The 98,140-nt window shown below is 73.7% G+C and carries 79 protein-coding genes, 1 tRNA gene and 1 pseudogene; 21 read left to right on the top strand and 60 right to left on the bottom strand.

All coding sequences use genetic code 11. The annotated features are described in order from the left end of the window. Positions 1–226: 226 nt before the first annotated feature. From galK to rsmI, 14 genes are all read right to left on the bottom strand, one after another. Positions 227–1,366 carry a galactokinase gene (gene galK, locus IE219_RS21485; protein ID WP_189979901.1) on the bottom strand — a complete coding sequence of 380 codons (1,140 nt, stop codon included), beginning with the start codon at positions 1,364–1,366 and terminating at the stop codon, positions 227–229. Next, positions 1,363–2,352, bottom strand: a complete 990-nt coding sequence (galE, locus tag IE219_RS21490) for a UDP-glucose 4-epimerase GalE (RefSeq protein WP_189979903.1) — start codon at positions 2,350–2,352, stop codon at positions 1,363–1,365. The genes galK and galE overlap by 4 nt, the downstream gene beginning before the upstream one ends. Continuing rightward, positions 2,349–3,392 (bottom strand): galactose-1-phosphate uridylyltransferase, encoded by a 1,044-nt coding sequence (gene galT / locus IE219_RS21495; protein WP_189979905.1) that lies wholly within the window; start codon positions 3,390–3,392, stop codon positions 2,349–2,351. The genes galE and galT overlap by 4 nt, the downstream gene beginning before the upstream one ends. Before the next feature lie 222 nt (positions 3,393–3,614). Continuing rightward, complete coding sequence (locus tag IE219_RS21500) at positions 3,615–4,298, bottom strand: response regulator transcription factor (protein WP_189979907.1); 684 nt, start codon at positions 4,296–4,298, stop codon at positions 3,615–3,617. 181 nt (positions 4,299–4,479) lie between these two features. Beyond that, positions 4,480–6,327: an outer membrane protein assembly factor BamB family protein gene (locus IE219_RS21505; protein ID WP_189979908.1), complete on the bottom strand. Its 1,848-nt coding sequence runs from the start codon at positions 6,325–6,327 to the stop codon at positions 4,480–4,482. 13 nt (positions 6,328–6,340) lie between these two features. Continuing rightward, entirely contained in the window at positions 6,341–8,167 is a 1,827-nt protein-coding gene (locus tag IE219_RS21510; RefSeq protein WP_189979910.1) for an outer membrane protein assembly factor BamB family protein, read from the bottom strand. Positions 8,168–8,283: 116 nt separating this feature from the next. Next, positions 8,284–10,092, bottom strand: a complete 1,809-nt coding sequence (locus tag IE219_RS21515; protein ID WP_189979912.1) for an ABC-F family ATP-binding cassette domain-containing protein — start codon at positions 10,090–10,092, stop codon at positions 8,284–8,286. Positions 10,093–10,274: 182 nt separating this feature from the next. Further along, a complete protein-coding gene (locus tag IE219_RS21520; protein ID WP_189979914.1) occupies positions 10,275–11,561 on the bottom strand; it encodes an acyltransferase family protein in 1,287 nt (428 codons plus the stop codon). Between the two features lie 93 nt (positions 11,562–11,654). After that, entirely contained in the window at positions 11,655–12,632 is a 978-nt protein-coding gene (locus IE219_RS21525) for a 4-(cytidine 5'-diphospho)-2-C-methyl-D-erythritol kinase (protein ID WP_189979916.1), read from the bottom strand. A gap of 14 nt (positions 12,633–12,646) precedes the next feature. After that, positions 12,647–13,519, bottom strand: a complete 873-nt coding sequence (rsmA, locus tag IE219_RS21530; RefSeq protein WP_189979918.1) for a 16S rRNA (adenine(1518)-N(6)/adenine(1519)-N(6))-dimethyltransferase RsmA — start codon at positions 13,517–13,519, stop codon at positions 12,647–12,649. Between the two features lie 29 nt (positions 13,520–13,548). After that, a complete protein-coding gene (locus IE219_RS21535) occupies positions 13,549–14,829 on the bottom strand; it encodes a resuscitation-promoting factor (protein WP_189979929.1) in 1,281 nt (426 codons plus the stop codon). A 135-nt stretch (positions 14,830–14,964) separates the two neighbouring features. Next, the gene (locus tag IE219_RS21540; RefSeq protein WP_189979930.1) at positions 14,965–15,834 is read right to left on the bottom strand and encodes a TatD family hydrolase; all 870 of its coding nucleotides are present in this window, start codon (positions 15,832–15,834) and stop codon (positions 14,965–14,967) included. Positions 15,835–15,895: 61 nt separating this feature from the next. Then, entirely contained in the window at positions 15,896–16,318 is a 423-nt protein-coding gene (locus IE219_RS21545; protein WP_189979932.1) for a hypothetical protein, read from the bottom strand. A gap of 171 nt (positions 16,319–16,489) precedes the next feature. Further along, positions 16,490–17,359, bottom strand: a complete 870-nt coding sequence (rsmI, locus tag IE219_RS21550) for a 16S rRNA (cytidine(1402)-2'-O)-methyltransferase (protein WP_189979934.1) — start codon at positions 17,357–17,359, stop codon at positions 16,490–16,492. 208 nt (positions 17,360–17,567) lie between these two features. Between rsmI and IE219_RS21555 the strand changes: the two genes are divergently transcribed. The 3 genes from IE219_RS21555 (at position 17,568) to IE219_RS21565 (ending at position 22,094) form a co-directional block, all read left to right on the top strand. After that, positions 17,568–19,325 (top strand): dolichyl-phosphate-mannose--protein mannosyltransferase, encoded by a 1,758-nt coding sequence (locus IE219_RS21555; protein ID WP_189979936.1) that lies wholly within the window; start codon positions 17,568–17,570, stop codon positions 19,323–19,325. Between the two features lie 556 nt (positions 19,326–19,881). After that, entirely contained in the window at positions 19,882–21,519 is a 1,638-nt protein-coding gene (locus IE219_RS21560) for a penicillin-binding transpeptidase domain-containing protein (protein ID WP_189979937.1), read from the top strand. A gap of 74 nt (positions 21,520–21,593) precedes the next feature. Next, the gene (locus IE219_RS21565) at positions 21,594–22,094 is read left to right on the top strand and encodes a YbaK/EbsC family protein (RefSeq protein ID WP_189979939.1); all 501 of its coding nucleotides are present in this window, start codon (positions 21,594–21,596) and stop codon (positions 22,092–22,094) included. A 98-nt stretch (positions 22,095–22,192) separates the two neighbouring features. Here IE219_RS21565 and IE219_RS21570 read toward each other — a convergent pair. The 5 genes and pseudogenes from IE219_RS21570 to IE219_RS21595 all read right to left on the bottom strand — a co-directional run bounded on the left by IE219_RS21570 (position 22,193) and on the right by IE219_RS21595 (position 26,940). Further along, positions 22,193–22,936, bottom strand: a pseudogene (locus IE219_RS21570) (SDR family NAD(P)-dependent oxidoreductase). A gap of 8 nt (positions 22,937–22,944) precedes the next feature. Further along, positions 22,945–24,303: a serine hydrolase domain-containing protein gene (locus IE219_RS21575; protein WP_229849917.1), complete on the bottom strand. Its 1,359-nt coding sequence runs from the start codon at positions 24,301–24,303 to the stop codon at positions 22,945–22,947. Positions 24,304–24,353: 50 nt separating this feature from the next. Then, positions 24,354–25,100 carry an energy-coupling factor ABC transporter ATP-binding protein gene (locus IE219_RS21585; RefSeq protein WP_189979941.1) on the bottom strand — a complete coding sequence of 249 codons (747 nt, stop codon included), beginning with the start codon at positions 25,098–25,100 and terminating at the stop codon, positions 24,354–24,356. A gap of 15 nt (positions 25,101–25,115) precedes the next feature. Next, the gene (gene cbiQ / locus IE219_RS21590; RefSeq protein ID WP_189979943.1) at positions 25,116–25,877 is read right to left on the bottom strand and encodes a cobalt ECF transporter T component CbiQ; all 762 of its coding nucleotides are present in this window, start codon (positions 25,875–25,877) and stop codon (positions 25,116–25,118) included. Position 25,878: 1 nt separating this feature from the next. After that, positions 25,879–26,940: an energy-coupling factor ABC transporter permease gene (locus tag IE219_RS21595; protein WP_189979945.1), complete on the bottom strand. Its 1,062-nt coding sequence runs from the start codon at positions 26,938–26,940 to the stop codon at positions 25,879–25,881. Between the two features lie 157 nt (positions 26,941–27,097). On the opposite strand from IE219_RS21595, the gene IE219_RS21600 reads away from it, so the two are divergent. Next, positions 27,098–27,481: an SsgA family sporulation/cell division regulator gene (locus IE219_RS21600; RefSeq protein WP_189979947.1), complete on the top strand. Its 384-nt coding sequence runs from the start codon at positions 27,098–27,100 to the stop codon at positions 27,479–27,481. Between the two features lie 196 nt (positions 27,482–27,677). Here IE219_RS21600 and IE219_RS21605 read toward each other — a convergent pair whose 3' ends face one another. After that, positions 27,678–29,849 (bottom strand): MMPL family transporter, encoded by a 2,172-nt coding sequence (locus tag IE219_RS21605; protein ID WP_189979948.1) that lies wholly within the window; start codon positions 29,847–29,849, stop codon positions 27,678–27,680. Between the two features lie 106 nt (positions 29,850–29,955). Continuing rightward, positions 29,956–30,528: a TetR/AcrR family transcriptional regulator gene (locus IE219_RS21610; protein ID WP_189979949.1), complete on the bottom strand. Its 573-nt coding sequence runs from the start codon at positions 30,526–30,528 to the stop codon at positions 29,956–29,958. Positions 30,529–30,723: 195 nt separating this feature from the next. On the opposite strand from IE219_RS21610, the gene IE219_RS21615 reads away from it, so the two are divergent. Then, positions 30,724–34,056, top strand: a complete 3,333-nt coding sequence (locus IE219_RS21615) for a S41 family peptidase (RefSeq protein WP_189979950.1) — start codon at positions 30,724–30,726, stop codon at positions 34,054–34,056. Here IE219_RS21615 and IE219_RS21620 read toward each other — a convergent pair. The 5 genes from IE219_RS21620 to IE219_RS21640 all read right to left on the bottom strand — a co-directional run bounded on the left by IE219_RS21620 (position 33,999) and on the right by IE219_RS21640 (position 38,294). Further along, the gene (locus IE219_RS21620) at positions 33,999–34,529 is read right to left on the bottom strand and encodes a GNAT family N-acetyltransferase (protein WP_189979951.1); all 531 of its coding nucleotides are present in this window, start codon (positions 34,527–34,529) and stop codon (positions 33,999–34,001) included. The two genes, IE219_RS21615 and IE219_RS21620, sit on opposite strands and share 58 nt — an antisense overlap. A 145-nt stretch (positions 34,530–34,674) precedes the next feature. Continuing rightward, entirely contained in the window at positions 34,675–34,854 is a 180-nt protein-coding gene (locus IE219_RS21625; protein ID WP_189979952.1) for a hypothetical protein, read from the bottom strand. A gap of 121 nt (positions 34,855–34,975) precedes the next feature. After that, complete coding sequence (locus tag IE219_RS21630; RefSeq protein WP_189979953.1) at positions 34,976–35,857, bottom strand: SDR family oxidoreductase; 882 nt, start codon at positions 35,855–35,857, stop codon at positions 34,976–34,978. Next, positions 35,854–36,759 carry an alpha/beta fold hydrolase gene (locus IE219_RS21635; protein WP_189979954.1) on the bottom strand — a complete coding sequence of 302 codons (906 nt, stop codon included), beginning with the start codon at positions 36,757–36,759 and terminating at the stop codon, positions 35,854–35,856. The genes IE219_RS21630 and IE219_RS21635 overlap by 4 nt, the downstream gene beginning before the upstream one ends. Then, the gene (locus tag IE219_RS21640; protein WP_189979956.1) at positions 36,756–38,294 is read right to left on the bottom strand and encodes a flavin-containing monooxygenase; all 1,539 of its coding nucleotides are present in this window, start codon (positions 38,292–38,294) and stop codon (positions 36,756–36,758) included. Before IE219_RS21640 ends, IE219_RS21635 begins: the two co-directional genes overlap by 4 nt. A gap of 175 nt (positions 38,295–38,469) precedes the next feature. Between IE219_RS21640 and IE219_RS21645 the strand changes: the two genes are divergently transcribed. Continuing rightward, positions 38,470–39,084, top strand: a complete 615-nt coding sequence (locus IE219_RS21645; RefSeq protein WP_189980046.1) for a MerR family transcriptional regulator — start codon at positions 38,470–38,472, stop codon at positions 39,082–39,084. Positions 39,085–39,124: 40 nt separating this feature from the next. On the opposite strand, the gene xth is transcribed toward IE219_RS21645, so the two are convergent. Next, positions 39,125–39,931 (bottom strand): exodeoxyribonuclease III, encoded by an 807-nt coding sequence (xth, locus tag IE219_RS21650; RefSeq protein WP_189979957.1) that lies wholly within the window; start codon positions 39,929–39,931, stop codon positions 39,125–39,127. A gap of 51 nt (positions 39,932–39,982) precedes the next feature. Here xth and IE219_RS21655 point away from each other — a divergent pair, with 51 nt between their 5' ends. Then, a complete protein-coding gene (locus tag IE219_RS21655; protein ID WP_189979958.1) occupies positions 39,983–40,468 on the top strand; it encodes a GNAT family N-acetyltransferase in 486 nt (161 codons plus the stop codon). 73 nt (positions 40,469–40,541) lie between these two features. On the opposite strand, the gene IE219_RS21660 is transcribed toward IE219_RS21655, so the two are convergent. From IE219_RS21660 to galU, 11 genes are all read right to left on the bottom strand, one after another. Beyond that, positions 40,542–41,180, bottom strand: coding sequence for a hypothetical protein (locus IE219_RS21660; protein ID WP_189979959.1), 639 nt, complete (start codon positions 41,178–41,180; stop codon positions 40,542–40,544). An 8-nt stretch (positions 41,181–41,188) separates the two neighbouring features. After that, the gene (locus tag IE219_RS31880) at positions 41,189–44,233 is read right to left on the bottom strand and encodes an RHS repeat-associated core domain-containing protein (RefSeq protein WP_268256855.1); all 3,045 of its coding nucleotides are present in this window, start codon (positions 44,231–44,233) and stop codon (positions 41,189–41,191) included. Next, complete coding sequence (locus IE219_RS31885; protein WP_229849918.1) at positions 44,125–46,812, bottom strand: hypothetical protein; 2,688 nt, start codon at positions 46,810–46,812, stop codon at positions 44,125–44,127. The genes IE219_RS31880 and IE219_RS31885 overlap by 109 nt, the downstream gene beginning before the upstream one ends. 685 nt (positions 46,813–47,497) lie before the next feature. After that, positions 47,498–51,835, bottom strand: coding sequence for an FG-GAP-like repeat-containing protein (locus tag IE219_RS31890; protein WP_229849919.1), 4,338 nt, complete (start codon positions 51,833–51,835; stop codon positions 47,498–47,500). Between the two features lie 482 nt (positions 51,836–52,317). Further along, positions 52,318–52,394: transfer RNA gene (locus IE219_RS21675), tRNA-Ala, on the bottom strand. A 99-nt stretch (positions 52,395–52,493) separates the two neighbouring features. Next, positions 52,494–53,498, bottom strand: coding sequence for a divisome protein SepX/GlpR (gene sepX, locus IE219_RS21680; RefSeq protein WP_189979960.1), 1,005 nt, complete (start codon positions 53,496–53,498; stop codon positions 52,494–52,496). Between the two features lie 146 nt (positions 53,499–53,644). After that, positions 53,645–54,265 (bottom strand): GNAT family N-acetyltransferase, encoded by a 621-nt coding sequence (locus IE219_RS21685; RefSeq protein WP_189979961.1) that lies wholly within the window; start codon positions 54,263–54,265, stop codon positions 53,645–53,647. Beyond that, the gene (locus tag IE219_RS21690) at positions 54,262–54,852 is read right to left on the bottom strand and encodes a MogA/MoaB family molybdenum cofactor biosynthesis protein (protein WP_189979963.1); all 591 of its coding nucleotides are present in this window, start codon (positions 54,850–54,852) and stop codon (positions 54,262–54,264) included. The genes IE219_RS21685 and IE219_RS21690 overlap by 4 nt, the downstream gene beginning before the upstream one ends. Then, positions 54,849–55,334 carry a cyclic pyranopterin monophosphate synthase MoaC gene (moaC, locus tag IE219_RS21695; protein ID WP_189979965.1) on the bottom strand — a complete coding sequence of 162 codons (486 nt, stop codon included), beginning with the start codon at positions 55,332–55,334 and terminating at the stop codon, positions 54,849–54,851. Before moaC ends, IE219_RS21690 begins: the two co-directional genes overlap by 4 nt. A gap of 57 nt (positions 55,335–55,391) precedes the next feature. Next, positions 55,392–56,762 carry a molybdotransferase-like divisome protein Glp gene (glp, locus tag IE219_RS21700; RefSeq protein WP_373298867.1) on the bottom strand — a complete coding sequence of 457 codons (1,371 nt, stop codon included), beginning with the start codon at positions 56,760–56,762 and terminating at the stop codon, positions 55,392–55,394. Positions 56,763–56,766: 4 nt separating this feature from the next. Continuing rightward, on the bottom strand, positions 56,767–57,678 hold the full coding sequence (gene galU, locus IE219_RS21705; RefSeq protein WP_189979967.1) for a UTP--glucose-1-phosphate uridylyltransferase GalU: 912 nt from the start codon (positions 57,676–57,678) through the stop codon (positions 56,767–56,769). Between the two features lie 95 nt (positions 57,679–57,773). On the opposite strand from galU, the gene IE219_RS21710 reads away from it, so the two are divergent. Then, entirely contained in the window at positions 57,774–58,379 is a 606-nt protein-coding gene (locus IE219_RS21710; protein WP_229849920.1) for a 5-formyltetrahydrofolate cyclo-ligase, read from the top strand. Here the strand turns inward: IE219_RS21710 and IE219_RS21715 are convergent, their stop codons facing one another. Continuing rightward, positions 58,380–61,127 (bottom strand): penicillin acylase family protein, encoded by a 2,748-nt coding sequence (locus IE219_RS21715; protein ID WP_189979969.1) that lies wholly within the window; start codon positions 61,125–61,127, stop codon positions 58,380–58,382. Between the two features lie 259 nt (positions 61,128–61,386). Here IE219_RS21715 and IE219_RS21720 point away from each other — a divergent pair, with 259 nt between their 5' ends. The 5 genes from IE219_RS21720 (at position 61,387) to mscL (ending at position 66,340) form a co-directional block, all read left to right on the top strand. Continuing rightward, a complete protein-coding gene (locus IE219_RS21720; protein ID WP_229849921.1) occupies positions 61,387–62,934 on the top strand; it encodes a potassium/proton antiporter in 1,548 nt (515 codons plus the stop codon). A gap of 265 nt (positions 62,935–63,199) precedes the next feature. After that, complete coding sequence (locus IE219_RS21725; RefSeq protein WP_189979970.1) at positions 63,200–64,477, top strand: MFS transporter; 1,278 nt, start codon at positions 63,200–63,202, stop codon at positions 64,475–64,477. A gap of 68 nt (positions 64,478–64,545) precedes the next feature. Continuing rightward, the gene (locus IE219_RS21730) at positions 64,546–64,854 is read left to right on the top strand and encodes an FmdB family zinc ribbon protein (RefSeq protein ID WP_189979971.1); all 309 of its coding nucleotides are present in this window, start codon (positions 64,546–64,548) and stop codon (positions 64,852–64,854) included. A 358-nt stretch (positions 64,855–65,212) separates the two neighbouring features. After that, positions 65,213–65,719: a hypothetical protein gene (locus IE219_RS21735; protein WP_189979972.1), complete on the top strand. Its 507-nt coding sequence runs from the start codon at positions 65,213–65,215 to the stop codon at positions 65,717–65,719. 114 nt (positions 65,720–65,833) lie between these two features. After that, positions 65,834–66,340, top strand: a complete 507-nt coding sequence (gene mscL, locus IE219_RS21740) for a large conductance mechanosensitive channel protein MscL (protein WP_229849922.1) — start codon at positions 65,834–65,836, stop codon at positions 66,338–66,340. A gap of 19 nt (positions 66,341–66,359) precedes the next feature. Here the strand turns inward: mscL and IE219_RS21745 are convergent, their stop codons facing one another. The 9 genes from IE219_RS21745 to IE219_RS21785 all read right to left on the bottom strand — a co-directional run bounded on the left by IE219_RS21745 (position 66,360) and on the right by IE219_RS21785 (position 76,580). Continuing rightward, positions 66,360–66,578 (bottom strand): hypothetical protein, encoded by a 219-nt coding sequence (locus IE219_RS21745; protein WP_189979974.1) that lies wholly within the window; start codon positions 66,576–66,578, stop codon positions 66,360–66,362. Positions 66,579–66,651: 73 nt separating this feature from the next. Then, complete coding sequence (locus IE219_RS21750) at positions 66,652–67,062, bottom strand: hypothetical protein (RefSeq protein ID WP_189979975.1); 411 nt, start codon at positions 67,060–67,062, stop codon at positions 66,652–66,654. Continuing rightward, positions 67,059–67,694 (bottom strand): QcrA and Rieske domain-containing protein, encoded by a 636-nt coding sequence (locus tag IE219_RS21755; protein ID WP_189979976.1) that lies wholly within the window; start codon positions 67,692–67,694, stop codon positions 67,059–67,061. Before IE219_RS21755 ends, IE219_RS21750 begins: the two co-directional genes overlap by 4 nt. Next, positions 67,691–68,290, bottom strand: coding sequence for a 4Fe-4S dicluster domain-containing protein (locus IE219_RS21760; RefSeq protein ID WP_189979977.1), 600 nt, complete (start codon positions 68,288–68,290; stop codon positions 67,691–67,693). Before IE219_RS21760 ends, IE219_RS21755 begins: the two co-directional genes overlap by 4 nt. 6 nt (positions 68,291–68,296) lie before the next feature. Further along, complete coding sequence (locus tag IE219_RS21765; RefSeq protein WP_189979979.1) at positions 68,297–70,609, bottom strand: molybdopterin oxidoreductase family protein; 2,313 nt, start codon at positions 70,607–70,609, stop codon at positions 68,297–68,299. Next, complete coding sequence (locus IE219_RS21770; RefSeq protein ID WP_189979981.1) at positions 70,610–71,740, bottom strand: MFS transporter; 1,131 nt, start codon at positions 71,738–71,740, stop codon at positions 70,610–70,612. 114 nt (positions 71,741–71,854) lie between these two features. Then, the gene (gene pflA / locus IE219_RS21775) at positions 71,855–72,673 is read right to left on the bottom strand and encodes a pyruvate formate-lyase-activating protein (protein ID WP_189979983.1); all 819 of its coding nucleotides are present in this window, start codon (positions 72,671–72,673) and stop codon (positions 71,855–71,857) included. A gap of 42 nt (positions 72,674–72,715) precedes the next feature. Continuing rightward, the gene (gene pflB, locus IE219_RS21780; protein ID WP_189979985.1) at positions 72,716–74,986 is read right to left on the bottom strand and encodes a formate C-acetyltransferase; all 2,271 of its coding nucleotides are present in this window, start codon (positions 74,984–74,986) and stop codon (positions 72,716–72,718) included. Positions 74,987–75,158: 172 nt separating this feature from the next. Next, positions 75,159–76,580: a NarK family nitrate/nitrite MFS transporter gene (locus IE219_RS21785; RefSeq protein ID WP_189979987.1), complete on the bottom strand. Its 1,422-nt coding sequence runs from the start codon at positions 76,578–76,580 to the stop codon at positions 75,159–75,161. Positions 76,581–77,156: 576 nt separating this feature from the next. Here IE219_RS21785 and IE219_RS21790 point away from each other — a divergent pair. From IE219_RS21790 to IE219_RS21805, 4 genes are all read left to right on the top strand, one after another. Further along, entirely contained in the window at positions 77,157–78,329 is a 1,173-nt protein-coding gene (locus IE219_RS21790) for a low temperature requirement protein A (protein ID WP_189979989.1), read from the top strand. Positions 78,330–78,363: 34 nt separating this feature from the next. Then, positions 78,364–78,834: an NUDIX domain-containing protein gene (locus IE219_RS21795; protein WP_189979991.1), complete on the top strand. Its 471-nt coding sequence runs from the start codon at positions 78,364–78,366 to the stop codon at positions 78,832–78,834. A gap of 46 nt (positions 78,835–78,880) precedes the next feature. Continuing rightward, a complete protein-coding gene (locus IE219_RS21800; protein WP_189979992.1) occupies positions 78,881–80,014 on the top strand; it encodes a P1 family peptidase in 1,134 nt (377 codons plus the stop codon). 198 nt (positions 80,015–80,212) lie between these two features. Continuing rightward, positions 80,213–80,989 carry a DUF6227 family protein gene (locus IE219_RS21805; protein WP_189979993.1) on the top strand — a complete coding sequence of 259 codons (777 nt, stop codon included), beginning with the start codon at positions 80,213–80,215 and terminating at the stop codon, positions 80,987–80,989. A gap of 88 nt (positions 80,990–81,077) precedes the next feature. On the opposite strand, the gene IE219_RS21810 is transcribed toward IE219_RS21805, so the two are convergent. Then, on the bottom strand, positions 81,078–82,670 hold the full coding sequence (locus IE219_RS21810) for an MFS transporter (protein ID WP_189979994.1): 1,593 nt from the start codon (positions 82,668–82,670) through the stop codon (positions 81,078–81,080). Between the two features lie 61 nt (positions 82,671–82,731). Between IE219_RS21810 and IE219_RS21815 the strand changes: the two genes are divergently transcribed. Then, positions 82,732–83,694, top strand: coding sequence for a helix-turn-helix transcriptional regulator (locus tag IE219_RS21815; RefSeq protein ID WP_189979995.1), 963 nt, complete (start codon positions 82,732–82,734; stop codon positions 83,692–83,694). Between the two features lie 41 nt (positions 83,695–83,735). Here the strand turns inward: IE219_RS21815 and IE219_RS21820 are convergent, their stop codons facing one another. Continuing rightward, entirely contained in the window at positions 83,736–84,740 is a 1,005-nt protein-coding gene (locus tag IE219_RS21820) for a sigma-70 family RNA polymerase sigma factor (RefSeq protein ID WP_189979996.1), read from the bottom strand. Positions 84,741–85,129: 389 nt separating this feature from the next. Here IE219_RS21820 and IE219_RS21825 point away from each other — a divergent pair, with 389 nt between their 5' ends. Continuing rightward, positions 85,130–86,140 (top strand): questin oxidase family protein, encoded by a 1,011-nt coding sequence (locus IE219_RS21825; protein WP_189979998.1) that lies wholly within the window; start codon positions 85,130–85,132, stop codon positions 86,138–86,140. A 10-nt stretch (positions 86,141–86,150) separates the two neighbouring features. Here the strand turns inward: IE219_RS21825 and IE219_RS21830 are convergent, their stop codons facing one another. Next, complete coding sequence (locus IE219_RS21830; RefSeq protein WP_189980000.1) at positions 86,151–86,933, bottom strand: dioxygenase family protein; 783 nt, start codon at positions 86,931–86,933, stop codon at positions 86,151–86,153. Between the two features lie 122 nt (positions 86,934–87,055). Here IE219_RS21830 and IE219_RS21835 point away from each other — a divergent pair, with 122 nt between their 5' ends. Further along, on the top strand, positions 87,056–87,565 hold the full coding sequence (locus IE219_RS21835; RefSeq protein ID WP_189980002.1) for a MarR family winged helix-turn-helix transcriptional regulator: 510 nt from the start codon (positions 87,056–87,058) through the stop codon (positions 87,563–87,565). A gap of 46 nt (positions 87,566–87,611) precedes the next feature. Here the strand turns inward: IE219_RS21835 and IE219_RS21840 are convergent, their stop codons facing one another. Then, positions 87,612–89,144 (bottom strand): MFS transporter, encoded by a 1,533-nt coding sequence (locus IE219_RS21840; RefSeq protein ID WP_189980004.1) that lies wholly within the window; start codon positions 89,142–89,144, stop codon positions 87,612–87,614. 76 nt (positions 89,145–89,220) lie between these two features. Continuing rightward, positions 89,221–89,907: a TetR/AcrR family transcriptional regulator gene (locus IE219_RS21845; RefSeq protein ID WP_229849923.1), complete on the bottom strand. Its 687-nt coding sequence runs from the start codon at positions 89,905–89,907 to the stop codon at positions 89,221–89,223. A 311-nt stretch (positions 89,908–90,218) separates the two neighbouring features. On the opposite strand from IE219_RS21845, the gene IE219_RS21850 reads away from it, so the two are divergent. Beyond that, positions 90,219–91,490 carry a M6 family metalloprotease domain-containing protein gene (locus IE219_RS21850; protein WP_189980006.1) on the top strand — a complete coding sequence of 424 codons (1,272 nt, stop codon included), beginning with the start codon at positions 90,219–90,221 and terminating at the stop codon, positions 91,488–91,490. Here IE219_RS21850 and IE219_RS21855 read toward each other — a convergent pair. The 7 genes from IE219_RS21855 to IE219_RS21885 form a co-directional block, all read right to left on the bottom strand. Beyond that, positions 91,477–93,177, bottom strand: coding sequence for a class I adenylate-forming enzyme family protein (locus IE219_RS21855; RefSeq protein WP_189980008.1), 1,701 nt, complete (start codon positions 93,175–93,177; stop codon positions 91,477–91,479). The two genes, IE219_RS21850 and IE219_RS21855, sit on opposite strands and share 14 nt — an antisense overlap. A 91-nt stretch (positions 93,178–93,268) precedes the next feature. After that, on the bottom strand, positions 93,269–94,675 hold the full coding sequence (locus IE219_RS21860) for a condensation domain-containing protein (protein ID WP_189980010.1): 1,407 nt from the start codon (positions 94,673–94,675) through the stop codon (positions 93,269–93,271). Positions 94,676–94,694: 19 nt separating this feature from the next. Beyond that, on the bottom strand, positions 94,695–94,958 hold the full coding sequence (locus IE219_RS21865; protein WP_189980012.1) for a hypothetical protein: 264 nt from the start codon (positions 94,956–94,958) through the stop codon (positions 94,695–94,697). After that, positions 94,955–95,626 carry a cysteine hydrolase family protein gene (locus IE219_RS21870; protein WP_189980014.1) on the bottom strand — a complete coding sequence of 224 codons (672 nt, stop codon included), beginning with the start codon at positions 95,624–95,626 and terminating at the stop codon, positions 94,955–94,957. The genes IE219_RS21865 and IE219_RS21870 overlap by 4 nt, the downstream gene beginning before the upstream one ends. After that, entirely contained in the window at positions 95,623–95,862 is a 240-nt protein-coding gene (locus IE219_RS21875) for an acyl carrier protein (RefSeq protein ID WP_189980016.1), read from the bottom strand. The genes IE219_RS21870 and IE219_RS21875 overlap by 4 nt, the downstream gene beginning before the upstream one ends. A gap of 32 nt (positions 95,863–95,894) precedes the next feature. Next, positions 95,895–96,902 carry a methyltransferase gene (locus IE219_RS21880; protein ID WP_189980018.1) on the bottom strand — a complete coding sequence of 336 codons (1,008 nt, stop codon included), beginning with the start codon at positions 96,900–96,902 and terminating at the stop codon, positions 95,895–95,897. 4 nt (positions 96,903–96,906) lie between these two features. After that, a complete protein-coding gene (locus IE219_RS21885; RefSeq protein WP_189980027.1) occupies positions 96,907–97,977 on the bottom strand; it encodes a nitronate monooxygenase in 1,071 nt (356 codons plus the stop codon). Positions 97,978–98,140 lie beyond the last annotated feature (163 nt).

Below are 98,140 nucleotides of genomic sequence, written 5' to 3' on the forward strand. Positions count from 1 at the left end.
GTCCGTCGGGCGCACGGCCGCCGCCGTGCCCTGACTGCTACCCCGCTCCCGGCGCCGTACCCGACGGCACTCGTTCCCCTGAACGGCACCGGCCCCCACCGGTGCTGCCCACAGAGTAGGGGCGGGAGGGCACCGCGGGGGCCGATTGGCGGAACTGTCCGAAGTCGTCCGTACGTGTGAGCGGCGGGCGCCCGGCAGGACCACGGAAGGGTGAGCGCCGGGCCGGTCAGAGGCGGCGGGCGCCTCCCGAGGGGACGGCCGGGAAGACGCCCGGCTCGGCGTACCCGGCGGCGGCGAAGGCCGTCCGGACCGCCCCCGCGACCGCGTCGGCCCGGTCCGCCCCGGTGAGGACGACGGCCGAGCCGCCGAAGCCGCCGCCGGTCATCCGGGCGCCCAGCGCCCCGGCGCCGGTCGCCGCCCGCACCACCAGGTCCAGTTCGGGGCAGGAGACCCGCAGGTCGTCGCGGAGCGAGAGGTGGCCCTCGGTGAGCAGCGGGCCGACGGCACGCAGGTCACCGGCGTCGAGCAGGGCGGCGACCCGGTCGACCCGGTCGTTCTCGGAGACGACGTGGCGGACGTACCGGGCGACCGTCGCGTCGTCCAGCCGGGCGAGCGCGGCGGGCAGCTCCCCGACGGTCACGTCGCGCAGCGCCCGCACCCCGAGCGCCCGCGCGCCCGCCTCGCACCCGGCGCGCCGCTCGGCGTACGCGCCGTCGCCCAGCCGGTGCCGGACCCGGGTGTCCACGACGAGCAGGGCGAGTCCGGCCGCCGCCGGGTCGAAGGGCACCTGGCGGCGGCCGAGGTCCCGGGTGTCCAGGTGGAGGAGGTGGCCCTCGACGGCGCAGGCGGAGGTCATCTGGTCCATGACGCCGCAGGGCACGCCGACGTGCTCGTTCTCGGCGCGCTGGGCGAGACGGGCCAGCTCCGGCCGGCTCAGGCCGAGGCCGAAGAGGTCGTCGAGGGCGAGGGCGGTGACGACCTCCAGGGCGGCCGAGGAGGAGAGCCCGGCGCCGGTGGGCACGGTGGAGGCGACGTGCAGATCGGCGCCGGTGACGGCGTGCCCGGCCTCCCGCAGCACCCGCACCACGCCCGCCGGGTAGGCGGTCCAGCCGCCGCCGGAGAGCGGCGCCGGGTCCTCGACGCGGAGCTCGGCCACCTCCCCGCCGATGTCGGCGGAGTGCAGCCGCAGCAGGCCGTCGGTGCGGCGGGAGACGGCGGCGACGGTGGTGTGCGGCAGGGCGAGGGGCAGCACGAAGCCCTCGTTGAAGTCGGTGTACTCCCCGATCAGGTTGACCCGGCCGGGGGCCGCCCAGACCCCCTCGGGCGCGGCCCCGTACAGCTCCTCGAAGCGGGCGGCGACGTTCACGGGCGGGCTCCTTCCCGGCGCGCGAACGCCCAGGCGTCGGCGACGGCCTCGGCGAGGCCGGTGCGGGACGGCGTCCAGCCGAGGCGGGTGCGGGCGGTGGCGGCGGAGGCCACCAGGACGGCGGGGTCGCCGGGGCGGCGCGGGCCGGTGGTCGCGGGGACCGGGCGGCCGGTGACCCTGCGGACGGTGTCGATCACCTCGCGGACCGAGAAGCCGTCGCCGTTGCCCAGGTTGCAGACCAGGTGCTCGCCCGCCGGGACGGAGCCGTCCGCGAGGGCGCCGAGGGCCCGCAGGTGGGCGTCGGCGAGGTCGGCGACGTGGAGGTAGTCGCGGACGCAGGTGCCGTCGGGGGTGGGGTAGTCGTCGCCGTGGACGAGGATCTCCGGGCGGCGGCCGAGGGCGACCTGGAGGACGAGCGGGACGAGGTGGGACTCGGGCTCGTGGCGCTCGCCGAACCGGCCGTACGCGCCCGCGACGTTGAAGTAGCGCAGCGAGACGGCGGCCAGGCCGTGGGCCGCGCACTCTCCGGCGATCATGTGGTCGACGGCGAGCTTGGTCGCCCCGTAGGGGCTGGTGGGGGCGGTCGGGGAGGTCTCCGTGAGCGGTCCGGGACCGGGGTCGCCGTAGGTGGCGGCGGTGGAGGAGAAGACCAGCCGGCGCACGCCCGCCGCGCGCTGGGCGGCGAGCAGGGCCATGGTGCCGCCGACGTTGTTCTCCCAGTACTTCTCCGGCCGGGCGACGGACTCGCCGACCTGGGAGGAGGCGGCGAAGTGCAGCACCCCGGCGTAGGAGGCGTCGAGCAGGCCGGCGGCGTCCTGGACGCGGCCCTCGACGAAGTCGGCGCCGTCGGGGACCGCCTCGCGGAAGCCGGTGGAGAGGTCGTCGAGGACGGTGACCGCGTGGCCCCGCTCCAGGAGGTGGGCGGTGACCACGCTGCCCACGTATCCCGCCCCGCCCGTCACCAGGTACCTCTGGGGCTCTGTCATGCTTCCGCCACCTCTCGGATGCGGCGGGCCGCGTCCTCCGGCCGGACGTCGTTCATGAACGCGCCCATGCCGGACTCGGTGCCCGCGAGGAACTTCAGCTTCCCGGAGGCGCGCCGGACCGTGAACAGCTCCAGGTGCAGCCCGAACTCCTCCCGCCGCGCGTCCGCGACCGGCGCCTGGTGCCAGGCGGCGATGTAGGGCGTGGGCGGCTCCGCCGGGCCGAAGATCCGGTCGAAGCGCCTCAACAGTTCCAGGTAGACCTGTGGAAGGGCTGTCCGCGCCGCCCCGTCCAGGGCGGTCAGGTCGGGCACCCGGCGGAGCGGGTGCAGGTGGACCTCGTACGGCCAGCGGGCGGCGTACGGCACGAAGGCGGCCCAGTCGTCCGTCTCCAGCACCATCCGCGCGCCGTCCGCGCGCTCGCGGGCGACGACGTCGTCGAAGAGGTTGCGGCCGGTGGCCCGGCGGTGCTCGTCGAGCCTGCGCAGGGTGAGGGCGGTGCGGGGGGTGGTGTACGGCAGGGCGTAGACCTGGCCGTGGGCGTGCGGCAGGGTGACGCCGATCTCGCGGCCCCGGTTCTCGAAGCAGTAGACCTGCTCGACGCCGGGGAGGGCGGAGAGGTCGGCGGTGCGGTCGGTCCAGGCGTCGAGGACGAGGCGGGCCCGTTCCTCGGTGAGGTCGGCGAAGGAGGCGGTGTGGTCGTCGGTGAAGCAGACGACCTCGCAGCGGCCGGTGCCGCCGGAGAGGGCGGGGAAGCGGTTCTCGAAGACGGCGACCTCGTAGCCGTCCCCGGGGATCTCGCTCTCGTGGCCGGGGCGGGCCGGGCAGAGCGGGCAGGCGTCGGCGGGCGGGAGGTGGGTGCGGGTCTGCCGGTGGGAGGCGACGGCGACGTGGTCGCCGGTCAGCTCGTCGAGGCGGATCTCGGAGCGGGAGGCGACGGGGGCGAGCGGGCGCGGGTCGGCGGCGGTGCGGGGGGTGCCGTCCCGGGTGTCGTAGTAGATGAGCTCGCGGCCGTCGGCGAGCCGGGTGACGGTCTTCTTCACGGGGTGCCCTCCGGGCAGGACCAAACAGAAGCACACACAAAGAACCACGATCAAACATCGGAGTCAACGGCGAAGACCGGATCGACCACGTCCGGGCCGGAATCCGGGCCGGTGTCGGAGCCGGGCCGGTTCGAAAAAGGCCGGTTCGGGAGGGACCCCGTTCGGGAGAGGCCGGTTCGGGAGGGGCCCTGTTCGAGGGGGCCGGTTCGGGAGGGGCCCGGTTCAGGAAGGGCCGCGCCGTCCCGGCACCGCCCGGTCCAGCAGCCCCGTCCGGGCCGCCAGTGCCGCCGCCTCCAGGCGCGAGCCGACGCCCAGCTTCATCAGCACCCGCTGCACGTGCGTGCGCGCCGTGCTCGACGCGATCCCCATGCCCGCCGCGATCCGCCGGGTGTCCTCCCCCTCGGCGACCCGCACCAGCACCTCCACCTCGCGGTGGGTCAGCAGCCGCAGCAGCCGCTGCGCCTCGTCGTCCGGCTGCGCCGCCGGGTTCAGCAGCTCCGCGAACGCCCCCTGGAGGAGCTGCGGCGCCACCGCCGCCTCCCCCGCCCGCGCCTTCAGCAGCGCCCGTTCGACGCCCTCGATCCGCTCGTCGTGCCGCACGTACCCCGACGCCCCGGCCGCGAAGGCCGCCGCGATCCCGCGCGGCGACGGCACCGGGCCCAGCACCACCACGGCCACCTGCGGGCGCTCCCGCTTGATCCGGGCGACCGGCTCGAAGGCCCCGGGCGCGGCCGGCGCCGCCGTCCCGAAGAGGCAGACCTCCGGCGCCCTGCCGATCACGACCTCCGCCGCCCCGGCGGCCGGCGCGGCCGCCGCGAGCACCCGGTGCCCGCGCAGCTTCAGCGCCGAGGCGAGCGCCTCCGCGAGCAGGCGGTGGTCGTCCACGACCACGAGCCGAACGCCCATCCCGTCATCCCCCAGTTCCCGGCGCGGCGCGCCCCCGGCGCCGCTGCCCCGGCAAGCTACACGCTCCCCCGCGCCCCGGTGCGCCAATCGCCGTCGCCCGAAAGGGGGAAGCCGCCGGTCCCGCACACGCGGAAGGGCCTCCCCGGCGGTGCCGGGGAGGCCCTTGCGTACGCGGCGGGCGTCAGCCCTTCGTGCCGAACGACACCGACAGGTACCGCTTGTCGGACGCCGAGGCGCCCTCGCGGGCCTTGTTGGCGTAGACGGCCGAGATGAAGAGGCGGCCGTCGCCGTAGCGGAACTCGGCGCCGGTGACGGAGAAGCTGGTCTCCATCTGCCGGCTGGCCTTGTCCGACTGGTTCTCCAGGAGCAGGGTCTCCTTCATCGTGCCCGCGTTGATGGACACGACCTGCCCGCCCTTGTCGTACGGCGGCATCTTGTACGCGATGATGTCGCCGCCGTCCATGCGGAGCGGGACCAGCGTGTACCGGTCGCCCGCGTCGGCCTTCTCGGCGGCGGTCCGGCCGTTCGCCAGGTCGAAGGCGATGATCTCGTTGGTCTCGTCGCCGTACTCGCCGGTGGAGCCCTCGTGCTCCTCGGTCGGCACGTAGAGCCGGTCGTCGCCGACCAGGACCTGCGAGCACGCCTCGACCTTGGTGGAGGCGCAGCGGCCCGCGTACCGGTCGGCGTCGGCGGCGATCTTCGTCCGCAGCTTGCCGGTCTTCTCGTCGATGGAGAAGAAGTCCGAGATGCCGCTGCCGTCGCCGGCGGTCTCGTTGACGTCGGCGGCGACCACCAGCGGCTTGGTCGAGACGACCGCCGCGTACTTGACGCCCGTCGGCATCTTGAACTCCGACAGCGGCTGCCCCGACTTCGGGTCCAGGTTCTGGATCAGCACCGACTCGGAGCCGTACGAGCCGCACTTGCGGACCGCGACGAGGCCCTGGCCGCCGCCGTAGCCCATGTCGTAGCAGTTCTGGTCGTTGGAGCGGGGCTTCCAGCGGACCTTGCCGTCGGCGGCGTCGAAGGCGGCGCCGCCGTCGGTGCCGCCGGCCGCGACCGTCTGGCCGCTGAGCGTGATCTCGCTGAAGCGGACCTTGCCGTCACCGGCGTTGCCGCCGCTGATCGAGGTGGACCACAGGAGCTTGCCGGTGTTCAGGTCGACCATGCCGACCTGGGTGCAGCTCTGGTAGTAGCGGGGCGCGACGCGCTTGGCCTCCTCGAAGAGGATCGGCACCTTGTTGTCGGCGGTGACGTGCCGGGAGGCGCCGCAGACCTGGCCGGCCAGCGGCAGCGTCCACAGCGGGGTGCCCTTGTCGAGGTCGTAGCCGTTGACCGAGTTGACGCCCGTCTTCACGAACGCCTTGTCGGTCAGCCACGAGCCGTCCATCGGCGTGCTGTCCGGGACCTTCGGCACGTCGATGCTGAAGGCGAGCTTGGCGCGGGTGCTGGCGCCGGGCTTCTCCGTGCCGTTGCCGCCGAGCCCGCTGCCGCCGGTGCCGCCGCCGGCGTCACCGCCGCCGTTCGGGTTCTGGCCGGTGGCCGGGGGCTTGGCCTCCGGGGGCGCGTCGGAGCCGCTGTTGGCGTACCAGATGCCGCCGCCGACGATCAGCGCGACGGCCACCGCCGCGGCGATGACGATCTGCGCCTGCGCCGACGGCTTCTTCCGGCCGCCCGGCACCGGGACCTGAGCGGCCTGCTGCGGCGCGGTCGGGTAGCCGTACGGCGGCTGGGCCTGCTGGGGCTGGGTCGGGTAGCCGTACGGCGGCGGGACCGGCTGCTGCGGCTGCGCCGGGTAGCCGTACCCGGGCTGCTGCGGCGGGGCCTGCGGGTAGCCGTAGCCGGGCCGACCCTGCGGCTGCTCCGGCGGCGGAGTCGGGGCGCCGAAACCGCCCTGGCCGGGCTGCTGGGGCGCGCCGAAGCCGCCCTGCGCCGGGTCCTGGGGCGCGCCGAAGCCGCCGGGCTGCGGGTCCTGCGGGGGGCCGAAGCCGCCGGGGGGCTGGTTCGGCGGGGGAGGGGGTGGCTGGGTCATCGGTCCGCGTACCTCACTTGGTGAAGCCCATCATCGTCTTGGTCTGCTTCTCCTCGGCGTCGTTGGTCGCGGAGACGCGCCCCGCCGCCACCACGAACGTGCCGTTGCCGTAGGCGTAGCCCGCGCTGAAGAAGCTGCTCTCGATCTGCGAGACCGAGACCGGGTGCTTGAGGATCAGCTTCGGCGCGCCGCCGGTCGGGGCGATCGTGCCGACCGCGCCGCCCTTGTCGTACTTGGGCGCGACGTAGACCAGGACCTCGGAGCCCTCCATGCGGAGCGGCTTCATCGACTGCTCGGCGGGGGCCTTCGAGCGCCACTTGGGCTTGCCGGTGTTCAGGTCGAAGGCGACGACCTCGTTGGAGGTGCCGTAGGAGGTGTCGGTCGCCATGTAGAAGGTGTCGCCGCCGGCGGCGACGCCGGTGCAGCCCTGGAGGTTGCGGCCGAAGATGACCATGCCGCCGCCGCAGGTGGGGGCGTACTTCTCGGTGCCGCCCTGGATCTGGGAGCGGAGCGTGCCGCTCGGCGTGAGGGCCAGGATCGACCACTTCTTCTCTTCGCGCTGGAAGGCGGAGACGACCAGCGGGTCCACCGAGTAGACCTTGTCGACCTCCCAGGTCGGCTTCAGCTTGTAGGTCCACTTGGGCTTGCCGGTGGCCGGGTCGACCTCGCTGACCGCGTGCTGTTCCTTGCGCGTGTCGGCGGTCGGGCACTGGTAGGCCGCGACGAGCTTGGTGGCGCCGCCCGCGTACGCGTACGGCTTGCAGCCGTCGGTGGGGCCGGCGAAGAGCTGGCGGCCGTCGGCGAGGGAGAAGCCGTAGGCGCTGCTGCTGCCCGCGGCGGTCACCGTGCCGGCGCCGATGGAGAGGGTGTTGTCGGAGAAGGCGAAGAGGCCCTGCGGCTTGGGCACGGACTTCTTCCAGCCCGCCTTGCCCGTCTTCAGGTCGATCTGCTGGAGGGACGTGCACTTGGCGTTGTCCTTGGCGCTCTCCAGGTGGCCGAAGACCATCAGGCCGTCGGCGCCCGGCTGGGCCGGGGCGGCGCACAGCTTGAAGGGCAGGTCGACCTGCCACTTCTTGGCGCCGTCGGCGAGGCCGTAGCCCGCGACGCCCTTGTACATGGCCTTGACGACGGTGTCGCCGACGATCCAGGGGCCGAAGACCTCGGAGCCGTTGCGCGGCAGGTCGACGTCGTTGGTGGTGAGGAAGCTGACCTTGGCCTCGCCCGGCTGGCGGCCGACGTTGAGGTCGTCCTCGCCGGGCTTCTCGCCGCCGTCGCCCTGGCCGTCGCCCTTGTCGACGGAGGCGGTCGGCTTCGGCGCCGCGGTGCCGCTGCTGGTCGGCTGCGCGACCGGCGGCTTGTCGTCGTCCTTGCCGCCGACGACGGCCCACGTGGTGACCCCCGCGATCAGCACGACGGCCGCGGCGACGGCCGCGACGAGGCCGGTACGGCCCTTGAAGGGGCCGCCGCCGGAGCCGCCGGGCGGGACCGGGGCGGGACCGCCCGGGTACATCGGCTGGGTCTGGGGGCCGCCGTAGGGGTTCTGCTGCCCGTAGGGGCCGGGCTGCTGGCCGTACGGCCCCGGCTGCTGCGGCTGGCCGTAGGGACCGGGCTGGCCCGGCTGCTGCGGGTAGCCGTAGCCCGGGGCCGGGGCGCCCTGCGGCGGCTGGCCGGGGGCCTGCGGCGGCTGGGCCGGGGCCTGCGGCGGCACCGGCGGTGCCTGCGGCGGCTGGCCGGGCGCCTGCGGCGGGACCGGCGGGGTCCCGCCCTTGTGCAGGTTCAGGTCCGGGTCCTGGGGAGCTCCGAAGCCCCCCGGCGGCTGGTTGCTGGGCGGCTGGGTCATCAGCGCTTCCCCCTCGTGGCTGGTGAACGGCTTTTCTTTCTACCACCCGTACGGTGGCTCAAAAGCGACCGGTCCGTCCCTTGTACCCAAGGGAGGACCGGTCCGTGATGCCCTTGTTATGCGTTCTCGGCCAGCTCCAGCCAGCGCATCTCCAACTCTTCACGTTCTCCCGACAGTTCCCGCAACTCGGCGTCGAGCTTCGCGACCCTCTCGAAATCGGTCGCGTTCTCCGCGATCTGCGCGTGGAGCCTCGTCTCCTTCTCGGAGATCTTGTCGAGCTGCCGCTCCACCTTCTGGAGCTCCTTCTTCGCGGCCCGCGCGTCGGCCGCGGAGACGCCCGCCGGCTTCGGCTGCGCGGGGGCGGCGGCGGGCGCCGGGGCGGCCGACTCGACCATCCGGCGGCGGCGCTCCAGGTACTCGTCGATGCCGCGCGGCAGCATCCGCAGCGCCCGGTCGCCGAGCAGGGCGAAGGTGCGGTCGGTGGTCCGCTCCAGGAAGAAGCGGTCGTGGGAGATGACGACCATGGAGCCCGGCCAGCCGTCGAGGAGGTCCTCCAGCTGGTTCAGGGTCTCGATGTCGAGGTCGTTGGTGGGCTCGTCGAGGAAGAGGACGTTCGGCTCGTCCATGAGCAGGCGGAGGAGCTGGAGGCGGCGGCGCTCGCCGCCGGACAGGTCGCCGACCGGCGTCCACTGCTTCTCCTTGCCGAAGCCGAACTGCTCGCACAGCTGCCCGGCGGACATCTCGCGGCCCTTGCCCAGGTCGACCCGGTCGCGGATCTGCTGCACGGCCTCCAGGACGCGCAGCTGGGCGGGCAGCTCGGTGACGTCCTGGGAGAGGTAGGCGAGGCGGACGGTCTTGCCGACGACGATCCGGCCGGCCGGCGGCTGCTTCTCGCCCTGCGAGGCGGCGGCCTCCGCGAGGGCCCGCAGGAGGGAGGTCTTGCCCGCGCCGTTGACGCCGACGAGGCCGACGCGGTCGCCGGGGCCGAGCTGCCAGGTGAGGTGCTGGAGGAGGGTCTTGGGACCGGCGGTGACGGTCACGTCCTCCAGGTCGAAGACGGTCTTGCCGAGCCGGGCGTTGGCGAACTTCATCAGCTCGCTGGTGTCCCGGGGCTCCGGCACGTCCGCGATCAGCGCGTTCGCCGCCTCGATGCGGAAGCGCGGCTTGGAGGTGCGGGCGGGGGCGCCGCGGCGCAGCCAGGCCAGCTCCTTGCGGACCAGGTTCTGCCGCTTGACCTCCTCGGTCGCGGCGATCCGCTGGCGCTCGGCGCGGGCGAAGACGTAGTCGGAGTAGCCGCCCTCGTACTCGTACACGGCGCCGCGCTGCACGTCCCACATGCGGGTGCAGACCTGGTCCAGGAACCACCGGTCGTGGGTGACGCAGACCAGCGCGGAGCGGCGGGCCTGGAGGTGCGCGGCGAGCCAGGCGATGCCCTCGACGTCGAGGTGGTTGGTGGGCTCGTCGAGGACGAGCAGGTCCTGGTCCTCGATGAGGAGCTTCGCCAGCGCGATCCGGCGGCGCTCACCGCCGGAGAGCGGGCCGATGACGGTGTCCAGGCCCTGATCGAAGCCGGGCAGGTCCAGGCCGCCGAAGAGGCCGGTGAGCACGTCGCGGATCTTCGCGCTGCCCGCCCACTCGTGGTCCGCCAGGTCGCCGATGACCTCGTGCCGGATGGTGGCCGCCGGGTCGAGGGAGTCGTGCTGGGTCAGCACCCCGAGCCGCAGCCCGCCGCTGTGCGTGACCCGGCCGGTGTCGGCCTCCTCCAGCCGCGCGAGCATCCGGATCAGCGTCGTCTTGCCGTCGCCGTTGCGCCCCACCACCCCGATCCGCTCCCCCTCGGAGACACCGAGCGAGACCCCGTCGAGCAGGGCACGGGTGCCGTACACCTTGCTGACGTTCTCGACATTGACCAGGTTGACGGCCACGTTGACTCCAGTGCGGGGCGATCGATCGACGTACCAGGGTACGTCCTGCCCCGGGCCACCGGGGGCACCCGTCCGGCACCCCCGGCGGGCGGGCCGGGCGCCCCTCCCGGCCGCTCGGGGCGCGGGCCCGGGTGCGGGGTGCCGCTCCGGTGGCCGGGGTCGTACGAGGGCGGGGTGAGCGGTCAGCGGGGGCGGCGGCCGGGGCGGTCGACGAGGAGCCAGCCGGTCAGGGCCATGGCGACCGCCGCAGGGGCCGTCACCCGGACCGCGACCAGGGTCGCCGCGTGCCCCTCCAGGAGACCGCCGAAGCCGGTCATGGACAGGCCCAGGACGCCCAGCAGGGCGAGCGTGACGCCCAGGGCGGCCAGCGGGGCCGGGCCGCCCGCGCGCGGCACCGGGGCCGGGGCCTCGAAGCGGCGGAAGACCGCGACCAGCAGCACCGTGAGGACGGCCGCCGCCGCCAGCCGGAGCGGCAGCCAGGCCCACCAGGCGGCCGTCGCCGGGGCCGGGAGCCGCGTCCCGGCGGCGAGCAGCGCCCCGTACACGCCCAGCATCGCCGTGAGGTGCCACAGGAAGGCCGTCATCGCGATCCCGTTCGCCGCGACCACCGCCCGCCACACCCGGGCCCGCGCCGCGAACCGCGCCCCCGGACCGCGCAGCAGCTCCACCGCGCCCACCAGCCACAGGCCGTGGCAGAGCAGGGCGAGGGTCGGCGGGGCCATGTTCGACACCTTCTCGCCGGGCATTCCCACCATCGACAGCGGGTACGGGCCGTACGCGACCAGGGCCACCGCGCCGAGGAGTCCGGCGCCCGCGAGGAGCGCCGGGCGGCGGATCATGCCGTCGGCGCGCAGGAAGCCGAGCTGGTGCACGGCCAGCCACACGAAGGCGAAGTTCAGGAACTCGACGTACGGCACCCCGGCCGCGAAGCGCGCCGCGTCGACCAGGACCGCCGCCCCCGCGAGCGCGGCGAACGCGCCCCAGCCCCACCGCTCGTGCAGCCGCAGCAGCGGCGGGGTGAGCGCCACCATCGCCAGGTAGATCCCGATGAACCACAGCGGCTGCGCCACCAGCCGCAGCGCCACCCCGGTCAGCTCGCCGTCCGCGCCCGCGAGCTGCACCGCGAGCGCCGCCGCGCCCCACACGGCGACGAAGACCATCGTCGGCCGCAGCAGACGGCGCAGCCGGGCCCGCAGGAAGTCCGCGTAGCCGGGGCGGGAGCGGTGGGCGAGCGCGTGGGCGAAGCCGCCGACGAAGAAGAAGACCGGCATCACCTGGAGCGCCCAGGTCAGCGCCTGGAGTTCCGGCACCACGGCCAGGAGGTTCCCGACGCCGTCGGCGGTGACCGCCGCCATCGTCCAGTGGCCGAGGACGACGACGGCGAGCGAGACGACCCGGAGCAGGTCGACGTACCGGTCCCGGGTGGCGGGGGTGGCGTCGGCGAGTCGCCGCGCGGTGGAGGAGGGCATACGGGCACGGTCCCGCGCGCGCCGCTCCCCCGGCAGCGCACGGGTACTCACTTCGCGCGTGAGTACGAACCCGGCGCGGGGCCGGGCGGCCCGTCAGAGGAGGGTGGCGCCCGGGGCCGGTGTGCCGGCTCGGAGGACGGTGGCGCCCGGGGCCGGGGAGGTGGCCGTGTGGGTGGCGCGGCAGGTGCCGGAGGCGAGGAGGGCCTCGGCGACCGCCGTCGCCGCGTCCGCGTCCTTGACGAGGAACGCGGTCGTCGGGCCCGACCCGGAGACCAGCGCGGCCAGGGCGCCCGCCCCGGTGCCGGCCGCGAGGGTCGCGGCGAGCTCCGGGCGCAGCGAGAGCGCGGCGGCCTGTAGGTCGTTGGCGAGGGTGCCGGCCAGGGCGGTGGTGTCGCCGTCGGCGAGGGCGTCGAGGAGCGCCGGGGAGGCGGCCGGGACGGGAATGTCCCGGCCTTCCGCGAGGCGGTCGAAGGCGCCGAAGACGACCGGGGTGGACAGGCCGCCGTCGGCGACCGCGAAGACCCAGTGGAAGGTGCCGCCGACGGGCAGCTCCGTCAGCCGCTCGCCGCGCCCGAGGCCGAGCGCGGCGCCGCCGACCAGGCTGAAGGGGACGTCCGAGCCGAGTTCGGCGCAGAGGTCGAGGAGGGTGGCGCGGGGGGTGGCCAGGCCCCAGAGGGCGTCGCAGGCCAGGAGGGCGGCGGCGCCGTCCGCGCTGCCGCCGGCCATGCCGCCGGCGACCGGGATCGCCTTGCGGATGTGCAGGCGGACGGCGGGGTCCAGGCCGTGCCGGGCGGCGAGGAGTTCGGCGGCGCGGGCGGCGAGGTTGGTGCGGTCGAGCGGCACCCGGTCCGCGTCGGGCCCCTCGCAGGTGACCGTCAACCGGTCGGCGGGGGCGGCGGTGACCTCGTCGTACAGGGAGACGGCGAGGAAGACGCTGGCCAGGTCGTGGAAGCCGTCGGGACGGGCGGCGCCGACGGCGAGCTGGACGTTGACCTTGGCGGGGACCCGCACGGTCACACCGGGGGCCGTACCGGAGGCCGCGCCCGGGGCCGTGCCCGTACCGCCGCTCATGCCTTGGCCTCCGCTCACGCCTTCGCCTCCGCGATCCGGGCGAACTCCTCCACGGTCAGGGCCTCGCCGCGGGCCTGCGGCGAGATGCCGGCCTTGACCAGGGCCTCCTCGGCGGCGGCCGGGGAGCCGGCCCAGCCGGCGAGGGCGGCCCGCAGGGTCTTGCGGCGCTGCGCGAAGGCCGCGTCGACGACCGCGAAGACCTCCGCCTTGGTGGCGGTGGTGTCGACCGGCTCGGCGCGGCGGACCAGGGAGACGAGCCCGGAGTCGACGTTGGGCGCGGGCCAGAAGACGTTGCGGCCGATGGAGCCGGCGCGCTTGACCTCGGCGTACCAGTTGGCCTTCACGGAGGGGACGCCGTACACCTTGTTCCCGGGGCGGGCGGCGAGCCGGTCGGCGACCTCGGCCTGGACCATGACGAGGGTCCGCTCGATGGTCGGGAAGCGGTCCAGCATGTGCAGCAGGACCGGCACGGCCACGTTGTACGGCAGGTTCGCGACGAGCGCGGTGGGCTGCGGGCCCGGCAGCTCCCGCACGAGCATCGCGTCGGAGTGGACCAGCGCGAAGCGGTCCTTGCGGGCGGGCATCCGGGCCTCGATCGTCGCCGGCAGGGCGGCGGCGAGCACGTCGTCGATCTCGACGGCGGTGACCCGGTCGGCGGCCTCCAGGAGGGCCAGGGTCAGGGAGCCGAGGCCGGGCCCCACCTCGACGACGACGTCGTCGGGGCGCACCTCGGCGGTGCGGACGATCCGCCGGACGGTGTTGGCGTCGATGACGAAGTTCTGGCCCTTCTGCTTCGTGGGGCGCACGCCGAGGGCGGCGGCCAGCTCACGGATGTCGGCGGGGCCGAGGAGGGCGTCGGGGCCGTCGGGGCCGGTGGTGGTGCTCACCGGTACAGCCTAAGGCCCCGCCGGGCCGCTCACGGGAGGAGCCGCCGTCCGCAGTGCGGCCAGGGGGCCGTGCCCCGCAGCACGTACAGCTTCTTCGCCCGGTGGGTCTGCTCGGCGGCGGGCGCGTCCTGGGCGGTGCCGGTGCCGCCGAGGGAGCGCCAGGTGGCGGGGTCGAACTGGTAGAGGCCGCCGTAGGTGCCGGAGGGGTCGACGGCGGTGGGGCGGCCGCCGGACTCGCAGGCGGCGAGGGCCGCCCAGTTCAGGCCGTCGGCGCCGGAGACGGAGGAGGGCAGTGGGCGGGTGCCGGTCCGGACCCGGCGGGAGACGGGGGCGCGGACGATCTCCTCGCCGGTGCGCCGGGGCCGCCCGGCGACGCCGTTGACGGTGCGGACGCGGTACGTGATCCGGCGCAGGCCCGGTACGCCCTGCCGGTCGACGACCTCGGTGCCGGCGGACAGCCCCGGGTCGCGGACCCGCTCGACGGCGTACGGGACCGGCTCCTCGCGGGTCCGCGTGGAGGCGGTGACGCGGAGCACGGTGACGGTCTGCCCGTCGCGGGGGAAGGAGCCGCCGGGGACGGAGGTCGTGTCCTCGGGGCCGAGGGTGATCCCGGCCTCGTCGAGGGCCTCGGTGACGGTGGCGGCGTTGGTGCGGACGGTCCGCTCGCGGCCGTCCGCGAGGAAGGTGACCGCGCGTTCGGTGCGCACGTCGAGGGTGAGGCCGGTGCGGGAGACGGCGGCGGAGCGGGAGACCGAGAGGAGCGCGCCCTCGGCCCGGACGCCGAGCTGGCGCAGCGCGCCGTCCACGGTGTCGGCGGTGGTCCACACCCGGCGGTGGTGGCCGTCGACGGTGAGGGAGACCGGCCGGCCGTGGCGCAGGACGACCTCGTCGCCGGCGGCGAGGGGCTCGCCGGGGGCGGGGGCGAGGAGGTCGTGCGCGCCGACGGCGAGCCCCTCCTCCGCGAGCAGCTCCCGCACGTCGTCGGAGAAGGTGTGCAGGGTGCGCGGGACGCCGTCGACGGAGAGCCGGATGTCCTTGTCGTCGGCGACGAAGGCGCTGGTGCCGCCGGCGAGGAAGGCGACGACGAGGGCCTGTGGGAGGAGCCGGCGCAGTCCGTCGGCCGGCGGCCGGGCGGGGCGGCGGCGGCGCGCCCCGCGCCGGGCGGCGGCGCGCGGGCCCCGCGGGGGCACGGCGGGCGGGGTCGGGGCGGGCGGCGCGAGGGGCGCCGTCAGGGTGGGCTGTTCGTGGAAGGACGGCGGGGGCGCGGTGCGGTGCCCGCCCGGGGCGGCGCCGGCCTGGGAAGTGCTCACGAGGCCGGGACCCTAGCCCCGCTGCTGCTCACTCTCCATGACGGCGCGGGCACGCACCGTAACCGTTATGGATCGGTGACCGGTGTACGGCTCCGGCGGCGGGGCCGTGCACCGATCACCGCCGCCGGGCGGCCGTCAGTAGGCGAAGGCGCGGGCGGTGTTCGCGGCGAGCGCCTCCGCCATCGCGTTCTCGTCGATGCCGCGCACCCCGGCCATCGCCCGCACGGTGACGGGGACGAGGTACGGGGCGTTCGGGCGGCCCCGGAAGGGCGCCGGGGTCAGGAAGGGCGCGTCGGTCTCCACGAGGATCCGGTCGAGGGGGGCGACGGCGAGCGCGTCCCGCAGCGGCTGGGCGTTCTTGAAGGTGACGTTCCCGGCGAAGGACATGTAGTAGCCCTCGGCGGCGCAGATCTCGGCCATGGCGGCGTCGCCGGAGTAGCAGTGGAAGACGGTCCGGTCGGGGGCGCCCTCCTCGTCGAGGACCCGCAGGACGTCGGCGTGCGCCTCGCGGTCGTGGATGACGAGGGTCTTGCCGTGCCGCTTGGCGATCTCGATGTGGGCGCGGAAGGAGCGCTCCTGCGCGGCCATGCCCTCGGGGCCGGTGCGGAAGAAGTCGAGGCCGGTCTCGCCGACGCCGAGGACGTGCGGGAGGGCGGCGAGGCGGTCGATCTCGGCGAGCGCGTCGTCGAGCGCCGCGTCGCCGCCCGCCTCCCGCGCGCCCTGCCGCGACCAGCCGTCGGGGTCGCCGAGGACGATCCTGGGGGCCTCGTTGGGGTGCAGGGCGACGGCCGCGTGGACGCGGGCGTGGGCGGCGGCGGTCTCGGCGGCCCAGCGGGAGCCCTTCACGTCGCAGCCGACCTGCACGACCGTCGTCACGCCGACGGCGGCGGCCTTCTCCAGCGCCTCCTCGACGGTGCCGGACTGCATGTCCAGGTGGGTGTGCGAGTCCGCGACCTCCACGAGGAGGGGTTCGGGCAGCGGCGGCGGGGCGTCCTTGGCACTCATGGCCCCGATCGTACGAGGCGCCGGGGCGCCCCGTACGGGGCCGGGGCGGGCCGCCGGCGGTTCAGCGGCGCGACCGGAAGGGGTGCAGCAGGTCCGACAGGTGCCAGTGGTGCGGCACCGGCGGGGTCTCGCCGCCCGCCGGTTCCGTCAGCTCCTGCCCGATGGGACCGGCCGCGCCCACCGGCGGGGCCTCCTTGGCGGGGTGCCCGTGGTGCTCCATGGACGCGATCAGGTCGAGCACGGTGGACACCTGCCCCGCGCGCATGATGCGCACGACGTGCCCGCCGCAGTTCATGCAGGTCGGATTCGAGAGCGGCGAGGGAACCCGCTCCCCGTCCGCCTTGTAGACGACGAACGCGGCTCCGCGCGCGTCGGTGTGGTGCTCGATCTCGTAGGACTGCTCCCAGCCGTAGCCGCACCTCATGCAGGCGAAGGCGTACGCCTCATGGACGACGGGCGTTCCGGTGCCGGTGGTCTCGCTCATGCCCAGCTCCTCTCCACTGGTCCAGTGGACGCCTTTTCGGGCCGGAGCGCATCAGCACGGAGAAAACCATGGAGGGACCGTGGAGGGCTTTTTGGCGTTCCCTTGCCAACCGCCCGGGAGCGATTCCCGACGCCGGTTCCGGCTTTGCCTTCCAGGTTAGTCCTTTACCTTTTACGGGGCCTTTCCGCTGCTTTCTCCCTGCGCGTTCTTTGCCGCGACGACGGCATCGAACACCTCCCGCTTGGGCAGGCCCGCGTCGGCGGCGACGGCCGCGATCGCCTCCTTGCGCCGCTCCCCCGCCTCCTCGCGCACCCGCACCCTGCGCACCAGCTCGGCCGCGTCCAGTTCCTCGGGGCCGGTCTCGGGGGCGCCCTCGACGACGACGGTGATCTCGCCGCGCACGCCGTCCTTCGCCCAGACCGCGAGCTCGCCCAGCGGGCCCCGCCTGACCTCCTCGTACGTCTTGGTCAGCTCCCGGCAGACGGCGGCCCGGCGGTCCGCGCCGAACACCTCGGCCATCGCGGCGAGCGTGTCGTCGACCCGGTGCGGCGCCTCGAAGTAGACGAGGGTGCGCCGCTCGGCCGCGACCTCCCGCAGCCGGCCCAGCCGCTCCCCCGCCTTCCTCGGCAGGAAGCCCTCGAAGCAGAAGCGGTCCACGGGGAGCCCGGACAGGGCGAGCGCGGTGAGCACGGCGGACGGGCCGGGCACGGCGGTGACCTTGATGTCCCGCTCGACGGCGGCGGCGACCAGCCGGTAGCCGGGGTCGGAGACGGACGGCATGCCCGCGTCGGTGACCAGCAGCACCCGGGCCCCGCCGGCCAGCGCCTCGACCAGCTCGGGCGTGCGGGCCGACTCGTTGCCCTCGAAGTAGGAGACCACCCGGCCGGTGGTGTGCACGCCGAGCGCGCGGGTCAGCCCGCGCAGCCGTCGGGTGTCCTCGGCGGCGACGACGTCCGCGCGCTCCAGCTCGGCGGCGAGCCGGGGCGGGGCGTCCGCGATGTCGCCGATGGGGGTGCCTGCGAGTACCAGCGTTCCTGTCACGCCCCCATCCTCCCAGGAGCGGCCCCCGGACCGCCCCCGCCGGGTCGGCACGCGCGTGCGCCCGCGTGGAAGGGTGCCGGGACGGACGCCGGGGCCGTACGAAAAAAGGGGGACGGAACGGACCCGACCCGCCGGTAGGGTGGGCGGACTCGGGCGCCGCCCCGCCCGGACAGGCGACGCGCACAGAAGCAGTCCCTACGATGGCGCGGTGACCCGTACCGCACCCGAGGCCCTGGAGGGCCAGCACTCCACGGCCCCGCCCGCGGCCGAGCCCCCTTCGTGGCAGCTCCGGCTGCGGCGCTTCGGCTACCGCCCGCCCGCCGCCGGCACCCTCGCCCTCGGCACCCGGGACCGGCTCGATCCGCCCTACACCCGGCCGTCGCCGCGGGTGACGGCGCTGCTCGGGCTCGGCCCGGCCGCCGCCGACCGGCTGTGGCGGCTGTCCGCGTGGGGCGGCCCGCTGCTGGTGGCGGCGATCGCGGGCGTGCTCAGGTTCTGGAACCTGGGCAAGCCGCACGCGGTGATATTCGACGAGACGTACTACGCCAAGGACGCGTGGGCCCTGGTCAACCGGGGCTACGAGGGGGCGTGGCCCAAGGACATCGACAAGACGATCCTCAAGGATCCCGGCTCGGTCCTCATCCCCACCGACCCGGGCTACGTCGTCCACCCGCCCATGGGCAAGTGGGTCATCGGCCTCGGCGAGAAGATCTTCGGCTTCGAGCCGTTCGGCTGGCGGTTCATGGTGGCGCTGCTCGGGACGCTCTCCGTCCTGATGCTGTGCCGGATCGGCCGCCGCCTCTTCCGCTCCACCTTCCTCGGCTGCCTGGCGGGCCTGCTGCTCGCCGTGGACGGCCTGCACTTCGTGATGAGCCGCACGGCCCTGCTCGACCAGGTGCTGATGTTCTTCGTGCTGGCCGCGTTCGGCTGCCTGATCCTGGACCGCGACCGGTCCCGGCGCAGACTGGCGGCCGCGCTGCCGGTGGACGAGGAGGGGGTGCTGCGGCCGGACGCGGAGATCGCGGAGACGCTGCGGCTGGGCTGGCGGCCGTGGCGGATCGCGGCCGGCGTGATGCTGGGCCTCGCGGCGGGCACCAAGTGGAACGGCCTGTACGTGATGGCCGCCTTCGGCCTGATGACGGTCCTGTGGGACATCGGCGCCCGGCGCACGGCCGGCGCGGTCCGCCCGTACCTGTCGGTGCTGAAGAAGGACCTGGTGCCGGCGTTCGTGTCGGTGGTGCCGGTGGCGATCGCCACGTACCTGGCGACCTGGTCGGGCTGGCTCGCCACCGACAACGGCTACTTCCGCACCTGGGCCGCGAAGCAGGACGCGATGCCGAACGGCGGCGGCTTCTGGTCGTGGCTGCCGGAGTGGCTGCGGAGCCTGTGGCACTACGAGTACGGGGTGTACCAGTTCCACGTGGGGCTCACCTCGCCCCACACGTACGAGTCGAACCCCTGGTCCTGGATCGTCCTCGGCCGCCCCGTCTCCTACTTCTACGAGTCCCCCGCGCCCGGCACCGCCGGCTGCCCGGCCTCCGCGAAGGAGAAGTGCGCCCAGGAGATCCTCGCCCTCGGCACCCCGCTGCTGTGGTGGGCCGCCTGCTTCGCCCTCCTGTACGTCCTCTGGCGCTGGGCCTTCCGCCGCGACTGGCGGGCCGGCGCGATCGCCTGCGCGGTCGCGGCGGGCTGGGTCCCCTGGTTCCTGTACCAGGAGCGCACGATCTTCCTCTTCTACGCCGTCGTCTTCGTCCCCTACCTGTGCCTGGCGGTGGCGATGATGACCGGCGCGATCATCGGCCCCAAGGGCTCCTCGGAACGCCGCCGCACCTTCGGCGCGGTGGCCGCCGGCTGCCTGGTCCTCCTGATCGTCTGGAACTTCATCTACTTCTGGCCCATCTACACGGCCACCCCGATCCCGCTGGAGGACTGGCGGGCCCGGATGTGGCTGGACACCTGGGTCTAGCGGGGCGGACATGACGAGGGGGCGCGACCGATGGTCGCGCCCCCTCTGCCGTCTGCGGTGAGCGCCGGTGGGCGCCGTCGCAGGAAGCCGAGAAAGGCCCGGACCGTGGTCGCGAAGCCGGGCGGGGCCGTCGTCAGGGCATGCGGGGCATCCTGGCGGTGCGAGGGCGGGTGCTCACTCGATGGGGTGAAATGCGGGGTCCGGTCTTCGGGGGGTGTTCTGTGCCGCTCACCTGCGGGTTCTCCGTGCGTCCTCGTCCCCGGGCGGGGGAATCGTTCCTTTCCTCCGCCTTCGGGCCCGGGCCGGGGCGTCCCGGGTCCGCTTGATGCGGGCGGGCGGTTGCGGTTATCTCACTCTCCGTGTGGCGGTTTCGTGACCCGACATCCGTGGCCGCCACACACTTCTCCGCCCCGCCTTCCCCGTGCGCGCCCCGGGGTCAAGCCCTCGCGGGGGGCGAGAATCGGTCTCTCTCCTGTCTCGTTCGCCCCTTGATCCTCGACAGTCGTCTCGAACGGCTGCTTGACTCGTGGGTCCACACGGGGAGGGGAACGCAGTCATGCGCAGTGGAGCGAAGGTCGCGATCGTCGGGGGCGTGTTCGTCGTCGTCGCGGGCGGCGTCGGATACGGGGGCTACAACCTCTGGAACGGAGTGACCGGGGGGTCCTCCGACGTCGGGACGAAGGAGGCCGGGGCGCCCAGGAGCGGGCCGGTGACGCTGGAGGAGGTCACCGGCACCGCGCGGGACTTCCTCGCCGCCTGGGCCGCGGGGGAGGCCGACCGGGCGGGGCAGTTGACGAACGATCCGGTGACGGCGGGCCCCGCGATCGCCGCGTACAAGGAGGGGGCGGGGGTCTCCCAGGCGGTGATCACGCCGGGGACGCCGACGGGGACGACCGTGCCGTTCACCGTGAAGGCCACGCTCACCCATGACGGCGTGTCGAAGCCGTGGACGTACGCCTCCCAACTCACCGTCGTACGGGGCGAGTCGACCGGCCGGCCGCTGGTGCGGTGGGCTCCGGCCGTCCTGCACCCGAAGCTGACGGCCGGCGCGACGCTGCGGACCGGCACGGCGAAGACCCCGCCGGTCAAGGCCGTCGACCACGAGGGCGTCGAGCTGTCCCCGGAGAAGTACCCCTCGCTCGCCCCCGTCCTGGACGCGCTGCGCCAGCGGTACGGCGACAAGGCGGGCGGCCGGGCGGGCGTGGAGACCTGGATCGAGCGCGCCGACGGCACGCCGACCAGCACCCTCGTCGTCCTCTCCGCCGGCAAGCCCGGCGAGCTGAGGACGACGATCGACGCGGGCGTGCAGGCGGCGGCGGAGAAGGCGGTGAAAGCGTACGGAACGGCGGCCGTCACCGCGATCGAGCCGTCGACGGGCGCGATACGGGCGGTCGCCAACAGCCCCGCCACCGGCTTCAACACGGCCTTCGAGGGCGGGCAGGCCCCCGGCTCCACGATGAAGATCGTGACGGCGGCGATGATGATGCGGTACGGGATCGCCGGGCCGAACACGGCGGTGGAGTGTCCGGCGACCGTGCCGTGGGACGGCTACACCTTCCGGAACCTGAACAATTTCACCACCACGGGCAACCTCACCAACGCCTTCGCCCGGTCCTGCAACACCGCCTTCATCAAGGCGATCACGCCCCTCAAGGCCAAGGGCGTCTACAACACGGCGCTCGGCGACACCGCCCGCAAGTGGTTCGGCATCGGCGCGACGTGGTCGATCGGCGTGCGGACCACGGACGGCTCCGTGCCCGAGTCCAGCGGCACCGAGACCGCCGCCTCGTACATCGGGCAGGGCCGCATCACCATGAACGCGCTCAACATGGCGTCCATCTCGGCGACCGTGAAGGACGGCGGCTTCAAGCAGCCCTACCTGGTCCCCCGGGACCTCGACGGGCGCGAGTTCGCCACGGCCGAGCGGCTGCCGGGCGACGTCGCCAGCGGGCTGCGGACGCTGATGCGGGCCGCCGCCACCTCCTCCGCCGGCACGGCGACCGAGGCGATGGCCTCCGTCCCGAGCCCGAAGGGCGCCAAGACCGGCTCGGCCGAGGTCAACAACCAGGCCACCTCGAACAGCTGGTTCACCGGCTACTCCGGCGACCTCGCGGCGGCGGCCGTCGTCGACTCCGGCGGCCACGGCGGCGACGCGGCGGGCAAGGTGGTGGCGACGGTCCTGAAGGCAAGCTGACCCGCGCGGGAGGACGGGGTCCGGGGAGCGGAAAGCCATCGCACGCCCCCGGCGCCCGCCGCTACGGTGCGGGCATGACGACCGACGCCACCCCGGCCCCCTCCCCCGCCCACCCCCTCTTCGCCGCCGCCCTGGCCGACCTCGGCCTCGACGTCGAGGTCCGCCGCTTCCCCGACGAGACCCGCACCGCGCAGCAGGCCGCCGACGCGATCGGCTGCGCGGTCTCCGAGATCGTCAAGTCCCTGATCTTCGCCGCCGACGGGGTGCCCGTGCTGGTCCTGATGGACGGCTCGTCCCGGGTCGACGTCGAGCGGGTGCGGGAGGCGCTGGGCGCGACGGAGGTCACCCGCGCCGACGCCCGCGTCGTCCGCGAGACCACCGGCTACGCCATCGGCGGCGTGCCGCCCTTCGGCCACCGCACCCGGACCCGCGTCCTCGCCGACGAGGCCCTCCTCGACCACCCCCTCGTCTGGGCCGCCGCCGGCACCCCCCACTCGGTCTTCGCCCTCCCCCCGAAGGACCTGATCACCCACGCGAACGCCACCCTCACGGACCTCCGCGAACGCACGGCGTGACCCCACCGGCACCCCGGGAGCCCCGGTGACCGCCGCCTACGAGCGGCTGCGGGGCCGGGGGTTCACGGGGCGGCTGGTGGCCGGGGCCTGAGTTCGGGTCAGTGGTCGCCCACGATCTCGCGGAAGTGGGTGTGGACGGCGAGGAGGCCGCCGTCGACGCGGAGGGTGGTGCCGGTGATCCAGGAGGCGTCGGGGGAGGCGAGGAAGGCGACGGCGGCGGCGATGTCGTCGGGGGTGCCGACGCGGCCGAGGGGGTAGGCGCGGGCGGCGAGGGCGGCGAGTTCGGGTTCCTTGCCGGCCCAGGCGGGGGTGGCGATGGTGCCGGGGTTGATCTGGTTGACGCGGACGCCGAGCGGGGCCGCCTCGCCGGCGAGGGTGCGGGTGAAGGAGCCCAGGGCGGCCTTCGCGGCGCTGTAGGCGTGGTCGCCGAAGTCGGCCTCGGCGTTGACCGAGCCGATGGTGACGACCGAGCCGGCGCCGTCGGCCGCGGCCAGGTGCGGGAGGGCGGCGCGGGCGCAGCGGACGGCGCCGAGGAGGGTGCCGTCGAGCTGGCGGCGCCAGTTCTCGCCGGGGTCGTCGACGAAGGGGACGAAGGCGTTGTTGACGAGGGTGTGGAGGGCGGGGAGGCCGGCGAAGAGGGTCTCGACCGCCGCCGCGTCGGTGATGTCGAGGCGGTGCGGGACCGCGCCGGGCAGGTCGGCGGCGACCCGCTTCGCCGCCTCCTAGTCGATGTCCGTGACGAGGACCCGCGCGCCCTCCGCCGCGAGCCGCCGGGCGGTCGCCGCGCCGATGCCGCTGCCCGCGCCCGTGATCAGTGCCGTCTGTCCGTCGAAGCGCTTCATGCGCCCCATCAGAGCAAAGACTTGACCGCCTTCACCAGGGCCTGGGCGCGCGGATCCGCCGTGACCGTCTTCCGCATGCCGTTGGTGACGTAGGCGAAGGCGGTGCCGGACTCGGGGTCGGCGAAGGCGAGGGAGCCGCCGCGGCCGGGGTGGCCGAAGGAGGTGGGGCCGAGGAGCGGGCAGGCGGGGCCGTGCAGCATGAAGCCGGGGCCGAAGCGGGTGCCGACCAGGAGGACCCGGTCGGGTCCCGCGGACTCCTCGGTGCGGGCGAGGGTGAGGGTGGCGGGGGCGAAGAGGCGGGGGCCGCCGTCGGGGAGCGGGGCGAGGGTGGCCGCGTAGAAGCGGGAGAGGGAGCGGGCGGTGGCGATGCCGGCCGAGGCGGGGAGTTCGGCCGCCCGGTAGGCCGGGTCGTTCTCGTCGGGGGCGGGGTCGATGACGGCGAAGGCGCGGCGGGTGAGCGAGTCCGGGTTCGCGTACGCCTCGGTCACCGAGCGCTTGGCGCGCAGCCGGAGCGCGCCCGCCTCCTCGGGGGCGTCCACGGGGGCGATCCGGCCCACCCGGTGGGCCTGGGCGGCGGGCAGGCCGATCCACAGGTCGAGGCCGAGCGGGGCGGCGATCTCCTCGGCGGTCCAGCGGCCGAGGGTGCGGCCGGTGACGCGGTGGACGAGGGCGGAGAGGAGCAGGCCGAAGGTGTGGGCGTGGTAGCCGTGGTCGGTGCCGGGTTCCCAGGCGGGGGCCTGGGTGGCGAGGGCGGCTCCGGCGGCCTCCGGGTCGGCGGCCTCGGCGAGGCTCAGGGGCCGGTCGAGGACGGGGAGCCCGGCCCGGTGCGCGAGGAGCTGCCGTACCGTCACCCGCTCCTTGCCCGCGGTCTTGAACTCGGGCCAGTACGCGGCCACCGGGGCGTCCAGGTCGAGCAGTCCGCGCTGGTGGAGCAGGAGCGGGACGGTCGCCGCGATGCCCTTGGTGGCGGAGCGGACGACCTGCGCGGTGTCCTCGGCCCAGGGAGCCGCGGCGGCGGGACCGGGAGCCGTGGGGATCGTGCCGCCGGGGCCGGGGGCCGTACCGCCGTAAGCGGGGTCCGGAGCGCCCGGGCCGGGGGGCGTACCGCCGGAACCAGAGCCCGTGCCGCCGGGACCAGGGTCCGTACCGCCGGAACCAAAGGCCGTGCCGCCCGGGCCGGAGGCCGTACCGGCGGGGTCCTGGGCCGGGGTGTCGGCGTCGCGGGTGCCCGCCCACAGGTCGACGACCTTCGTGCCGTCGTGGTGCACGGCGACGGCCGCGCCGCGCTCGCCGCGCTGCTCGAAGTTGCGGCGGAACGCGTCCGCGACCGGTTCCCAGCCCGGTGCCACCGTGCCCTGGACGTCCACCCGACCCACTCATCCTTTCGTACGAACGGGATCCATGGTCTCAGGTCGGTTCAGGCGACGGAGCCGGGCACGAAGCCGTAGGGCAGTTCGAGGCGGTGGCGGGTCATGAGCTCCTCGTCGGAGAGGATCTCGCGGGTCGGCCCGTCGGCGGCGATGACGCCCTCGCTGAGGATCAGCGAGCGCGGGCACAGTTCCAGGGCGTACGGCAGGTCGTGGGTGACCATGAGGACGGTGACGTCCAGGGAGCGGAGCACGTCGGCGAGCTCGCGGCGGGAGGCCGGGTCCAGGTTGGAGGAGGGTTCGTCGAGGACGAGGATCTCGGGCTCGCCGGCGAGGACGGTGGCGACGGCGACCCGGCGGCGCTGGCCGAAGGACAGGTGGTGCGGGGGCCGGTCGGCGTACTCGCCCATGCCGACCCGGTCGAGGGCCCGTGCGACGACCGCGTCGAGCGCGGCGCCGCGCAGGCCCGCCGCGGCCGGTCCGAAGGCGACGTCCTCGCGGACGGTCGGCATGAAGAGCTGGTCGTCGGGGTCCTGGAAGACGATGCCGACCTTGCGCCGGATCTCCGCCATGTGCTTCCTGCCGACGGGCAGTCCGGCGACGGTGACGGTGCCCGCGCCGGCGGTGAGGATGCCGTTGAGGTGGAGGACGAGGGTGGTCTTGCCGGCGCCGTTGGGGCCGAGCAGGGCGACCCGTTCGCCGCGGCCGAGGGTGAGGTCGACGCCGAAGAGGGCCTGGTGGCCGTCGGGGTAGGCGTAGGCGAGGCCGCGCACGTCGAGGGAGGGGGTGCTGGTCATCGTGGTCGTCCCGGTTCAGCCCAGGAGGGCGAAGAGGCAGAGCGGCAGGGCGGCGAGCGGCAGGGCCAGGGCGCCGGCCCACTGGGCGCGGGTGGCGGGCCGCTCGTCGAGGAGGGGCATGGTGCCGGTGTAGCCGCGGCTGACCATGGCGAGGTGGACGCGTTCGCCGCGCTCGTAGGAGCGGATGAAGAGGGCGCCGGCGGACTTGGCGAGGACGCCCCAGTGGCGGACGCCGCGCGCCTCGAAGCCGCGGGAGCGGCGGGCGACGGACATCCGGCGCATCTCGTCGGTGATGACGTCCCCGTACCGGATCATGAAGGAGGCGATCTGGACGAGCAGGGACGGCAGGCCGAGGCGCTGGAGGCCGAGGACCAGGTCGCGCAGTTCGGTGGTGGCGGCGAGGAGCACGGAGGCGGCGACGCCGAGGGTGCCCTTGGCGAGGACGTTCCAGGCGCCCCACAGGCCGGGGACGCTGAGGGAGACGCCGAGGACGGTCGTCGACTCGCCGGGCACCACGAAGGGCATGAGGACGGCGAAGGCGACGAACGGGATCTCGATGGCGAGCCGCCGCAGGACGAATCCGGCGGGCACGCGGGCGCGTGCGGCGACCCCGGCGAGCAGGGCCGCGTAGAGGGCGAAGGCCCAGACGGCCTCGCGCGGGGTGGTGACCACGACGAGCACGAAGCCGAGGACGGCGGCGAGCTTGGTGTGCGGGGGCAGCCGGTGGACCGGCGAGTCCCCCCGCCGGTAGAGCCGGTGGGCGTGTCCGGCCCCCATCTCAGACCCGGGCCCCGGAGTCGGCGCCCGCGTCGGCGCCGCTCCCGGCCGCGCGGCGGCGGCGGGTGATCCAGAAGGCTCCGGTGCCGACGGCGAGGGTGGCGGTCACGCCGATGACGCCGGCGAGACCGCCGGAGAGGCGGGCCGAGCCGATGCCGCGGACGCCGTAGTCGGCGAGCGGGGAGTCGGCGGCGGCGTGCTCCTCGGCCTTGGCGTCGATGCCCTGGTCGGCGGCGACCTTCTCCAGGCCGTCGGGGCTGGCGGAGGCGTAGAAGGAGACGACGCCGGCGAGGACGAGGGCGGTGAGGAGGCCGCCGGCCCACAGCTTCTTCGGGGAGCCGGCGCGGGCGGGCTCAGGGGCGGCGGCCGGGACGGCGTCGACGAGTTCGCCGCCGACGCGGAGCTTGAGCGGGGCGGTGAGGCCGCGGGCGCCGTGGACGAGGTCGGGGCGGACGGCGAGGACGGCGCCGACGGTCAGCGCGGTGATGACGGCCTCGCCGACGCCGATGAGGACGTGGACGCCGAGCATGGCGGTGAGGACCTTGCCGACGGGCACGTCCGTGGTGCCGCCGACGGCGTAGACCAGGGTGAAGACGGTGGCCGAGGCCGGTACGGAGACGGCGGCGGCGACGAAGGTCGCGGCGGTGACGCCGCCCCGGGTGCGGGGCAGGACGAGCCGCAGGCCCCGGAAGACGGCCCAGGCGACGACGACGGTGGTGACGCCCATGACCGTGATGTTGACGCCGAGGGCGGTGAGGCCGCCGTCGGCGAAGAGGACGCCCTGCATGAGGAGGACGACGGCGACGCAGAGGACGCCGGTCCAGGGTCCGACGAGGACGGCGGCGAGGGCACCGCCGAGGAGGTGGCCGCTGGTTCCGGCGGCGACCGGGAAGTTGAGCATCTGGACCGCGAAGATGAAGGCCGCGACGAGCCCGGCGAGCGGGGCGGCCCGCTCGTCGAGTTCCTTGCGGGCACCGCGGAGGCTGACGGCGACGGCGCCGGCGGCGACGACACCGGCGGCGGCCGATACGGGGGCGTTGATGAATCCGTCAGGTACATGCACGACCCGAATGATGAGCGCAGTTGCGAACGGCTCGCAAGAGCGTCCGGACCACAAGACGGCCGGTGTGAGTCCGGACACGTCACGCATGGGGCGGGTGGGACGGGGGAAGAATCTGGCATTGAGCAGCAAATCGCACCCCACGGTGAGGAGCCGCGCCATGCACCAGGTCAGCGACGACGGCACGGGCGGCGGTGTGGTCACCGACCGCGCCCGGGGCCGGCTGGCCGGTGACGCGCCCGTCTCCCGGGCCGTCCCCGTCGTCCTCCGCTACGACCCCGGCTTCTCCCCCGCGACCGTCCGCTTCGTCCTGCCGGGCGGGGTCGAGTGGTCCTTCCCGCGCGCCCTCCTGGAGGACGGGCTGCGGGCCCCGGCCCACCGGGGCGACATCGCGGTCTGGCCGTGCGGGCGGGTCCAGACGGTGGTCGAGTTCCACGGCGAGGACGGCGTCGAGGTCGTCCAGTTCGACAACACCGCCCTGAACCGCTTCCTGAAGCACACGTACGCGGTGGGCGCGCCGGCCGCGCCCCTCGCCCCGCGCTGAGCCCCCGCGCTGACCGGGGCCGCTCGCACCGCACCCCCGCCCTCACCGCCCCGCCCCCCGCGCGCGGACGCCGCCGGTACGTCGTCCTTCGTGACGTGCCGGCGGCGTGCGGCCGCGTCGGTGCCCCGTCCCCACGGTCCCGGCGCGGTCCGGGGCGCGCCCCCCGCTCAGGGGCGGCCCCGGGGTTCTTCGGGGGTCAGACCTTCACGAGTTCGGGCGCGGGGGCCGGTTCCTCGTGGGCGGTCAGCTTCTCGCCCTCGACGTCCACGTCGGGCAGGGCGCGGTCCAGCCACTTCGGCAGCCACCACGCCTTGTGGCCGAGGAGGGCGAGCACGGCGGGGACGATCGCCATGCGGACCACGAAGGCGTCGAAGAGGACGGCGACGGCGAGGCCGAAGCCGATCATCTTGATCATCTGGTCGCTCATGCCGATGAAGCCGGAGAAGACGGCGATCATGATGACGGCGGCGGCGGTGACGACCCGGGCGCTGTGCCGGAAGCCGGTGACGATGGCCTCGCCGGGCCGCTCGCCGTGGACGTACGCCTCCCGCATCCGGGTGACGAGGAAGACCTCGTAGTCCATGGCCAGGCCGAAGACGACGCCCACCATGAAGATCGGCATCATCGACATGATCGGGCCGGTCTGCTCGACGCCGAACAGGCTGCCGAGCCAGCCCCACTGGAAGACCGCGACGACGGCGCCGAGGGCGGCGACCACCGAGAGGAGGAAGCCGAGGGCGGCCTTGAGCGGCACCAGGACCGAGCGGAAGACGAGGGTCAGCAGGACGAAGGCGAGGCCGACGACGAGGGCCAGGTAGGGCACCAGGGCGTCGTTCATCTTCTGCGAGAAGTCGATGTTCATGGCGGTGGCGCCGGTGACGAGGACGTCGTCGCCGGTGGCGCCGCGGATGTCGTGGACGAGGTTCTCGGTGGCGGCGGAGGACGGGCGGTCCTTCGGGATCACCGTGATCATGGCGGCGTCGCCGGCCTTGTTCGGGGTGGCGGGGGTGACCGCGGCCCAGCCGTCGAGCTTCTTGATGGTGCTGACGGTGCGGTCGGCGGTGGCCTTGTCGCCGTCGACGACGACGAGCAGCGGGCCGTTGAAGCCGGGGCCGAAGCCGTCGGAGAGCAGGTCGTAGGCGCGGCGCTCGCTGGTGGAGACCGGCTTGACGCCGTCGTCGGGCAGGCCCATCTCCAGGGAGGCGGCCGGGACGGCGATCGCGCCGAGGCCGAGGACGCCGAGGACCAGGACGAGGACGGGGCGGCGGATGACGAAGCGCGCCCAGCGGGTGCCCGCGTTCGGCTTCTCCTCCTTCGCGGTCTTCGCGGTCTCCCCGGCGGGGGCCTTGCGCTGCTTGCGGCCGAGGACCTTGTCGCCGGCGAAGCCGAGCAGGGCCGGGATCAGGGTGAGGGCGATGAGGACGGCGATGACGACGGTGCCGGCGGCGGCGAAGCCCATCTTCGTCAGCATCGGGATGTTGACGACGGCGAGGCCGACGAGGGCGATGACGACGGTGAGGCCGGCGAAGACGACGGCCGATCCGGCGGTGCCGGTGGCGCGGCCCGCGGCCTCCTCCTGGCTCCGCCCGTCGGCCCGTTCGGCCCGGTAGCGGGAGACGATGAAGAGGGCGTAGTCGATGCCGACGGCGAGGCCGATCATCATGGCGAGCGTGGAGGTGGTGCTGCCCAGGTCGAGGACGCTGGCGAGGGCGGTGATGCTGGAGACGCCGACGCCGACGCCGATGAGGGCGGTGAGCAGCGGCAGTCCGGCGGCGACGAGCGAGCCGAAGGTGACGACGAGGACGATGCCCGCGATGACCACGCCGACGATCTCGCCCGCGCCGGTCTCCGGCATGGTCTGGAGGGCGTCGCCGCCGAGTTCGACGGTCAGCCCCTTGCCCTGGGCGGCGTGGCCGGCCCCTTCGAGGGCGTCGCGGGTGGCGTCGGTCAGCTCCATGCCGTTGACCTTGTAGGACACGGAGACGTAGGCGGTGGAGCCGTCCTGGGAGACGGCGCCGGAGGTGTACGGGTCGGCGACGGAGACGATCTGGTCGGAGCCGGCCTTGAGGGCGGCGACGGTCTCCTCGACGACGGCCTTGTGCCCGGCGTCGGTCACCTTCTGGCCGTCGGGGGCCTTGAAGACGACGCGGGCGGTGGCCCCGTCGGCGCCGGCGCCGGGGAAGCGCTCTTCGAGCAGGTCGAAGGCGCGCTGGGCCTCGGTGCCGGGGATGGAGAAGGAGCTGGAGGTCGCGGTGGGCGCGGTGGCGGCGCCGATGCCGGCGACGGCCAGGAGCGCCACCCAGAGGAGGGCGACGAGCCGGCGGCGCCGGAAGGCGGCGCGGCCCAGCTTGTAGAGGAAGGTGGCCACGGGTGCGTACTCCCATTGTGGGGTGGGACAGGGCATGGGGAGCCGGCCCGACGGCGTGAGCGGTACGCGTCAGGTGGAGCAGGGCGGAACGGGTGGAGCGTGCGGGTCAGACGCCGAGTGAGGGGAGCACGACGGCGTCGACGTAGCTGCTGAGGAAGGCGTGGTCGACCGGTCTCTCGTCGATGAGCGGACGGGCGACGAACGCTCCGATCAGCATGTGGGGGACGAGTCCGAGGGCCGGGTTGTCCGGGTCGATCTCGCCCCGGCGGACCGCGCGCCGCAGGACCTCGTCGAGCCCCTTGATCTCGGGTTCGACGAGCAGTTCGCGCAGCGCCTGGTGCAGGTCCGGGTTGTCGTGGACGGCATGGGCGAGACCCCGCATCAGCGCGGTGTCCTTCTCCATCTGGCAGTCGTCGGTCAGTTCCATCAGGGCCCGGAAGTCGCCCCGCAGCGAGCCGGTGTCGATCTCGGCGAGGGTGACGGGCTTGTTGTGCCGCAGGGCGCGGGCGACCAGCTCCGGCTTGCTCCCCCACTGGCGGTAGAGGGTGGCCTTGCTGGAGTGGGTGCGGGCGGCGACGGCGTCCATGGTGAGGGCGTCGTAGCCGACCTCGCGGAGGAGGTCGAGCACGGCGGCGTACAGCTCGGACTCACGCTCGGGGGTGAGTCTGCTGCGGGCCATGCCGTACCTCCGGTGACCGTTGGGGATCGCTCGGGGACGAACGAAACGGTTTCGTACTCTTCGTACGGTACGAAGGTACTCCCGCCGCCAGCGAAACGAAACCGTTTCGTACGTGTCCTGGGACACACCGGGCGCCGTCCCCTCCGCACACCCGTACGAGTTGCCGCACCCCCTCCGCGCGGAAAGCATGAACGGGTGAGTGACGACGTGGCCTACCTCCGTTTCCCGCACCTCCACGACGACCTGCTGTGCTTCACGGCCGAGGACGACCTCTGGATCGCCCCCCTCCCCGCCGAGGGCGAACGCCCCGGCCGGGCCTGGCGGATCACGGTCGACCGCACCCGGGCCGGCCACCCCCGCTTCTCCCCCGACGGCCGCCACCTGGCCTACACCAGCTGGCGCAGCCTCGACCCCGAGATCCACCTCGTCCCCGTCGACGGCGGCGCCACCCGCAAGCTCACCCACTGGGGCTCCGCCGACACCCGCGTCTGCGGCTGGACCCCGCCCGACGCCGACGGCCGCTCCGACATCCTCGCCGTCTCCTCGCACGGCCAGCCCTTCTCGTACTTCTCCTGGGCCCACACCGTCCCCACCGACGGCTCCCCCGGCGGCCGGATGCCCTGGGGACCCGTCACCGGCATCGCCGTCCGCGACGTCGACGGCGAGCGGCGCACCCTGCTGCTCACCGGCACCCCGCCGCACGAGCCCGCCGCCTGGAAGCGCTACCGGGGCGGCGCCACCGGCCGCCTCTGGCTGCACGGCGCCCGCCTCCTCGACGACCTCGACGGCCACCTCGCCGACCCCATGTTCGTCACCGACCCCGCCGCCCCGGACGGCTACCGGATCGCCTTCCTCTCCGACCACGAGGGCGTCGGCAACGTCTACTCCTGCCACCCCGACGGCACCGGACTGCGCCGCCACACCGACCACGCCGACTTCTACGCCCGGCACGCCTCCTGCGACGGCCGCCGGATCGTCTACCAGTGCGCCGGCGAGCTCTGGATCGTCGAGGACCTCGCCGCCGGGGCCGTACCCCGCCGCCTGGAGGTCAGGACCGGCGGCCAGCGGGCCGGCCGCCGCCCCTACCAGGTCCCCGCCGCCCAGCACGTCGAGGCGCTCTCCGTCGACGAGACCGGCCGGGCCAGCGCCGTCGGCGTGCGCGGCAGCCTCTACTGGCTCACCCACCGCGACGGCCCCGCCCGGACCATCGCCGACACCCCCGGCGTCCGCGTCCGGCTCCCCGAGATGCTCGGCAGCGGCGGCCGGATCGCCTACGTCACCGACGCCGAGGGCGAGGACGCCGTCGAGATCGCCTCCCTCCCCCGCGCCAGCGGCGACCGGCCCCCGCGCCGGCTCGCCGCCGGCGGCCTCGGCCGCGTCGAGGAACTCGTCGCCGACCCCGAGGGCGAGCGCCTCGCCCTCGCCTCCAACGACGGCCGGCTCCTCCTCCTCGACGCCGGCGAGGACTCCGGGGGCACCTCCCGGACGAAGTCCGGGGGAGGGGAGGTCACCGAGCTGATCCGGTCGGTCAACGGACCCGTCCGCGACCTCGCCTTCTCCCCCGACGGCGCCTGGCTCACCTGGTCCCACCCCGGCATCGGCCGCTCCCTGCGCTCCATCAAGCTGGTCCGCATCTCCGGCCCGGGACCGCGCGCCGTCATCGACGTCACCAACGGCCGCTTCGAGGACGAGAACCCCGTCTTCACCAGCGACGGCCGCTACCTCGCCTTCCTCTCCTGGCGCGGCTTCGACCCGGTCTACGACGTGCACACCGGCGACCTGTCCTTCCCGCTCGGCTGCCGCCCCTACCTCGTCCCCCTCTCCTCCGCCACCCCCTCCCCCTTCGCGCTGCTGCCCGACGGGCGCCCCGCCGCCGGCGGCCTCGACCCCGCCGACGACGGCGCCGACAGCGGCGACGGCACCGTCACCGTCGAGATCGAGGGCCTGCCCGACCGGGTCACCCCCTTCCCCGTCGCCGCCTCCAAGTACTCGGCCCTCCACCCGGTCTCCGGCGGCGGCCTCGTCTGGCTGCGCTGGCCCATCTCCGGCGCCCTCGGCGAGACCTTCGCCAACCCCGCCGACACCTCCGGCCGCCCCACCCTGGAGCACTACTCCGTCGTGCGCGCCCGCCGCACCGAACTCACCCGCGAGATCGACTGGTTCGCCGTCAGCGGCGACGGCACCCGGCTCGTCGTCGTCGACGAGGGCGAACTGCGCGCCGTGCCCGCCACCGAGGCCGGCGACGACGACTCCACCGTCTACCCCGACCTGCGCCGCATCCTGCACGACGTCGACCCCGGCGCCGAATGGCGCCAGTCCTACGAGGAGGCCGGGCGGATCGTCCGCGCCTACTTCTGGGAGCCCGGCATGGGCGGCGTCGACTGGGACGCGATCCTCGCCCAGTACCGGCCGCTGGTCGAACGGGTCGCCACCCCCGACGAGTTCGCCGACCTGCTCCGCGAGGTCATGGGCGAACTCGGCACCTCCCACGCCTACGTCACCCCCGCCCGCCGCAACGAGGGCCCCCCGCACCACCAGCGCCCCCAGGGCCTCCTCGGCGCCGACCTCGTCCCCCGCGACGGCGGCTGGCTGGTCCGGCGCATCCTGCCCGGCGAGTCCTCCGACTCCAAGGCCCGCTCCCCGCTCGCCGGCACCGGCATCCGCGAGGGCGCCGCCCTCACCCACGTCGACGGCCGGCCCGTCGACCCCGTCGCCGGCCCCTACCCGCTGCTCGCCGGCACCGGCGGCACCACCGTCGAACTCACCTTCGCCCCGGCCGGCGGCGAGGGCCGCGCCCGCCGGGTCGCCGTCGTCCCCCTCGTCGACGAACGCCCGCTGCGCTACCAGAACTGGGTGGCCAAGCGCCGCGCCGTCGTCCGCGAACTCAGCGGCGGGCGCTGCGGCTACCTCCACATCCCCGACATGGGCGGCTCCGGCTGGGCCCAGTTCAACCGCGACCTCAGGATGGAGGTCTCCCGGCCCGCCCTCATCGTCGACGTCCGGGGCAACGCCGGCGGCCACATCAGCGAACTCGTCGTCGAGAAGCTCACCCGCAAGATCCTCGGCTGGGACCTCACCCGCGACGCCCAGCCCGTCAGCTACGCCTCCAGCGCCCCGCGCGGCCCGGTCGTCGCCCTCGCCGACGAGGCCACCTCCTCCGACGGCGACATGATCACCGCCGTCTTCAAGCTGCTCGGCCTCGGCCCCGTCGTCGGCCAGCGCACCTGGGGCGGCGTCGTCGGCATGACCGGCCGGCACAAGCTCGGCGACGGCACCCACATCACCGTCCCCATGAACGCCGCCTGGTTCACCGACTGGGGCTGGTCGGTGGAGAACCACGGCGTGGAACCCGACGTCGCCGCCCTGCGCACCCCCCTCGACTGGGCCGAGGGCCGGTACGGACAGCTCGACGACGCCGTCCACGCCGCGCTCGCCCTCCTGGCGGAGCACCCGGCGGCGAGCCCGCCCGGCTACGACGACGTGCCGGACCGCTCCCGTCCCCCGCTGCCCCCGAGGTCCAGCTCGTAGGCGGTGCCCGGCTCGCCGTCCTCCAGGGTCACCGCGCCGACCGCGCCGAAACCGGCCCGGACCAGGACCGCCCGGGAGGCGTCGTTGCCGTGGGAGACGACCGCCGTGAGCCGCCGCAGGCCGTACTCCTCCCGGGCCAGCCGGGCCACCTCGCGCACCCCGGAGGTGGCCAGGCCCCGGCCGGTCGCCGCCTCCGCCAGCCGGTAGCCCAGCTCGGCGGTGCCCGCCACCGGGTCCACGCCGACCAGGTTGACACGGCCCAGGACCGCCCCCGCCGCGTCCACCAGCAGGTGGAAGTGGATCTCCCCGGCCTCCTGGGCCCCGACCAGCTCCCGGTGCCGGGCGGCGAACTCGGCGAAGTAGGCGTCGCCCCGGTCCGGGACGCGCGCGGCGAAGAAGGCCCGGTTCTCGCGCTCGAAGGCGAGCAGCGCGGGCGCGTGGTCGAGGCGTATGCGTACGAGTGCGACGGTCATGCGGCGAGCGTACGGAGCCCTCCCCCGCCCGCCCACCGGTTATCCGGCCGCCGCGCCCCGCCCGGCGGCAACACCACGGGCCCGCGCCCCGCACGCGCCAGGAGGCGCGCCCGGCGTCCCGGGCGCGCCTCCTGGCAGGACGGCGTCAGCGCTCGCGGTCGGTGCGCTCCTGGGCGGCCCGCCGCGCGCGGTCGGCCTCCTCCTCGGAGCGCTCGCGGCCCCGCGAGGCCCGCTCCGAGGCCTCGTCCTTGGCCTTGCCCGCGGCCTGCTTGGCGCGCTCGGAGAGCTCCTGCGCCTTGTCCTGGAACTGGTCCTTGATGCCCATGAAGGTTCACTCCTAGAAGGGTGTGAGGCAGACGGGGCGGCACGCCCCCTGGGCCTCGACCAGCCTTGCACGAGCGAACACTCCACGCATTTCGATCAGTTACGGTCCGTGCCGGACGGACTCAGGACCGGGTGGAGCGGGCCTGCTCGTCCGCCGCGCCGCCCGCGCCGACCAGCCCCCGCGAGACCGTGCCGAGCCGGGGCTCGAAGCGCTTCATCTCGCGCTGTCCGACGGTGGCGATGATCCCCGGCAGGTAGCCGCGGACCGACTGCATCCCGCGCAGCCACCACTGGGCGTACACGTGCGCGGAGCGCCGCTCGACGCCCGCGACGATCCGGTCGACGGCCGGGCCCAGCGGGTAGGTGCGGTTGGACGGCCAGGGCAGCCGCTGCCGCAGCTCCTTCATCACGTCGTCCTGGTCGGCGCCGCGCACCATGTCGGTGTCGGTCCAGGAGAGATAGCCGACGCCGACCCGCACCCCCTTGTACGCGACCTCGGCGCGCAGGCTGTGCGCGAAGGCCTCCACGCCGGACTTGGAGGCGCAGTAGGCCGTCATCATCGGCGCCGGGGTGATCGCGGCGAGCGAGGCGATCTGGAGGAAGTAGCCCCGGGACTCCATGAGGACCGGCAGGAAGGCGCGGGCGGTGACCGCCCCGCCGATCAGGTTGACCTCGATGACTCGGCGCCAGGCGGCCGGGTCGGAGTCGGCGAAGGGCCCGCCGGCCGCGACGCCCGCGTTGGCGACGACGATGTCGACCTTCCCGAAGCGCTCCTTGACCTCGGCGGCGACCCGGGCCATCGCCTCGTGGTCGGTGACGTCCGCCTCCCACCAGTCGGCCTCGGTGTGCAGCCGCCCGGCGACCTCCTTGAGGAGTTCGGGCTCCAGGCCGACGAGGGCGATCCGCGCGCCGCGCGCCGAGAGCTTGCGGGCGAGCAGCTCGCCCACGCCCCGGGCGCCGCCGGTGACGACCGCGACCTGTCCCTCCAGGCTGACCCTGCTCATGCCTTTGCCTCCTTGCCGGTCGGACGTGCTCCGAGATAGGTGAGCGTCAGTTCGCGGATCTGCGCGGTGACGGCCTCCGGGGCCTCCACCGGCGTCATGTGGCCCATGCCGGCCAGTTCGGTCAGGCCGGTGCAGTGCGGGAGCGCCCCGGCCATGGCGCGGGAGTGGACCGGCGGGGTGAGCCGGTCGGCGGTGCCGACGAGGACGGCGGCGGGGACCCGCAGCTCGCGGAGGTCCGCCTCCAGGTCGATGCCCGCGAGCACCTGCGACCAGCCGTACCGGGACGGGCGGGGGCAGGCGTGCACGATCCGGGCGCAGGCGTCGACCCGGTCGGGGGCCGAGGCCGGTCCCATGGTCGCGTACTTGAGGACCTTCCGCGAGACGCCGTTGACCGGCCCGAGGGGGGCCTTGGAGCCGAGGACGGCGGCGGTCAGCCGGGTCCGCAGCGCGCCGGGGGCCAGCGGCACCACGGTGGACTCGGCGGTGAGCCGGGAGGGTCCGGTGGAGCAGAGCAGGACGGCGGCGGCGTGGTCGCGGAAGCGGGGCCGGCCGGCCGCGGCCATGATCGTCATGCCGCCCATGGAGTGACCGGCCAGGACGGCGCGCTCGCCGGGGCGGAGGACGGCGGCGAGCACCGCCTCCAGGTCGTCGGCGAGGGCGGTGGTGGAGTAGCCGCCGGGGGCCGGGACCGGGGAGCGGCCGTGGCCGCGCTGGTCGTAGGCGACGACCCGGTGGTCGGCGGCGAGGGCGCGGATCTGGGCGGCCCAGAAGCCGATGGAGCAGGTCCAGCCGTGGGAGAGGACGACGGTGGGGGCGTCCTCGGGGCCGTAGACCTCGGTGTGGACCGAGGCGCCGTCGGCGGAGCGGACGACGAGGGCGCGGGGTTCGGGCAGGGCGATCACGAGGCGGCCTCCTTCTTGCGGGCGGCGCGGCGGGCGGCGGCCTCGGCGGCCGGCGCGGCGGGCCGGGCGGCGCGGACGACCTCGTACTCGGCGAGGTCGACCTGGCGGGTCTCGCGGCGGAACTCGCCGGTGGTGCCGGGCCAGAGGGTGGTGTTGCGGCCGTTGGCGTCGAGGTACCAGCTGTCGCAGCCGCCGGACTTCCAGACGGTGCGCTCCATGCGCTTCTGGACCCGCCGGTTCCAGGCGCCGACGGCGGACGGCCGGGCGGCGAGGGCGGCGCGTCCGCCGAGGACGTTCAGCTGGCGCAGGTAGTCGGCCAGGTAGTTCAGCTGGGACTCGATCATGAGGATCATGGAGGAGTTCCCGAGGCCGGTGTTGGGCCCGATGATCGTCATCCAGTTGGGGAAGCCGTCGACGGTGGCGCCGCGCAGCGACTGGACGCCGTCCTTCCAGTGCTCGGCGAGCGAGCGGCCGTCGGCGTCGAAGACGCGGTCGGCGATGGGCATGTCGGTGACGTGGAAGCCGGTGCCGAAGACGATCGCGTCGACCTCGGTCTCGCTGCCGTCGGAGCCGACGACGACGTCGCCCCGGACCTCCTTGAGGCCGCCCGCGACGACGTCCACGTTGGGCTGGGCGAGGGCCGGGTAGTACGTGTTCGACAGCAGGATGCGCTTGCAGCCGATGCGGTACGAGGGCGTCAGCTTGGCCCGCAGCGCCGGGTCCTTGACCGCCTTGGCGATGTTGGCCCTGGCCAGCTTCTCGACCAGGCCCAGCTCGCCGGGGTGCTTGGTGAAGGCGCCGACCTGGAGTTCGCGGATGCCCCACAGGATGCCGCGCCGGAGGGTGGCGGTGGCGGGCAGGGCACGGTGCAGCCAGCGCTCGGGGCCGCTGATGGCGCGGTCCATGCGGCGCATGACCCAGGGGGGCGTGCGCTGGAAGAGGGTGAGCCGGCCGACCTCGGGCTGGATGGCGGGGACGATCTGGATGGCGGAGGCGCCGGTGCCGACCATGGCGACCCGCTTGCCCCGCAGGTCGTAGTCGTGGTCCCAGCGGGCGGAGTGGAAGACCTTGCCGGTGAAGCCGTCGAGGCCGGGGATGTCGGGGATCTTCGGGTCGGAGAGCGGGCCGGTGGCGGAGACGACGACGTCGGCGGTGAGGGTGCCGGAGCTGGTCTCGATCGTCCAGCGCAGGGCGTCGGCGTCCCACTGCATGCGCCGCACCTCGTGGTTGAGGCGCAGGTGGGGGCGGATGCCGAAGGTGTCGGTGACGTGCTCCAGGTAGGCCCGGATGTGCCGCTGGCCGGAGAAGGTGCGGGGCCAGTCGGGGTTGGGCGCGAAGGAGAAGGAGTAGAGGTGGGAGGGTACGTCGCAGGCGCACCCGGGGTAGCTGTTGTCGCGCCAGGTGCCGCCGACGGAGTCGGCGCGCTCCAGGACGACGAAGTCGGTGATCCCCTCGCGGCGGAGGCGGACGGCGGCGCCGAGTCCGCCGAACCCCGATCCGATCACCGCCACCCGAACGTGCTCGTGCTTCGCCATGCCGCCTCCCGTGCGCCCGGCCAAAATGCCGCCAGCAATCACTGGCACAGTCGGGACTGTAGAGCAGCTCCATACCGAGCGGTAGGGGTACGACGAGGGAAAGTTACCGGCGGTACAACTTAGGGTGGCGCCCGTGGCAGAACGATCGGGAACAGAGGCGCACCACGAGTACCGCATGGCCGAGCTGGCCGAGGCGGCCGGCATCACCGTGCGGACCCTGCGGTTCTACCGGGAGCGGGGGCTCATCCCGCCGCCCCGCCGCGAGGGCCGCATCGCCTGGTACGACGACCGGCACCTGGCCCGGCTGCGCACCATCGCCGCCCTGCTCGAAAGGGGCCACACCCTCACCGGCATCGCCGACCTGACCAGCGCCTTCGAGACCGGCCGGGACGTCGGGGAGGTCCTGGAGCTGGGCACCCCCACCGAGGAGGAGCCGGTCCGTCTCACCCCCGAGGAGCTGGCCGACCGCTTCGCCGGCCAGGTCACCCCGGAGAACTTCGCGGCCGCCCTCGCCCTCGGCTACCTCGCCACCGACGGCGAGGAGATCGTCCACGTCAGCCGCCGGCTCCTGGACGTCTCCGCCGCCCTGGTCCGCGAGGGCGTCCCGCTCGCCGAGGTGCTGCGGGCCGGCGCCCGGGTCCGCGAGCACGCCGAGGCGCTCGCGGAGCTCTTCGCCGAACTGCTCGGCGCACACGCGGCCGGGGAGGACCTCCAGCGGCTGCGCCCGCTGGCCAAGAGCGTGGTGGACGCGGAGCTCTCCCTCGCCCTCGACCGGCGACTGCGCGGCTGACCCGGCCCCTTCCCGCCGCCCGGACCCGGCCCCGTACCGTCTACAGCTCGTAGACGGCCGTCACCGGCGCGTGGTCGCTCCACCGCTCGGCGTGGGTGGCGGCCCGCTCCACGTACGCCTTGGCCGCCTTGGCGGCCAGCCCCGGGGTGGCCATCTGGTAGTCGATGCGCCAGCCGGTGTCGTTGTCGAAGGCGCGGCCCCGGTAGGACCACCACGAGTAGGGGCCCTCCGCCTGGTCGGGGTGGAGGGCGCGGAGCACGTCCACGTACCCGCCGTCCTCCTCGGCCAGGACCCGGGTCAGCCACTCCCGCTCCTCCGGCAGGAAGCCGGCGCTCTTGCGGTTGGCCTTCCAGTTCTTCAGGTCGGCCTCGCGGTGGGCGATGTTCCAGTCGCCGCAGACGACGACCTCGCGGCCCTCGGCGGCGGCCCGGACCCGCAGCTCCTTCAGGTAGGGCAGGAACTCGCCCATGAACCGGTACTTCTCGTCCTGCTTCTCGGTCTCGGCCTCGCCGGAGGGCAGGTAGAGGCTGGCGACGACGACCCCGGGCAGGTCGGCCTCGATGTACCGGCCGGAGGCGTCGAACTCGTCCGAGCCGAAGCCGACCCGCACCGCGTCGGGCTCGCGCCGCAGGTAGAGGGAGACGCCCGCGCGGCCCTTGGCGGCGGCCGGGGCGTGCGCGGTGAACCAGCCCTCGGGGGCCTGGAGCTCCACCGGCAGCTGGGCCTCCTCGGCCCGCACCTCCTGGAGGCAGACGGCGTCGGCGGGGGTCGCCGCCAGCCACTCGACGAAGCCCTTCTTGGCGGCGGCCCGCAGACCGTTGACGTTCGCGCTGGTGACAGTGAACATCCGGGGAGAATACCGACAACCCCCTTCTCGCATGCACGTACGATTACGGACATGCAGATCCAGCCGATGCCGTACGACCACCCCGACGCCGTGAAGCTCCAGGACGAGGTGCTGGCCGAGTACGTCGTCCGCTACGGCGACGGCGAGGGCGACGCCACCCCGCTCGACGCCGCCATGTTCGCCCCGCCGCGGGGCCTCTACCTCCTCGCGTACGACCCCGGGGGCCGCCCGGTCGCCAGCGGCGCCTGGCGCGGCCAGGACGAGAACGACGAGGGGTACGCGGACGGCGACGCCGAGCTGAAGCGCATGTACGTGGTCCCCGAGGCCCGCGGCCTGGGCCTGGCCCGCCGCATCCTGGCCCTCCTGGAGGACGACGCCCGCGCCGCCGGCCGCACCCGCATGGTCCTGGAGACCGGCACCGAGCAGCCCGAGGCCGTCGCCCTCTACGCCTCCAGCGGCTACGCGCCCAGCCCCGTCAAGTTCGGCCACTACCGCCACCACGACAGCAGCCTCTGCTTCGTGAAGCCGCTGGCCTGACCCCGGCGCACGCGCGAAGCCGCGCCCCGGCGACCGTGTCGCCGGGGCGCGGCTCCTCGTCCGTCCCGGCCGGTCAGCCGGTCGTCGGCAGGCTCTGCACGCGCTCCTTCCCCCCGGAGCGGACCGTCACGTCCAACGGCCCCCTCGGCAACGCGGGCAGCACCACGTAGTACAGACGGCGTCCGGACCAGCCGGACGAGAGCGTCCTGACGAACGTCGTCTCCGCGCGCGCCCCCCCGTGGGAGACCAGGACGACCTCCCCGCCGGGAGGAGCGGCCAGCACGACCCGCCCGCCCCCGCCCAGCGCTCCGGGGCCGAAGAGGAGGGAGGCGGCCGGCGAGTCGCGCGGCCCGGCCGTCACGGCCCGGACGCACTTGAACGAGGTCATTCCGCCGTCCAGGGCCGACTCGCCGAGGCACAGCCGGTCCCCGGCCGTCTCCCAGAGGAAGGCCGCGGCCCGCGGGGAGGCGACCCGGCTGACGCCGGAGCCGTCGGGCCCCTGCCCCTTCCGCCGGGCCTGCTCGACCATCGCGGCCTCCGCCCGCTCCGCCCCCGGGGAGCCGGAGGGGCCGGAGGGACCGGCGGAGGTCCGGACGGGCGGGGCCGAGGGGGCCGCGGGGCCGCCCGGTCCGGCCCCCTGGGCGCCGCAGGCGGCGAGGACGAGGCAGGCCGCGAGGGCGGCGGGCGCCGGTGTCACGCGCCGGCGCCGCACGGAGGGGATCAAAACGGCGTACTTCCCTTCTTCAGCACGGTGGCGTTGAGGGACGCGATGTTGGGCGGGGTCTCGGAGTAGGTGACGGGGGTCCAGGACGTGATGTCGAAGGTCCCCCAGGTCCTGGTCGAGGTCCGCCCGCCCCGGTGATGGTAGGTGGTCGTATAGGTCTTCACCTGACCGAACGGCGACAACCCGAAGATGTCGCCCTTCTTGACGTTGAGCGGGTGCGTCTTGGTGATGGTCGCGCTGCGCGTCTCGGTGTCGGTACTGGTCCAGGTGTAGTTGCCGCCGATGCCGACGGTCAGTTCGACCCCGCCCTTCAGCACCGGGAGCCCCACCGAGAAGGAGGTCTTGGCGTCGACCTTCCAGTTGAACTGGTCCGCGAACGCCTCGGCCGCCGCGTACATCGCCTGCTCGCTGTAGGCGAAGGTGATCTCGACGTCGTCCTGTGTGGTGTCGAACATCGCCGTGGTCGTGTAGTCGGTGTAGGTCCCGATGCCGGTCTGCGCCGTCGTGTGCCAGAGCACGTCCGGTCCGCCGTCGGGGACGAACACGTTCTGGGGCAGCTGGATCAGCGTGGTGCAGCCGTCGCAGTAGTGCGTGGAGGACGAACCACCACCACCGCCGCCACCGCCGGAGCCACCGGAACCGCCCGAACCTCCGCCGGAGCCGGAGCCGGAGCCGGAACCGCCGCCGAGGTGGGTGCAGCAGACCTTGTCCGTCTTGCCGGTCTTCTCGTCGTTCGTGCAGTACTTCAGGTCGTACAGGCAGGAGTTCGGCATCGAGCCGATCTCCGTGCCCGCCGGGTCGGACAGGGTCACCGGGTTGTTGTCGGAGTAGACGTACGCGTTGTGCTGGCGCGGGTCGTCGGTGACGAAGAGCGGGTCCACCGAGACGAAGCGGCCCAGGGCCGCGTCGTACTCGCGGGCGCCCAGGTGGATCAGGCCCGTGGCGGTGTCGTCCGTGCCGCCGACGAAGCCCTTGTCGCCGGTCCAGCCGGTGGGCTGGGGGCCGCGGGCCTCGCCGAAGAGGGAGGTCTTGCGGCGCGTGACGGTCTGGGCGGCGTCGGCCGTGATCTGGGTGGTGCCCGTGCCGTGGTGGTCGGCGACGGTGAACGCCAGCTTCCCGCCGGTCCGCACCGCGACGGTCCGGTCGCCCGCGGTGTAGTAGCGCGTGCCGGTCAGCACCCCGTTCCTGCCGAGGCGCAGCTCGTTGCCGCCGGGCAGGTAGAGGGTGGTGCCGTCGGCGTCCCTGGCGACGAGGCGCTGCCCCTCGGTGTCGTACAGGTAGGACGCCTTCTCCGCGGTGCCCTCGGTGACGGAGGCGAGGTGCCCCTGGTCGTCCCAGGCGAGGCTCTGCCGGGGCGCGGCGCCGATCGTGCGGGTCTCGGTGTTGCCCGCGGCGTCGTAGGTGTAGGTCTCCTCGTGGGCGTCGGTGCCGGTCTGGGTGACCTTGGGCAGCCTGTGGGTGCCCGCGGGCGGGGCCGTGTAGGTGCGGACGGTGTCGGCGGCCGGTCCCGAGGCGGTCCTGTGCTTCGTCTCGGTCCTCCGGTTGCCGACGGCGTCGTAGGTGTACGTCGTCCAGTAGGCGTCCTGTCCGCCGACCGCCGCCGCCGACGGGGCCGCCGCGCAGGCCGTGCCGGTGTTGGTCCACGCCTCGGTGATCCGCGCCAGGGAGTCCAGCGCGAAGCACTGGGTGTCCGTGGTGCGGGCCGCGTCCTGCCCGTAGGCGGTGGCGACGGAGGCGATGTTGCCGGCCGGATCGTACGCGTAGCGGGCGTCCTCGATCCGCTGCGGCGCCGTCTCCCGGTCGACGTAGCTCTCGGTCAGCGCGCCGGTGTGCTCGTCGTAGACGCTGGAGAGGATGACCTGCTGCCCGAAGGAGCCGAGGTTCCGGCGGATCGGCCGGCCGTAGTGGTCGTACGTGCTCCGCGCCACCAGGGCGTCGCCGCCCGCGCCGACGGTGTCGAGCAGCCCGGCGACCGGGGTGTAGGTGTGGGCGACCTTCTCCGCCGGCAGTCCGCCGAGGGCGGGCTGCATGGTCCACATCACCTGGCCGGTGTTGAGGTTGTAGGAGGTCGTCCACTTGTAGACGCCGGCGGCGGCTCCCTCGCGCGCCGGCACGGTCAGCTGGGTGCCGACCGGCTTGTAGAGGCTGTTGTACGAGGTCACGGCGGACTCGTAGGCCTGGCCGCCGGCCCACACGCTCGCCTTGGACAGCTGCCCCTTGGCGACGGTGTCGTACACCCAGGAGGACAGGGTCGTGGCGCCCTTCTTGACGGCGGTCCTGCGGCCGAGCGCGTCGTAGTCGGTGTGCAGGGTGATCCGGCGGCTGTCGGTGACGTCGACGGGCCGGTCGCCCGCGTCGTACCCGGTGGTCACCAGGCCCTTGTCGGGATCGACGGTCCGCACCTGGCGGCCGCGGACGTCGTAGCCGTACTCCCAGGCGGCGCCGGCCGGGGTGGTGATCCGGTCCATGCGCCCCTTCCGGTCGAAGCGGTAGGACGTCGTCTGGTACCGGGTGCGGGCCGGGTCCGTGTACTGGCGCAGCTCGACGGTCCGGCCGAGCGCGTCCGTCACCTTCGTGCTCGCGGTGCCGCCCTTCGGCGGGACGGTGGTGGTGGTGTCGCCGGTGTAGGCGGTGGTGGTGCGCCTGGTCTCGTCGCCGAAGCGGCGGGAGACCACGGCGGTGACGCGCCCGGCCCCGTCGTACAGGGTGTCCGTGGACGCCGGGTAGTGCGGTTCCTCGCCGGTGACGAGGGCGGGTTCGGCCGCGCCGGTGGCGTAGTAGAGGCCGGAGGAGCGCCAGGCCTGGCCCCGGGTGTCGTAGAAGGTCTCCGTGACGAGGCGGCCGGAGCGGTCCGGGGAGTCCTCCTGGGTCTGGCGGGCGCGCAGCAGGCCGTCGTAGAAGGCGTAGGACGCCTTGTAGTCGGCGTCGTGCGTCAGCTCCCTGGTGGTGACGACGGTCGGGCCGTCGTTGCGCACCTGGTAGGCGAAGGTCCGGTTCGGCGAGTCGGGGTAGGTGACGGCCGACCGGGTCGGCAGCCACACCTTCGTCGTCCGGCCCGCGCCGTCGTACGCGGTCGTGGTGATCTTGCCGTTGGCGTCGCTGCCTGGGTGGGCAGTCCGCGCCGGGGGTCCATGGTGGTGGTCGCCGCGTGCCCGAGCGGGTTGGTGACGAGCACCGACGCCGGGGGTTCCCCGGTGGCCGGGGTGTAGCGGGTCGTGGTGGTGGCGCCGAGGGCGTCGGTGGCGGACAGGGCGCGGCCGTAGACGTCGAAGTCGGCGGCCGGGGTGCTGGAGGCGGTGGTGTAGCCGCTGCCGTCGCCGTCGATCCGCTCGGTCCTCGTGATGTCGCCCTTGACGGGCGCCGCGCCGAAGGCGCCGCCGTCGTAGGAGGTGCGGGTGTCGTCGATGACGTCGGCGGGACGGGAGACGGCGGCGCCGCAGGACACGGCGACGGTCTCGACCCGGCTGACCTTGTCGAGGATGTTCGCCCCGGTGTTGCGGACGTAGGTGGTGGTGACGCACTTCTCGTCGCCGGGCTCGGCGGTGTCGCCGGTCTCGGAGACGGCGGTGATCATGCCGTACGCGTCGAAGTCGCGGCTCAGTTCGGTGGTGCGGGTGCCGCCGGTGACGGTGGTGCGGGTCTGCTCCTTCCCGGTGCCGCTGTGGTGGGCCGTCAGGGCGGGCAGCCCGGAGCGGGTGCGGGTGGCGAGGGCGGCCGAGCGCCACGGCGTGAAGGAGGTCGCGGTGACCGGCTTGGCCGTGTCGTCGCCGTTGTAGGTGACGGTCTCGCGGGTCATGCCCGCGAACTGCTCGCGGTCGGTGACCCCGACGCCGGCCGAGTCCTTGACGGAGGCGCCGTCGACGCCCCGGAAGTAGCGGGCCTCGGTCAGGGTGCGCGGGTCGTCGGCGGCGCCGGTGCGGACCTGGACCCGTCCGTAGCCGCGGAAGACGGAGTGGGTGCGGTCGTCGGCCTCGGTGAACTCGTCGGTGCTCTTGGCCCAGGCCGCGCCGTCGAGGTAGGAGTACGTGGTGACCTTGTCGGGCGACTCGGCGAGGTTGTCGCCCTCGACGACCTGGGTGGCCACATAGGCGTGGAACCAGTCGAGCCGGGACTCGTAGCCCTCGAAGGCCCACTTGACCGGGTAGCACCGGGTCGTGTTGGTCGCGTCGGCCGCGGGGAGCGAGGCCGCGGTGCAGTCGGGTGCCGAGTAGCTGACGCCGATGGTGCCGCCGGTCTCCGTCGTCACCTGGTAGACCCGCAGCCGGATGAAGGGCGCCAGGCCGTCACCGGTCTTGTCGACCCGGTTGGGGAGCTGCTCGCCCGCGAAGGTGACGGGCGGCAGGGTGACCGCGGCGCCCGCCTTGCCGGTGCGCTGGACGGACTTCAGCCACATGGGGGTGGAGATGCCGTCCCCTGAGGGCGGGAAGTTCTGGTCCAGCGTCCAGGTGTCGACGTCCTTGTACGTCCCGCCGGTCAGCACCTTCGTGGTGATGGACGTGAGCCGCTTGCGGGACCAGAAGCTCGGGGAGAACCGGTCCTCGCACTCGGTGGCGCCGTCCTCGCAGGACAGGTCGTACGGCACGTCGGGCCAGTTCTTGGCGTTGGTCTCGTCGAAGGTCCCGCAGGTGGCCAGACAGCGCTCGGCCACCCCGAACCGCACCTGGCCCATCGCCTTGCCGGTGTAGACCGCGTCGTCGCGCAGCCCGTACTCGATCCGGTCCAGCCAGCCGCCGCGCACGTACGGCGTCACGGTCGCCTTGCCGGTCGTCTCCGACACGTTGCGGCCGTAGTTGTTCTTCTCGGTGTTCCAGTAGTACGCCATCGCGTTGCCGTGCGGGTCGACGACGTAGTCGAGCTGCCAGCGCCACGCCTGCTGGCACCACGCGGACGCGAAGCTCGCGTCGTAACAGGGCTCACCGGACTGGTTGCCGAAGACCGGCACCGTCCACGCCGAGTTCGTCACCGGATCGTCGGCCGCGGTCCCGTTGTCCTTCCACCCCGGCAACCGGTTCAGACCGAAGAAGTACTGCGTCCCGTCGGCCGTGGTCACCTTCCAGTGCTCACCCTCGCCGCCGACGCCGGCCGTACCCTTGTCACCATTGACGGCACCGGTCAGCTTCTCGACCTTCTCCCCCGAGTCCGAGGCCGGATGCCACCCCTTGTCCTTCTCGTACACCAGCTCCGTCGACCTGCCGCCCAGGTTCAGGACCGCGTTGTCGTTGAACCAGCACAGGTCGCCGACGCGCGTGGTGTTCGTCGCGCCGGTCCTGTCGTCGTTGCACGCCTTGTAGCGGCGCTCGATGAACCCCGGCTCCCAGTTCCAGCCGTCACCGATCCACGACGCCTGGTTGTTGGAGGCGGCCGTCCGGCCGTCCACCGCCTGCGAGTTGTAGTCGAGGGAGATCGTGGGCCGCGTCCCGCCCGGCACCTCGGGCACGTCGACGGGGTGGGACCAGGTGAAGGCTCCCGTGGAGCCGCCGCCGCTCCAGGTGCCGGACGCCTGGAGGCCGGTGGCCTTGTAGTCGCCGGAGGAGCCCTCGGCGGCCGCGGTGGCGGCCAGGACCGTCGTGCCGGCCAGGGCGACCGGGGCGGACAGGGTGCCGGTCCGGGCGTCGTTCACGGTGGCCAGGGGCGTGCCGGCCCGGCACGCCCGCTCGTCGGGCGGCCGTGCGGTCGGTCACCCGGACCCGGAGGCCGAGGTCGGCGGGACCGCCGGCGCCCGGGGCGACGGCGACGGGCAGCTTCCCGGCCGGAACGGCGGCCGGCACGCCCGCCCCGCGGGCCGCGGATCCGCCCGCCGGAGGGGCGGACAATGTCAGGTCGGCCGAGCCACCGGCGGGCCAGGAGACGCGCGGGCGCGCCTTCCGCGCCTGCTCGGCGGCGGCGTCGGGCTTTCTCTTACCACCCGCGACGGCCTTTTTCACGGGCACCGGATCGGGCTGCTCCAGCGAAGGGAGCGGATTTCTTTCCTCCGGTGCGGCGGACGCGCTGCCCGCCGCGGGAAGAACTCCCACGGTCACCGCCACCGCCAGAACGGCAGCGGAAACGCGAATGCGTTGAATTCTCACACCCCACCTCTCATGGGCACAGAAATGTCAGCGAAAGTTACTCACCTCCGGAATCTCCCAGCCCTTGATTTGAGGTAGATCTGAGAAATAGGAAAAGGAGTTGCGCGAACCGGGAAATCCCTCCGATCCGTTATGCGGACATGCCGCGGCGGAATTCAGGCTTCCGGAGCGCGGGAAAGAAAAGGGGCGGCGCCCGGGAGGGTTCCCGGGCGCCGCCGTCGCACTGCTGGAGGGTTTCTAGGAGTCGTACGGCCGCAGGATCGTGGCGCGCGACCAGACCCAGCCGGTCTCCGTGCCCCAGCCGGCCTTGTGGTAGTCGAAGCCGGTCGGGTTGGCGAGGTGGGTGAGCGCCTTCACCGCGCCGGTGGAGTAGCCGTAGAAGCTGCCGATGTCGTCCTTGCCGTCACCGTTGTAGTCGCCCGGCACGTACTGGGCGCCCTTGTAGTACCAATTGTCCGCGGCGATGTCGAGCGCCCGGGTGCTGCCGCTCGCGAACTTCCCGCTCCGGTCGGCGAGCGCCGGGAGCTTGAACAGCGAGTCGCGGCCGTCGGCGTAGTCGTACCAGAAGGAGACGTCGTCGAGGCCGTCCCCGTTGAAGTCGCCCGCCTGGACGCCGGTCTGGGCGAAGCTGCCCCAGGTGGTGCCGTTGGCGGCCCAGGACTGGAGGCTGCTCTGGGCGAAGCCGCCGTTGCTCTGGGCGAGGAAGGTGTGCATCTTCAGGTCGCCGTTGGCGTAGCCGTAGAGGGCGGCGAGGTCGTCCCGGCCGTCCCCGTTGAAGTCGCCGGTGACGAACTTGCTGTGCTCGACGTACCAGCTGCCCGCGGGAAGCTGCGTGGAGACGAAGGGCGCGTTGAAGCCGCCCTTCACGTTGGCGGTGAAGGTGAACAGGGAGTCGTTCCCGACCGCGTAGCTGTACCAGGCCATGATGTCGTCCCGGCCGTCGCCGTTGAAGTCGCCGGACTGGATCGTCATGGAGGACGAGTACCAGCCGCCCTTCTGCGAGGTCCACGACGCGAAGGGGGCGCTGAAGCCGCCGCCCGCCTTGCCGAGCGCGGTGAACAGCTTCACGACGCCGTCGCCGTAGTCGTACAGGGTCGCCATGTCGCCGCGGCCGTCGCCGTTGTAGTCACCGGTGGTGATCTTCATCCGGGCGATGTTCCAGCTGCCCACCGCGGACTCGTAGGACTTCACCGGGGCGGCGAAGGTGCCGTCCGAGTTGGCCTTGAAGGTGTGCAGCGCGGACGTGCCGGCGGAGTAGTTGTACCAGGCCGCCATGTCGCTGCGGCCGTCGCCGTCGTAGTCGTGGCGGACGACGGTGTTCGTCGACCACTTGGACCGGCCCGCCGCGTCGTAGACCACGAGGTTGCCGCGGTCCTGGAGCAGGGCGTAGCCGTTGGCGGCGGCCACCCCGGAGGTCCACAGCTGCTTGCCGTCGACGCCGATGACCACGATCTTGCCGTCGGACTGCATGAGGGCCCTGGCCCCGTTGTTGCCGGCGGTGTTCGAGCTCCACACCACGGTGCCCGCGTTGGAGGTGACGACCAGGTTGCCGTCGGTCCGCATCGTGAGCTTGGCGGCGTTGGAGGTGTACGAGGTGCCGGACGGGATCGTGGTGCCGGACGGGATGTAGGCCCCGCCGGTCACGCCGTCGATGGTGAAGCGCGCCCCGAACTCGATGGTGCTGGTCGCGCTCGGCGCCTGGCCGCGCCAGGCGACGAGGGCGTTGTCCGAGGCCTGACGGGCCCACAGCTCGGCCCGGACGTCCTCGGCCGGGTCGTTGGTGACGTCACCGGAGGAGCCGACGATCGGGAACGCGGCCTTGGTGACGCCGGAGCCGATCTGGAGGCGGTTGTTCGGGAGGCCCATCGTGGCCGTGTTCAGGCCGCCCTCGTGGTCCTTCTGCGACCAGGCGACCTCGACCATGCCGGTGGCGTCGTTGCGGAGCCACAGGTCGGGCAGGCCGTCCATGGAGACGTCGCCCGGGGTGATGAGCGTGTACTTGTCCCAGTCGGTGCCGCCGACCAGGCTCGGCGAGCGGGTGCCGCCGAGGTCCAGGTCGCCGGTGGCGCGGTTGCCGTAGTAGGCCCAGAGCAGCTTGCCCTGCTTGACCAGGAGGTCGGGCTGGCCGTCGCGGTTCAGGTCACCGGGGGAGACGACCTGGTCGGCGTTCTGCCAGTGGTCGTCGCCGGTCCAGGTCTCCTCGCCGTCGCAGCCCAGGTCCACGTCCTTGGCCGGGCAGGTGACGGTCAGCTCGGTCCGGTCGTCCGGGTCGATCTTGCCCTGTCCGTCATTGGGGTAGACGTAGATCTTCTTCTTCCGGTCGGTCTCGTCGTACTCCAGGCTGACCAGGTCGTTGTAGCCGTCCTGGCCCCAGTCGCCGAAGAGGGCGACCTGCTTGTCGGCGAAGGAGCCGCCGCCGTTGGTGGCGTTGCTGAAGTCGCCGTTGCCCTGGCCCGCGTAGGTGAGCAGGGTGCCGTTGCCGTCCACGGCCCAGATGTCGCGGTTCCCGTCGCCGTTCAGGTCGAAGGGGTTGTCGCGGGTCTTGGAGCGGGCCGCGTAGTAGATGTAGGTGGCCGTGTCCGAGCGGTTTCCGGCCTTGTCGACGCTGTACGCGTAGACGAAGTGCGGGCCGTAGCCGGGCGGCGTGATCTTCACCGGGACGCCGACGCCGACGGGCGTGATGTCCGGGTCGGTGTCGGTCCAGTAGTGGTACGCGACGACGTCCTTGACGTCGGGCTGCGACGTGAAGGTGAAGGTGCCGGCGGTGCGCGCCTTGCCGGTGCTGGCCGGCCAGCCGTTCTGCCCGTTCGGGAAGTACGTCGAGCTGATGATCGGCGGCGAGCTGGGACGCGTGCGGTCCACGGAGAACTTGCAGGTCACCGAGGTCGGACCCCAGGCCTGGTCCTTGTCCTTCGTGACCACGTTCCAGGTGTAGTCACCCGTCGGCACGTCCACGTCGGGCACCGCCCACGTGGTGACCTTGTCCTTCAGCGCGGGCAGCGTCATCGTCCGGAACGGGGTGGTGGCCCCGGCCTTGAACAGGTTGAACTGCGCCGTGAGGTTGCCCGCCTCCTTGTCGGAGTGCTTGGCGTACAGGCTGACGCGGGTGTTGCCGATGACGCCGCCGGTCTTGCAGTCGGTCCTGGGGTACGTCCCCAGGCCCGTGGGCGCCTTCGGCAGGGTGTTGTACTTGATCTCCAGCGTGGCGGTCTTCGGGTCGAACTTCTTCCAGCCGAAGGTGTCCGACTCGTTGGAGGCGTACAGGCCCAGGGTGATGTTGGCCATGCCCTGGCCCTTCGGGCCCTCCTTGGCACGGGCCTTGATCTTGGGCGTGAGGTCGAACTCCAGGTTGCCCGCCCCGCAGTTCTCGATCTCCGGGTTCCAGCCCTTGGAGTCGTTCACCGTGAACAGCTTGGTGAGCTTGGTGGGCTGCCGGTTCCACGTCGTCTTCGACGAGATGTCCGTGGTGTGCCACAGCTCCACCGGCCGGGACTGGCAGGACCAGGACCAGATGTTCTTGATCCGGAAGGTGGCCTTCTGGACCTCGGTGCGCCGGACGTCGCTGGTGTCCATCTGGAGGAACGAGCGCGAGATCCGGTCCAGGCCGCCGGACTGCGCCTCGTAGCCGACCCGCAGGGGGCCGGTGGCGTTCCAGAAGGAGTAGTTGGGGTAGCGCTCGTAGACGCGCGTCCAGTTCTGCCGCTCGCCCCAGGCCCACTGCGGGTCGATGTAGACCGGGTACTGGGTGGCGGGGGCGTCCAGGAGCGCCTGGTCCGGCTTGATCTCCAGGACGTCGCCGGTGACGGCGGTGTCCATGGGGGCGTCGGTGGCGCCCGGCGGCGGCTCGAAGGTGTCCGTGGGCTGCGTCGCTCCGTCAGCCGCCGTCCCTCCCGCGGCGGTGGCGGAGAACGACGTGGCGCCCGCGGGCTGCTGCCCGGCGCTGCTGACCGTCGTGGAGTCCCACATCAGCGGCGTCGGGCTGGAGAACACCGCGCGGCCCGTCGGGTCGACGGCGGTGAGGCTGCCGGTCCCGGCGTCCATGGCCACGTCGAGTCCGACCGTGGCGAACTTGAACTTGAGGCTCTCCAGCGCCGGGTTCTGCGCGGCCTCCGGCGTCTTGACCACGAGGAGCTGCGAGAAGCCCTCGATCTCGGCCTTCAGCTGGAGGTCGACGCCGGGCAGGATCTCGGCGTAGGTGGCCACGTTCTCGGCCAGGGTCGGCTTGGGCAGCGCGGTGGGCCACTTGAGCGTGAGCGACCGGCCGTCCTTGACGCCCGTGAGCAGGGGCGCGGTGCCGCCGCCGGAGAACGTCACGTCCACCAGCGACGCCTTGGGCCGCACCGACCCGTTGGCGGCGAAGACCAGCGTCGCGTCGGTCGGGACCCAGACTCCGTCGCGCAGGACGCGGACGGCGGTGCCGTGCCTGTTCACGTTCCAGGTGCCGTCGGGCTGCGCCCAGGTGTCGGTGGTCTCGGTGCGCGCGTCTTCCAGTTCATAGGGCTGCCCCGTCGCCTGCGCCCTTTCCAGGGCGTAATCCTCCGGAGTCTGCTCTCCGGTGTCGACGGGCAGCTCCATGACCGCCGCGGCCGGCGGGGTGAATGCGGGAAGCGCGGTGAATGCGGACGCGGAAAGGGTTCCGGTCAGCGCAATGGCTATCAGGCGTCTTCTTCTGGAGCTCGTTCTTCTTCTCTTACCGCGTGGCATCTCTGCGGACACGGTCACCTCTCTCGTTTCCTGTACCGACGGACGACGAAAGAATGATGACCGATGCCGCACCCCGCCACCGACTTGAGCGGAACTTGAGCCAGACCTCGGCATCACCTCCGAGGAGGCCCCGATTCACCCCTATACGGCTCCGCAATTGCGTCGACAGGCACTAAAAGCCGCCGCTGGCCTTTTCTCATGATCAACAAGATCAATCCGACATCGGGCGGAAACCGCCCCACCCCGCCGGACCGCCGACTCGGGCGCTCCCCCGGGCAAAGGCCGGTACGGGCGCGCCCCCTGGGCAAAAGAAAGATCCCGCCCGATCTTTCGATCGGACGGGATCCCTTCGCTGGTGGACCTGAGGGGATTCGAACCCCTGACCCCCTCGATGCGAACGAGGTGCGCTACCGGACTGCGCCACAGGCCCCTGCGACGTGTGAAACATTAGCACCCCGGTCGGCGAGAAGAAAAATCGCTTCCGCCGCAGGTCAGGTGAAGACCCGTCGACCGGTCCCGCCGGGGGTGCTCACTCGTTGGCCGCGCGGGGGCGGTCGTCGTCGGCGTACTGGTCGAAGAGGGGGGTGCGGCCGTGGTCGCGGCCCCGGCGCGGCGGGGCCTGCCGGCGGCGGGCGGGCGGCTCGGAGGCCGGGGGCTGCTCGGCGGCGGTCGAGGAGCGGGCCGCGCTCCAGGTCTCCGGGTCGGTCACGTCCACGCCGTTCGTGGCGCGCGGGGCGACCGGCGCGGTGACGTAGGTGGGCAGCGGCACCGGGACCGGGTCCCAGCTGTCGCCGCGGGCCGGGCCGCGCTCGCGCTGCTGGTCCACCCACTCGGCGTGGTCGGTCTGCTCGACCAGGGCGCGCCGGTCGGCCTCCTGCGGGGAGACCTGCGGCGCGGGGGACGGCTCCGGCTCGGGCGCGACGGCCCGGCGGATCTCGCGGAGCCGGGCGGCGGCGTCCTCGGCGCGGCGCCGGTCCATCACGTAGACGAAGCGGCGGCGCTCCTGTCCGCGCAGGTGGACGATGTAGGCGCTGAGCAGAACGGCGGGGACGGCGGGCGCCCACAGGAAGGCAATGCCGCCGACGGCGGCGACGACGGCCCCGAGGGTGAAGGCGGAGAAGAGCACGACGGTGGTGCGCCGGCGGCGGGCCAGGGCCTTGCCGCGGCGGGCCCGCTCGGCGGCGCCGGCGGCGGGCCGGGCGGGGGCCGGTTCGGGCTCGGGGAGTTCGAGGCGCGCCTCGGTCCTGGCCGGAGGCGCGGCGAAGGCCCGGACGTCGACCGAGTCCAGATGCTCGGTCGTCGTGTCCGGGTCCTCGTCGGACGCCGTCCCCCGGGCCGTACGGTCCCGCTCGCGCAACTCCTTGGCGTATCGGCGCTCCATCCCCGCCCGTCCGGACAGGAGCCGGATGGCGGTGCTGAAGCGTTCCGTCGGACGGGCCTCGTTCAGCTCGTCCTGCCTGCGGAGCCACATCGGCACCAAGTAGGCGGCCCAGGCCCCGACGATGACTGCGTAGATGAGGCCGCTGCTGCTCACGCCTCACACGGTAGAGGGGTTCGCGACGGGGCATCGGCCAATTGGCCCGGTGTGTCGCACGATCTGGCTGATATCACTGAACTTTTTTGTGATTGTTCAGATCGAACGGTGTTCATATGCCATTGGAATTCGAACGCTTATGCGAATCAGGCGGCATCCCGGCGTCGCGTCCGCCGCCAGCGGGCCAGCAGCCCCTCCGGGACCTCCTCCGCCGTCAGCGCGAACACCAGGTGGTCCCGCCAGGCGCCGTCGATGTGCAGATAGCGCGGCCGCAGCCCCTCCTCGCGGAAGCCGAGCTTCTCCACCACCCGCCGCGAGGGGCCGTTCTCCGGCCGGATGCACACCTCCATCCGGTGCAGCCCCACCGTCCGGAAGCAGTGGTCGGTGGCGAGCGCCACCGCCGTCGGCATCACCCCGCGCCCGGCGACCTCGGCGTCCACCCAGTACCCCACGTGCCCCGAGCACATCGAGCCCCAGGTGATCCCGGCCACCGTCAACTGCCCGGCCAGCCGGCCCCGGTACTCGACGACGAACGGCAGCATCCGGCCCGCGTGCGCCTCCGACCGCAGGTGGCGGACCATCTGACGGTACGTCGGCCGCTGCGCGGGCGGCATCCCGGGCGCCGGCGGCGGCACCGTCGCCTCCCAGGGGCGCAGCCACTCGCGGTTGCGGCGGTTCACCTCCCGCCAGTCCCGCTGGTCGCGCATCCTTATCGGCCGGAGGACCACGTCCCCGTCGGCAAGCACGACCGGCCAGGCCGCGGTCATGACGCCGGGCCCGCTTCCGCCGGTCTCGGGTGGTCGCCGCCCCGGATCTGGTCCACGGCGTGCCGCAGCAGCGGCTCCAGGACGGCCAGGCCGTCCCGCACCCCGCCGGTCGAGCCCGGCAGGTTCACGATCAGCGTGTGGTCCGCGACCCCGGCGAGACCGCGCGAGAGCGCCGCGGCGGGCACCTTCTCCCGGCCGTACGCGCGGATCGCCTCCGGGATGCCGGGGATCTCCCGGTCCAGGAGCCGGGCCGTCGCCTCGGGCGTCTCGTCGGTCGGCGAGACGCCGGTGCCGCCGGTCGTGAGGATCACGTCGTACCCGGCCGCGACCCCGGCCCGCAGCGCCTCCTCGACCGGCGCCCCGTCGGGCACCACCCGCGGGCCGTCGACCGCGAAGCCCAGGCCGCGCAGGGCCTCGGCGATCAGCGGACCGCCCCTGTCCTCGTAGACCCCGGCGAAGGCCCGGTTGGAGGCGGTGACGACGAGCGCCGCGTACGGGGCGGTCAGGGCGCCGCCCGCCGCCGGGGGCTCCGCGGGAGCGGGCTCCGCGTGGTCGTGCGCGCCCGCGACCCGGCCGCCGCGCGTCACGCCTCGCCCCTGGTCCAGCGGCCGGACTTGCCGCCGGTCTTCTCCTCCACCCGCACGTCGGAGATGACCGCGCCCTTGTCGACCGCCTTGACCATGTCCACGACCGTCAGGGCGGCCACCGAGACGGCGGTCAGGGCCTCCATCTCGACGCCCGTGCGGTCCGCGGTCCGCACCGTGGCCAGGATCTCCACCGCGTCGTCCGCGACCGTGAGGTCCAGCGTCACGCCCGAGAGGGCCAGCGGGTGGCAGAGCGGGATCAGGTCCGGGGTCCGCTTGGCGCCCATGATCCCGGCGATCCGGGCGGTGGCCAGCGCGTCGCCCTTCGGGACGCCCTCGCCGCGCAGCAGCTCGATCACGCGCGGCGAGACGAGGACCCGCCCGCTGGCGCGCGCGGTGCGCGCCGTGACGTCCTTCGCGGAGACGTCGACCATGCGGGCCGCCCCCGCCTCGTCGATGTGGGTGAGACCTTGCTGCGTGCTCATCGCCGTGACACTCCCGGTGGCTGTGTGGGACGACACCGTACCCCCACCCGCCGCGCCTCAGCCGAGGAGGACCACGTCCAGCTCCTCGCCCGGCTCGGCCGATTCCCGGGCCTCGGGGACCACCAGCAGGCAGTCCGCGTGGGCGAGGGCCGCGACCAGGTGGGAGCCGGCACCGCCCACGGGGGTGACGGTGCCCGCCTCGGGGTCGTACCTCCCCCGGAGGAACTGCCGCCGGCCCGCCGGGGAGGAGAGCGGGGCGTCCGCCTCCAGGGTCGCCCGGACCACCGGCCGGTGCAGCTCCGCGAGGCCCATCAGGGCGCGGATCGCGGGCCGGACGAAGAGCTCGAAGGAGACGTACGAGGAGACCGGGTTGCCCGGCAGGGCGAGCAGCGGGATCTGCTCGGGGCCGACCGCGCCGAAGCCCTGCGGCTTGCCCGGCTGCATCGCCAGCCTGCGGAAGTCGACCTGGCCGCCCTCGGCCAGCGCCTCCTTCACCACGTCGTAGGCGCCAACGCTGACGCCGCCGGTGGTGACCATCAGGTCGGCGCGGATCAGCTGGTCCTCGATGGTGGCGCGCAGCGACTCGGCGTCGTCGGCGACCGCGCCGACCCGGTAGGCGAGCGCGCCCGCGTCCCGGGCGGCGGCGGCCAGCGCGAAGCTGTTGGAGTCGTGGATCTGGCCGGGGCCCAGCTCCTCTCCGGGCTGGACGAGTTCGCTGCCGGTGGAGAGGACCACGACCCGGGGGCGGGGGCGGACCAGGACGGTGCCCCGGCCGATCGCCGCGAGCAGGCCGATCTGCGGCGGCCCGAGGACGGTGCCCGCCGCGAGGGCGAGCTCCCCGGCCCGCACGTCGCTGCCGGTCCGGCGGACGTGGGCGCCCGCCCCGGCCGCGCGGTGCACCCGCACCTCGCCGGCCGCGCCCTCGGGGGCGGCGGACGCGGCCCGCATGCCGGTGGCGGCGCCGCCGCCGGTGCCGCCGTCGGTCCACTCGACCGGGACGACGGCCTCGGCGCCGGGCGGCAGCGGAGCACCGGTCATGATCCGGGCGGCCTGGCCGGGGCCGACCTCGGGCAGCCCGCCGTCGCCCGCGGCGACGTCCCCGACGACGGTGAGGACGGCCGGGAACTCCCCGGTCGCGCCCGCGACGTCGGCGACCCGGACCGCGTACCCGTCCATGGAGCTGTTGTCGAACGGCGGCAGCGCCGCCGGCACCGTCACGTCCTCGACCAGGACGCAGCCCTGGGCGTCGAGGAGCTGGAGCTCGATCGGGTCGAGCGGGCGGACCGTGGCCAGGATGTCGGCCAGGTGCTCGTCGACCGACCACAGGCCGCGGGCCGGGCCCGCGCAGGGGTCGCCCGGCGCGTGCTCGTGCTCCCCGTGCTCCTCGGGATCCCCGTGCTCCCGGGACGGTGCCGCGTCGCTGCTCAAGGTGCTACATCTCCTCGTTGACGTATCGCCGGAGCCAGGTCCGGAAGTCCGGCCCCAGATCCTCACGCTCGCACGCGAGTCTGACAATGGCCCGCAGGTAGTCGCCGCGGTCGCCGGTGTCGTAGCGGCGGCCCTTGAAGACGACGCCGTGCACCGGGCCGCCGAGCTTCTCGTCGCTCGCGAGCTTCTGGAGGGCGTCGGTGAGCTGGATCTCGCCGCCCCGGCCCGGCTCGGTCTCCCGCAGTATGTCGAAGACGGCGGGGTCCAGGACGTAGCGGCCGATCACCGCGTAGTTGCTGGGCGCCTCCGACGGCTCCGGCTTCTCGACCAGGTCCGTGACCCGCACCACGTCGCCGTCGGCGGTCGCCTCGACCGCCGCGCAGCCGTACAGGTGGATCTGGGAGGGCTCGACCTCCATCAGCGCGACGACGCTGCCGCCCTCGCGCTCCTGGATCTCGACCATCCGCGCGAGCAGCGGGTCGCGCGGGTCGATCAGGTCGTCGCCGAGGAGGACGGCGAAGGGCTGGTCGCCGACGTGCGGGGCCGCGCACAGCACCGCGTGGCCGAGGCCGCGCGGGTCGCCCTGGCGCACGTAGTGCATGGTGGCGAGGTCGCTGGACTCCTGGACGCGGGAGAGGCGGGCCTCGTCGCCCTTGCGGGTCAGCGCCTCCTCCAGCTCGTAGTTCCGGTCGAAGTGGTCCTCCAGCGCCCTCTTGCTGCGGCCGGTGATCATGAGCACGTCGGAGAGGCCCGCGGCGACGGCCTCCTCGACGACGTACTGGATGGCCGGCTTGTCGACGACCGGCAGCATCTCTTTGGGAGTCGCCTTGGTGGCCGGGAGGAAGCGGGTACCGAGACCGGCGGCCGGGATGACGGCCTTGCTGATGCCGCCCGCCCTGGGGAACAACTGATTCATGCGGGCATCTTATCCGCCAGGGAATGAGAGAAAAATGTGACTCCGATTAAGTTCATCCCTATAAAAGCCGATTCATGAGAATGCCGAGGACCCCCGTGAAGGAAAACCGTCCTGATCCGGTCGGTAAGGGCGCCCTGCGCCGCCGCCTGCTCGACGCGCGCGCCGCGCTCGGCCCCGACGCCCTGGCGCGGGCCGCCGAGGGCTTCGCCGCGCACGGCCTGGACCTGCCCGAACTCGCCGGAGCCGGCACCGTCGCCGCGTACGTCTCGGTGGGCCGCGAGCCCGGCACGCGCGGGCTGCTGGACGCCCTGCACGCGCGCGGGACGCGCGTCCTGCTGCCGGTGCTGCTGCCCGACAACGACCTGGACTGGGCGGTCTACGAGGGCCCCGGCGGGCTCGCGAAGGCGGGCCGGGGCCTGCTGGAGCCGACCGGCCCCCGGCTCGGCCCGGACGCCGTCACCGCGGCGGACGCGGTACTGCTCCCGGGGCTCGCGGTGGACGCGCGCGGCATGCGGCTGGGCCGGGGCGGCGGCTCGTACGACCGGGTCCTGGCCCGGCTCGCCCGCGCCGGGAAGGACCCGGCCCTGGTGGTGCTCCTCTACGCGGACGAGGTGGTCGCGCGGGTCCCGGAGGAACCGCACGACCACCCCGTGCACGCGGTGGTCACCCCGAAGGGGGCGACCCGGTTCGGCCGTTCCTGATCACGGCCTGAGCCTCAGCGTGTCCTTCGTCGCCGCGTCGACGGCGGCCTTCCCGTACGCCCAGTCGTACAGCTCGCCGTTGGCCCAGGCGTCCGTCTGGTCGGTGTAGTGGTCGTGGAAGGCGTGGCCGGAGGCGCCGGTCAGGTTGACCCACCGGGACCGGTCCCAGTCGCCGACGTTGACGACCATCCGCATGGAGGGCACCCAGATGACCTCGTAGCCGCCGGCCGCGTTCCAGCCGGTGGCGTCGACGGCCGCCTCGCCGCCGCCCAGGTTCCACGGGCCGCGGTTGAGGAGCCGCTGCACGATGCCGGGGCCGGCGGTGCCGAGGGTCTGGTTCTTCAGCGTCAGCTGGTGCAGGCGGCCCCAGCTCCAGGTGGAGACGTCCTTGCCGAGCTTGGCGGTCAGCTCCCAGCGGGCGTCCTTCATGGCGCGGGCGAGCAGCTGGTCGCGGGTCTCGGTGGCCGGGTCGGTGCGGGTGGCCGGGGTCTTCCACCACTCGCTCCTGTCCTGCTTGAGCAGCGGGCGGACCACCTCGTACCAGCGGTCGCCGCCGTCCGGCTGGGCCGAGTCGGGGTCGCGCTCGCCGCACTCGCGGACCAGCTTGTTCTGCTCGTCGACCGGGCCGGCGGAGTCGGCCGGGCGGACCATGACGCAGTCGCCCTCGGCGCGCACCTCCTTGGGCAGTTTGTCGCCGAAGGAGAGCTTGAGGACGTTGCGCCAGACGGCGTTGAAGTACGCGGCGGCGGCCGAGTCGGGCTCCTGCGCGTAGTCCCAGCCCTCAAGGAGCTTCTGGGCCTCGCGGACGTACGGGTCGGAGATGTCGACCTTCAGCAGCAGCGGGTTGAGCAGGGTCGCGATCTCGCTGCGGTTGTCGGTCTGCATGGTGCGCATGTCGTCCGGCGAGATCTTCCCGCCGTCCTTGGTCTTCGACTCGATGAGGTCGTTGATCCGCTGGCTGCGCGAGCCGTAGCCCCAGTCCTTGGTGAGCAGGTCGCGGTAGGAGTCCGGCGAGATGACGGCCTGGTTGGCGGTGACGATGTAGCCGCGCTCGGGGTTGTACTCGTAGGGCAGCTTCTCGAAGGGGATGTAGCCCTTCCAGCGGTACGCGGAGTCCCAGCCGGGCGCGGGCAGGGTGCCGTCGCCCTTGGCGCGCTGCGGGATCTTGCCCGGGGACTGGTAGCCGATGTTGCCCTTGGTGTCGGCGTAGACGAGGTTCTGCGAGGGGACCTCGAAGTTCTTCGCGGCGGCCCGGAACTGCTCGAAGTCCTGGGCGCGGTTGAGGGCGAAGATCGCCTCCATGGAGCGGCCGGGCTGGAGGGCGGTCCACTGGAGGGAGACGCCGTAGCCGGTGGAGCGGTCGGGGGCGGAGTTGCCGACGGGGGCCTTCTGGCCGACCTTCTCCAGTTCGGCGGAGCGGTCGGAGACCAGCGGGCCGTGCTCGGTGGAGCGGACGGTGATGGTGCGGTTCGCGCCGCCGGCGACCTTGATGACCTCTTCGCGGGTGTCGAAGGGCTTGGTCCTGCCGTCGACGAGGTAGCCGTCGGGGCCGATCTTCTCCAGGTAGAGGTCGGTGACGTCGGCGCCGAGGTTGGTGAGGCCCCAGGCGATGGAGTCGTTGTGGCCGATGATCACGCCGGGCATGCCGGAGAAGGTGTAGCCGGCGGTGTCGTAGCGGCAGGTCGCCGAGACGGAGCGGCAGTGCAGGCCCATCTGGTACCAGAGGGACGGCAGCATCGGCGCGAGGTGCGGGTCGTTGGCGAGGAGCGGCTTGCCGGAGGTGGTGAGCTTCCCGGCGACGACCCAGGAGTTGGATCCGATGCCGTTGCCGTTGGGGCCGAGGAGCGCGGGGACGCCGTCGAGGACGTCGGAGAGGCCGGAGAGGGCGCCGAGCTGGGTGCCCGTGCCGCCGCCCGAGCCGGTGCCCGCGCCCGTGCGCGTACCGCCGCCCGTGCCGTCCTCCTCGTCGGCCGCGCCGGCCTCCGGGTCGAACTTCCCGGTGACCGGGTCGACCGCGCCGCGGTCGAGGATCGGCTGGTGCAGGGCGTACGGGTACTCGGGGTAGAGCTGCTTGATCTGGGCCTGCGTCAGCCGGCTGGTGAGCAGCGAGCGGTCGATCTCGTCCTGCATGTTGCCGCGCAGGTCCCAGGCCATCGCCTTGAGCCAGGCGACCGAGTCGACCGGCGTCCACGGCTCGATCGCGTAGTCGTTGGTGAGGGCGAGGGCGGCGTACTCGACGGAGACGTCCTCGGCGTCGCGGTCCTTCAGGTAGGCGTTGACGCCCTCCGCGTACGCCTGGAGGTACTGCTTGGTCTCCTTGCTCAGGACCGTGTCGTACTCCTGCTGCGCGACCCGGCGCCAGCCGAGGGTGCGCAGGAAGGCGTCGGTCTCGACCTGGCTCTCGCCGAACATCTCGGAGAGGCGGCCCGCGGTGAGGTGCCGGCGGACGTCCATCTCGTAGAAGCGGTCCTGCGCCTGGACGTAGCCCTGGGCGCGGAAGAGGTCCGCCTCGTTGTCCGCGTAGATCTGCGGGACGCCGAGGGCGTCGCGCTTCACCTCGACCTCGCCGGAGAGCGAGTCGATCCGGAGCTCGCCGGTGGTCTGCGGGAACGAGGCCCGGACGGTGCCCACGCCCCACCAGCCGCCGAAGGCGACGGCCCCGACCAGCGCAAGGACCAGGAGCAGGACGAGCAGGCGGGCGCGCCTGCCTTTCTTCTTGGCGGGGGGCGCGGTCGTGTTGGAGGGCATCGCTGTCCTTCGAGGGGCAGGGTGGTCCTGGAGTACGGGAGCAACCTTAGGCGCAGCGCCCGCGGCCCCCGGACCCGGCTTCGGGAAGGGAACCGTACGCCCGATCGGCCCAGCGCAAAGAAGGCGTCAAGAAAGCGTTAAAGATTAGGTAAGGTAACGAAGTACCTGCCGCTGGAGGAACGATCCGGCCGCTGCGAGGGAAGGGACCGGCGCACTGACTGTCCACCAGCTCAACGAACTCCTGCTGATCAGCTCACTGGTGCTGCTGATCGCGGTCGCCGCCGTGCGGATCTCGTCCCGCAGCGGGCTCCCCAGCCTGCTGCTCTACCTCGGCATCGGCATCGCGCTCGGCCAGGACGGCATCGGCAACGTCGCCTTCGACAACGCCGAGCTGACCCAGGTCATCGGCTACGCCGCGCTCGTCGTCATCCTCGCCGAGGGCGGTCTCGGCACGAAGTGGAAGGAGATCAAGCCGGCCCTGCCGGCCGCGGTCGTCCTCTCCACCCTCGGTGTCGCCGTCAGCGTCGGCATCACCGCCGCCGGCGCCCACTACCTCGTCGGCCTGGAGTGGCGGCAGGCGCTGATCATCGGCGCGGTCGTCTCCTCCACCGATGCCGCCGCCGTCTTCTCCGTGCTCCGCAAGGTGCCGCTGCCGTCCCGGGTGACCGGCGTCCTGGAGGCCGAGTCCGGCTTCAACGACGCCCCCGTCGTCATCCTCGTCGTCGCCTTCTCCACCGCCGGACCGGTCGACGACTGGTACGTCCTGGTCGGCACGATCGCCCTGGAGCTGGCCATCGGCGCCGCCGTCGGCCTCGCGGTCGGCTTCGTCGGGGCGTACGGGCTCAAGCACATCGCGCTGCCCGCCTCCGGCCTCTACCCGATCGCCGTCATGGCCATCGCCGTCACCGCCTACGCGGCCGGCGCGCTCGCCCACGGCTCCGGCTTCCTCGCCGTCTACCTGGCCTCGATGATCCTCGGCAACGCCAAGCTGCCGCACGCCCCCGCCAACCGGGGCTTCGCCGAGGGCCTCGGCTGGATCGCCCAGATCGGCATGTTCGTCCTGCTCGGCCTGCTCGTCACCCCGCACGACCTGGTCAACGACTTCTGGCCGGCGGTCGTCATCGGCCTGGTCCTGACGATGGTGGCCCGGCCGATGGAGGTCCTGGTCAGCCTGCTGCCCTTCCGGATCCCCTGGCAGGAGCAGGCCCTGATGTCCTGGGCCGGACTGCGCGGCGCCGTCCCCATCATCCTCGCCACCATTCCGATGGTGGGGCAGATCGAGGGCAGCGAGCGGATCTTCAACATCGTCTTCGTGCTCGTCGTCGTCTACACCCTGATCCAGGGCCCGACCCTGCCCTGGCTCGCCAGGGCCCTCAAGCTCGGCGACTCCGCCGGGGCGGCCGACCTGGGCGTGGAGTCCGCCCCGCTGGAGCGGCTGCGCGGCCACCTGCTCTCCGTCGCCGTCCCGGAGGGCTCCCGGATGCACGGCGTGGAGGTCGCCGAGCTGCGGCTGCCGGCCGGTTCGGCCGTCACCCTCGTCGTCCGCGACGGCGCGAGCTTCGTGCCCGGCCCGGCCACCGTGCTCAGGACCGGCGACGAGCTCCTCGTGGTCGCCACCGACCCGGTGCGGGACGCCACCGAGCGCCGGCTGCGGGCGGTCGGCCAGGGCGGCAAGCTGGCCGGCTGGCTCGGCACCGGCGACGGCCGGGAGACGGTCACCCCGACCCGGACCCGCTTCCACCGGCCCTCGTCGGTGACCGGTCCGATACCGGTGAAGCCGGTGAAGGACGAAGGGACGAAGCGTTAATCACGGGCATTAATTCGGGGTCGGAAGCGTTCTCCCCTGTGGAATCACAGGAAGGAGGGCGCTCCTCCCTGTACCATGAAGGCACACTTGATCGAACCAACTCTGCCTGAAGCAGAGCTGGCGCGACCGTATGGCGGCCGCGGAGCCCCTCCCGCAGTGAGGGCCCACCCGGTATCTACCGCAGTTCCGCGCATGAGGACAGCTCTCGGCGACACCGGCACCACCGTGCCACGGCGCGCTACCAGGCGGCAGAAAGGCAAGGACCGTGGCGTCCACGGTCGTCACCGGGAAGCGGCCCGGATACGGGCAGCTCCTGCGCACCCCCGGTGCGCTCTCGTTTCTGATCCCCGGCTTCGCCGCCCGCCAGCCCTTCGCGATGCTCACCATCGGCATCGTCCTGCTGGTCCAGCACACCACCGGTTCCTACGGCAGCGCCGGCGCCGTCGCCGCCGTCACCGGTGTCTCGATGGCCGTCTTCGCCCCGCAGAGCGGCAAGCTCGCCGACCGCTTCGGCCAGCGCGCCGTCCTCCTGCCCGGCGTCCTCGTCCACTCCGCCTCCGTCTCCCTGCTCGTCGTGCTCGCGCTGGCCGGGGCCCCGCTGTGGGCCCTGTTCCTCGCCGCCGTGCCCGCCGGCGCCTCCGTCCCGCAGGTCGGCCCGATGGTCCGGGCCCGCTGGGCGGCGAAGCTGGACGGCACGCCCCTGATGCCGACGGCCGCCGCCTTCGAGTCGGTCACCGACGAGTTCACCTTCGTCGTCGGACCGGTCCTCGCCACCGCCCTGTGCACCGGGATCCACCCGGCCGCCGGCCTGATCACCGAGGCGGCCCTCACCCTCGTCGGCGGCCTCTTCTTCGCCGCCCAGCGCGCCACCCAGCCGCCGCACGGCCTCCTCGCCGCCGGCCGCGCCAACGGCGAGGAGCACCGCTCCGCGCTCTCCGTCCCCGGCGTCCGCGTCCTGATCGTCGCCTTCCTCGGCATCGGCGCCGTCTTCGGCGGGATGCAGGTCTCGCTGACCGCCTTCAGCGAGGAGATCGGCAACCCCGGCGCCAACGGCCTGCTGTACGGCGTCTTCGCGGCCGGCAACATGCTCGCGGGCATCGCCATGGGCGCCGTCGCCTGGAAGGGCGGGCCCCTGCGCCGCCTGATCCTGGGCTACACCGGCCTCACCGTCGCCGCGTCCCTGCTGTGGACCGCGCACTCGGTGGTGCTCCTCGCCGCCCTCGGCCTGGTCGTCGGCCTGTTCATCGCCCCGGCGCTGATCACCGGCTACACCATCGTCGAGACCCTGGTCCCGGCGACCGCCAGGACCGAGGCGTTCACCTGGCTCACCGGCGCCGTCGCGCTGGGCCAGGCCGCCGCCGTCACCGTCGCCGGCCGGCTCGCCGACGCGCACGGCTCCGGCGCCGGATTCCTCGTCCCGGCGGCCGGCACGGCGCTCGCCTTCGTCACCCTCGTCGCCCTGCGCGCGCGGCTCCGGCCGCGCGAGACGAGCCGGGTCGCGGCACGTGGTGTCGGTCACCGCGTGCCGGTGGCGGTGGACTGAACCCGCGGAATACGTCACTATGGACCGTCGTTAGCACTCGATGAGTGTGAGTGCCAGGAGGAAGACTAGTGCCGACCTACCAGTACCAGTGCACCGAGTGCGGCGAGGGCCTTGAGGCGGTCCAGAAGTTCACGGATGACGCGCTGACCGAGTGCCCCGCCTGCCACGGCCGCCTCAAGAAGGTGTTCTCGGCCGTCGGCATCGTCTTCAAGGGCTCCGGCTTCTACCGGAACGACAGCCGCGGCGCCTCGTCCAGCAGCTCGCCCGCCTCGAAGGGCACGTCGACGACCTCGACCCCTTCGCCGGCCCCGGCGGCCTCGTCGTCCGACGCGAAGCCGTCGTCCTCGCCGAAGCCCACCTCGACGCCGGCCGCCTGACCCGCGCCGAAAGCTCCGCCGAAGGCCCCGTCCGCACCTCACGGCCGGGGCCTTCGGCATGCCTGCGGCGGTGGACGGCCCGGTCCGTCCGCGCCCCCTCGCACGGGTGACCGGGTTGTCCACACCCGGGGGTCTGTCCACAGGCTGAAGCGGGGACGCGGGAACGGCGGGAGAGTGGGCCCGTCCACATGTCCCGCGCGGGGTGCCTGTACGGGTCCCCTCGTACGGGCTCCTTTGTACGGGTCCCCTCGTGCGGGGTTGCCTGTACGGGGGCTCCGCCCGGGGGCCCGTACGGCTCCGCGTCGGCGCCCGTGCCGGTGCCCGTGCGGGGCCGGCCGACCGGAAGGCGGTGTCCGCCGTGACCGAATCCGACTCCCCCACCCCCGTCCCCGCGCCGTGCGGGGTCCCGCCCTTTCCGCCGCTGCGGGTGCGCGGCACCCGGTCCCGGCTGCGCCGCGCCCTGCGGCGGCACCGGCACCTGCCCGTCACCCTGCTCGTCCTGACGGCCGCCGCCCTCGCCCTGGCCCGCTCCCCCGGACCCACTCCCGCCCCGGCCCCGGCGCCCGCGCCCGCCGAGGCCGCGGCTCCCGTGCGGCTCGTCTCCGCGCCGGTGCGGATCGCCGACGCGGAGGCCGTACGGCTGCTGCGGCCCGGCGACCGGGTCGACGTCGTCGCCGCGTCCGGCGGCGGGAGCGGCGGCGGGGCGCGCGTGATCGCCCGGTCCGCCCGGGTCGCCCGGGTCCCGGCGGCGGTCGGGGACCGGCCGGACGGCGGGGCACTGGTCGTCCTCGCCGTGCCGCGCGCGACGGCGGCGGAGCTGGCGGGCGCCGCCGTCACCTCTCAACTGGCGGTGACCCTGTGCTGATTCGCACGGACGCTCCGTCAAGTCACCTGCCCGTGTGTACGGATTGGACGCCCTCGTCCCCTTCACGGCCTAATGGCTGCGCACACAGCAGCACATACGAAGAAAGGCACTTCGGTGGCCGAGAAGAAGGAAAGCGTCCTGGCGGGCTTCAAAGCCTTCCTGATGCGCGGGAACGTGATCGACCTCGCGGTGGCGGTCGTCATCGGCGCCGCGTTCACGAACATCGTGAACTCGGTGGTCAAGGGGATCATCAACCCGGTCGTGGGCGCCTTCGGCACGAAGGACCTGGAGAGCTACAGCACCTGTATCCAGGACCCCTGCCAGGTCGTGGACGGCGAGATGCAGGGCATCCTGCTCCAGTGGGGCCTCGTGCTCAGCGCGGTGCTCAGCTTCCTCATCACGGCGGCCGTCGTCTACTTCCTGATGGTCCTGCCGATGGCCAAGGTCCTCGCCAAGCGCGCCGCGCACGACAAGGCGAAGGAGGGCGTGGACGAGGTCATGGAGGTCAGCGAGCTGGAGGTCCTCAAGGAGATCCGCGACCACCTGATCGCGCAGCGCGGGCCGTCCTCCGGCTCGGGTTCCGGCGCCGCCCCGGGCGGTTCCGGGTCGCACTCCGCCTGACCCGGGCGGCGCTCCGGCGTCAGATGTGGTGCGGCGGCTTCTCGTCGAGGAAGCGAGCGAGGTCGGCGGCGCCGCCGCCGGTCAAAGGCCGCTCACCCCACCCGCGGTCCGTGTCGTCCGCGGACTGCGCGTCCAGCGGATCGTCGAAGACGATCGCCGGCCTCGGCTTCCGCGCGTCGTCCGGTGCGGCGGCGGTCGGCCTCGCGTCTCGCGGTCCGTGGGCAGGGGCGGTGCTCATCTCTTCAGGGTACGCCCGCTCCCCCGCCCCGGACCCCGGCGGCCTTCCGCCCGGCCGGCCGGGGTCCGGCCGGTCAGCGGTCCTTCGGATCGAGCGCCCACAGGCCGAGGACGACCAGGAACGACAGGACGAGGAAGCCCGCACCCCACCAGGCGGTGCCGGTGTTCCCGGACATCCACTCGTCCACCACGATGGTCAGCGCCCACAGCTGGCCGATCAGCACCGTGAGCGCCAGCGCGAGCCGCGCCGACAGCTTCGAGGAGCGCTCCGGTTCCTGCTCCGTGCCCGCTCCCGGGCCCGGCCCGGTGTGCCGGACGCGCGGGTCGGCGTATCCGCTGGTGGGCCGGATCTGCGGATACCGCTCGTGCACCGGCCGGTTCAGTCTCGGCTCGGCGCTGCCCGGGTGGTACGAGGGCGGCTGGGCCGGCGGCGGGTCCGCCGGCCGGGGGGCCCTCGGGTCCTGCGGGAAGGCGCTGTCGGTCATGTGCGCTCGCTCCTCTCGCCCTCGGCTCCGGCGCCGCCCCGGCACAGGCGCAGGGCGTCGCCCTGCTGGCGGCACAGACCCTCCTGGAGGCTCTCGCCGGAGCGGGCCGTGCCGATGGCCCAGACGCTCCCGTCGAGCTGCTCGATCAGCAGGACCTTGGGCAGGCCGCGCGGCGGCGGGCCCGCGGTGACCTCCCCGGTGCGGGCGTCGAAGATCCCCTCGTGGCAGGGGCAGTACAGCTCGCCCTCGCTGCCGCGCTCCTTGCGCCACAGGACGGCGCAGGCGAGGTGGGTGCAGACGGCCGAGTAGCCCGCGAGGGTGCCGTCGGCCATGCGGACGGCGATGGCCCGGTCCTCGTCGCCGGGGTAGCGGAAGGCGAGGGACTCGCCGGGCAGGATCCGGTCCGCGATCTTCTTGGGCTCGGGGGTGCCGTCCCCGTCGCCGTGGCGGTGCAGGATGCCGGAGGCGACGGCGACGCCGCCGACGGCGAGTCCGCCGGAGACGGTGGCCACGATCCGCAGGTAGTCGCGGCGGGTGGTGAGGGAGTCGGCGGCGATCCGGTCGTGCAGCGCCTCCTGGGCCGCGTCGGTGTCCCGGGACCCCTCGGCGGGCGGCTGTTCGGTGACGCTCATCTGACATCCACTCCGTTGATCTCTACGACCGGAAGGCCGCCGGGCACGGGCCACCGGACCTTGTCGGCGGGGACGACCATCGCCACGCCGGTGTGGACGACGACGTCGCCGAAGGTGAAGGAGTCGGCGACCTGGACGCCGGGGCGTTCGGCGCGGAGTTCGTCGAGGGTGCCGTAGAAGAGGGCGCCGGTGGGGCAGACGGTGGCGCACATGGGGGCGAGACCGTAGGCGGTGCGGTCGTAGCAGAGGTTGCACTTCATCTGGAGCTTCGCCTGGAGGTCGATCTTGGGCACGCCGAAGGGGCAGGCGTTGACGCAGTTGGCGCAGCCGATGCAGCGGGTGGTGTCGGCCTGCTGCACCACGCCGTCGGCGGTCACCAGGATCGCGTCGGCGGGGCAGACCTCGGCGCAGGGGGCGACGGGGTCCTCGCAGTGCATGCAGACGGTGGGAAGGGAGGCGACGGTATGACCCTCGTCGGGGTAGTCGAGGTGGATCATCGACTTGCCGCGGTGCGAGTCGCATTCGCGGCAGGCGGAGACGCATGCCTGGCAGCCGATGCAGCGGCCCGGGTCGATGAAGATGGTGCGGCCCATCATGAGCGGTCAGCTCCTCTCCGCGGTGCCCCGGCCCTGCGGGGACGTGGGCGGCAGGGGGTCGGTGCGGGACACCTGGGTCTCCGGGTAGGCGGGCTGTCCCGGGGCGGTCGGCGGGGCGGGGACCTCGTCGACGCGTTCGGCGGCCTCGATGCGGGCCGCGCACACCTTGTACTCGGGGATCTTGGAGCGCGGGTCGAGGGCGTCGATGGTGAGGGCGTTGGCAGCGGTGGGGACCGGCCAGTGGTAGGGGATGAAGACGGTGTCGGGGCGGATGGCCTCGGTGACCAGGGCGGGGAAGACCTCGCTGCCGCGGCGGGTGACGACGCGGACGGGGTCGCCGTTGCGGAAGCCGTGGGAGGGGTGGACCTCGACCCAGGGGCGGGGGGTCTGCTCGACGAGGGCGCCGAGCCGGCGGGTCTGGTTGCCGGAGAGGAAGTGGGCGACGGTGCGGCCGGTGGTGAGCGAGAGGGGGTACTCCTCGCTGTACGGGTCCATCGGCGGGTGCCACTCGACGACCTGGAGGTGGACCTTGCCGTCGGGGTGGTAGGTGCGGCCGTCCTCGAAGAGGCGGGGGGTGCCGGGGTGGTCGGTCGTCGGGCAGGGCCAGGCGATGCCGCCGGTCTCCTCCAGGCGCTCGTAGGTGATGCCGTAGTAGTCGTTGACCGTGCCGGCGGAGGCGATGCGGAGCTCCTCGAAGACGGAGCGGGAGTCGGGGAACTCGAACTTGTCTCCGGCGCCGAGCCGTTTGGCGAGCTCGCGGATGACCCAGGTGTCGGTGCGGACCCCGGCCGGGGGTTCCTGGGCCTTGTTGTGCTTGACGACGCGGGCCTCGGCGTTGGCCATGACGCCCTCGTCCTCGGCCCAGACGGTGACGGGGAAGACCACGTGGGCGTTGGCGGCGGTCTCGGAGAGGAAGAAGTCGAACTGGGCGTGGAATTCGAGGGTGTCGTACCCCTCCTTGACCGTGGCGTAGTTCGGGAGGGAGACGAAGGGGTTGTTGCAGATGCCGATGAGGCCGCGGATCTCGCGGCGCTGCATCTGCCAGACCATCTCCATCATGGAGGTGCCGGCGGGCGGCAGTTCGGACTCCTCGATGCCCCAGATCTCGCAGATCTGGCGGCGGTGCTCGGGGTTGGTGATGGAGCGGCCGCCGGGGAGCAGGTCGGACTTCTGGCCGTGCTCGCGGCCGCCCTGGCCGTTGCCCTGGCCGGTGATGGTGCCGTAGCCGGCGCCGGGCTTGCCGATGTTCCCGGTGGCGACGCAGAGGTTGATGATGGTGAGGCAGTTCTCGACGCCCTGGGAGTGGTGCTCGACGCCGCGGGCGTGCCAGGCCATGGCCCGGCCGGCGCCGGCGAACATGCGGGCGACCTGGACGATCTGCTCCTCGGGGACGCCGCAGACGGCGGCGGAGCGGGACGGCGGGTAGGCGGCGACGGTGGCCCTGACCTCGTCCCAGCCGGTGGTGTGGGCGGCGAGGTACGCCTCGTCGGTGAGGCCCTCGGCGACGATCACGTGCAGGACGGCGTTGAAGAAGGCGGAGTCGGTGCCGGGCTTGAGGGCGACGTGGACGTCGGCGGTGCGGGCGACGGCGGTCTGCCGGGGGTCGACCACGATGAGGCTGGCGCCGCGGTCCCGCGCGCCCCACAGGTACTGGGTCATCACCGGGAAGCATTCGCCGACGTTGGAGCCGGCGATGAGGAGGCAGTCGGTGAGGAGGATGTCGGAGAAGGGGTTGCCGGCCCGGTCGATGCCGAAGGCGAGCTTGTTGGCGCCGGCGGCGGAGACCATGCAGAGGCGGCCGTTGTAGTCGACGTGCCGGGTCTTGAGGGCGACGCGGGCGAACTTGCCGACGAGGTAGGTCTTCTCCGAGTAGAGGCTGGCGCCGCCGAGGAGACCGAAGGCGTCGGCGCCGTGCTCGGCCTGGATGCGGCGGATCTCGGCGACGGTGTGGTCGAGGGCCTCGTCCCAGCTGACCTCGCGGAACTCCTCGTGGCGGCTGCGGCGCAGCAGCGGGGCGGTGAGCCGGTCGGGGTGGTTGACCTGCTGGTAGGCGTTGATGCCCTTGGGGCAGAGCCGCATCCGGTTGATGTCGTGGTTGCGGGGTTCGACGCCGAAGACCTTGCCGCCGTGGTCGACCCGCAGGTACATGCCGCACTGCACGCCGCAGAAGCAGCAGTGGGTGGGGACGAGGGTCTCCCCGTTCTGGTCGGCGTGCCAGCGGTCGGCGGGGATGCCTCCGGCGTCGCGGAAGCTGCGGGTGCCGGGCGGGGCGACGGAGGGGTCGAGCGGCAGCGCGCGGGACGGGTCGGTGGCGGTCACTTACTGGAAGCCCTTCTTGACGTGGGTGAGGTAGGCGTTGCCGCGCAGGACGCGTTTGCAGCGGGGGCAGTACTCGGCCCATTCGTCGAAGTCGAGCTTGAGGTCCTTCATGGTGCCGCGCAGGTTCTCGACGTAGGCGGCGGTGTCGATGGGCTCGTGGCAGCGGCGGCAGGTCTTCAGTTCCCCGTCGGCGTCCTTGTCGCGGGAGGTGTACTTGAACAGCTGCATGCCGACGGCGGCGGGCCGCTGCACGATGTGGAAGAACTTCCCGAACGGGATGTAGATGAGGGTGAAGACGACCGAGACCATGTGGAGGACGGCCAGGAACTCGTAGCCGCCGCCGTGCAGGAAGATCGACGAGAAGGTGAGCAGGAGGCCGGTCACCGAGACGACGACCAGGGCGATCAGCGGGATCAGGTCGTAGGCGAAGCGCTGGCCGGTGATGGCGCCGCGGTCCTTCATGCGCCGCCACAGGAAGTAGGAGGCGCCGGAGATGACGAGGACGGCGGCGATGTCCAGGCCGTGGAACATGAGCCAGCCGATGATGTTCAGCGCGTTGAAGCCGAGGACCTTGAAGCCCCAGATCCGCATCTCGTAGCCGGGTCCGTCGCCGCTGCCGGAGGTGAAGGTGAACCAGCCCCAGGTGAGGGGGAAGGTGATGAGCGCGGCGAGGACGCAGCCCCAGAAGAGGAGCTGGTGGGCGGCCCAGCGGGCGTGCGAGCGGGCGCCGAGGAACTTCTGGAGGCCGAGGTAGGTGGCGATCATCTTCGGCAGGGCGGTGGGGGCGCGGCGGAAGTTGGCCGCGGAGAAGAAGGAGCGCCAGCCCTGGCGGAAGAGGCGCCGGGCGCCGGGGGCGGAGACCCACACGGTGTAGCGGTAGGCGACGCCGAAGGCGAGGAAGACGGTGGCGACGGCGTAGGGCAGCAGGGCCGAGTCGAAGTCGCGGAGCAGCCTGCTGCCGAAGACGATCGCGAGGATCAGCAGGGCGGAGACGGCGGCCCCGGCGAGGACGGCGCGGCGGCGCACGGCGGCGGGGGTCTGGGGCGCGGGGCCGTCCGCGGCCGGTGCGGCACCCGGGGCGGGCGGGTCCGGCGCGGGGGTGGGATCGGCGGTCTGCGGTGGCTCGGTCACGGGGCCACGGTAGGACGCGTGTGCCTATTTAGCCCGTTTTGAACCCTTCGGGAGTGAACGCGTCGCGCCCCTTCCCCGGCGGGGGGGAAGGGGCGTGGGAGAGGAGACCGACGGTCAGACCGCGTGCAGGCCGTGGGCTCGGAAGACCTCGCGGGCGGACGCGACCCGCTCCGGGGAGGGCGCCGGGGTGTCGTGGAGGGTGAAGGTCTTCCCCAGCGCCTGCCACTTCGCCTCGCCCAGCTTGTGGAAGGGGAGGACGTCGACGCGGGACACGTTGCCGAGACCGCCCGCGAAGGCGGCGACGCCCTCCACGTCGGCCGGGTCGTCGGTCAGGCCCGGGACGAGCACGAACCGGACGTGCACCTCCCGGCCCAGGTCGGCCAGCCGACGGGCGAAGTCCAGGGTCGGCCGCAGCGGCCGGCCGGTCACCTTCCGGTACGTGTCGGGGTCCCAGGACTTGATGTCGAGGAGGACGAGGTCGGTGTCGCGCAGCAGGGCGTCGGTGGCGCGGACGCCCAGGAAACCGGAGGTGTCGAGGGCGGTGTGCAGGCCCAGCTCGTGCTTCAGGCGGTGCAGCAGCTCGCCCGTGAAGACCGGCTGGAGCAGCGGCTCGCCGCCCGAGACGGTGGCGCCGCCGCCGGAGGCCGCGATGAAGCGGACGTACTTCGACGCCTCGGCGATCACGGCGTCGGCGGAGGTCCGCTTCCCGTTCCGCATCTTCCACGTGTCCGGGTTGTGGCAGTAGAGGCAGGTCAGCGGGCAGCCCGACAGGAAGGTGACGAAGCGGGTGCCGGGCCCGTCGACGCCCGTCGAGAGGTCCCAGGAGTGCACCGACCCCTCGGACGGGCGGTGCGTCGCCGCGGCCGCCGGTGTGGCGGCCCGGACCGGTGGGACCTGGCGGACGGGGATGCCCGGACCGAGCAGCGTGGTCATGGCAGGACCTCCTGGGGGAGGAAGGGATGGGTGGGACGGGGTTCAGAGGGAGCCGTGGAAGGTGCGGTTGAGGACGTCGAGCTGCTGTTCGCGGGTGAGGCGGACGAAGTTCACGGCGTAGCCGGAGACCCGGATGGTGAGCTGGGGGTAGTTCTCGGGGTGCTCCATGGCGTCCATGAGGACGTCGCGGTTCAGGACGTTGACGTTCATGTGGAAGCCGTCGACGGCCGTGTAGCCGTCGAGGACGCCGGCGAGGTTCGCGATCCGCTCCTCGGGGGTGCGGCCGAGGCCGTCGGGGGTGACGGTGTGGGTGAGGGAGATGCCGTCCTCGGCGTCCTCGTAGGGGAGCTTGGCGACCGAGAGGGCGGAGGCGACGTAGCCGTGGGTGTCGCGGCCGTTCATCGGGTTGGCGCCCGGGGAGAAGGGCTCGCCGGCGCGGCGGCCGTCGGGGGTGTTGCCGGTCTTCTTGCCGTAGACGACGTTCGAGGTGATGGTGAGGACGGACTGGGTGTGCTCGGCGTTCCGGTAGGTGGGGTGCTTGCGCACCTTGCGCATGAACTCCTCGACGAGTCCGACGGCGATCTCGTCGGCGCGCTCGTCGTTGTTGCCGTAGGCCGGGTAGTCGCCGTCGATCAGGTAGTCGGTGGCGAGTCCGGTCGCGTCGCGGACGGGGGTGACCTTCGCGTACTTGACGGCGGCGAGGGAGTCGGCGGCGACGGAGAGTCCGGCGATGCCGCAGGCCATGGTGCGGCGCACGTCGCGGTCGTGGAGCGCCATCTCCAGGCGCTCGTACGCGTACTTGTCGTGCATGTAGTGGATGACGTTGAGGGCGTGGACGTAGACGCCGGCGAGCCATTCCATCTGCGCGTCGAACTTGGCCATGACCTCGTCGTAGTCGAGGACCTCGGAGGTGAGGGCGCCGGTGGCGGGGCCGACCTGGGCGCCGGACTTCTCGTCGCGGCCGCCGTTGATCGCGTACAGCAGGGTCTTGGCGAGGTTGACGCGGGCGCCGAAGAACTGCATCTGCTTGCCGACGGGCATGGCGGAGACGCAGCAGGCGATGGCGGTGTCGTCGCCGAAGCGGGGGCGCATCAGCTCGTCGGACTCGTACTGCACGGACGAGGTGTCGATGGAGACCTTGGCGCAGAACTCCTTGAAGCCCCGCGGGAGGCTCGGCGACCAGAAGACGGTCATGTTCGGCTCGGGGGCCGGGCCGAGGTTGTAGAGGGTCTGGAGGTAGCGGAAGGAGGTCCGGGTGACGAGCGGGCGGCCGTCCTCGCCCATGCCGCCGATGGACTCGGTGACCCAGGTCGGGTCGCCGGAGAACAGTTCGTCGTACTCGGGGGTGCGCAGGAAGCGGACGATGCGGAGCTTGATGATGAAGTCGTCGATGATCTCCTGCGCCCGCTCCTCGGTGAGGACGCCCGCGTCGAGGTCGCGCTGGAGGTAGACGTCGACGAAGGTGGAGGTGCGGCCGAGCGACATGGCGGCGCCGTTCTGCTCCTTCACGGCGGCCAGGTAGGCGAAGTACAGCCACTGGACGGCCTCGTGGCCGCTGGTGGCGGGGCCCGAGATGTCGTGGCCGTACGAGGCGGCCATGGCCTTGAGTTCGCCGAGGGCGCGGATCTGCTCGGCGAGTTCCTCGCGGAGCCGGATGGTCTCCTCCAGGGAGCGGTTCCCGGCGGGGAGGGCGTCGAGTCCGGCCTTCTCCTCCTTCTTCACCTCGATGAGGCGGTCGACGCCGTAGAGGGCGACGCGGCGGTAGTCGCCGATGATGCGGCCGCGGCCGTAGGCGTCGGGGAGGCCGGTGACGATGCCGGCCTTGCGGGCGGCCCGGATCTCGGGGGTGTAGGCGTCGAAGACCCCGGCGTTGTGGGTCTTGCGGTGCTCGGTGAAGACCTTCTCCAGCTCCTCGGAGACCGGGTAGCCGTAGGTCTCCAGGGCGCCGGCGACCATGCGCCAGCCGCCGTAGGGCATGATCGCGCGCTTGAGGGGGGCGTCGGTCTGGAGGCCGACGATCAGGTCCTTGCCGCGGTCGATCCAGCCGGGGGCGTGGGCGGTGATCGTGGAGGGGATGTCGTACGCGACGTCGTACACGCCCTTGGCGCGCTCCTCGGGGAAGCGGTCGGTGACGGCCTTCCAGACGGCGAGGGTCCGGTCGGTGGGCCCGGCGAGGAAGCCGGCGTCGCCCTCGTACGGGGTGTAGTTCCGCTGGATGAAGTCGCGGACGTCGACGGCGTCGCGCCAGAGGCCGCCCTTGAAGCCCTTCCAGGCCCGCTCGGTCACCGTGGTCTCCGCAGGGGTGGCAGTCATTGCCCGCACCGCCTTCTTCGAGTCGTTCGATCGCGTCGTTGCTTGCCTCCATTCCACTCCTCCCGGCCGGTCGCGGACGGCGGCATTGGTCACCGGCGCAGGGCCGTAGGTCCCCTTTCCCGAGATGCGGAAAGGCCCCGCCGGGGCGGGACCTTTCACGGCGGGGCAGGGCCTAGCTGGGGGCCTCGGCGCCCTTGCGGGCGTAGAACCACCAGGCCACGGCCATGCAGCCGGCGTAGAAGGCGACGAAGCCCCACATGGCGCTGGTGACGGCGACGGAGCCGAAGAGGGCGGGGATGAAGAAGAAGCCGTACGCGGCGATGGCGGAGGTGAAGCCGGTGACCGCGCCCGACTCCATCTCGGCCTGCCTGAGGGCGCGGGCGTGCTCGGGGGTGCCCTCGGTGAGGCCCTTGAGGTGGGTGCCGCGGAAGATGACCGGGATCTGGCGGAAGGTGGAGCCGTTGCCGATGCCGGAGAAGAAGAACGCGGCGAGGAAGCAGAGGAAGAAGCCGGGGAAGGAGCCGGGGTCGCCGCCGGAGGGCAGGAAGGCGATGACGCCGATGAGCGAGGCGGCCATGCCGGCGAAGGAGAGGAGCGTGACGCGGGCGCCGCCCCACTTGTCGGCGATCCAGCCGCCGGCCCAGCGGGCGAGGGCGCCGACGGCGGGGCCCATCCAGGCGTAGGTGGCGACGGAGTAGTCGGGGAAGGTCGTCTTGATCAGCATCGGCAGGGCGGCGGCGAAGCCGATGAAGGAGCCGAAGGTGCCGACGTAGAGCCAGGTCATCAGCCAGTTGTGCTTGCGCTTGAAGATGACCTTCTGCTGGGCGAAGGGGGTGGAGGCGACCTTCAGGTCGTTCTGGCCGAACCAGGCGACGGCGGCCAGGACGAGGACGACCGGGACCCAGACGAAGGCGGCGTTCTGGAGGTGGACGGGGGTGCCGTCGGCCTTGTGCTGGGCGGAGCCGATCGCGATCGTCGACCAGGTGATGACGATCGGGGTGAGGAGCTGGACGACGGAGACGCCGAGGTTGCCGAGCCCGCCATTGATGCCGGTGGCGCCGCCCTTCTTCGCCTTGGGGAAGAAGAAGCCGATGTTGGCGAGGGAGGAGGCGAAGTTGGCGCCGCCGATGCCACAGAGGGCCGCGATGGCGACCATCACGCCGTAGGGGGTGGCGGGGTCCTGGATGGCGATGCCGAGCCAGATCAGCGGCACGACCAGGACGACCGTCGACAGGGCGGTGAAGCGGCGCTGGCCGATCATCGGGCCGAGGAAGGTGTAGAGGATGCGGGCGGTGCCGCCGGTGAGGCCGGGGATCGCCGTCAGCCAGAACAGCTGGGAGGTCGAGAAGCCGAAGCCGACGTCCTTGAGGTTGGTGGCGGTGACCGACCAGACCTGCCAGACGACGAAGGCGACGAGGAGGGCGGGGACGGCGATCCACAGGTTGCGGTGCGCGACCTTCCGGCCGATCGACTTCCAGAAGAGCTCGTTCTCCGGCTCCCAGTCGGTGACGGTCCGGCCGGGACGGTACTGGTCCGCGTCGTACGAGGCGGGGGCCCCGCCCGTGGTTCTGCTGCCCTGGACTACGGAACTCATGGCACTTCCCTGATTTCCCTGACGTTCACGAGGTTTCCCGTGGCCCTCGCCTTGCTTCTCCAGGCTGCTCCGGGGCGGCGGGGCGCGGTCAGTGCCGATGGTCGGCGGGCGGGCGGGCCTAGGTCGGCCTCCGGGACGGGCCTAGGTCCCGAAAGGGAGGCGTGGGGGCGGGCCCGTCCGGAGGCGGGCCGGTCCGGAAGGACAGGCGCCCCCGGGCCGCTCGCGGCGGCCCCCGGAAGGGGGTGTGGGGCCGTCGGTCGCGGGCCGGGGGCGGTCAGGGGGCCGCCGGAGCCGTACGCGTACGGGAGGCGGCGCGGGGGTGGCCGTGGGCGCGGTCGCTTCCGGCGTCCTCCCGCTCTCCTCCGACCGTAGGGCGGGACGGACCGGGTTCCGCCCCGGAAAAGACCCGCCCGTCCGGGACCTGCGGCCCGGCCGAACGGGACGAACGGCCGTTCCGGTGCCGGTCGCGTTCTGCCCGGCGGACCGGGCCACGCCGTCGGCGGACCGTCACCGGCCGCCCCGGCCGGTGGCGGAGCGGTCCCGGGCCCGGCGGGCGGGGTGTGCTGTCCTGGCCCCATGACACGATCTTTCCTGCCGCTCACGGCGCGGTCCCGCGAGGAGTCGCACCGGGCGTCCACACCGCTGGAACTCTTCTTCGACCTGTGTTTCGTGGTCGCCGTCGCGCAGGCGGGCGCGTCGCTGGTGCACGCGGTCGCGGAGGGGCACGCCGGGACGGGCGTGCTGAACTACGCGATGGTCTTCTTCGCCGTGTGGTGGGCGTGGATGAACTTCTCGTGGTTCGCCTCGGCCTACGACAACGACGACGTGCTGTACCGGGTGATCACCTTCGTGCAGATCGCCGGGGTGCTGGTGCTGGCCGCGGGGGTGTCGCGGGCGTTCGAGGAGCACGACTTCCTCGTGGTGTACCTGGGTTACGTGGTGATGCGGCTGGCGCTGGCGTCGCAGTGGCTGCGGGCGGCGCACCACGCGGGGTCGGCGGCGGAGCGCACGATGTGCCGGCGGTACGCGGGCGGGGTGCTGGTGGTGCAGGTGGGGTGGCTGGCGCTGCTGTTCGTGCCGGAGGGGGCGCTGCCGTGGGTGTTCCTGGTGATGGCGCTGGCGGAGGTGGCGGTGCCGCTGTACGCGGAGAAGGACACGCCGAGCGCCTGGCACCCGCACCACATCGCGGAGCGGTACGGCCTGTTCACGATCATCGTGCTGGGCGAGTCGGTGGCGGCGGCGACGGTGGCCGTGAAGTCGGGCATCGCGGAGCACGACGCGCTGAACGAGCTGCTGCCGGTCGCGGCGGGCGGGCTGCTGATCGTCTTCTCGGCCTGGTGGATCTACTTCGTGGTGCCGGCGCACGACCGGCTGACGGACAGCCGGCAGGGCTTCCTGTGGGGGTACGGCCACTACGTGATCCTCATGTCGGCGGCGGCGATCGGCGCGGGCCTGGAGATCACCGTCGAGGAGGCGGTGGGCAAGGCGCACATCAGCACGCTCGCGGCGTCGGCGTCGGTGACGATCCCGACGGCGGTCTTCCTCCTGTCGGTGTGGCTCCTGCACGCCCGCCACTTCAAGACGGGCCTCGCCCAGCAGGCGGTCCTCCCGGGCTCCGCCCTCCTGATCCTCCTGTGCTCCTTCGCGGGCCGCTGGGCGGTCCCGGCGGCGGGCCTGGTCGCCGCGGCCACGGTCGCGGCCGGCGTGACCCTGACGGCCCGCGCCACGAAACCGGCCGGGAACAACTGACGGCCCGCCGCGCGCCCCGTGGAAGGGTGAGCGCATGGCACGGACCGAGTACTACGACGATCCGGGGGCTCCGGAGCCCAACAGTCTGGTCGTGGCGGCGTCGGCCGTCGTGACCGATGAGCGGGGCCGCATCCTGTTGCAGCGCCGCCGGGACAACGGGCTGTGGGCGCTGCCGGGCGGCGGGATGGACATGGGCGACTCGCTGCCCGGTACAGCCGTCCGGGAGGTCAAGGAAGAGACCGGTCTGGACGTGGAGATCACGGGGCTCGTCGGCACCTACACCGATCCGCGCCATGTCATCGCGTACGACGACGGGGAGGTGCGCCGGCAGTTCAACGTGTGCTTTCGGGCACGCGTGGTGGGCGGCTCGCCGGCCGTCTCGGACGAGAGCACGGAACTACGGTTCGTGGCCCCGAGCGAGCTGGCCGCGCTGCCCATGCACCACACACAGCGGCTACGGCTGACGCACTTCCTGGAGGACCGGCCGGCGCCCTACCTCGGTTAGCGGCCGGGCCGGGGCGGTGGGGCGGGGGCCGTGGTAGGCAGGGGGGATGACGGAACAGGCGTACGACCGGTGGGACGGGAACGGTGACGGGGCCGGGTCCGGGGACGGGATCACGGACGTGTCCGGGATACGGGTGGGGCACGCGCGCGTGGCGGGGGCCGGGGCGCTGTCGGGGACGACGGTGGTGCTCGCGCCCGAGGGCGGGGCGGTGGCCGCGGTGGACGTGCGCGGCGGCGGGCCCGGGACCCGGGAGACCGACGCCCTCGACCCGAGGAACGTGGTCCAGCGGATCGACGCGCTCGTCCTGACCGGCGGCTCCGCCTACGGCCTGGAGGCGGCGGCCGGGGTGATGGCCTGGCTGGAGGAGCGGCACCGGGGCGTGCGGGTGGGGCCCCGGCCCGAGCACGTGGTGCCGGTGGTGCCGGCGGCGTGCGTCTTCGACCTGGGCCGGGGCGGCGACTTCGCGGCCCGGCCGACGGCCGCGACGGGCCGGGCCGCGGTGGAGGCGGCGGCGGAGTCCGGGGACCACGCGCGCGTGCCGGCGGGCGCGGTCGGCGCGGGCACCGGGGCCGTGGTCGGCGGGCTGCGCGGCGGTGTCGGCACGGCGTCCGTCCGGCTGCCGTCCGGGATCACGGTGGGCGCCCTGGTGGTGGTGAACGCGGTGGGTTCGGCGGTCGATCCGGCGACGGGGCTGCTGTACGGGAGCCTGTTCGGCGGCGCCCCGCCCGTGCCGCCGACGGCCGGGGTGCGGGAGGCGGCGGCCCGGCGGCTCGCCCGGGCCCGTGCGGCGTCGTCCGCTCCCCCGCTGAACACCACCCTGGCGGTGGTCGCCACGGACGCGGTCCTGACCCGCGCCCAGGCGCGGAAGGTGGCGGGCACGGCCCACGACGGCATCGCCCGCGCGATCCGCCCCGTGCACCTGATGAACGACGGGGACACCGTCTTCGCGCTCGCCACCGGCGCCCGCGAACTGCCGTCCGGGCCGGGGCCGCTCGCCCTGAACGAGGTCCTCGCGGCCGGCGCGGACCTGGTGACCCGGGCGATCGTCCGGGCGGTCCGGGCCGCCCCCGGCGGCCTGCGCGGACCGGGCGGCGACTTCCCCTCGTACGGGGAGCTGTACGGGGAGCCGTACGGGGAGTCCGGCGGGGGACCGGACGGGGAACCGGACCGGGAGCGCTGAGGGGGATCCGGGCGGGAAACCGGACGGCAGGACCGGGCGGGGAGCGCTGAAGGGGAGCCGCGCCGGGCGAAGGGGCGCGGGCGGGCGGGAACTTCGTCGGGCGGCCCCTCGTTCTCCGTAATCCCGGCCCTGTTGTCGGACCCAGGGACTACGTTAAGCAAGCACCGAGTGACATGCGGCGACGGCCTGGAGACCCCCTTGAACGATCCGCGGGACCACTTCGATCCGTACGAGACGACCGAGGCGCACGTCGAGCGGCTCCTCGGCCGGGCGCTCAACTCCTTCGACCTGCCCGACGCGCTGGTGGAGCGTCTGGAGTCGGCGCTCGCCCACTCCACCGCGCTGCACTCCTCGCTCCACTCCGCGGCGCTGCGCCGCACCGTCCACCGCCACACCCATCTGCTGGCCGACGGCTCCGTGCTCGTCCTGTGGGAGCTGACGCACAACGCCGGGCGGGACGGTGCCGAGCGGCACGAGCTGTACCGGGAGGAGTCCGAGGCGCGGCTCGCCGCGGACCGGCTGCCCGCCGGGCCGCCGTCGGGCTGGACCGTGGAGCGGTCCGACGGCCGGGCGCCGGACGAGGACGACGGCCTGGCCGCGTTCGCCGCGCTGCTGGCCCGCCCGATACCCGCCCAGCCCCGGATGTACGTGCCGGACGACTCGGCGGACCACGCCCGCCGCGTCCTGCGCCGCGCGGAGAACGCGGACCGGCCCGGCGAGCGGACCGCCCGCCTGCTGAGGATCGCGTTCGCCCACCACATCACCCAGGTCTTCGGGCGCAGTTGCCCGGTGGCGGGCGGCCGGGACGCCGGATTCAGCCTGTACGAGCACCAGTTCCTGCTGCTCGACGGCAGCGAGTTGAGCCTGTGGGAGGTCGAGCACACGGCCACTCCGGACGGCCGGCACATGTGCGAGGTGTACGAGTCGGAGCGCGCGGCGCGCGGCGCGATGGAGGCCCGCTCCCGGGTCCGCTGAGCCGCCGCCCCGCCGCGTGCGGAGACGGCGCGGGGCCCCGCTCCCCCGGAGAGGTCCGGAGGGGCGGGGCCCCGCGTGCCGCCCCGCGTCAGGCGGGGACGGGCGCCTCGACCGCGTCCTTGCCGACGGCAGGACCGGCGGGTTCCCCGGCGGTGCCGGTCTGCGGGAGCGGCGCGGCCGGCCCGTCGTCCGGGCCGCCGCCCTCCAGGTGCTGCTTCGGCTTCGCCGGGAGCGCGAACATCACCAGGAAGATGACGGCGAGCACGACCGCCGCCCAGCCCAGCGAGTTCCGGAAGGCGTCGGTGAAGGCCGCCGCCACCTCCTGCGGGACCTTCGGCCCGCGCTCGTCGACGACGCTGAAGAAGACCACCGACACCAGGCCGAGGCCCAGCGCGTTGCCCATCTGGCCGGTCGTGTTGATCAGGCCGGACGCCGAGCCCGCGTGCTCCTTCGGCACCTCCGACAGCACCGCGTCCGTCAGCGGCGCCACGATCAGGCCCATGCCCAGGCCCATCACGACCAGCGCCGGGATCATCTGCCAGGGCGCGATGTCCGCCCCGTACCGGCCGGCGGCGAAGAAGTAGACCAGGATGCCCGCGATCATCGTGAGCGCGCCCGTCTGGAGGACCTTGCGGCCGAAGCGCGGCACGAAGAGCTGCACCGACATGCCGGCCGCCGCCGAGACGGCGATCGAGAACGGCACGCCGGTCAGACCGGCCTTGAGGGCGGACCAGCCGAGGCCGATCTGCATGTAGAGCGTCCACACCAGGAAGAAGATGCCGAGGACGATGCCGAAGGTCAGCTGGACCGTGACGCCCGCGGCGAAGGACTTCACGCGGAACAGGGACAGTTCGACCAGCGGGGAGCCGTCCTTGCGCGTCTTGTACCGCTCGTAGCCGACGAGGGCGGCGAAGACCAGCGGGCTGGCCGCCATCATGAGGTGGCCCCACAGCGGCCAGTCCAGCTCGCGGCCCCGGGTCAGCGGGTAGATCAGCAGGATCAGCGCGGCGGTCACCAGGACGACGCCCACCAGGTCGAGCCGGAGCGCCTTGGGCGCCTTGGACTCGGTGATGAACCTGCGGCCGAGGATCAGGGCGGCGACGCCCACCGGCAGGTTGATGAGGAAGATCGGGCGCCATTCGAGGCCCGCGATGTTCCACTCCGTCAGCAGGGCGCCGAGGAGCGGGCCGGAGACGGCGCCGAGGCCGACGATCGCGCCGAAGAGGCCGAAGACCTTGCCGCGCTCGTGCGCGGGGAAGGTGACGTGGACGATGGAGAGCACCTGCGGCACCATCATCGCCGCCGCCGCGCCCTGGAGCAGGCGGGAGGCGACCAGCATCTCCGGGTTCGCGGCGAGGCCGCAGAGCGCGGAGGCGAGGGTGAAGCCCGCCGTGCCGAGCAGGAAGAGGCGCTTGCGGCCGTAGATGTCGCCGAGGCGGCCGCCGGTGATCAGACCGGCCGCGAAGGCCAGCGCGTATCCGGCGGTGATCCACTGGATCGCGCCGAAGGAGGCCCCGAGGTCGTCCTCGATGCGGGGGATCGCGATGTTGACGATGGTCGCGTCGACCAGGTCCATGAAGGCGGCCGTCATCACGATGGCCAGGGCGATCCACCGCCGCTTGTCCCCCGCGTCCGCGGAGGGGTCCGCCCCGGTGGCGGCGTCGGTCTGCTGTGCGTTCATGGGACGACTCTAGAAGGCCAGTAGGTCAGATCTCGTCCTAATAAACCGTCATGCTGGGGCCATGACGGACACCCCGGCACGACTCCTGAACCTGCTGTCGCTCCTCCAGACCCCGCGCGAGTGGCCCGGCAGCGAGCTGGCCGACCGGCTCGCGGTCTCCGCCCGGACCATCCGCCGCGACATCGACCGGCTCCGCGACCTCGGCTATCCCGTGGAGGCGACCCGGGGCGCGGTCGGCGGCTACCGGCTGGTCGCCGGGGCGGCGATGCCGCCGCTGCTCCTCGACGACGAGGAGGCCGTCGCCATCGCGGTGGGCCTGCGGGCCGGCGCGGGGCACGCCATCGAGGGCGTCGAGGAGGCGTCCGTACGGGCCCTGGCCAAGCTGGAGCAGGTGCTGCCGGCCCGGCTCCGGCACCGGGTCTCCGTGCTCCAGAACGCCACCCTGCCGCTGACCAGCGGCGACGGGGCCACCGTGGCGCCCGGCACCCTGACGGCGATCGCCGGGGCGGTCACCGGCCGCGAGCGGCTCCGCTTCGCCTACCGGGCCGGGGACGGGACCGGGACGAAGCGGCTGGTGGAGCCGTACCGGCTGGTGTCCACCGGGCGGCGCTGGTACCTGGTGGCGTACGACCTGGGGCGGGAGGACTGGCGGACCTTCCGGGTCGACCGGATCGGCGACGCCTTCGCCACCGGGGCCCGCTACACGCCCCGGGAGCTGCCCGAGGGCGACGCGGCGGCCTATCTGGTGCGGTCCATGCACCGGGCTCAGGGCGCGTCGGAGCTGGAGCTCGACGTCGAGTTCGCGGCGCCCGCCGAGGTGGTGGCCGGGCGGCTGCCCCCGCATCTGGTGCCGGTGGCCGACGGGGAGGGGCGCTGCCGGCTGCGGGGCCGGGTGACGGACTCGGTCGAGTGGCTGGCGCTGCGGCTCGCGCTCCTGGAGGTGGACCTGACGGTGCACGGCCCGGAGCCGCTGCGGGCGCGGATGCGCCACCTCGCCGACCGCCTCACCGCCGCCGTCCCGTAGGACCGTAGGAATCGCGCGGGACGGCGCGGGGCGGCGGAGGGTCAGGCGACGGCGTCGAAGCCGGTGTCGTGGGCCATCTTCTTGAGTTCGAGCAGGGCGTGCTTCTCGATCTGGCGGATCCGCTCGCGGGTGAGGCCGTGCTGCTTGCCGACCTCGGTGAGGGTGCGCTCGCGGCCGTCCTCGATGCCGTACCGCATCCGGATGATGGAGGCGGTGCGGTGGTCGAGCTTGTCGATGAGGTCGTCGAGCTCCTCGCTGCGCAGGAGGGTGAGGACGGACTGCTCGGGCGAGACGGCGGAGGTGTCCTCCAGCAGGTCGCCGAACTGGGTCTCGCCCTCGTCGTCCACGGACATGTTGAGGGAGACCGGGTCGCGGGCCCAGTCGAGGACGTCGGTGACGCGCTCGGGGGTGGAGCCGAGCTCGGCGGCGACCTCGGCGGGCTCGGGCTCGCGGCCGTGCTCGCGGTTGAACTCGCGCTGGACGCGGCGGATCCGGCCCAGCTCCTCGACGAGGTGGACGGGGAGGCGGATGGTGCGGGACTGGTCGGCGATGGACCGGGTGATGGCCTGCCGGATCCACCAGGTGGCGTAGGTGGAGAACTTGAAGCCCTTGGCGTAGTCGAACTTCTCGACGGCGCGGACCAGGCCGGCGTTCCCCTCCTGGATGAGGTCGAGCAGCGGGAGGCCGCTGCGCGGGTAGCGGCGGGCGACGGCGACGACGAGCCGCAGGTTGGACTTGATGAAGAGGTCCTTGGCGCGCTCGCCGGCGGCGGCGAGCGCTTCGAGCTCCTCGCGGGTCGCCCCGTCGGCGCCGGTCGGCTCGGCCTCGCCGTCGAGGATCTGCCGGGCGTAGACGCCCGCCTCTATGGTCTGCGAGAGCTCGACCTCCTCGGCGGCGTCGAGCAGGGGTGTGCGCGCGATCTCGTCGAGGTACATGCCGACCAGGTCGCGGTCGGCGATCTCCCCGCCCCCGGCGCGAACGCTGCTGGCCCGGCCGCCCCCGCTCTTGGCGGTGGACTGACGACGGGCGACGGCACGGGTTGCCATGCGTGCTCCCTTGCTGAGTAGGTCGCGACACCCTTCCGGGTGCCCTGCATCCGACGGAAACAACGACCGGAAACGGGACAGAATTCCCAGGAGGCTCAGGATTTTCGCGATCATGCAGTATCCTGCCGGGCCGATCCCCCGGAGGCGCTGCCGTCCGGGGGTGCGGAAACGCAGGTCAGTGGCGTGACCGGGGGCCGCGGGCGACCCCCGGCGGCCGTCGCCGACCCCGTCGTCGGTGAGACCACCGTCACATCCGACCCTCCCTTCCCAGAGACGCGGACGGGGGGCGGGGAGGTTGCCTCGGACCGGCGGCGTAGGTCCGGGAGCCGGGCCGGGCTAGGTCCCCGGTCCGTTACGGGGCGCCCCTCCCCCGCCCTACGGTCGGCGGCATGGACGACACCGGAATCCTCGACGAGGCCCTCGTACGGCTCCACGCCACCGGTCCCGAGCGGAACGGCTGGCTCACCAATCACGCACCGATGGCGGTGGAGGCACTGGTCCGGCACGGGCACGCGCCGGCCGTGCACCGCTGGCTGGACGGCTACGCGCCGAAGCTGGAGGAGGCGCCCGCGCCGTCCGCCCCGGTGACGGAGGAGAACTGGGCCGGGGCCCTGGGGGACCCGGCGCGGATCACGGACTGGACCCGCTTCCTGGTCCGCGCGGTGGAGGAGCGGCCGTGGCGGGAGGTGCTGGCCGTGTGGTGGCCCCGGCTGCTGCCGGGGATCGCGGGCGGCGCGACGCATCCGGTGATCAGGACCGGGCACGCGGTGCGGACGCTGCTGGAGCCGGGCGGGGAGACGGCGCCCCGGCGGGCGGAGCTGGCGCACGCGCTGGGCTACTGGGCGGCCCGGCACCGGCCGCTGCCGCCGGTCGCGGCGCTGCCGGCGGCGCCGACGGCGGCCGCCGCGCTGGCCGCCGTACCGCCGGTGGACCGCCAGGAGGGCGGCATCCGGGAGCGGCTCGCGCGGCTGTCGGCGTTCCCGGTGTGGGGCGGGGCGACGGATCCGGACGCGGCGCGGGAGCGGCTGGCGGAGCTGGTGGCGGCGGCGGTGCACCGGTACGCGTCCCACGGGTACGGCGAGCCGGTCATGCTGGTGCACGCGGCGACCGCGCCGAACGCGGTGCTGCGGACGCTGCCCGCGCTGCCGCGCCCGCTGTGGGCGCCGAGTCTGGCGGCGGCCTGGGCGGCGTCGGCGGCGGTGACGGCCGCGTACGGGCCGTGCGATCCGGAGCCGTACGCGCCGGTCCGGCTGGAGCCCGGGGAGGTCTTCGCGCGGGCGGCGGCGCACGGCGACGACCACACGATCAAGTTCACGGACACGGCGCTGGACGTCGGCGGCCCGCTCGCGCTGGCCGCCGCCGTCCGCTCCGTCGAGCTGAATCCACCGGCGTACGGGTAGGGGCGGCGGTTCAGCCGAACTGCACGGAGCGCTTGGCCAGGCCCATCCAGAAGCCGTCGATGACGGAGCGCTCGGTGTCGAGGTCGCCGGTGGCGTCGGCGGCGCCCAGGGTGACGAAGAGGGGGGCGAAGTGCTCGGTGCGGGGGTGGGCGAGTCGGCCGGCCGGGGACTTGTGCTCGAAGTCGAGGAGGGCGTCGACGTCGCGGGCGGCGAGCGCCTCGCGGCCCCAGTCGTCGAACTCGGCGGACCAGCCGGGGACGCCGCTGTGCCGGAGGGCGGCGAGGTTGTGGGTGAAGAAACCGCTGCCGACGATCAGGACGCCCTCGTCGCGCAGGGGGGCCAGGCGGCGGCCGATGTCCATGAGGCGGCGGGGGTCGAGGGTGGGCAGGGAGATCTGGAGGACGGGGACGTCGGCGTCGGGGTACATCTCGACGAGGGGCACGTAGGCGCCGTGGTCGAGGCCCCGGTCGGGGGTGTCCTGGACGGGGGTGCCGGGGCCGTGCAGCAGCTTGCGGACGGCGGCGGCGAGGCCGGGGGCGCCGGGGGCCGCGTACCGGACCTGGTAGTAGTGCTCGGGGAAGCCCCAGAAGTCGTACACGAGGGGGAGGGTCTCGGTGGCGCCGAGGGCGAGCGGGGCCTCCTCCCAGTGGGCGGAGACCATGAGGATGGCGGTGGGGCGGGGCAGACCGGCGGACCAGGCGGCGAGTTCGCCGGGCCAGACGGGGTCGTCGGCGAGCGGGGGCGCGCCGTGGGACAGGTAGAGCGCGGGCATCCGTTCCAGCGTGGCGTCCATGGGGGCGGCCTCCTCCGACAGAAGTGCTTGAAGTTTCAAGCTTGATGCGTGCAGCGTAAACCTACATAGTTCAACTTTCAAGGATGAGTCGTACGATGGACGCCCCGGGAGAGAGGGACCTCATGGGAGACACCACCCGGCCCGAGCCGGAGCCCCGCTGGCTCAGCGACGGCGAACAGCGCGTCTGGCGCTCGTACCTCCATGCCACCACGCTCCTGGAGGATCACCTCGACCGCCAGTTGCAGCGCGACGCGGGGATGCCGCACGTCTACTACGGACTGCTCGTCCAGCTCGCGCAGGCGCCGCGCCGCCGGATGCGGATGACCGAGCTGGCCCGCAGCGCCAAGATCACCCGCTCCCGGCTCTCGCACGCCGTCGCCCGGCTGGAGAAGAACGGCTGGGTGCGGCGCGAGGAGTGCCCCTCCGACAAGCGCGGCCAGTTCGCCCTGCTCACCGACGAGGGCGCCGAGGTGCTGCGCCGCACCGCACCCGGCCACGTGGCGGCGGTGCGCCAGGCGATGTTCGACCGGCTCAGCCCCGAGCAGGTGGAGCAGCTCGGGGCGATCATGCGGGTGATGGCGGAGGGCCTGGAGCCGGCGGGCAGCCACGCGGACCTGCCCTGGCTCCGCTGAGCGGAACCAGGGCGGGAGGCGGGGGTACGGCCCCGGGGCCGCCGGCTCAGTGCGCGACGACCGGGATCCGCACCTCGTCGTCGGCGCCCTCGCCGGACCCGGCGACGGCGCCCGTGTCCGGCTTCCCCGTGGTGATCAGGGTGACGGCGATGACCGCGGCGGCGGCCAGGATGCCGACCGCCCACCAGATCGCGGAGGTGTACCCCTCGACCATGCCCTGGAGCTGGAGCAGCTTCCGGGCGTCCGGGGTGGTCGCCGAGGCGGCGTGGTCCACCAGGTACGCGGTGGTGGCCGAGGCGGCGATCGTGTTGAGCAGGGCCGTGCCGATGGCGCCGCCGACCTGCTGCGAGGTGTTCACCATCGCGGAGGCCACCCCGGCGTCCTTCGGGTCCACGCCGTGCGTGGCGAGCGACATGGCCGGCATGAAGGCGGTGCCCATGCCGAGGCCGAGCAGGAGCTGCGCGGGCAGGATCAGCCCCGCGTAGGAGGTGCCGACCTCCAGCTGGGTCAGGAGCAGCATGCCGACGGCGGCGGTCAGGAAGCCGGGGCCCATCAGCAGGCGCGGCGGGACCCGGGTCATCAGCCGGGTGCCGATCTGGGTCGAGCCGACGATCATGCCCGCGATCATGGGCAGGAACGCGAAGCCCGTCATGACCGGCGAGTACCCCTTCACGACCTGGAGGTAGTACGTGAGGAAGAGGAAGAGGCCGAACATGCCGATGACGGCGAGGCCGAGCGAGAGGTAGACGCCGCCGCGGTTGCGGTCGGTCAGCACGCGCAGCGGCAGCAGCGGGGCCCGGACCCGGGACTCGACGAGCACGAAGGCGGCGAGCAGCACCGCCGAGCCGACGAAGAGGCCGACCGTGCCGGCGTCGCCCCAGCCCTCGGACTCGGCGCGGGTGAAGCCGTAGACGAGCGCGACCAGGCCCAGGGTGGAGAGGACCACGCCGGGGACGTCGAGCGCGGAGCGGTTGCGGCCCGCGGCCGGCTCGCGGATCACCAGGTACGCCCCGAGGGCGGCGACGACCGCGAACGGGATGTTGACGAAGAAGGTCCAGCGCCAGTTCAGGTACTCGGTGAGGAAGCCGCCGAGGATCAGGCCCACGGCGCCGCCGCCGCCGGCGATCGCGCCGTAGATGCCGAACGCCTTGGCGCGCTCCCTGGCGTCGGTGAAGGTGACCGCGAGCAGCGAGAGCGCGGCGGGCGCGAGCAGCGCGCCGAAGGCGCCCTGGAGCGCGCGGGCGCCGAGCATCATCGCCTCGCCGGTCGCCGCGCCGCCGAGCGCGGAGGCGGCGGCGAAGCCGGCCAGGCCGACGACGAAGGCGCGCTTGCGGCCCCAGAGGTCGGAGATCCGGCCGCCGAAGAGGAGCAGGCCGCCGAAGGCGAGGGCGTAGGCGGTGATGACCCACTGCCGGTTGCCGTCGGATATGCCGAGGTCCTGCTGGGCGGAGGGGAGGGCGATGTTCACGATCGTCGCGTCGAGCACGACCATCAACTGCGCGAGGGCGATGAAGACGAGGGCCTTCCAGCGGCCCGGGTCGGGCAGACCGGGGGCGGCGGACGGGGCTGTTTTCGGCATGGGTGGGGCCACCTCTTGGTGCGAAAGGTAAGAGAAGGTGCTCAAAAGGGCGGGGCCGGGGAGGGGGCCCGCCGGGTCAGGCGTCGTCGCGTCGGAGGTCCTCCAGGGTGGCGGGCGCGCCCGGCAGGCCGGAGCGGGCGGGCGCCTCCAGGCCGTCGAGGAAGATCCCGAGGTGCCGGTGGACGAAGGGGGCGAAGGCGTCGCAGCCGGTGCCCGGCAGCGGGCGGGTGAGCTGGGAGATCCCGACGAAGAGGTCGGCGGCCCCGGCGTCGGGGCGGAGCCGGCCCGCCGCGCGCGCCCGGCCGAGGAGGGCCTCGACGGCCTCCTCCAGCCGCTCGCGCTCGGCGACGAGGTCGGGGTGGTCGTGGTCGAAGCCGGCGTCGAGCATCGGGCAGAGCGCGCCGACCCGCTCGTCGGCGGCGCCGTGGGCGAAGCCCCGTACCGCCTCGAAGGGGTCGGTCTCCCCCGCGTCCACCCCGGCGGCGGCCCGCTCGGCGAGTCCGGCGATCCGGGCGGTGAGGGAGAGGACGACCTCGCGGACGAGGTCGGCGCGCTCGGGGAAGTTGCGGTAGAGGGTGGCGTTGCCGAGGCCGGCGCGGCGCGCGATCTCGTCGTAGGGGACGGCGCAGCCGAACTCGACGAACATCTCGCGGGCGGCGGTGACCAGCCGCTCCCGGTTGCGCAGGGCGTCGGCGCGCGGCCGGGGCAGGCGGCGCGGGGGCGCGGTGCCCGCCGGGCCGGTCACGTCGTCGGTGCGGCTCACGCCATGGCCTCCTCGTCGGGAGCGGTGCCGATCCGGGGAAAGAGTCCCCGGTTCGCTGGACTCTCTCGTAAACGGGGAGGGAATCCCCGGTTATTTCATGGGTGAATGTGACGTGGGTCACATTACTTGGGGCGAGGTGGACCGCTCCCGCTCACCCGTCGGGCCGAACCGGACCGGGCCGCCCACCGCCCCCGGCCCCGATACCCACGATCGGGCCACCCGGCGCGCGCGACCGCACCGCTCCGCAGAGTCTGATCGCACGGCACCCGCACCACGCCGTCGTCCTGGCCCCCACCGGAGAGGCGCCCGTCTTGCAGCCCACCCGCCGGCGGATACGCAGACCCCTCGCCCTCGCGGCGACCACGGCCCTCCTGCTCACCGTGCTCGTCTCGGCGGGCACCGCGCTCCCCGGGCCCGCCCCCGCCTCGGCGGGACCGGTGGCCGCCGCGCCCGGCACCGCCCTCCTCGGGCCGTGCCGGATCGCCACCACGCTGGGCGTGCAGATGTCCGAGGGCCTGCCGACCGCTCCCGGGTACGCCCGCTCCACCGGCCCCGTCCGCGCCCTCACCCTGATGATCGACTTCCCCGACGCGCGCGGCGAGGGCACCGCCATGAGCCGCTTCCGGGAGTTCTTCCCGCAGACCGCCGACTGGTTCCGCACCAGCTCCTACGGCCGCCTCCAGTACCACGCCGAGACCCCGATACCCGACTGGCTGCGGATGCCGCGCCCCTTCGCCTCGTACGGCATCGAGCGCGGCGCCCCCTACGAGCCGGGCTACCGCTCCCTCGTCGAGGACATCGTCAAGGCCGCCGACCCCCGCGTCGACTTCAGCGCCTACGACCTGGTCAACGTCCTGGTCACCCCGAACGCCGGGCCCTCCGCCCTCGACACCGTCCTGTCCGTGACCTTCTCCGGCAACGACGACGCCCCCTACGCCGACGGCGTGCCGCTCTCCAACACGTCCTTCGTGTACAGCCGCCAGGACGACGGCTCCGGCAGCTACGCCGAGACCGGCTACCGCGTCCTGCCCCACGAGAACGGCCACGTCTTCGGCCTGCCCGACCTCTACACCGCCGACGGCGGCGGCACGGTCGGCCACTGGGACATCATGTCCGAGGACTGGGGGGCCGACAACGACCTCCTCGGCTGGCACAAGTGGAAGCTCGGCTGGCTCGACAACGACCAGATCCGGTGCGCCTCCGCCCCCGGCACCAGCGAGCACCTGCTCACCCCGCTGGCCCTGCCCGGCGGCCCCAAGCTCGTCTTCGTCCCGCTCTCCGGGACCTCCGGATACGCCGTCGAGGTCCGCACCCGCGACGGCAACGACGAGGCCGTCTGCGAACCCGGCGTCCTCGTCTACCGCGTCGACTCCGACGTGGACACCGGCCACGGCCCGGTCACCGTCTCCGACGCCGACCGCTCCAGCGGCGGCTGCACCCGCCGCCCCAACGTCCACGCCGAACTCTCCGACGCCCCCTACCGCCCCGGCGAGACCTTCACCGACCGCGCCGACGGCATCCGGATCAGCGTCCTCGACGAGACCCCCGACGGCGCCTTCCGGGTCCGCGTCACCCGGAACTGACCCCGGCCAGCAGCGCCCGCACCTCCCCCTTCAGGAGCTTCCCCGACGCGTTCCTGGGCAGCTCCCCGGCGTACGGCAGCAGGTGCGCGGGCACCTTGAAGGCGGCCAGCCGCGCGGCGGCGTGCGCCCGCAGCTCCGCCGCCCCCGCCCCGGCGCCCGGCCGCAGCACGACGACCGCCCCGACCTCCTCCCCCAGGACCGGGTGCGCCACCCCCGCCACCGCCGCGTCCACCACGTCCGGATGGTCCAGGAGCACCCGCTCCACCTCCGCGCAGTAGACGTTCTCCCCGCCCCTGACCACCATGTCGGTCAGCCGGTCCACCACCGACACCCGGCCCTCCGCGTCGATCCGCGCCAGGTCCCCGGTGCGGAACCAGCCGCCGGGCGCGAAGGCCGCCCGGGTCGCGGCGTCGTCCCGCCAGTACCCCCGGAACAGCGACTGGCCGCGCAGCCACAGCTCGCCCACCCCGTCCGGCCCCGGCTCCCCGATCCGCGCCTCGGTCGCGGGCGAGGGCCGCCCCGCGCTCCCCGGACGCGCCCGGTACGCGTCCCCCGCGTTCGCCAGCACCCCGCCGCAGGTCTCGGTCAGCCCGTACCCGTTCCGCGGCTGGATCCGCTCCCCGTACGCCTCCGCCAGCCCCCGCACGATCCCCGGCGGCGGCGCGGACCCGCCCGTGCTCAGCAGCGTCAGCGACTCCAGCGGGTCACCGGTCTCCCAGGCCAGGTCGAGGAGCCGGAGCGCGGTCGCGGGCACGCCCGCGTAGTGGGTGACCCGGTGCTCCCGGATCAGCTCCAGGGCCCGCCCGGCGTCCCACCTCCGCATCATCACCAGGCTGCCGCCGGCCGCCATCACCGCGTAGAGCGAGGTGAAGGCGGCGACGTGGAAGAACGGGAAGGTGGTCAGCGACACCATCCGCCCGCCGCCCCCGGGCCGCTCGCCCCGGGCCAGCGCGGCGGCCGCCGCGAAGTACCTCGGGTGCACGGTGGCCCCCGCCTGCGCGAGGTGGGTGGCGACGGCGCCCTTGGGGCGTCCGGTGGTGCCGGAGGTGTAGAAGATCGTGGCGTCGTGCTCGGGCAGCACGTCGACGTCGGGCGGCCCGGCGTACGGATCGTCGTCGACGGCGTACGGCACGAACCCGCCGCCCGGACCCCCCTCCAGGGCGTCCAGGCCGTCCCGGTCGTCCAGGTCGTCCCGGTCGTCCAGGTCGTCCCGGTCGTCCTCCGGGAAGACGATGCCCGGCACCCCGGTGCGGCGCGCCCAGCCGGCGACGCGGGCCGCCCGCTCCCCGTCGACCAGGAGCAGCCGGGGCGCGCAGTCGTCCAGGGCGTACGCGCACTCGTCCTCGGTCCACCAGGCGTTGAGCGGCACCGCGACCAGGCCGGCGAGCTGCGCCGCCCAGAAGGCGACCTGCCACTCCGGCCGGTTCCGCATGACGACCGCGACCCGGTCCCCGGGCACCAGCCCGTACTCCCCCGCCATCCCGCGGGCCAGCCCGCAGGCCGCGTCGAAGAAGGCCCGGTAGCTCATCACGCCGCCGTCGTGCACCAGGAAGTCCCGCTCCCCGTACGCCCAGACGGCCTCCACGAACTCCCGCAGGGTCCGCGGCCCGGCCGCGTACACCCCGTCCCGCACCTCGAACGGCGCTCCCGCACCGCTCAGCCACCGCTCCTCCCGGCTCCCGTCCACGCGCGTCCCTCCCCGCCCGGCCGGCCCCTCCGGCCGCCGTTTCCGCACGACCCTGCCACAGGGGCGCGCCGGAGGGGCGGCGGGCCGGGGCTCAGCGCGCGGCCGTGGTCCCGCCGCGGAGCGGGGCGACCGCCTCGGCGGGCGTGATCCGGCCGTGGACGCTCTCCACGAGGAGGGCCTCCATGGCGCGGAGCAGGCCCTCGATCACCGGCACCGGCAGGTAGTGGGTGTCCGCCATGAGGAAGAGGTGGAGGCTGTCGGGCGCGTAGGGGGTGTGCACGAAGTACTTGGCGTCCTGGCGGGCCCACGAGCCGATGAAGGAGACCTCGCTCTTCTCGCGGAGCGCGAGCAGTCCCTCGGCGTCGTCGTCGGCGAGGTCCGGCAGGTCGTCCCAGCGGTCCTGCATCCGGACGTCGTTGAAGAACGCCGACAGGTCGACGTCGCCGCCGCGGGCGGCGCGGACCCGCTCGCGCACCCGGTCCATGGCCTCCGGGTCGTACTCGCCGCTGCGGTAGGCGCCCATCGCGGTGAGGAAGCCGCCGCGGACGGCCTCCTCGAAGGTGCCGGTGCCGACGTCCATGGTGAACAGCGCGTTCTCGGTCTGGGCGCCGACCATGCTCTGGAGCCGGGGCTCGTTGCGGTTGCCCGCGATGAGGAGCATGACCGCCCGGTCGTGGCCGGTGTACGCGGCGAGGGTGACGGCGGCGGCGGTGAGGAGCACCGTGCTGGTGCTGACCCGGCAGCGGTCGGCGAGCCGCTGGGCCGCGACGGCCCCGGCGACGGAGTCCAGGCGGAGGCGGACGAAGCGCTCCGGGTCGTCCTCGGCGGCGGCGCCGGCCGGGGGCGGGAAGTCGAAGTGGGTGGCGGGCACGGTGCCGAGCGCGCGCTCCCAGTGGTCCAGGGCCGCCCGGCCGCGCCGGGCGCCCTCGCCCTCCTGCTGGTGGCGGGCCTGGTCGAGGGGCTGCCACGGCACCGGGTCGAGCTCCTCGCCGCGCAGCAGGCGGCCCAGCTCGTCCTCCAGGACGCGGACGCCGCTGAAGTCGCTGGCCTGGTGGGAGACGACGAGGACCAGCCAGGCGGGACGGCCGCCGTCGGTGAGGATCGCGTACCGCATGCCGAACTCCTCGGCGTTGCGGAAGGGGGCGGCGGCGAGGTCCCGGGCGAAGGCCAGGGCCTCGTCCTCGCCCGCCCCGTCGGCGGGGTGCAGGCCGACGGAGAGGGTGCCGTCGGCGTGGACGGTCTGCACCGGCCCCTCGGGCTTCTGCTCGAAGGTGGTGCGCAGCGCCTCGTGGCGGGTGACGAGCGTGCCGAGGACGGCGAGGACCCGCTCGGTGGTGATGCCGTCGGGGAGCCGGTGGGCGCGCGGGAGGTTGAAGTAGTGGGCCCCCTCGTCGAGCCAGCGGATGGACCGCCAGATCGCCTGCTGGCCCCAGCTCATGGGGGCCTGCCCGGAGCGCGGGCCGGAGAACGGGACCGACAGGGTGGTGTGCGATGACATGCGTTTCCTCACAGGGACGTCAAGGACGGCAGAGGTGTCGGGGCGGCGGGGGCTGCGGGGGCGTTTCGAGCAGGCGGGCGGCGGTGGTGCGGGGGCGCACGGCCGCGCGCAGCCGCAGCCGCGGCCGGGCCGCGCGGACGTCGTCGCGGCGGCCCGGCACCCGGGCCCGCGCGAGGCGCCGCCGCTCCCGCGGGAGGAGCGGTTCCCCGTCCGGGCCGGGGCGGGACGGCACCTCGGCCGCGGGGGCGGCGACGGCGGGCGCGGGACCGGCGCGGCGGGTCACGGCCGGGCGGCGGCCAGCAGGGCGGACACGTGGTCGGTGGTGAGCACCTGCACGCCGATCCCCGCGATCTCGGCGAGCCCCTGTTCGCTGGTGCGCGACAGCGCGTCCTCGACGGCGACCAGCCGGAAGTCCCGCTCGCTGGCCTCGATGAGGGCGGCGCGCGGGCAGTTGGGCAGGTTGCAGCCGGTGAACACCAGGGTGTCCACGCCGTGTTCGGCGAGCAGGCCCTCCAGGGAGGTGCGGTAGAAGGCGCCCCAGCGCGGCTTGAAGACCGCGTACTCGCGCGGCCCGAGGAGCTGGTGGCCGGGGCCCCGCAGCAGCGCCTCCGGGTCGAGCGCGGGCGCGTCCCCGGGGGCGATCCCGGCCGCGAGCGCGCTGCCGGGGGTGCCGGGGGCGACCACGGGGGTGCCGTCGGCGAGGAGGGTGCGGCGGACCAGGTCGGCGTTGCCGCCGCCCTTCTCGTACAGCCGGACGACGTGGAAGACGGGGCGGCCGGCGGCGCGGAACTCCTCGGTGAGGCGGCGGACCCGGGGCAGCACCTCGGTGGTGCCGGGGATGCCGTGGGGGCTCTCGGAGAGGAAGTCGTTCTGGAGGTCGATGGTGACGAGGGCCGACGTCGCGAGGCGGGGGACGAGGTACGGGTCGTCCGTCAGCGGTGCGGGGCTCATCCCTGCGCCTCGGCGGGGGTGAGGAAGCGCTCCCGGATGCGGTCGAGGGTGCAGAAGTCGTCGATGCTGACCTCCTGGAGGTCGATGGTGCGGCCGGAGACGCTCTCCAGGAGGTAGATGAACTCCAGGAAGTCGAGGGAGTCGATGAGCCGGGCCTCGATGAGGTCCTCGTCGGGGGCGATGGTGCCGTCGAGTCCGGGGTTCTTCTCGTGGATCCAGGCGATGACGCGTTCCATGGCGGACTGCTCCTTCTTCTGGTGGGTGGTGGCTACGCGGGCTTCCGGCCGACGAGCAGGCGGGCGGAGGGCTCCGGGGTGCGGCGGACCTCGACGTCGGCGAAGCCTGCCGCGGCCATCAGCTCGGCCATCTCCGGCGCGGTGTAGCTGCGGCCGCCGCTCCAGAGCACGAGGGCAGAGAGGTTGTGCAGGGTGGTGAAGACGGGGGCGGTGCGGGACTCCTCCAGGAAGTGGCCGTGGACGAGGACCCGGCCGCCCGGGCGCAGCGCGGCGAGGGCCCGGCGGAGGATGTCGAGGCCCTTGTCCCGGCTCTCCTGGTGCAGCACGTTGGAGAGGAGGACGATGTCGAGGCCGGTGCCGAAGGCGTCGCGGTAGTAGTCGCCCTCGCGGACGGTGACGCGGTCGGCGAGCCCGGCGTCGGCGACGGTGGTGCGGGCGAGGGGGACGACGCCGGGCAGGTCGACGATCTCGCTGCGGGCCTCGGCCCACGCCTTGCAGAGGGCGATGCTGTAGGTGCCGGCGCCGCCGCCGATGTCGGCGATGCGGACCGGGCCGGGGTCCTCCAGGGTGTCGGCGAGGCCCTGCGCGGTGCGGGCGTTGTAGACGTGCATGCCGAGGATGAAGTCCTCGACGTAGGCGGGGTCGTCGCCGAGGCGGGTGTCGCGGTGCTCGACGGCGTGGCCGAGCCGGACGGCTTCGCCGAGGTCGCCCCAGGGGCCGTACCAGCGGCTCATGACGTCCACCCAGCGGCTGATGGACTCGGGCGAGCCGCTGGTGAGGAGCCGGGCGGAGGCGGGGGCGTTGGCGTAGGCGCCGGTGTCGGGGTCGCGGACGAGGAGGCGGAGTCCGGTGGCGGCGTCGAGGAGCCGGCGGCAGGGCTCGGCGGGGAGGGAGAGCCGGGCGGCGAGGTCGTCGCAGCCGAGGGGGCCGTCGGCGAGGGCGTCGAAGACGCCGAGGTTCGTGGCGGAGAAGAGGACCTGGGCGTGCCAGTAGCCGAAGGCCATCTGGCTGATCTGGCCGAGCTGGAGGTCGAGGGCCATGGGGTCATGTCCTTCCGGAGGCGGCGGGGGCGGGGGCGGCCGGTGCCGCGGTGGCGGTACGGCCCCGGTAGCGGGCGACGACCGCGGCGGCCGGGGTGACGGCGGTGATGCGCGCGGTGCCGAGCCCGGCGTAGCGGGCCATGTCGTCGACGCGGCCCTCCGCCTCGGTGGTGGGTGCGGCGGCGGAGCCGAGGGGCACCGGGCGGCGGCGGCCGTCGGCGACGGTGGTCCAGGCGATGAAGCGGGCGGGCGGCGGCGCGGGGGCCTCGGTGACCGGCCCGCGCAGCACCCGGTGGGCGCGGCCCGGCCAGCCGATGGTGAAGCGGTCGGTGAGGGTGGTGCCGTCCTCGCCGGTGGTGACGAGGGCCTGCTTGTACGCGGGGTGGGCGGCGGACTCGGCGGCGGCGACGAACGCGGTGCCGCAGAGGCAGCCGGAGGCCCCGGCGTCGAGCAGGACGGCGAGGTCGGCGGCGTCGTGGAGGCCGCCGGCGGGGAGGAGGACCCGGCCGGGGAGGGCGGCGGCGGTACGGGCGAGGAGGGTGCGCAGCGGCAGGGTGCCGAGGTGGTGGCCGCCGGCCTCGGTGCCCTGGAGGGCGAGGGCGGCGGCGCCCAGGCCGTCGGCGCGGGCGGCGTCCTCGGGGGTGCCGGTCTGGACGAGGAGCCGGTGGCCGGCGTCGGTGACCAGGCGGGCGAGGCCGGCGGGCGGGAGCCCGTAGCTGTTGAGGACGAGGGGCCGGTCGGCGGCGTCGAGCGCGGCCCGGATCTGGCCGTCCAGGAGCCGGCCGGCGACTTCCGGGATGACGTTGACGCCGAAGGTCCCGGCGGTGCGGGCCGCCGTGTCGCGGACGAGTGCGGCGGCCTCGTCCGGGGCCGCCTTGTAGAGGGCGACGGTGCCGAGCGCGCCGGCGTCGGCGACGGCGGCGGCGAGGGCGGGCCCGGCGACGCCGCCCATGCCGGCCTGGACGAGGGGGAAGTCGACGCCGAGGGCGGCGGCGCCGCGGGCGAGGGCGGCCTCGCGGCCGGCGGCGGGATCGGGGGCGGCCGTCGTGGCGCCGCCCGGGTCAGGGGCGGACATCGCGGAGGTGGTCGAGGGCCTTTTCGGCGGTGCCGTGGGCGAGGATCATGGCGTGGACCCAGCGTTCCGTGCCGAAGGCGACGCAGGCGCTGTAGGCGGTGCCGTGGGAACCGGCGGTGATGCCCAGGCGCTCGCCGAAGAAGTTGCGGTGGCGGTTGACGGA

This window comes from Streptomyces termitum (assembly GCF_014650175.1).
GTDB classification, from domain to species: domain Bacteria; phylum Actinomycetota; class Actinomycetes; order Streptomycetales; family Streptomycetaceae; genus Streptomyces; species Streptomyces termitum.

Coding starts and splice junctions, on each gene's coding strand:
- IE219_RS21610 (WP_189979949.1), bottom strand. CDS start 30,528: ATGGCCCGCAGCAGACTCACCCCCGAGCGTGAGTCCGAGCTGTACGCC.
- IE219_RS21880 (WP_189980018.1), bottom strand. CDS start 96,902: ATGGCCCTCGACCTCCAGCTCGGCCAGATCAGCCAGATGGCCTTCGGC.
- IE219_RS21870 (WP_189980014.1), bottom strand. CDS start 95,626: ATGAGCCCCGCACCGCTGACGGACGACCCGTACCTCGTCCCCCGCCTC.
- IE219_RS21685 (WP_189979961.1), bottom strand. CDS start 54,265: ATGACCGCGGCCTGGCCGGTCGTGCTTGCCGACGGGGACGTGGTCCTC.
- IE219_RS21715 (WP_189979969.1), bottom strand. CDS start 61,127: ATGCCCTCCAACACGACCGCGCCCCCCGCCAAGAAGAAAGGCAGGCGC.
- galU (WP_189979967.1), bottom strand. CDS start 57,678: ATGAATCAGTTGTTCCCCAGGGCGGGCGGCATCAGCAAGGCCGTCATC.
- IE219_RS31890 (WP_229849919.1), bottom strand. CDS start 51,835: ATGGAGCTGCCCGTCGACACCGGAGAGCAGACTCCGGAGGATTACGCC.
- moaC (WP_189979965.1), bottom strand. CDS start 55,334: ATGAGCACGCAGCAAGGTCTCACCCACATCGACGAGGCGGGGGCGGCC.
- IE219_RS21655 (WP_189979958.1), top strand. CDS start 39,983: ATGCAGATCCAGCCGATGCCGTACGACCACCCCGACGCCGTGAAGCTC.
- IE219_RS21835 (WP_189980002.1), top strand. CDS start 87,056: ATGGGAGACACCACCCGGCCCGAGCCGGAGCCCCGCTGGCTCAGCGAC.
- xth (WP_189979957.1), bottom strand. CDS start 39,931: ATGTTCACTGTCACCAGCGCGAACGTCAACGGTCTGCGGGCCGCCGCC.
- IE219_RS21745 (WP_189979974.1), bottom strand. CDS start 66,578: ATGAGCACCGCCCCTGCCCACGGACCGCGAGACGCGAGGCCGACCGCC.
- IE219_RS21585 (WP_189979941.1), bottom strand. CDS start 25,100: ATGACCAGCACCCCCTCCCTCGACGTGCGCGGCCTCGCCTACGCCTAC.
- IE219_RS21755 (WP_189979976.1), bottom strand. CDS start 67,694: ATGAGCGTCACCGAACAGCCGCCCGCCGAGGGGTCCCGGGACACCGAC.
- IE219_RS21525 (WP_189979916.1), bottom strand. CDS start 12,632: ATGAGCGGCGGTACGGGCACGGCCCCGGGCGCGGCCTCCGGTACGGCC.
- pflB (WP_189979985.1), bottom strand. CDS start 74,986: ATGACTGCCACCCCTGCGGAGACCACGGTGACCGAGCGGGCCTGGAAG.
- IE219_RS21750 (WP_189979975.1), bottom strand. CDS start 67,062: ATGACCGACAGCGCCTTCCCGCAGGACCCGAGGGCCCCCCGGCCGGCG.
- IE219_RS21825 (WP_189979998.1), top strand. CDS start 85,130: ATGGACGACACCGGAATCCTCGACGAGGCCCTCGTACGGCTCCACGCC.
- IE219_RS21565 (WP_189979939.1), top strand. CDS start 21,594: ATGACGACCGACGCCACCCCGGCCCCCTCCCCCGCCCACCCCCTCTTC.
- IE219_RS21540 (WP_189979930.1), bottom strand. CDS start 15,834: ATGAGTGCCAAGGACGCCCCGCCGCCGCTGCCCGAACCCCTCCTCGTG.
- IE219_RS21815 (WP_189979995.1), top strand. CDS start 82,732: ATGACGGACACCCCGGCACGACTCCTGAACCTGCTGTCGCTCCTCCAG.
- IE219_RS21520 (WP_189979914.1), bottom strand. CDS start 11,561: ATGCCCTCCTCCACCGCGCGGCGACTCGCCGACGCCACCCCCGCCACC.
- IE219_RS21860 (WP_189980010.1), bottom strand. CDS start 94,675: ATGTCATCGCACACCACCCTGTCGGTCCCGTTCTCCGGCCCGCGCTCC.
- IE219_RS21645 (WP_189980046.1), top strand. CDS start 38,470: ATGGCCGAGCTGGCCGAGGCGGCCGGCATCACCGTGCGGACCCTGCGG.
- IE219_RS21875 (WP_189980016.1), bottom strand. CDS start 95,862: ATGGAACGCGTCATCGCCTGGATCCACGAGAAGAACCCCGGACTCGAC.
- IE219_RS21600 (WP_189979947.1), top strand. CDS start 27,098: ATGCACCAGGTCAGCGACGACGGCACGGGCGGCGGTGTGGTCACCGAC.
- IE219_RS21840 (WP_189980004.1), bottom strand. CDS start 89,144: ATGCCGAAAACAGCCCCGTCCGCCGCCCCCGGTCTGCCCGACCCGGGC.
- cbiQ (WP_189979943.1), bottom strand. CDS start 25,877: ATGGGGGCCGGACACGCCCACCGGCTCTACCGGCGGGGGGACTCGCCG.
- IE219_RS21785 (WP_189979987.1), bottom strand. CDS start 76,580: ATGAGTTCCGTAGTCCAGGGCAGCAGAACCACGGGCGGGGCCCCCGCC.
- IE219_RS21510 (WP_189979910.1), bottom strand. CDS start 8,167: ATGACCCAGCCGCCCAGCAACCAGCCGCCGGGGGGCTTCGGAGCTCCC.
- IE219_RS21820 (WP_189979996.1), bottom strand. CDS start 84,740: ATGGCAACCCGTGCCGTCGCCCGTCGTCAGTCCACCGCCAAGAGCGGG.
- IE219_RS21505 (WP_189979908.1), bottom strand. CDS start 6,327: ATGACCCAGCCACCCCCTCCCCCGCCGAACCAGCCCCCCGGCGGCTTC.
- pflA (WP_189979983.1), bottom strand. CDS start 72,673: ATGACCACGCTGCTCGGTCCGGGCATCCCCGTCCGCCAGGTCCCACCG.
- IE219_RS21625 (WP_189979952.1), bottom strand. CDS start 34,854: ATGGGCATCAAGGACCAGTTCCAGGACAAGGCGCAGGAGCTCTCCGAG.
- IE219_RS21810 (WP_189979994.1), bottom strand. CDS start 82,670: ATGAACGCACAGCAGACCGACGCCGCCACCGGGGCGGACCCCTCCGCG.
- IE219_RS21640 (WP_189979956.1), bottom strand. CDS start 38,294: ATGGCGAAGCACGAGCACGTTCGGGTGGCGGTGATCGGATCGGGGTTC.
- IE219_RS21795 (WP_189979991.1), top strand. CDS start 78,364: ATGGCACGGACCGAGTACTACGACGATCCGGGGGCTCCGGAGCCCAAC.
- IE219_RS21630 (WP_189979953.1), bottom strand. CDS start 35,857: ATGAGCAGGGTCAGCCTGGAGGGACAGGTCGCGGTCGTCACCGGCGGC.
- IE219_RS21620 (WP_189979951.1), bottom strand. CDS start 34,529: ATGACCGTCGCACTCGTACGCATACGCCTCGACCACGCGCCCGCGCTG.
- IE219_RS21800 (WP_189979992.1), top strand. CDS start 78,881: ATGACGGAACAGGCGTACGACCGGTGGGACGGGAACGGTGACGGGGCC.
- IE219_RS21560 (WP_189979937.1), top strand. CDS start 19,882: ATGCGCAGTGGAGCGAAGGTCGCGATCGTCGGGGGCGTGTTCGTCGTC.
- IE219_RS21545 (WP_189979932.1), bottom strand. CDS start 16,318: ATGAGCGAGACCACCGGCACCGGAACGCCCGTCGTCCATGAGGCGTAC.
- IE219_RS21500 (WP_189979907.1), bottom strand. CDS start 4,298: ATGGGCGTTCGGCTCGTGGTCGTGGACGACCACCGCCTGCTCGCGGAG.
- IE219_RS21885 (WP_189980027.1), bottom strand. CDS start 97,977: ATGTCCGCCCCTGACCCGGGCGGCGCCACGACGGCCGCCCCCGATCCC.
- IE219_RS21760 (WP_189979977.1), bottom strand. CDS start 68,290: ATGATGGGCCGCACCATCTTCATCGACCCGGGCCGCTGCATCGGCTGC.
- IE219_RS21790 (WP_189979989.1), top strand. CDS start 77,157: ATGACACGATCTTTCCTGCCGCTCACGGCGCGGTCCCGCGAGGAGTCG.
- galE (WP_189979903.1), bottom strand. CDS start 2,352: ATGACAGAGCCCCAGAGGTACCTGGTGACGGGCGGGGCGGGATACGTG.
- IE219_RS21830 (WP_189980000.1), bottom strand. CDS start 86,933: ATGGACGCCACGCTGGAACGGATGCCCGCGCTCTACCTGTCCCACGGC.